This window comes from Salinimonas profundi (assembly GCF_014750655.1).
GTDB lineage: Bacteria > Pseudomonadota > Gammaproteobacteria > Enterobacterales > Alteromonadaceae > Alteromonas > Alteromonas profundi_A.
Genome location: NZ_JABBXD010000013.1, coordinates 1 through 90,305 on the forward strand (window position 1 = coordinate 1; position 90,305 = coordinate 90,305).

90 protein-coding genes and 1 other annotated feature are annotated in these 90,305 nt (G+C 46.8%); of the genes, 39 read left to right on the forward strand and 51 right to left on the reverse strand.

Annotated elements, in window-relative coordinates; all coding sequences use genetic code 11:
* Positions 1 to 405 precede the first annotated feature (405 nt).
* From HHX48_RS16570 to HHX48_RS16605, 8 genes are all read right to left on the reverse strand, one after another.
* On the reverse strand, positions 406 to 987 hold the full coding sequence (locus HHX48_RS16570; RefSeq protein WP_191026449.1) for a hypothetical protein: 582 nt from the start codon (positions 985 to 987) through the stop codon (positions 406 to 408).
* 132 nt (positions 988 to 1,119) lie between these two features.
* Positions 1,120 to 1,527: a hypothetical protein gene (locus HHX48_RS16575; protein ID WP_191026450.1), complete on the reverse strand. Its 408-nt coding sequence runs from the start codon at positions 1,525 to 1,527 to the stop codon at positions 1,120 to 1,122.
* Positions 1,528 to 1,638: 111 nt separating this feature from the next.
* A complete protein-coding gene (locus HHX48_RS16580) occupies positions 1,639 to 2,007 on the reverse strand; it encodes a hypothetical protein (protein ID WP_191026451.1) in 369 nt (122 codons plus the stop codon).
* Between the two features lie 569 nt (positions 2,008 to 2,576).
* Positions 2,577 to 3,023, reverse strand: a complete 447-nt coding sequence (locus HHX48_RS16585; RefSeq protein WP_191026452.1) for an energy transducer TonB — start codon at positions 3,021 to 3,023, stop codon at positions 2,577 to 2,579.
* 69 nt (positions 3,024 to 3,092) lie between these two features.
* Entirely contained in the window at positions 3,093 to 3,566 is a 474-nt protein-coding gene (locus tag HHX48_RS16590; protein WP_191026453.1) for a hypothetical protein, read from the reverse strand.
* A gap of 132 nt (positions 3,567 to 3,698) precedes the next feature.
* Positions 3,699 to 3,986, reverse strand: coding sequence for a barstar family protein (locus HHX48_RS16595; RefSeq protein WP_191026454.1), 288 nt, complete (start codon positions 3,984 to 3,986; stop codon positions 3,699 to 3,701).
* A gap of 72 nt (positions 3,987 to 4,058) precedes the next feature.
* The gene (locus HHX48_RS16600) at positions 4,059 to 4,475 is read right to left on the reverse strand and encodes a hypothetical protein (RefSeq protein ID WP_191026455.1); all 417 of its coding nucleotides are present in this window, start codon (positions 4,473 to 4,475) and stop codon (positions 4,059 to 4,061) included.
* 104 nt (positions 4,476 to 4,579) lie between these two features.
* On the reverse strand, positions 4,580 to 4,888 hold the full coding sequence (locus HHX48_RS16605) for a hypothetical protein (protein WP_223858494.1): 309 nt from the start codon (positions 4,886 to 4,888) through the stop codon (positions 4,580 to 4,582).
* Between the two features lie 107 nt (positions 4,889 to 4,995).
* On the opposite strand from HHX48_RS16605, the gene HHX48_RS16610 reads away from it, so the two are divergent.
* Positions 4,996 to 6,150, forward strand: a complete 1,155-nt coding sequence (locus tag HHX48_RS16610) for an IS110 family RNA-guided transposase (RefSeq protein ID WP_191026456.1) — start codon at positions 4,996 to 4,998, stop codon at positions 6,148 to 6,150.
* Positions 6,151 to 6,560: 410 nt separating this feature from the next.
* Here the strand turns inward: HHX48_RS16610 and HHX48_RS16615 are convergent, their stop codons facing one another.
* Positions 6,561 to 6,878 carry a hypothetical protein gene (locus tag HHX48_RS16615; protein WP_191026457.1) on the reverse strand — a complete coding sequence of 106 codons (318 nt, stop codon included), beginning with the start codon at positions 6,876 to 6,878 and terminating at the stop codon, positions 6,561 to 6,563.
* A gap of 362 nt (positions 6,879 to 7,240) precedes the next feature.
* Between HHX48_RS16615 and HHX48_RS16620 the strand changes: the two genes are divergently transcribed.
* Entirely contained in the window at positions 7,241 to 7,453 is a 213-nt protein-coding gene (locus HHX48_RS16620) for a hypothetical protein (RefSeq protein WP_191026458.1), read from the forward strand.
* A gap of 107 nt (positions 7,454 to 7,560) precedes the next feature.
* On the opposite strand, the gene nhaC is transcribed toward HHX48_RS16620, so the two are convergent.
* Both nhaC and HHX48_RS18815 read right to left on the reverse strand, forming a co-directional pair.
* Entirely contained in the window at positions 7,561 to 9,069 is a 1,509-nt protein-coding gene (nhaC, locus tag HHX48_RS16625) for a Na+/H+ antiporter NhaC (RefSeq protein ID WP_191026459.1), read from the reverse strand.
* 256 nt (positions 9,070 to 9,325) lie between these two features.
* On the reverse strand, positions 9,326 to 9,469 hold the full coding sequence (locus tag HHX48_RS18815; protein WP_223858495.1) for a hypothetical protein: 144 nt from the start codon (positions 9,467 to 9,469) through the stop codon (positions 9,326 to 9,328).
* Positions 9,470 to 9,521: 52 nt separating this feature from the next.
* On the opposite strand from HHX48_RS18815, the gene HHX48_RS16630 reads away from it, so the two are divergent.
* On the forward strand, positions 9,522 to 10,466 hold the full coding sequence (locus tag HHX48_RS16630) for an MBL fold metallo-hydrolase (RefSeq protein ID WP_223858496.1): 945 nt from the start codon (positions 9,522 to 9,524) through the stop codon (positions 10,464 to 10,466).
* Between the two features lie 53 nt (positions 10,467 to 10,519).
* Here the strand turns inward: HHX48_RS16630 and HHX48_RS16635 are convergent, their stop codons facing one another.
* Together HHX48_RS16635 and HHX48_RS16640 are read right to left on the reverse strand one after the other, a co-directional pair.
* Entirely contained in the window at positions 10,520 to 13,399 is a 2,880-nt protein-coding gene (locus HHX48_RS16635; RefSeq protein WP_223858497.1) for a UvrD-helicase domain-containing protein, read from the reverse strand.
* 622 nt (positions 13,400 to 14,021) lie between these two features.
* Complete coding sequence (locus HHX48_RS16640; protein WP_397541101.1) at positions 14,022 to 15,860, reverse strand: DUF885 domain-containing protein; 1,839 nt, start codon at positions 15,858 to 15,860, stop codon at positions 14,022 to 14,024.
* A gap of 407 nt (positions 15,861 to 16,267) precedes the next feature.
* Here HHX48_RS16640 and HHX48_RS16645 point away from each other — a divergent pair, with 407 nt between their 5' ends.
* Positions 16,268 to 17,167: an aspartyl protease family protein gene (locus HHX48_RS16645; protein WP_191026462.1), complete on the forward strand. Its 900-nt coding sequence runs from the start codon at positions 16,268 to 16,270 to the stop codon at positions 17,165 to 17,167.
* Between the two features lie 410 nt (positions 17,168 to 17,577).
* Here the strand turns inward: HHX48_RS16645 and HHX48_RS16650 are convergent, their stop codons facing one another.
* The 6 genes from HHX48_RS16650 to HHX48_RS16675 form a co-directional block, all read right to left on the reverse strand.
* On the reverse strand, positions 17,578 to 17,979 hold the full coding sequence (locus HHX48_RS16650) for a GFA family protein (protein WP_191026463.1): 402 nt from the start codon (positions 17,977 to 17,979) through the stop codon (positions 17,578 to 17,580).
* Positions 17,980 to 18,112: 133 nt separating this feature from the next.
* The gene (locus HHX48_RS16655) at positions 18,113 to 18,328 is read right to left on the reverse strand and encodes a hypothetical protein (RefSeq protein ID WP_191026464.1); all 216 of its coding nucleotides are present in this window, start codon (positions 18,326 to 18,328) and stop codon (positions 18,113 to 18,115) included.
* Between the two features lie 611 nt (positions 18,329 to 18,939).
* Complete coding sequence (locus HHX48_RS16660) at positions 18,940 to 19,245, reverse strand: hypothetical protein (protein WP_223858498.1); 306 nt, start codon at positions 19,243 to 19,245, stop codon at positions 18,940 to 18,942.
* Positions 19,226 to 19,651, reverse strand: a complete 426-nt coding sequence (locus tag HHX48_RS16665; protein WP_191026465.1) for a hypothetical protein — start codon at positions 19,649 to 19,651, stop codon at positions 19,226 to 19,228. Before HHX48_RS16665 ends, HHX48_RS16660 begins: the two co-directional genes overlap by 20 nt.
* A gap of 101 nt (positions 19,652 to 19,752) precedes the next feature.
* On the reverse strand, positions 19,753 to 22,731 hold the full coding sequence (locus HHX48_RS16670; protein WP_191026466.1) for a TonB-dependent receptor: 2,979 nt from the start codon (positions 22,729 to 22,731) through the stop codon (positions 19,753 to 19,755).
* A gap of 935 nt (positions 22,732 to 23,666) precedes the next feature.
* Positions 23,667 to 24,047 (reverse strand): SpoIIAA family protein, encoded by a 381-nt coding sequence (locus HHX48_RS16675; RefSeq protein ID WP_191026467.1) that lies wholly within the window; start codon positions 24,045 to 24,047, stop codon positions 23,667 to 23,669.
* A gap of 437 nt (positions 24,048 to 24,484) precedes the next feature.
* On the opposite strand from HHX48_RS16675, the gene nhaB reads away from it, so the two are divergent.
* Genes nhaB through HHX48_RS16690 form a run of 3 tightly spaced genes read left to right on the forward strand, consistent with a single transcriptional unit; the run spans position 24,485 to position 27,152 of the window.
* Positions 24,485 to 26,062 carry a sodium/proton antiporter NhaB gene (nhaB, locus tag HHX48_RS16680; RefSeq protein ID WP_191026468.1) on the forward strand — a complete coding sequence of 526 codons (1,578 nt, stop codon included), beginning with the start codon at positions 24,485 to 24,487 and terminating at the stop codon, positions 26,060 to 26,062.
* Between the two features lie 23 nt (positions 26,063 to 26,085).
* On the forward strand, positions 26,086 to 26,604 hold the full coding sequence (gene dsbB / locus HHX48_RS16685) for a disulfide bond formation protein DsbB (protein WP_191026469.1): 519 nt from the start codon (positions 26,086 to 26,088) through the stop codon (positions 26,602 to 26,604).
* Positions 26,601 to 27,152 (forward strand): GNAT family N-acetyltransferase, encoded by a 552-nt coding sequence (locus HHX48_RS16690; protein WP_191026470.1) that lies wholly within the window; start codon positions 26,601 to 26,603, stop codon positions 27,150 to 27,152. The genes dsbB and HHX48_RS16690 overlap by 4 nt, the downstream gene beginning before the upstream one ends.
* 27 nt (positions 27,153 to 27,179) lie before the next feature.
* Here the strand turns inward: HHX48_RS16690 and HHX48_RS16695 are convergent, their stop codons facing one another.
* The 11 genes from HHX48_RS16695 to HHX48_RS16745 form a co-directional block, all read right to left on the reverse strand.
* Positions 27,180 to 27,674: a YcgN family cysteine cluster protein gene (locus HHX48_RS16695; protein ID WP_191026471.1), complete on the reverse strand. Its 495-nt coding sequence runs from the start codon at positions 27,672 to 27,674 to the stop codon at positions 27,180 to 27,182.
* Positions 27,671 to 28,336, reverse strand: a complete 666-nt coding sequence (locus HHX48_RS16700) for a fumarylacetoacetate hydrolase family protein (RefSeq protein WP_191026472.1) — start codon at positions 28,334 to 28,336, stop codon at positions 27,671 to 27,673. The genes HHX48_RS16695 and HHX48_RS16700 overlap by 4 nt, the downstream gene beginning before the upstream one ends.
* Position 28,337: 1 nt before the next feature.
* On the reverse strand, positions 28,338 to 29,327 hold the full coding sequence (locus HHX48_RS16705) for a lytic murein transglycosylase (protein WP_191026473.1): 990 nt from the start codon (positions 29,325 to 29,327) through the stop codon (positions 28,338 to 28,340).
* On the reverse strand, positions 29,324 to 29,623 hold the full coding sequence (locus HHX48_RS16710) for a YcgL domain-containing protein (protein WP_191026474.1): 300 nt from the start codon (positions 29,621 to 29,623) through the stop codon (positions 29,324 to 29,326). Before HHX48_RS16710 ends, HHX48_RS16705 begins: the two co-directional genes overlap by 4 nt.
* A 3-nt stretch (positions 29,624 to 29,626) precedes the next feature.
* On the reverse strand, positions 29,627 to 30,784 hold the full coding sequence (gene rnd / locus HHX48_RS16715) for a ribonuclease D (RefSeq protein WP_191026475.1): 1,158 nt from the start codon (positions 30,782 to 30,784) through the stop codon (positions 29,627 to 29,629).
* 79 nt (positions 30,785 to 30,863) lie between these two features.
* Positions 30,864 to 32,516, reverse strand: a complete 1,653-nt coding sequence (fadD, locus tag HHX48_RS16720) for a long-chain-fatty-acid--CoA ligase FadD (RefSeq protein ID WP_191026476.1) — start codon at positions 32,514 to 32,516, stop codon at positions 30,864 to 30,866.
* A gap of 122 nt (positions 32,517 to 32,638) precedes the next feature.
* Positions 32,639 to 33,478 carry an alpha/beta fold hydrolase gene (locus HHX48_RS16725; protein WP_191026477.1) on the reverse strand — a complete coding sequence of 280 codons (840 nt, stop codon included), beginning with the start codon at positions 33,476 to 33,478 and terminating at the stop codon, positions 32,639 to 32,641.
* Between the two features lie 87 nt (positions 33,479 to 33,565).
* Positions 33,566 to 34,309, reverse strand: coding sequence for a Slp family lipoprotein (locus HHX48_RS16730; protein ID WP_191026478.1), 744 nt, complete (start codon positions 34,307 to 34,309; stop codon positions 33,566 to 33,568).
* 87 nt (positions 34,310 to 34,396) lie between these two features.
* Entirely contained in the window at positions 34,397 to 34,702 is a 306-nt protein-coding gene (locus tag HHX48_RS16735; protein ID WP_191026479.1) for a hypothetical protein, read from the reverse strand.
* Positions 34,703 to 34,816: 114 nt separating this feature from the next.
* On the reverse strand, positions 34,817 to 35,500 hold the full coding sequence (tsaB, locus tag HHX48_RS16740; RefSeq protein WP_191026480.1) for a tRNA (adenosine(37)-N6)-threonylcarbamoyltransferase complex dimerization subunit type 1 TsaB: 684 nt from the start codon (positions 35,498 to 35,500) through the stop codon (positions 34,817 to 34,819).
* An 11-nt stretch (positions 35,501 to 35,511) separates the two neighbouring features.
* Positions 35,512 to 37,425 (reverse strand): ATP-dependent DNA helicase, encoded by a 1,914-nt coding sequence (locus tag HHX48_RS16745; protein WP_191026481.1) that lies wholly within the window; start codon positions 37,423 to 37,425, stop codon positions 35,512 to 35,514.
* 182 nt (positions 37,426 to 37,607) lie between these two features.
* On the opposite strand from HHX48_RS16745, the gene HHX48_RS16750 reads away from it, so the two are divergent.
* From HHX48_RS16750 to HHX48_RS16795, 10 genes are read left to right on the forward strand one after another with little or no spacing between them, the layout of a single operon-like run.
* Complete coding sequence (locus HHX48_RS16750; RefSeq protein ID WP_191026482.1) at positions 37,608 to 38,156, forward strand: Na+/H+ antiporter subunit E; 549 nt, start codon at positions 37,608 to 37,610, stop codon at positions 38,154 to 38,156.
* Positions 38,153 to 38,449 carry a monovalent cation/H+ antiporter complex subunit F gene (locus tag HHX48_RS16755; RefSeq protein WP_191026483.1) on the forward strand — a complete coding sequence of 99 codons (297 nt, stop codon included), beginning with the start codon at positions 38,153 to 38,155 and terminating at the stop codon, positions 38,447 to 38,449. The genes HHX48_RS16750 and HHX48_RS16755 overlap by 4 nt, the downstream gene beginning before the upstream one ends.
* Complete coding sequence (mnhG, locus tag HHX48_RS16760; RefSeq protein WP_191026484.1) at positions 38,449 to 38,766, forward strand: monovalent cation/H(+) antiporter subunit G; 318 nt, start codon at positions 38,449 to 38,451, stop codon at positions 38,764 to 38,766. The genes HHX48_RS16755 and mnhG overlap by 1 nt, the downstream gene beginning before the upstream one ends.
* Positions 38,763 to 39,323 carry a DUF4040 domain-containing protein gene (locus HHX48_RS16765; protein WP_191026485.1) on the forward strand — a complete coding sequence of 187 codons (561 nt, stop codon included), beginning with the start codon at positions 38,763 to 38,765 and terminating at the stop codon, positions 39,321 to 39,323. The genes mnhG and HHX48_RS16765 overlap by 4 nt, the downstream gene beginning before the upstream one ends.
* Entirely contained in the window at positions 39,316 to 39,738 is a 423-nt protein-coding gene (locus tag HHX48_RS16770) for a Na(+)/H(+) antiporter subunit B (RefSeq protein ID WP_191026486.1), read from the forward strand. Before HHX48_RS16765 ends, HHX48_RS16770 begins: the two co-directional genes overlap by 8 nt.
* On the forward strand, positions 39,735 to 40,103 hold the full coding sequence (locus HHX48_RS16775) for a cation:proton antiporter subunit C (protein WP_191026487.1): 369 nt from the start codon (positions 39,735 to 39,737) through the stop codon (positions 40,101 to 40,103). Before HHX48_RS16770 ends, HHX48_RS16775 begins: the two co-directional genes overlap by 4 nt.
* Entirely contained in the window at positions 40,103 to 41,602 is a 1,500-nt protein-coding gene (locus tag HHX48_RS16780) for a monovalent cation/H+ antiporter subunit D family protein (RefSeq protein ID WP_191026488.1), read from the forward strand. Before HHX48_RS16775 ends, HHX48_RS16780 begins: the two co-directional genes overlap by 1 nt.
* Positions 41,599 to 43,071: a proton-conducting transporter transmembrane domain-containing protein gene (locus tag HHX48_RS16785; RefSeq protein ID WP_191026489.1), complete on the forward strand. Its 1,473-nt coding sequence runs from the start codon at positions 41,599 to 41,601 to the stop codon at positions 43,069 to 43,071. Before HHX48_RS16780 ends, HHX48_RS16785 begins: the two co-directional genes overlap by 4 nt.
* Positions 43,068 to 43,361, forward strand: coding sequence for a hypothetical protein (locus HHX48_RS16790; RefSeq protein WP_191026490.1), 294 nt, complete (start codon positions 43,068 to 43,070; stop codon positions 43,359 to 43,361). Before HHX48_RS16785 ends, HHX48_RS16790 begins: the two co-directional genes overlap by 4 nt.
* Complete coding sequence (locus HHX48_RS16795; RefSeq protein ID WP_191026491.1) at positions 43,361 to 45,043, forward strand: Na(+)/H(+) antiporter subunit D; 1,683 nt, start codon at positions 43,361 to 43,363, stop codon at positions 45,041 to 45,043. The genes HHX48_RS16790 and HHX48_RS16795 overlap by 1 nt, the downstream gene beginning before the upstream one ends.
* Here HHX48_RS16795 and HHX48_RS16800 read toward each other — a convergent pair.
* Positions 45,014 to 46,339, reverse strand: coding sequence for an alpha-amylase family glycosyl hydrolase (locus HHX48_RS16800; RefSeq protein ID WP_191026492.1), 1,326 nt, complete (start codon positions 46,337 to 46,339; stop codon positions 45,014 to 45,016). The genes HHX48_RS16795 and HHX48_RS16800 overlap by 30 nt on opposite strands.
* 236 nt (positions 46,340 to 46,575) lie before the next feature.
* Between HHX48_RS16800 and HHX48_RS16805 the strand changes: the two genes are divergently transcribed.
* Together HHX48_RS16805 and HHX48_RS16810 are read left to right on the forward strand one after the other, a co-directional pair.
* Positions 46,576 to 47,430 carry an acyl-CoA thioester hydrolase/BAAT C-terminal domain-containing protein gene (locus HHX48_RS16805; RefSeq protein WP_191026493.1) on the forward strand — a complete coding sequence of 285 codons (855 nt, stop codon included), beginning with the start codon at positions 46,576 to 46,578 and terminating at the stop codon, positions 47,428 to 47,430.
* A gap of 66 nt (positions 47,431 to 47,496) precedes the next feature.
* On the forward strand, positions 47,497 to 47,835 hold the full coding sequence (locus HHX48_RS16810) for a hypothetical protein (protein ID WP_191026494.1): 339 nt from the start codon (positions 47,497 to 47,499) through the stop codon (positions 47,833 to 47,835).
* A gap of 96 nt (positions 47,836 to 47,931) precedes the next feature.
* Here the strand turns inward: HHX48_RS16810 and HHX48_RS16815 are convergent, their stop codons facing one another.
* A complete protein-coding gene (locus HHX48_RS16815) occupies positions 47,932 to 48,837 on the reverse strand; it encodes a sulfite exporter TauE/SafE family protein (protein WP_191026534.1) in 906 nt (301 codons plus the stop codon).
* A 135-nt stretch (positions 48,838 to 48,972) separates the two neighbouring features.
* On the opposite strand from HHX48_RS16815, the gene HHX48_RS16820 reads away from it, so the two are divergent.
* From HHX48_RS16820 to HHX48_RS16885, 14 genes are all read left to right on the forward strand, one after another.
* Positions 48,973 to 49,425, forward strand: a complete 453-nt coding sequence (locus HHX48_RS16820) for a DUF2244 domain-containing protein (RefSeq protein WP_191026495.1) — start codon at positions 48,973 to 48,975, stop codon at positions 49,423 to 49,425.
* A gap of 95 nt (positions 49,426 to 49,520) precedes the next feature.
* Positions 49,521 to 50,384, forward strand: coding sequence for a TraB/GumN family protein (locus tag HHX48_RS16825; RefSeq protein ID WP_191026496.1), 864 nt, complete (start codon positions 49,521 to 49,523; stop codon positions 50,382 to 50,384).
* 133 nt (positions 50,385 to 50,517) lie between these two features.
* Complete coding sequence (locus HHX48_RS16830; RefSeq protein ID WP_191026497.1) at positions 50,518 to 51,087, forward strand: lipid-binding SYLF domain-containing protein; 570 nt, start codon at positions 50,518 to 50,520, stop codon at positions 51,085 to 51,087.
* Between the two features lie 147 nt (positions 51,088 to 51,234).
* Positions 51,235 to 51,353, forward strand: a sequence feature (His leader region).
* A 34-nt stretch (positions 51,354 to 51,387) separates the two neighbouring features.
* The gene (gene hisG / locus HHX48_RS16835) at positions 51,388 to 52,287 is read left to right on the forward strand and encodes an ATP phosphoribosyltransferase (RefSeq protein WP_191026498.1); all 900 of its coding nucleotides are present in this window, start codon (positions 51,388 to 51,390) and stop codon (positions 52,285 to 52,287) included.
* A gap of 5 nt (positions 52,288 to 52,292) precedes the next feature.
* Positions 52,293 to 53,600 carry a histidinol dehydrogenase gene (hisD, locus tag HHX48_RS16840; protein WP_191026499.1) on the forward strand — a complete coding sequence of 436 codons (1,308 nt, stop codon included), beginning with the start codon at positions 52,293 to 52,295 and terminating at the stop codon, positions 53,598 to 53,600.
* Positions 53,593 to 54,675 (forward strand): histidinol-phosphate transaminase, encoded by a 1,083-nt coding sequence (hisC, locus tag HHX48_RS16845; RefSeq protein ID WP_191026500.1) that lies wholly within the window; start codon positions 53,593 to 53,595, stop codon positions 54,673 to 54,675. Before hisD ends, hisC begins: the two co-directional genes overlap by 8 nt.
* Positions 54,672 to 55,742, forward strand: a complete 1,071-nt coding sequence (gene hisB / locus HHX48_RS16850) for a bifunctional histidinol-phosphatase/imidazoleglycerol-phosphate dehydratase HisB (RefSeq protein ID WP_191026501.1) — start codon at positions 54,672 to 54,674, stop codon at positions 55,740 to 55,742. Before hisC ends, hisB begins: the two co-directional genes overlap by 4 nt.
* A complete protein-coding gene (hisH, locus tag HHX48_RS16855; RefSeq protein WP_191026502.1) occupies positions 55,742 to 56,344 on the forward strand; it encodes an imidazole glycerol phosphate synthase subunit HisH in 603 nt (200 codons plus the stop codon). The genes hisB and hisH overlap by 1 nt, the downstream gene beginning before the upstream one ends.
* On the forward strand, positions 56,345 to 57,082 hold the full coding sequence (gene hisA / locus HHX48_RS16860) for a 1-(5-phosphoribosyl)-5-[(5-phosphoribosylamino)methylideneamino]imidazole-4-carboxamide isomerase (protein WP_191026503.1): 738 nt from the start codon (positions 56,345 to 56,347) through the stop codon (positions 57,080 to 57,082).
* Positions 57,064 to 57,858 (forward strand): imidazole glycerol phosphate synthase subunit HisF, encoded by a 795-nt coding sequence (gene hisF, locus HHX48_RS16865; RefSeq protein ID WP_191026504.1) that lies wholly within the window; start codon positions 57,064 to 57,066, stop codon positions 57,856 to 57,858. The genes hisA and hisF overlap by 19 nt, the downstream gene beginning before the upstream one ends.
* A 4-nt stretch (positions 57,859 to 57,862) precedes the next feature.
* Positions 57,863 to 58,480, forward strand: a complete 618-nt coding sequence (gene hisIE / locus HHX48_RS16870) for a bifunctional phosphoribosyl-AMP cyclohydrolase/phosphoribosyl-ATP diphosphatase HisIE (protein ID WP_191026505.1) — start codon at positions 57,863 to 57,865, stop codon at positions 58,478 to 58,480.
* Positions 58,481 to 58,579: 99 nt separating this feature from the next.
* A complete protein-coding gene (gene lepB / locus HHX48_RS16875) occupies positions 58,580 to 59,242 on the forward strand; it encodes a signal peptidase I (RefSeq protein WP_223858500.1) in 663 nt (220 codons plus the stop codon).
* A gap of 145 nt (positions 59,243 to 59,387) precedes the next feature.
* Positions 59,388 to 59,846: an Hsp20 family protein gene (locus tag HHX48_RS16880; RefSeq protein ID WP_191026506.1), complete on the forward strand. Its 459-nt coding sequence runs from the start codon at positions 59,388 to 59,390 to the stop codon at positions 59,844 to 59,846.
* A 97-nt stretch (positions 59,847 to 59,943) separates the two neighbouring features.
* A complete protein-coding gene (locus HHX48_RS16885; RefSeq protein WP_191026507.1) occupies positions 59,944 to 60,366 on the forward strand; it encodes an Hsp20 family protein in 423 nt (140 codons plus the stop codon).
* Positions 60,367 to 60,416: 50 nt separating this feature from the next.
* On the opposite strand, the gene HHX48_RS16890 is transcribed toward HHX48_RS16885, so the two are convergent.
* Complete coding sequence (locus HHX48_RS16890) at positions 60,417 to 61,118, reverse strand: hypothetical protein (protein WP_191026508.1); 702 nt, start codon at positions 61,116 to 61,118, stop codon at positions 60,417 to 60,419.
* Positions 61,119 to 61,367: 249 nt separating this feature from the next.
* On the opposite strand from HHX48_RS16890, the gene HHX48_RS16895 reads away from it, so the two are divergent.
* Positions 61,368 to 63,962 (forward strand): TonB-dependent receptor, encoded by a 2,595-nt coding sequence (locus HHX48_RS16895; RefSeq protein WP_191026509.1) that lies wholly within the window; start codon positions 61,368 to 61,370, stop codon positions 63,960 to 63,962.
* Positions 63,963 to 63,993: 31 nt separating this feature from the next.
* Here HHX48_RS16895 and HHX48_RS16900 read toward each other — a convergent pair whose 3' ends face one another.
* From HHX48_RS16900 to hsdR, 10 genes are all read right to left on the reverse strand, one after another.
* On the reverse strand, positions 63,994 to 65,127 hold the full coding sequence (locus HHX48_RS16900) for an alanine racemase (protein ID WP_317983517.1): 1,134 nt from the start codon (positions 65,125 to 65,127) through the stop codon (positions 63,994 to 63,996).
* Entirely contained in the window at positions 65,128 to 65,526 is a 399-nt protein-coding gene (locus HHX48_RS16905; protein ID WP_191026510.1) for an MAPEG family protein, read from the reverse strand.
* A 174-nt stretch (positions 65,527 to 65,700) separates the two neighbouring features.
* Positions 65,701 to 66,345, reverse strand: a complete 645-nt coding sequence (gene adk / locus HHX48_RS16910; protein ID WP_191026511.1) for an adenylate kinase — start codon at positions 66,343 to 66,345, stop codon at positions 65,701 to 65,703.
* A 227-nt stretch (positions 66,346 to 66,572) separates the two neighbouring features.
* On the reverse strand, positions 66,573 to 68,495 hold the full coding sequence (gene htpG / locus HHX48_RS16915; protein WP_191026512.1) for a molecular chaperone HtpG: 1,923 nt from the start codon (positions 68,493 to 68,495) through the stop codon (positions 66,573 to 66,575).
* 106 nt (positions 68,496 to 68,601) lie between these two features.
* Positions 68,602 to 69,201, reverse strand: a complete 600-nt coding sequence (recR, locus tag HHX48_RS16920; RefSeq protein WP_191026513.1) for a recombination mediator RecR — start codon at positions 69,199 to 69,201, stop codon at positions 68,602 to 68,604.
* A gap of 247 nt (positions 69,202 to 69,448) precedes the next feature.
* A complete protein-coding gene (locus HHX48_RS16925; protein WP_191026514.1) occupies positions 69,449 to 70,174 on the reverse strand; it encodes a DUF2971 domain-containing protein in 726 nt (241 codons plus the stop codon).
* The gene (locus HHX48_RS16930; RefSeq protein ID WP_191026515.1) at positions 70,171 to 71,466 is read right to left on the reverse strand and encodes a DUF3644 domain-containing protein; all 1,296 of its coding nucleotides are present in this window, start codon (positions 71,464 to 71,466) and stop codon (positions 70,171 to 70,173) included. Before HHX48_RS16930 ends, HHX48_RS16925 begins: the two co-directional genes overlap by 4 nt.
* A gap of 15 nt (positions 71,467 to 71,481) precedes the next feature.
* Positions 71,482 to 73,209, reverse strand: coding sequence for a restriction endonuclease subunit S (locus HHX48_RS16935; protein WP_191026516.1), 1,728 nt, complete (start codon positions 73,207 to 73,209; stop codon positions 71,482 to 71,484).
* Positions 73,209 to 74,684, reverse strand: coding sequence for an N-6 DNA methylase (locus HHX48_RS16940; protein ID WP_191026517.1), 1,476 nt, complete (start codon positions 74,682 to 74,684; stop codon positions 73,209 to 73,211). The genes HHX48_RS16935 and HHX48_RS16940 overlap by 1 nt, the downstream gene beginning before the upstream one ends.
* Before the next feature lie 44 nt (positions 74,685 to 74,728).
* Complete coding sequence (gene hsdR, locus HHX48_RS16945) at positions 74,729 to 77,173, reverse strand: EcoAI/FtnUII family type I restriction enzme subunit R (protein ID WP_191026518.1); 2,445 nt, start codon at positions 77,171 to 77,173, stop codon at positions 74,729 to 74,731.
* 1,116 nt (positions 77,174 to 78,289) lie between these two features.
* Between hsdR and HHX48_RS16950 the strand changes: the two genes are divergently transcribed.
* Positions 78,290 to 79,264: a MarR family transcriptional regulator gene (locus HHX48_RS16950; protein WP_191026519.1), complete on the forward strand. Its 975-nt coding sequence runs from the start codon at positions 78,290 to 78,292 to the stop codon at positions 79,262 to 79,264.
* A gap of 756 nt (positions 79,265 to 80,020) precedes the next feature.
* Here the strand turns inward: HHX48_RS16950 and HHX48_RS16955 are convergent.
* The 4 genes from HHX48_RS16955 to HHX48_RS16970 all read right to left on the reverse strand — a co-directional run bounded on the left by HHX48_RS16955 (position 80,021) and on the right by HHX48_RS16970 (position 81,999).
* Complete coding sequence (locus HHX48_RS16955) at positions 80,021 to 80,518, reverse strand: preprotein translocase subunit SecB (RefSeq protein WP_191026520.1); 498 nt, start codon at positions 80,516 to 80,518, stop codon at positions 80,021 to 80,023.
* Complete coding sequence (locus tag HHX48_RS16960) at positions 80,515 to 81,003, reverse strand: toxin-antitoxin system HicB family antitoxin (RefSeq protein ID WP_191026521.1); 489 nt, start codon at positions 81,001 to 81,003, stop codon at positions 80,515 to 80,517. Before HHX48_RS16960 ends, HHX48_RS16955 begins: the two co-directional genes overlap by 4 nt.
* The gene (locus HHX48_RS16965) at positions 81,003 to 81,293 is read right to left on the reverse strand and encodes a type II toxin-antitoxin system HicA family toxin (RefSeq protein ID WP_191026522.1); all 291 of its coding nucleotides are present in this window, start codon (positions 81,291 to 81,293) and stop codon (positions 81,003 to 81,005) included. The genes HHX48_RS16960 and HHX48_RS16965 overlap by 1 nt, the downstream gene beginning before the upstream one ends.
* 304 nt (positions 81,294 to 81,597) lie before the next feature.
* Positions 81,598 to 81,999 (reverse strand): hypothetical protein, encoded by a 402-nt coding sequence (locus HHX48_RS16970; RefSeq protein ID WP_191026523.1) that lies wholly within the window; start codon positions 81,997 to 81,999, stop codon positions 81,598 to 81,600.
* Between the two features lie 231 nt (positions 82,000 to 82,230).
* Here HHX48_RS16970 and HHX48_RS16975 point away from each other — a divergent pair, with 231 nt between their 5' ends.
* The 4 genes from HHX48_RS16975 to HHX48_RS16990 all read left to right on the forward strand — a co-directional run bounded on the left by HHX48_RS16975 (position 82,231) and on the right by HHX48_RS16990 (position 85,443).
* Positions 82,231 to 82,581, forward strand: coding sequence for a hypothetical protein (locus HHX48_RS16975; protein WP_191026524.1), 351 nt, complete (start codon positions 82,231 to 82,233; stop codon positions 82,579 to 82,581).
* Positions 82,582 to 82,793: 212 nt separating this feature from the next.
* The gene (locus HHX48_RS16980) at positions 82,794 to 83,051 is read left to right on the forward strand and encodes a sigma-70 RNA polymerase sigma factor region 4 domain-containing protein (RefSeq protein WP_191026525.1); all 258 of its coding nucleotides are present in this window, start codon (positions 82,794 to 82,796) and stop codon (positions 83,049 to 83,051) included.
* Positions 83,051 to 84,343, forward strand: a complete 1,293-nt coding sequence (locus HHX48_RS16985; protein ID WP_191026526.1) for a tyrosine-type recombinase/integrase — start codon at positions 83,051 to 83,053, stop codon at positions 84,341 to 84,343. The genes HHX48_RS16980 and HHX48_RS16985 overlap by 1 nt, the downstream gene beginning before the upstream one ends.
* 272 nt (positions 84,344 to 84,615) lie before the next feature.
* A complete protein-coding gene (locus HHX48_RS16990; RefSeq protein ID WP_191026527.1) occupies positions 84,616 to 85,443 on the forward strand; it encodes a toll/interleukin-1 receptor domain-containing protein in 828 nt (275 codons plus the stop codon).
* Positions 85,444 to 85,826: 383 nt separating this feature from the next.
* Here HHX48_RS16990 and HHX48_RS16995 read toward each other — a convergent pair whose 3' ends face one another.
* From HHX48_RS16995 to HHX48_RS18995, 4 genes are read right to left on the reverse strand one after another with little or no spacing between them, the layout of a single operon-like run.
* On the reverse strand, positions 85,827 to 86,153 hold the full coding sequence (locus HHX48_RS16995; RefSeq protein WP_191026528.1) for a YbaB/EbfC family nucleoid-associated protein: 327 nt from the start codon (positions 86,151 to 86,153) through the stop codon (positions 85,827 to 85,829).
* Positions 86,154 to 86,182: 29 nt separating this feature from the next.
* Complete coding sequence (dnaX, locus tag HHX48_RS17000; protein WP_191026529.1) at positions 86,183 to 88,546, reverse strand: DNA polymerase III subunit gamma/tau; 2,364 nt, start codon at positions 88,544 to 88,546, stop codon at positions 86,183 to 86,185.
* 25 nt (positions 88,547 to 88,571) lie between these two features.
* Positions 88,572 to 89,099 (reverse strand): adenine phosphoribosyltransferase, encoded by a 528-nt coding sequence (gene apt, locus HHX48_RS17005; RefSeq protein WP_191026530.1) that lies wholly within the window; start codon positions 89,097 to 89,099, stop codon positions 88,572 to 88,574.
* A gap of 23 nt (positions 89,100 to 89,122) precedes the next feature.
* Complete coding sequence (locus HHX48_RS18995) at positions 89,123 to 89,245, reverse strand: hypothetical protein (RefSeq protein ID WP_263406973.1); 123 nt, start codon at positions 89,243 to 89,245, stop codon at positions 89,123 to 89,125.
* Positions 89,246 to 90,305 lie beyond the last annotated feature (1,060 nt).

Sequence of the window (90,305 nt, forward strand, 5' to 3'; positions counted from 1 at the left end):
GCAGACCCGAAGCCGATATCGAGCGGCTACTACCATGGCAGTTTGCTAAACAATAGGTGGGATTACCGGACGCTTACGTTGTATGCGGTCATAAGCTTCCGTAAACCAATTATAAGATTCTGATTCAGGCAGCCCTAGCCAATCTTCGCTTGCATCTGGATTTATAGAAATCCACCAATCCTTAAGCTCTTTATAAGTGCTTGTATAGATTTCTAATGGTTGCCACCGAATGTGCAAGTCATCTTGATCTGCAGGGTCATGTCCCTGAGCCATAAATTCATTAACCACTTTTAACGGTGGGAAATATGGCCCTTCGCTGATAATTTTGAACGTGGGACTATCATCAATAATTGTCTTAGCCAGCGCTAAATTATTTGTCGTCTGCTACTAACCCCATATAACGCTTCAATCAGTTGACGCAGCAGCGGTCGGCTGCACTGTTTTGTTAAAGCCACTGACTTTTAGCGCTCCAACATCGTCACGCTTTACCACTATCCGCGAGTTTTCATCGGCCAAAAACAGGTAACCTTGGGTTGTGTCAAACAAGTACAGAGGTCCCTCGACGCCAATTTTCTTTACTGTGCTTTCCTCAATCTCGACCAGATAGTGTCCCTCGATATCGTCGCCTTGTATGTCGCCGGCCAGCCAAGCAAAAACTGGCAGAGACAGCAGCAGAAGGGCTAACTCTAGCTTTCTTGACGATATCAGTACAGCATGACACCGCTCCCTGAGTGTCTCTCCCAGTGCGTGTCTTTGATTGAAAATAACGTCCTTAATTAGGATCAGAAAGTGTATGAACAGCAACCCCAACAAAAATGGGAGCGCTTTCAGAAAAGCGATCAAATAATCTTGGGTTGCGGAAAAATCAAAGACGCTCACACCGAATCCCTTGAGGTGAAAATACTGGTAGATCAGCCCGACAATTGACAGGTAGAAATAGACCAGTGTGATGACTAAACCTGGGTGGTCGTGAACGTACTTTCTCAAGTATTACTCCTGTTGCTGGTGAGTGTAGCTTTAACTTTAAGCTAAAGGGCAAAAAACAATGCCATAATCGCGAAGCGACATTGTGTTTTTGTCCCAGCAACCCGCTCCGCGGGTTGCGTTTTAAGCGTTTTGTTAGGCATCCCAGCCTCGATCCTCAAACTCTACTTTTAACCCAAATGAATCGGCCAAAACCTCTTGAGTTGTTTTAAGCCAGCTCAATGATTTTTCCGAGTGCCTCGATTCAAGTAATGTAGCCAGTTCATTGCCTTCATGGTCGTTGATAGTAATACCTACCCAACCACAACCTTTCGCAGGTTTGATTTCGTATAGAGTAATAGATTTAGCAGACTTATATTGTGCACATACGCTCCGATTATTTTGGATAACTCCGCAACTTTCCTCATTACCAATAATCCAGGCTACGAGCTTATTTGAATATGATGGTTCATATTGATTAACCACTTCTTCCGGAGCCTCAGACTTCAATGATATTGAAGCTTCTAAAATTAGCGGTTTTTCAAGAACCTTCCAGACTTTCATTGTTCAGTTGCCTAACTTTAAGCTAACGGGCGATAATGGCGAAGCCGCCGTGCGTTTTCGTCCCAGCGAGCGAAGGGAGGGTGTTTAGCGTTTTGTTATGCGCGTGCATATTCAGAACATCCACCCAAAAAATCTGCCAATACCGTACCAAATAGCAGATACAGCAACCATTACAACGTACAGCAAGGCAAAAATCTTAAAAGTAGGAATTGTTTCTATTATGCCTGCTGCCAAATGACTTGAATGCTTACTTGTGTTTTTTTCTGCGTTTAACGCACTCAACCAAGCCCGTTTTGTAACTCTGAAAAACACTTTAGCAACTCCACCCAATGCAATGGCTAAAATGAATGGCAGCTCTTGAACCCCAGCATAAACAAGGCATGCGATAAGTGACAAACCCAATCCAAATGTATATACCAAATAGGGTGCTGACATTTTATTGGTATTTTCTAGAGCTTCTTGCTGCTGTTCAATTTCCATATACTTTAATTCTCCATTTGAGCGTATAACGCTAAGCTAACGGGCAGTGGCGTAGCGGCATAATCGCGAAGCGCCGCTGCGTTACTGTCCCAGTGAACGAAGTGAACGTGTTTAGCGCTTTGTTATGTTTGGCCATATGATACAGAAACTATCTTTTCTTCGGGATTGAATTCAATGTTGCAACTGACTAGATGCAAATTGAGCTTACTACTATGTGAAATCTGTTTCCCCTGCTCCGTACTTTCTATTTTGTACTCCGATAATTTGACAGTATTTAGCTGCCTCACCACTGATTCCAGAGAGTCACCCTTGGCGTAGTTTCCACAAAGAAAATGAATTTCTTTTCGTGCCTCGTTTGAAAAGAAGCCTAAAGCGACCAAGCCCAATATAGATACAGAAATCGCAAAATATTTAAGACTAAGAAAAGTTTTGCTATTCATATCTCGGTGTATCCAAAGAACATAACTTCCCACTAAGGGGCGATAACACATGGGCTAAAATTAAGAACGAAGTGACGCAGCCCATGTGTTAGCGTCCCAACTAGCGAAGCGAGAGCCTTGAGTGGCTTGTTATGCGTCGCCTACTATGCACTCTGCTACCTTCATTACAGGGGTGGTACTGAAATCGAGCTGCAAAGTTGTAATTGCAGGCTGACGAACAGAGTTTAATTCCGTAGGCTGCCATCTGAAATTTTTAAGCGATTTTGTTGCTGAACGAATAAAAGTAGAGTCAGGAATAGCCTTAATAACTTGGATGTTCTGTGCTTTCCCTTCACTGTTGATCACAAATGAAAAATCGACACAGCCACTTATGCCTTTCTTAGCAGCATCTTGAGGGTATCTCGGGTAATCATTTTTCGAAACAATCCACATTTTTTCAAGGGCATTTTTGTCATCCACAAAATCAACTGGCTTTATTTCGTCTTCATTGACGTCTGAAGTAGAATTACAAGCTGATAGCGCTAAGGCACTTGTCAAAAATAGAATCCTTCTCATTTTTCCTCCATTATTTCTCATGACGCATAACTCCCGCATTTGTGGCTGGCTTGGAGCGCAGCGGATAACCAGTCCGACAACATGCGCTTGTTAAGCGCTGGTGATTTGGTCAATAGCTTCAAGGTAATTTTCATTACCTATCCCAACTTGTGCATATACTGGACGTGTTTCACCACCCTTGTGGTCGTATTGTTCTTCAGAACCCCAAAGTGTGATGATTGTGTCTCTAAATAAGTAATCATCTGGGTCAAAGTCATGATCATCAGTTTGTTTAGATGCAATATGCTCAAACAATGTTTTGGCGTCGTTATCAAATGGATCGATTCCGTATATTTCGAAGTCACAGCCACAGCCTGAGTAATATTGAGCACCGATAAAATCAGCTCGACTGCATTCATCGTATGTAACCTCTAAAGCACTGCCAAAGAAATAATCAGTCTCTTTTGATTTTGAGTGCCGATATTGAACACCACAAAATTCCTTCATTACACTTTGCACTTCTTCGGAAGTCATTCCAAATCGAATCGGACCTACGCCCTTTAATGGAATGATTTCAAGTAACATGCAATCTCTCCTTCCGCCTTACACCCCAATAATGGGCAAATGTACGCAGGCTATAATACCGAGCGAAGCGAAGGGAGCCTACGTGTTTTTGTCCCTAGCGAGCGCAACGAGTGTTAATGTGTTTGTTATATTTTACTTGAGCACTACAGTAATTTGTCTTTCGGGTTGTACTGACGCTTCTAAGAAAATTGTTAACACCTTCAATTGAAATGCCTTCATATCTGGCTTTAAATTCAGCCCAGTTCCAATTGAGACGAGCGTAAAAGGCGGCTCTACTCCGTTTATCGAACCAGTGACCAAAGAGTCAGCTAATGCATCTAAATTTCTACCGTGCCAACAAGGTGCTTCTAATACTGGTAGAAGGAAATTATAAAACTGCTCTTTTGAAATTATTTGGTTGCAATCAATCACTATTTCCATGAAACATCCTGTAGAACATAACGCCGCAAGCCGCGGTGCGAAGCATATGACGCCTTGCCTTGTTAGCTGTGATTAGTTGGTGAGAGCCTTGAAGTATGATATTAGCTGCCTAATAGTTTCGGGCTGTGTTTCAAAGCCACCCGTTAAATGAATGGGCCAATACTTGGAACCGCTATACTGATACCGATGTAATTGAGCCTCTATTTCCATATGACCCAAGACATCAGAAGAACGGGTTTCTAAAACAAACTCTTCTGGACTCATACTTGATATTTTGGCGCCACCACTTCTCTTTTCATCGATTATCTCTAGCTCTGCGACGAACCTTTCCATTTCCGGCAGCTCAAGCCAAATCTCATCGTAGGAGCCTGAAAATTCCCGTAGAGCTAAAGCGACCTTATCTTTAACATCACCAGCACAAGGGCTGCCCTCTGGATTTCTTTCCAGCTCTTCTATCTCAATGAATTCTTCTTTAGTTCCAATCTTCATTCAATACACTCTTTTACAGCTAACGCCCCGCTAAACGGCGAGCGGTAGCGAGTCCGGTGTGGAAGCCAATCTTTTTTGTGGCTGGAACGAATTTAAGCGGCTTGTTATAAGTTTTGGTTAAGTTCAATACGGGCCTCCTGCCATTGCTCCCAAACATACTCTGGGTTTAGATCTGGATACCCTCGTGATTCTTCCATTGTATCTCGTGCTGAGATTGGCAACATCATACATACGGCATTGTCGCGAATCTCAAGCACTTCACCTTCAGTTAATGGCGAACCTTTTTCTCGCTCTTTGTTTAACAGAATCGCTACCAAAGCTGGGATAGGAGTCGGCCCCAGTTCCTCTTCGGGTTCTTCAGGTTTCTTTTTCTTAAATAAATTTTTAAACAACCGATGTACCTTATGACTCATAGACACAATGACTCCCTTTGAAAGTGCTAGCCTCCGCATTTTCGTGGGTTAGCTGAAAGCCATTGCCATAATTAGTTTGTTCAAGACTAAATCATTTGGAGGCTAGCATGAATAAACATAGCATGATTTTTATCGGGTTGGATACGCACAAGGAGTTCCATGAAGTAGCGTATTGCGAAGAGCAGCGCGGTGCAACGGCTGTTCATTATGGCCGTATCCCGTCCTCGAAAATCAGCTTGAAAAAGCTGATACGCCAGTTTGAATCAAAGTATTCGGGAGCCACGTTGCATGTAGTGTATGAGGCCGGGCCTTGTGGTTACTGGATTTACCGACTTATCACCAGCCTAGGCCACTGTTGTTATGTCGTCGCCCCCTCGCTTATTCCTAAGAAACCGGGCGAGCGAGTTAAAACAGACCGGCGTGATTCACTGAAGCTGGTTCGGTTACTGAAATCTGAAGACCTGACACCTATCTACGTGCCCGAACCGGAAGATGAGGCGGTGCGCGACCTATCCCGCGCACGTGAAACCGCCATGAAGGACTTAAAAGAGGCCAAATACCAGCTCAAGGCATTGCTGTTGCGCAACAACATTCGCTATGAAGGAACAGCAAACTGGTCTCAGAAGCATTTACGCTGGCTCACTGAACTCATATTGCCACATCCTGCCCAGCACATTGTTTTGCAGGAACAGCTTCAAACTATCAACGAACGCACTCGACGGCTGGAACGGCTGGGTAATGAACTGACGCATCATGTGCACCAGTGGCGTTATTATCCGGTGGTTAAAGCCATTCAGGCCATGCGAGGTGTCAGGTTGTTGGTGGCGGTAGGGGTTGTCGCAGAGCTCGGTGATTTACAACGCTTCGACCATCCCAGAAAGCTGATGGCCTATCTTGGTCTGGTACCCAGTGAGCATTCATCAGGCGGAAAGCGTCACTTAGGGGCCATTACCAAATGTGGCAATGGCCGGGCTCGGCGGCTACTAATTGAAGGTGCACACAGTTACCGTTACCCGGCGAATGTGTCCACTACTCTGCAGATGCGCCAGGAAGGGCTACCCAAAGACATTGTCGATATTGCCTGGAAAGCGCAGCTTCGCCTGTGCAAACGCTACCAGCGAATGAGCAAAAAAGGTAAACACTACAACCTGATAATCACAGCGATTGCCAGAGAAATGGCAGCCTACATCTGGGCTATCGCAAAGGAAGTGGTACTCACACCGGTTAACCCGAAACTAAGGCTGAGCAGAGTACCCGCATGATAAAAGAGTTTGAGCTAACGCATTCGGATCAGGCCGCGGAATGTGGCACAACCTACGAGGGCGTTATGATGGCAGTAACTTAACGGTTATTGATCCACGAACATAGACTGATGAGAAGGTGACCACGGCGGAGTGAGTAAGGTAGGCGCTGTTCACTGAAAGGTGAATAATCCACGGATACCAGCATGACAACCGACGACATTACTGCCTCATCCAGTGCGTAAGCTCATTTTAACCGGGCGTTGAAAGAACTAATTATGGACCGAAATAATGTCAGGGAGATACTCGGTTATTATTGACAAAGGGAGTCATACCAACGCTAAGCTTTGGGGCGCAGGCACGGGGCTGTAATCGCGAAGCGGCCCCGTGTTTGCGTGCCAGCGAACATAGTGAGCGACAATAGCGTTTTGTTAAATGCCATTTACCACGCCCACTAAAATTGCAGTTAATACTGCGCCTAGAAACCAAATTAGCATGCGCAAAACACAGCGGCCATAAATACGCCAGCCTTCTGCGTCAACAGGGCCGACAATGAAGCTGTTACTGATGTGTATTCCTCGTTTATATTCTCGATGTATTTCTGTGCCTATAACCAGGAAGAGCATTACAGGGAAAAATATTAACGCGTTAATCAACCACGGAAGAGAAAGTACCTCCACCGCGCCATTGCTGAGTGTAATGATTGCACCGGCAACAAATGATGTTTTCTTTGTGGCTTCCATTGGCAATTAACGCTTAAATGGTGCGGACCCTAAGAACCGCACATTAATTTTTATCATACCGGGCCATCTTCCGCTATCCTTCGCTGTGACTGCGCTGGGAGCACTTTTAATATTTTGCGAACCTATTTATATGCGAACCACGGTTCGCATATAAATAAATCACTATTGGCATAGTACAGCTTTACGTTCCCAAGTCACATGTTTAGGCGTTCGCAAAACTGGGGGGGGGGGGGATAAAACGAATTGATGCTTACAGCGATACCCCGAGGGGCAGCAATACGTACGAAACTGCCCAACAGTTAAGGCTGTCGTGCATCAATAATTGAGTGACCAGATTTCTTTAACAATGGAGTCAACCAGGGTGAATAATGAAGGAACTCGAAGATGTATTGATGAATATTGATAGGGCGCAATTCCCTGACCGGTATGTGCAAGTAAAAGCCTTGTATAATGAAAAGCGCTCGACACCTTCACCAGAAAACGAAAATGAAAAGCCGACATCTCCGGTAAAACCCAGCTGGTCTCAGCTACATAACTGTACACGTGCTACATTTGTTTCGTTCGCTACAGATTGTATTTGAGTCCTTTAGTGGTATCGCTATTGAGGCTAGTACAGAACACTTCGCAAGTTATATCCACCAACAACAACCGGCCTGATGGCCAGCCATTGTCTGCGGATTGCATTGAATCAGGTCTCCATTTTTTCAACCTGTTCTTTGACGGGCTTACCATCATCGTTAAACCTGGCAATGGCAGCATCTTCAGCTTCCCACCGCTCACGCTCCTCGTCGGATGCTTTGGGCGAGAACCAGTCAAGGTAAGCGTAAATTATCCCGATGATCGGTGCTGTCCAGCAGGCAAATGCCAAGGGGATATACAATAGGTTTTCCAGATTGCCACCAGATACGCCCAACCCTAGTGCCGATATGACAAATGCGCCGCCGGCGTTCCAGGGGATTAGAGGTGACATGAGCGTCCCCCCTTCTTCAACACCCCGGGATAAATTGAGCGTCGAATAGCCCATCCCGCGGTATACCGGAGAAAACATTCTGCCTGGTAGTGCCACCGACAAGTACGGGTCGCCCGCTACCAGGTTGGTTGCAAACGCGGTGCCTACAGCGGCCACCTGGGTACGGGCAAAGGTAGTCGCCATCGTCTTAATCGAATTGATGATAGATTTTAAGCAGCCTGTAGCTTCCAACGCGCCACCAAACGCCAGTGCAATGAGCACTAACGAGATGGTCCACATCATGGATTGTACCCCACCACGATTAAGCAGATCGTCTATCTCGCTAATATTGGTTTGGATGGAATAGCCATTGTTGGCATAGTCAAATACAGCCTGCAGGCTTTGGCCTTGCGCAACCATGGCAAAAGCCCCCCCGGCCAATACGCCGACAAATAGCGACGGCAGCGGCGGCAGTTTTTTCAGGGCCAGCCCCATGACAATTAATGCAGGTAGCAACGCCCAACCGGAGATATAAAAATTATCCTGTAGCGCTGTGGTGATGCCTTCTATTTTTTCAAACGATACGCTTTCAGCATCAATGACTAAAAAGCCCACTGCCAGATAGATAAGAAAGGCAATGACCATGGCAGGAATAGTGGTAGCCATCATATTTTTGATGTGTGAGAACACATCGGTACCCGTTACCGCCGGTGCAAGGTTGGTGGTATCGGAAAGTGGTGAAACCTTATCGCCGAAAAAGGCACCAGAGACCACGGCACCTGCTGTCCAGTACATAGGAATATCAAACCCATCACCAATGCCCATTAAGGCCAGGCCGACCGTTCCCACACTACCCCAGCTTGTACCCAGCGACACTGCTACCACGGCGCATATCACCATGGCTGCCGGCAGGAAGAGTTCCGGGGATAATGTTTTTAACCCGTAGTAGATAATGGTTGGAACCGTACCGCTGGCGATCCATATTCCAATAATCATCCCCACAACAATGAGTACGCTCACCGCAGGCAATGCCACGTGGATAACCTTGAAAATACCTTCCCGGATATCTTCCCACGTTAAACCCAGATAGATCCCGACACAACTGGCCAATGCTACCCCAATAGCAAGTGGAATGTGGGGTTCAAACACCCCGAAGTAAAATATTTGAATCCCCAAAATAATAAGCGTCAGTATGACTGGCGTTAACGCCACCGATAGACTTGGTGTAGCTTGCTGATCAACTTCCATACATCTTCCTGATATCTGTAGCCATTGATGTTTGTAAGCCCCTAGGTCAAAAAACAGCCTAGAACAGGCATCATATAATTAATGTTTTTTTATGACAGATTATCTACGGCCAACGCACGTAATGGATCGGGAAAGCGCACCGTAGTGAACGTTGCCGATCTGGGCCTATGGAATCAAGTTGGTCTGGAAGCCATGTAAATTGGCGTATGTGTTACGTCTTGTTACGACAATGTGCTTGCCACCGAAAAACGACCTTTTATACTTCCTCGATATTCAAATAATTATCAAAGGATTGTGCAATCAGGATGATGTCCGCGTTCCGGTTATTTTCTGTCTTTCTGCTCATTGTTTTAGTGAACGGATGCAGCATATTTTCGCGTTCAAATTCTGTAGAACGCATATCTTCAGATTCCGGCCCCGTTGCAAGGGCAAGCGATGGCAGGTATCAAAATATGTTTCCGGGCGAGAAAAGCTATCCCGTCACCTGTGATAAAAATTGTTATCCCACTTTTGAACAACTGGCGTGTCGGGAGGACAATGAAGAATGTCAGTTTACTGGAAAACATGAAATACCCGACATTGAATCTGGCTTCTCTATTCTGTGGCTGGGGCATGCAAGCTTTTTGGTCACTTTGCCGGATGATACTAAACTATTATTTGATCCGGTAAGTGGCCAGTTTGACTGGCCCATCGACTGGCTTCATGCACTGAGCGGCGGAATGACACGCCGGGCCCCGAGCTGGCCTGATTCAGCGACTTCAGATGTCTCTGCGGTACTATATTCACATTTACACTATGACCATTTCAATAAAGCAGATATTGCGAAACTAGGCAATGAACCGCTGTATTTTGTACATCAGGACACCGCCGGTTATTTGCCACAAGATGGGCTTACTATTAAAGAAGTAAGCTGGTTCAGCGATTACCAGTTAGGCTCTGCCACTATTAGCGCGGTACCGGCGCATCACTTTAACAGTCGGTATTGGGTCCCGTTTTTATATAATGATGATGAAATGGCGCTATGGGGTGGCTGGGTAATAGAGCATGACGGGCGCACGCTGCTTTTTGCAGGTGACACTGGCTACTCAGCGCACTTCAAAAAGATAAGAGAACATTATGGCAGTATCGATATCTGCATGTTACCTATTGCGTCGTACTACCACCCGGAATATGCAACATGGTACCGGTACGTTCACACCACCCCGGAAGATGCGCTGACAGCCGCCGATGACCTGGGCTGTAAAGTGATGATCCCGTGGGGCTATGGAAATGCAAGTTGGCAGATGGGCGATCATTCTTCTCACTCGCCGCTCAAGCGATTATTGAAAATGCATCAGGAGGTCAATACTTCGCTGCCATTGGTGATAATGAATGAGGGAGAAAGCGTATCGCTTTGAAGCTGTACACCATAAGTTCCTGGTCTACTGCTTGTAACACTTAAGATGTCGATTCATTGATGCCTTTCATTGATTGTTTGGGTGTAAGAACATCGGTCATCGGGTATGCCATAGCCGGAACACCCATAGAATTTGCCGTATTTGCCGGCTCTTTCATGAAGTGGACGTCCGCAGAGAGGACAAATCGGCAATTTGCTGGCACAGTCTTCATTGTTGCAAACAGAGTGCGTTTGCGTATCCACTGAGGGTGAATTGCAGTCCTTACAAATTCTCACTTTGGTTGGGCAGGCATTGCCTGATGAGCATGCGTAATACTCCCCAAATTGTCCGCTTTGCTTTTTGAAATACCCGCTCGTGCAGCTTGGGCATTTGTGAAGACGCCGGTACTTTTCTGAAAAACGCTCAGAAACAATATTCACTTCAAACGAAGGTGAGAGTAGCTCTTCCACGAAAACGGATGGCGCCGCCGCGTCAGCGACCAGATAACACTTCTGCTTTGCTCGGGTTATGGCGACATAAAAAAGTCGTCGCTCTTCTGAATGTAAATAAGGATCAAGGGAAGGAAGCAGCGCTTCGACGACAAGTTCATCTTTTCGGCTGTTGGGGAACCCAAGCTTACCCTGAGACAGTCCGATGATGATGCAGTGGCCCGCCTCAAGCCCTTTGGAGCCGTGAAAGGTCCAGAAGGTAATATTACTGTTGCGACACATTTCGTCCAGATAATCCCTCGCATCCTGAAGCAGGTAATTGTAGCGTGCCATAACAGCGATAGACGCATCAGGTGAATGCTGCAAGATTTTCGAAACAATTTGCCGGGTCGTTGCCTGTAAATCGGGTTTACCATCAATCAAATCGTCCATGAGATACACTTGCGGCGAAGCGACGATCTGATGAGTGCTAATTTCTTTTTTATATTGCTCAGGGTTGGCCATCACAAACATTCCTGCTGTGTGGGCGATGCTGTTGTTGTACCTAAACGTTTTTTCCAGCCTGGTGAGCGAATGACTACCAACGTGCTCTTCAAAGCGTGTTGTCAGCTCCAGCTTACCGCCGGAAAAGCGATATATTGACTGCCAGTCATCCCCCACCACGGTTAAAATTGGATCAGGCCCCTTTTCTATCATGGCATTTAAAAAGTCCATCCTCGCCCTGGAGATATCCTGAAATTCGTCCACCAGGATATGGCTGAAGTGCGAACGGTACGTGCCAGTCAATACGCTGGTAGTGGCGCGAATTATCATATCGTCAAAATCGATGCGCTCCTCCTCCAGCAGCTTGTCTTTGTACGCATTATGAAAAGCGCTCAGCAAGTCGGTGTATTCGTCGGCGTTGGCAATATTATGTGCGTTTAAGCGGCTGAAAATTTCGTCACCAGATAACTGCTCGACGCGAATAGCTTGTAAACATTTCAAGTAGCGGGCGACACCCTCTGCGATGCCGCCGAAATCCTTCAGCGCATCCAAGACTTCATCCAATGGCCTTTTATACAGTTTAATACCAGCTTCAGTCAGGTGTTGCTCAAGGATGTCTTCGAGCGTGCCCTCTACCCAGTTGTAATGAAAGGTCTCAAGGAGCGTTGTACCCACCTCAGTGTGCAGATTACGCTTGGACACCATCTCATTCTGAAATTTCACGTTGTCGATGCCCGGACGTGTATTGCCTGCTCTGTCAATGCCAAAGTGCTCAAGGTAAATGTCCGTCCCTGTGATGTGAAAGTCCGGGCGGTAATCGAATCCAGCACTTATCCGGCGCTTACTCACATAGGATGGCTCATACTCGTAATCCACACAGTGAAGGTAGAGCCAATTGGCAATCAGCAGCTCCTGATAGCCTCTGACCTGCTCGCCTTTTAGTGTGCGATATTCATTGTCCCTGACGTATTCTTCATATTCCTGCACGGTTTTAAAATCAAAGGGGTTGATTGCAGGGTACAGCAGCCGGATAAACATCTTCAAAGACCGTTCGCTGTGTTGTATTGCCTGCTCAAACCACGAGGTGGCCCACGACTCCAGCGCAAGTCGGTCTTCGGCAAAGCGCGACAGGGACGGTGTGATCCCTGCATCAATAAGGATTCGCCTGCCCAGTGCGTGGAAGGTCTGAATTTCAGGCAGCCGGTCGTGTTGAATGTGCAACTGTTCAGCACGATATTCCAACCTTTCCCGCAGCTCTTTGGCGGCGGCGTTGTTGTAAGCCAGTATCAGAATGCTTTTCGGCTCAGCCTTTGCCGTGTCTATCAGGTCAAGCGCTTTGGCCACAATCACGGAGGTCTTTCCCGTCCCTGCCGCAGCCAGTACGAGATTACGGTCATTGTTACGAATCACCGCTAAACGCTGCTGTTCCGTGAGCGGATTGGATTCAACCTGGTCAAAAAAGCGTTTTCTAGAGGACATCTGCTTGTGTGCAAAGCGTTGTCGAATTTCATTGGCGGTCGAAGAAAGAGGCTGAACAGCACTGAGAATATTGAGTTGCTGTAAACGTTTGGCAGAGAGACAGCCCGACTCTGCTTGTAGAGGTTTGTATAGCGATAAAAGCGAAGAAATATCTTCATCCAGAGCAGACACTCGCGAGTCACGTAAGTACTGCCTGACCGCGGCGGTCTCAAATTGTTGATAGATATTTTGAATGCGAGTATCGGCAAGCTCCATGATTGTGCTGCGAACAGCGCTTTCCAGGGCAGGCAGCGTTTTGCGAGAAAGAAAACGTAATACGAAAGATTGATTGCCCGCATCGAAGCGATAAGTTCCGCCAAACCACCCTTTTCGAATCTGCGGGAAGGCTTTGACATCAGCCAATGAGATACGTCTGTCTTGCCCATTGATCTGAAGGACAAGTTCACTGCCTTCAAGGCGTACATGGGCTGTGCCAAACAAGTTGCCAAGAAAATTAGGTAAACAAATTACAGCACTTCCAATCATGGCTATCTCACACTCCATTCCAACCGACTACCATTCAACAACGGTTGAATTACCGGACTTTTGCCCAGTTAACATCTAAAGCGCGGTATCTTATGCTCGGCGCACGACTAAGTACAAGCATTGATTTAGATGGTAAGCACCGTCACTTTTCTGACCCGTTTTCCTGAAGATAAATACGCGTCCGACTGACGATGCTTATGTGGTCTGTGACGAGTCGCAATCAAACGGGCTGTTGAGTGAATCGAATAAACTCAACAAGGGATGCGAGTTTCAATTACCGAAACAAATGCAGTGCGATTCGCCATTAGTAAACCTTCCCTAAACCAGCGATATCCCATTTTTTAAAGTCTCCGTAATGAATTAAGAAGGACAACGCCTTATGCGCTTTTCAATACATTGGAAACAATGACGATTTTAAAATAAAGAAACGCTGCAGCGAACAACAAAGTACCAGCGCCATCAAGCAGCATCTGGCTGGCGTGAAGGCAAACGAAACTTGTCGAAATAGAAATCACATCTTCGAAACCAGACTTGCCGGTTTGACACTGCAGAGCGCAACGTTCCTATCAGCGGGATGCTCATTAAGAAACCGCGACGTGGTTATCGCCGCGGCTTTGTTAGAAGACTGACAATAGATAAATTAACGTTGTTTTTCCGCTATCCATTTTTTCACATCAGCTTTTACCATCGATATCGGTCTGGCACCGGGCAGTAAAATCACGTCGTGAAACTCACGGATATCAAACTTTTCTTTAAGCGCCTCACGGGTCTCTTTTTCAAGAGAGACAAACTCGAGCATCCCCAGCTTGTAACCTAATGCCTGACCTGGCCAGGCCATGTAACGCTCGACTTCCGGAACCACATCAGACAAAGAGGTGCCTGTGGTTTTATGGAAATAGTCGATAGCTTGCTCTCGGGTCCAGTGCTTAAAATGTAACCCGGTATCCACCACCAGTCTGACAGCGCGATAAAGCTCAGCCTGAAGACGCCCAAGATTCCCTAATGGATCGTCGTCATACATTCCCATAAGTTCGCTGGCAACAAACTCAGAATATAATGCCCATCCTTCAACGTAAGCATTGTAAGGGGCATTTTGGCGTAATAAGCCAATATCCTGCTGTGCCATATTGAGCGCGATCTGAAAATGGTGACCTGGAACAGCCTCGTGGTACGTGAGGGTCTTCAGACCAAATTTAGGTACCGCTTTCATGTCACGTAAATTAATCCAGTAGATACCCGGACGCGAACCATCCAACGAGGGCGGTGAGTAAAAACCACCGGCTTCTCCGGCTTCCGATACCGGAGGAATACGGCGCACTTCTACGGCTTGTTCAGGTAGAGTGCCATAAAATTCCGGCGCTTTGGCCATCACTCCTTCAATCTCTTCATTTAAATAACCCAGAAGATCTGCACGTCCCGCATCGGTAGCCGGATAAACCTGACCCGGCAGCTGCGCAAGCTGCATCATGCGCTCGCCAACCGTCCCTTCGGCATAGCCCTGTTCGCGTAAAATCGAATCCATTTGCGCTGAGATCCGGTCAACTTCACTTAATCCAAGTTGATGAATGGCATCTGCGCTGAGCGTGCTGTCCCCAAGAAAACGAATTGCATGCTGATAAAATGCTTCTCCATTTGGTTGCGACCAAATGCCGTCGTCGTTGCTGGCTTGCTGCTCGCTTTCATTTACGGCGCTCAGAGCGCGCTTATAAGCTGGATAAACCACGCTTTCAACCAACGCAGCCGCTTTCTCAGTATAATCGGCTCTATCCTCGTCACTCATCGTATCGATTTGCGCCAACTTACTTTCGAACGTCGTAACCAATTCATGATCCGCAGGCGCGGAGGCAAGAAAGTTATTCAAAAATTGCAGCGTTTTGGGATGCAGTTTTTTGGGAAGTATGATGCCCTGAGCCATATCCTTCCTGAATTTGGCGACTACACCATTAACAAAATCGTCCATTTTTTCGAGTCTGGATAAATACGCTTCAGCATCGGCTTTACTTTTTACTGACTGTTGTACTTGCATTACCTTTGGCACATCAATCAAAGGGCCTGATATCTGATTAATAATGTAAGGTAGATGACCTGCCCAGGTATCGATATACCCACCGGAAAAATTGTTATCTCCCGCGTAATACTGAAAAAGATTAATCAGAATTTTCAGATGTTGTTGTTTGTCATCAGGCAATGCCCTGGCGTCAATTTCTTTTAAAGATGCAACGGCGCGTCGCATATCCCGCTGAAAGGAGGCCATTCCGGCGGGACTATAGTCGGGTAGACGATGGGCATACGATCCATTTGCCTGCTCCTCTGTCAGTCCAAGCATTGAAGCCAAAGTAGGCTGTGCGCTAATAAAGGTATTTGTCCACTTGGCCTGCCGCTGCTCAAGCAATGACACGGCCTGTTTCTCGGTCATGCTGCCCGAAGTGACAGTATCTGCGCCAGACGTTGTATTGCCAGGCCCTGAACATCCCGCCATGAGCGTGGCAGATATAAATGAAACGGTAATTATATTTTTAAGCAATTTTTTTCTCCTTCCGTCAATTTACTCATTGTTGCGCATCAGCACTACATTTTCAGTAGATTCGACCTGACTTTACCCCATTACGTCGTGAGGTGGAGGAACCGAGCAAAGAATGGGAGCCAACAGCAATTAACCACAACGCTGCTGATAAAAGTTAATCGAAAAGTGAAATCTGCATTTGCGTCCAGCCCACAATCAGGCAGGGTGATGTGATTACTAAGGGATACTGACGGTATAAGTAGCAAGCGATTTTGCCAAACCAATCTACTAATAGAGATTATCCTTAGTAATTGCAATGCTTTTATAACAGTGACTAATATGCGATAGCAGTTATTGAAATTTAGCCACAATAAGGATGTTGAATGAAATTTAGTACTCTATTTGCCTTTCTTTTCATCTACGCGCCCTTCGCGCAAGGTGCTATGGATGAGATTCCATTGCAAGTTACAGATGATGGGCACTTTAGCCTTGAAGCAGTGATTAATGGAAGAGAGGGGACATTTATACTTGATACAGGCTCAACGGGGTCTATTGTTGGCCTGAGTAAGCTTGAATATTTCGGCATCAGAAAGGCAAAAAGCGCTATAGATGGAATCATTATAGGTGACGAGGAAAAAGGCAAAATAGAAACCTTCCCAATTAGCATCGAGTCACTGGTCATAGGAACTCACGAGCTAACACTCAAGAATATACATTCAAATTCAACACTTCATCTAGAGCCTCAGATTGACGGTATCATTGGCCATGATGCAATTGTTGAACTTCACGCTTTGGTTGATATTAGGAACAGCAGGCTTTTAGTACCAGAAAAAGACAATGATGTAGAAGCGCTGTTTACAGGCTCTGGTTCAAAATATACCGCCATTCCTCTGCTACAAACTGAAATGGGATTTAACCTTGTTAAAGCAAGACTTAAGCAACATGATGTAGTAATGCTAGTGGATTCAGGTGCACAACAAGTTGTTTTGGATATGTCTGTAGTAGACGATGATTTTGGTTTCGATTTGGAAAATCATCCAAAAGCAAAATTAGTTGGCCATGATGGAACAGAGACGCCTATGAAGGTCGTACTGAACAAAACAATAAAAATCGGAAGTGCAGCAATTAATAGCGATTTTCTCGTGGCTGACTTCGGTGCTTTAAAACAGGCTATTGGGTCGGAAAATGGCATGTTTGTAGGAATTGTCGGTAACAAAGAGCTGGCCTCTATCAATAGTATTATTGACGCTGCCAATAACACTATGTATGTGCAAAAGAATTAACCAGGCAAGTGATCAATGGTAAGCCCGAAATTTCCCGATACGTCTTATCGCCGATATTAAACTGCCAGACTGGTACCGTTGTTACTGACTCAGCGTCACGATATACATCACAACAAAAGCGATTAAGCACACGCTCATGCCATATGAATGTCATAAGAAATTAACCTGCTTTTTTTAAATTTGTCCAATATGCCAGTAAACGCCCACACCAATGTCGCGCTTGTGTGTGAAGCTAATCAGTAAGTGACTGAAGACCTGCAAACCACACATCGCTTGGAAAGAGATGCGCTAAGAAGATAACTATATCCACGTTTCGGCAAGTCATTTTCGTAAATAGAAGACATGCACTCAGTGTCTAGACTGATCCTGCGCCGTTAGGCGACTGACACAGATTGGTATGTAAAAGCCGCTTACTCAGGAAACCTGCAGAATTCTGGCACATCATCTAAATCTTTATCCCAACCCGCTTTACTGGAAGTAAAGATGTGAGCGTTTGGTCGTAAAGTGACTGGTGTATCCAGACATCCGGCGGGAATGACAAGCAAACCATCCTGATGAATACCTGGCATTAGGGAACCACAGAATTTACAAAAACTTGTCGTGTGGCGAGTGCCTGAAAGCGTGAAGGTAGTCACAGAATCTGCACCTGGTAACCATTTCAACCTGGCCGATTTCGAAAATAAATTGGCCGCATGCGCTGACCCGGTATCCTTTTGGCAATGCCGACAATGGCACAGGTAAAAGCCGTCAACCTTCCCCTGCACTTCAAATTTAGCATTACCACACAGGCAAGAACCATAATAATCAGCCATCAAGCATCCTTCTACTGTCTATATTATGCGCGCACCACATCAAGTTTTACGGCACCGTTAAGTGATCGATAATCGTGAAAGCACCCTCGTGTTTTATCTCTCTGTGACCGCAGAGAACTACAATAGCGCAGTGCTATGAGTCATCAGATTCATTAAATTTTCGTTTTAAATACTTGAGGCTGGCATTAAGCTCTTTTATTTCTATCCGCGACTCTATGGCGATATCACGCATTTCTTTAACGCGTTTTGAGATAAGAATGACGAATACCGGAACTAAAACCCACAAAATAATAAGTGCGAGGTAAAATAATGCGCCTGCGGCGCCAACACCTTCCAATATGCCTTCCATAGTTCATTCTCCTTAAAACCTATTGTTCACTTAACAGGCAAAACCAGCGCCATCAGCCCTATTTATCTTTTCACTCATTAAAAAGCAAGCGCGATTTCGTAGTTTTCTGGCCCCCATTCTTACAAGCAAAGTTGTTTAAATTTGCCTATACACCCATTTGCGATGCTAACGCCTGAACTTCATGCTTTGCCATCAACGGGACAACCCGGAAAACGTGTTTCTTATCTTTAGGCAAATTTTTGTACTTTCAATTATGGTGGATGCTCCGATAAGCAGCCAACGCCTTTTGTATAAGTGAAGAAATACATGCTCTGAAACGCGATAGTCGCTTTCGCTTAAATCCCAGTATACGCAACACACGCTTTGAAACACGTTAAGTTCGCGCCCTTTGATTTTCCAGCCCAAAAAATGGTGTAGGAAGACCCATGGCACCAACTAGCCGTCAAAACATATGATTTCGTTAGTGTTCTGATTTTGGTTTTGCACTCAATCCACGCAAAGATGCGAATGCTCAAGTGCATCAACAGAAGACAGGTGATGCTGATACAGCTTGGCGTTTGTCAGATAACAAACGCCGGTAAAAATGTCTGTCAGGCAGACATTTAAAAGTTTTACCTTAGAATTTCGACGATTTCCCTGGTTGCTTCAATAAGCCTGATGACTCGTCCGTCAATCTGTACGGTGACAATACCATCGTTTCGAACAGGGTCCATTATCGATGCGTTTTTGTACACCTGCGTATCTAAGCGCTCACCTACAGCAAGCTTTTTCTGCCAGCCAGGTGGAAGCTGCCCCGTGCGGTTCACTTTCTTTTCCAGTCCGGGAGGCAAAGACTTATCTTTATTGGTTTTCGCCTCAGATACTGTACAGCTTATCGCCGATGCCAGGACAAGTACTTTAACGATTTCTGTTTTCATTCAAACTACCGCGTAAAAATGTGCAAGATATCCCGAAAAGATAACAGTTAATTCCTGCCATCATAAGATTTATCGCGTAGTCGCTCTCATACCGGGGTAACAACCACCATTCCTTGCCATAACTGTGAGGCCTGACGTAACCCTCAGGTGAGAGAAGTGATTCATAAGCTTCATACTCACAGAAGCCTAGACGGTCATTAGCTTCATGGCCATAAAGGATGTTTTTTAATTTTGCTTTGATGGTGAGATAACAAATGATGATCGGTGCTAAACAAGGCAACGGGGCGACAGTAATCCCACCGGGGCTGTCAATTACGCAGTAAAGAATAAAAAGCGAAGATAAGCCAGCTTTCTTATGAATTGATTTTTGTCTGGCATAAAAAAATCCGATGCCAATTTTTGACATCGGATCTGCTTAGAAAAATCGACCGTTCTATAGGGAGACACCTAACCGAACGGCGATTTGTAATCGTCGCTCAGTTTACTGAGCGACTAAAAGTGAGTTAATTAAAACTCAATACCTGCGCTTAGCTGAACATAGCGAGGTGTTTGATAAGACGTTGCAGCCATGAAGCGCGGGTTCGTATCACCCGGGAAGCTCAGCTCAGCCGTCTCGTTTTGTCGTTGTACAGATGATGCATTCAACACGTTGAAGACATCAGCTCTTAACGTAACCACTGTCTCGTAGAAATCCATGTTGTATGTGGCGTTTAAATCAAGACGTGGCGTCCAGTCAGTACGTCCGAAGTTACCACGAGGGAATCTGGTGTACTCGTTTGCCATTTCTTCGTCGGTACAGTTCGCGTTACACACATAGAATGTATCACCATATGAAGGTACGCCATTAGGGTGGCCCACACCAAACGCATTCAGAGGACGGCCTGATGACAGGATAAAGTTTGCACCCAGTGTCAGATTATCTGTCATGGAATAGGCACCATATGCCTTGAAGGTATGACGACGATCGTTAGGCAGATAGCCATACGCACCGTCCATCAGATCGGCAAAGTCGAAATCCTGTGTGATACCCGCATCATCCTGTGCGTTATCGGATTTTACCAAACCTTCAGTATTACCGTAGCTTTGAGCCCAGGTATAAGAGGCATTAAATGACCATTGACCGTCCCATACACGCGCCAAAGTTAATTCAACTGCGTTGTATTTACGCTCACCTTCAGGGAAGCCAATAGACGCTAAATCAACATCAATAGCTTCATCTACCGCACCATCATCGGCACAGTCGGTATCAGCAAAGATAGTAGCGGTTTTGCCCGGGTTACCCAGAACATAAGAAGACGCATGACATCCGAACGTATCATCCAGGTATGACTCAATTGACATATCATCGATCGCACCGTTCAGCTCACGACGAATACCACGGATGCCCCAGCTCCAGTTTTCAGCAAAGACCGCTTCGTAGCCCAGAATGAATTCATCCTGGTACATGGGATCTAAGTCCTGGTCGACGATGCTACGCGTATCCGGAACTGCACCATTCGCATTCACACGCGGATCACCGATTTGCTCACCTTTTTCATAGTCCAGGTAATCACTGCCATTGAACTGCTCAATGGATGTACCTACCAGCGGGTAATACGTGGTTACATCGTACTCGTTGCCAGACATACGCACGTTGGTGTTACTGGCTACAGGAAGGAAGTAACGCCCGACGTTAGCAAACACCTTGGACTCGCCATCACCGTTGATATCATAAGACAGACCTAAGCGAGGTGCCCACATGTTGTCAATCTCAACAAAAGTATCACCTGCACTGTTCATGTTGTCGAAAGTGTCGTACCGCAGACCAATAGTGGCTGTCAGGTTATAGGTAATACTCCAGATATCTTCAATATAAAATGCGCTGTTTTCTGTTTCAAAGCTGCCCGAAACAGTACGCACCCGCTCTTCTACATATTCAGTAACCCCTGCAGGAATGGAAGAACCGTTATCCAGTTCAGCGCCTGGTGTACCGTCACGAAGGTAAACAAACTTACCATCAGGGCCAGAATACCCTTCCAATGCATTCGATGTATTGGTTTCAGTGTCATAGCCGAAGCGCAGCAGGTGATCGCCAACGTACCATTCAAAGTCAATGCGCATGGCTTCACGCTCATCCTGACCTTCTTCTACAAGATAGGCCGGGCTACCGATACAACCAGCAAAACGGCCAATCGGCGCATCTTCACGCAAGTCGTAGTGGAAGTTACACTCACTTTGCACATTACTTCTGGAAGTGATGTCGTATTTATTTTTACCGTACAGGGCTTTAACAGTAAGGCTGTCTGTCAGGTAACCGGTATACGTCAGTGACCAGTTGTCACCGCCATTTTCTTCATAACCTGTTGACTGATAAATTTTTTCACCGGTTTCCAAATCGTTGGTGAAGTTGTCAGTAACGACGGTATTGGAGTCTGAGAACGCCAATAATTCCAGCTTGTGGTCTTCGTTGATGATCCAGTCAATTTTACCACCATAGAAGGCATCGTCTGAGCTTTGATCGAAGAAGTTACTGCCTTCACCGGTTGTTCCCTCGTTGCTGATGTCCCGCGGGTTATAAATACCGTAAAAGAACAAAGTGTCTTCGATAAGTGCGCCGGAAGCCCAGATATTGCCTTCCATCTCACTTCTTTCATCAAGACGGTTTACGATATAAGCGCTACCGTTAGACAGGTAAGTATCCGGGCTTTGCTCTCTTAAGCTTTCAGGCTGATAATAAACGTTGGCGCCCATTTTAAATTCGTTGGTACCACTTTTGGTAACGGCGTTGATAACACCACCGGTAGAACGACCGAATTCAGCAGAATAACCACCGGTTTTAACTTCAAACTGTTTGTAAAATTCAAAAGGCACATTGGAGAAACCCGTACCCGTTCTGAAGTTTGTAACATTCAGCCCGTTAATGTAAACAGCGTTTTCTGCAACGGAAGAACCACCAAATGAGGCAAGGTTTCCGGTGTTACCAAAACGATTGTCGCCAGCCGTGGTACTAGGCGCAAGTAGTGCAACTGATGTTGCGTTTCTTGGAACGGGGATACGGTCAATTTCAACTTCACCGATGTTCAGTGACGTACCAGAAGAACGCATATCAATCATTGAGATTGAAGAACCTGAAACTTCAATTCTCTCAACATCTGATGCTAAGCCTACCGTCAGCTGACGTGAGGCACCAGCGCTGATTGAAAACTCTTGAGACTGATTTTGCGAATAGCCCGGTGCGTTAGCAGAAACCGTGTAACGGCCGATAGGCAGTGCAGGAAATCTGTAGCGCCCTTCTTCATCAACCTCAACCGTTCTTGTATAGCCGGTTTCGACATTGCGGATTGTAACACTTGCTGCATCAACTGCCTGTTTAGAAGAACTAACGACCTGACCTGACACCGCGCCGGTTGTGCTTTGTGCCATGGCGGGCGACATTGCTCCAAACGCAGCAGTAACAGCGACTGCTGCAATCGTGCGCTTGAATATATTGTTTTTGAAATTGACCATATAACCTTTCCTGGATTATTAGTTATTATTTATATTTATCTATTTATTTTTTGTTGTTTATCTGAAGCAAGGCTAAATCCAAACAACGTCCATAAAAATAAACTTCTTACTATATAAAGAGAGCTTATTTAATTGAACTTTTCGCCCACATACTAATCAAATAGATTAAAAAAGGTCAATGTCATTGGTCCAATTAAAAAACAATCAAATCAATTCAATATTCCTTATATATTCTTAAAGATAAACCCTCACCTACAATTTTTGTTAATTCATCGATAATTATAAGCATGTCAGCGTAAAAGAACGCTTTAAGTTGTCGTTTTAAAAATTTTATATAGTCATTAATTTATTAAATTGCAGATCCGTTTACTGTGTATTTTTTGCTCACATTATTATAAATAAGAAATCCTGCACATTTGTCAGTATAAGATATATATGAAAGAGGGGGACTTGAAGAGGAAGGTGTTATTGATGTGTGTTCACGCCACAGCCGCAATGACCATTTGTCTTATTTCTATTGTAAGAGATATGCTTATTGCATATGGATGAAAAGACCTCAATACTTTTGAGAATTTAGTATGAAGACTACAGTCAGCATGAGGATCGCATACTGAAAAATGCTACCTAAACAATTCGCTCACAATTTAATCAAACAGAAGATAATGGCAATATTAGTTTACGGTAATTAGGAGAACTACAAGCGTGCTCAATAATGAGGAGCTTAAAAATTTTTTAAATTAATTATTAGTCAAAAAAAATTTTTGCAATTAATACTTACAAGTATTTTCACCTAAGCTTTAATTTAAAAAATCTTATATCTTTTACACTGCAAATATGGGCAAATATTACGCATATTAATTGGTACCTCCTCCCTACTCACACCTCTTGCACTAGGTAAAGCACGTCTTTTATTTTTGGATGAAAACATCAACTCATCATCCATTGAGCCAGTCAATAGCATCCTGTTCACTTTCAAAGTATTTCACTTCACCTGAAATAAACCATCTGCCAATTTTGGATAGCGTTTCCTGCCAGGATTTGTTGCCATAAATAGCTATCTTTTCAAATTCGCTGCCATGACGCAGCCCTAGCGTAAAATCGTCCCATGCAGCCCTTAGTTCCCATCCGTCAAGTTCGGTACCATCGATAAGCGCCTTCACCTTGGGCGACTGAACTTCTTTCAATGCAGAGTCTATCATCGGCGTGATGATTTCATAATCCTGATGGGTCAGTGTTCCCCGCGCTTTTAATGACAGAAAAACTTCGTCCCCTACCCGATCGATTCCAATAGCAATACCGTGCTTTTTAACATTCATTGTCTTTCTCCTATCGGCGATTTGCATTCATAGGCTGTAGCAAACGCGAAAACCACAACATGCTTGAGCAGTCCCAATGACTATCCACGCTATTAGTGCAACGACCAACTTGTTTAAGTATAGACAACAGACCTCTGACTGCCCGCAGAACAGGCTCCATATGCTACACGTCACGCCTTTGTCTGAATTGAAGATGAATTGATGGAAGAACAGATATGTTTAAAAAAGCGCCAGCGATTAAAATTAATGCTAACGGTCTATTTATGTAAGAATTCGGGACCAGTTCCTTCCTCACTTAAGAATTTTGCGCTAGTCTTAGCGTGCATAAAATAAAGGTAGCGAATTTTCTCGCGCTGCCGATAACAACGACACTGTAATGCGCCCTCGCACACAGTGCATATAACAATGTGTCTTCAAGTGGTAAAAGGATAACTGTCATGCAAACTTCGATGCCAATGGCCCTGTATCGAAACTTTCTGGGTCACGCACCCGACTGGTATAAAAAAGCCATTATCGCCTGCCTCATTGCCAACCCCTTCATCTTTATGTTTGACAGCTATCTGGCTGGCTGGGTACTGGTTATCGAATTTATATTCACACTGGCCATGGCACTTAAATGCTACCCTCTTCAGCCCGGTGGCCTGCTGCTTATCGAAGCCATGTTTATTGGCATGACATCCCCTGAGCATATGCTGCATGAAATAGAGGTGAATCTGGAAGTTATTTTGCTATTGGTATTTATGGTAGCGGGTATCTTCTTTATGAAGGATCTGCTGCTGTATTTGTTTACCAAGCTGGTCATCAAAGTACGTAATAAGCTGATACTTTCCCTGGCATTTATTACTGCCTCCGCGTTTCTTTCCGCCTTTCTTGACGCGCTCACTGTTGTGGCCGTGATTATCAGTGTGGGCCTGGGCTTTTACACCATTTATCATAAAGTGGCATCGGGAAAAGAATTCCATCATGACCACGACCATACCTCTGATGATGGTGTGCACGAATTAGGCAGAAATGATCTTGAAGACTTCCGCGCGTTTTTGCGTAACCTGATGATGCACTCAGCAGTAGGTACTGCACTGGGCGGCGTGATGACAATGGTGGGTGAGCCGCAAAACCTGATCATTGCTGATAAAGCAGGCTGGAGCTTTCTGGAATTCTTTATTCGTATGTCGCCGGTTACACTGCCAGTCTTCGTGTGTGGTCTGTTAACCACCGTCATGCTGGAAAAAACCAAATTATTCAGTTATGGCGCAAAGCTTCCCATTGCCGTGCGCGATATTCTGGTTGATTACGATAAACATGCGGACCAGGAGCGTACCAAGCGAGATACGGCGCGCCTTGCTGTACAAGCACTTATAGGTGTTTGGTTAATTGTCGGTCTTGCCGGCCATTTTGCCTCAGTGGGTCTGATAGGCTTGTCCGTTATCATTCTGGCTACTTCCATGAGCGGTATCATTGAAGAGCATGCGCTGGGTAAAGCGTTCGAAGAGGCGCTGCCTTTTACCGCCCTGCTTTGCGTGTTTTTTGGCGTGGTTGCAGTGATCATCGACCAGGGGTTATTCCAGCCTGTCATTCAATGGGTACTTAGCTTTGAAGGTAAAACACAGCTGGTTATGTTTTACCTGGCCAATGGCGTGTTATCGATGGTGTCAGACAATGTATTTGTCGGCTCCGTATATATTACCGAGGTCACTGCCGCCCTCAAAGAAGGGCAAATTACCCGTGATCAGTTTGATCTGCTGGCCGTTGCTATTAATACCGGTACCAACCTGCCTAGCGTCGCAACGCCGAATGGACAGGCAGCATTCCTGTTCCTGCTAACCTCAGCTATCGCGCCACTGTTAAGGCTTTCTTATGGCAAGATGGTAATCATGGCTCTGCCCTATACCATCGTTCTGACAATTGTTGGCTTGCTGGCCACGTATTACGGCCTGCTCGATGCCACACAATTTCTTTATGATGCCCACCTGATTGAGCATCATACGGGTGCCGTGCCGGGTGATTCAGGCCATTAATCTTTTAGTGACGGTACACAACAATGATTCGATTATTTAGTCAGCTGGCCGACAAAAAGTCGGCCTGGTTTTTCCTGTTTTTATCTGCGCTGGCGTTGCAGATTGTTGCCCTATACTTCCAGTACGGCATGAATCTTCAGCCCTGTATTATGTGTATTTATCAGCGTACAGCGATGTACGGTATTTTACTGGCCGGATTGATAGTCCTTATTAAAAATAACCTGTTCACGCGGCTTATTGGCTTTGCCGGGTGGGCCGTATCCGCTGGTTGGGGCTTTTTAATTGCCCGCGAACATGTTGAAATCCTCAACGCCAAAAACCCGTTTTTCGCTACATGCGAAATCGTACCCAATTTCCCCGCCTTTATGCCGCTGCACGAGTGGCTGCCGGCAATCTTCGCGGCCAAAGGAGACTGCACCGAAAACAGTTGGCAATTCATGTCGATGGGGATGGCCGATTGGATGTCAGTAATCTTCGCAGCCTATTTTGTCGTATTCGTTATAGTCTTTGTATGTCGGATAGTGGATAAAAAACGCATTTGAGCGATCTGATTACTTTACCCTCTCGCTTACCAGTAGCGCCCAGTGATTACGGTGACATTACCGTTGCCCGGCTGGGCCTTAAACATCTCGATAGCCTCTGTGAAGCGTGCAGAGCATCCGCCAGCCATGTGCGTCCATGGCTGGGCAATTCGTTGTGCCCTATCACGCCTACCGCGACCCGTCAGTGTATTGATGAGATGGAAAAAAAGCGCGCTTCAGGGTATGGCATTACCTACCTGCTGATGAGCGATGCTATTTGCTTAGGCATGGGCATCATTAATTACATCCATCCTTTGCATGCCACGGCAAACCTGGGGTACTGGATCAGACCAGAAGCCTGCGGCCACGGACTGGCTGTAAACCTTTGCCAGAGCCTGGCTAAGCTGGCGTTCTCACAAATTAGTTTGCAGCGGCTAGAATTGTTTGTTGAGCCTGGCAATAAAGCCAGTATGCGAGTGGCCGATAAGTTGGGAGCACAACGAGAAGGATTGTGCAGAAAGCGAGTATTCGGTCGTGACGCTTATCTATACGCGTTACTTGCCGATTAAAAGTGACAAGCCCGGCGTCATGCCGGACTAATCCAGATCTTCAACCGGCCAGATAGCGATATAGTCTTCAAACGCTTCCAATTCGACATCATTTTCAAATACCGTTTTTCCCCTGACTGACATGCCCTTTTGATGCATCACAGACTTTTTGCCGTTGTTGAGCAACGGGTGCCATGATGGCAGCCCCCGTCCCTCGTAAAGGCGGCGGTAACTACAGCTTGGCGGCATGAAGAAAATATCTTTCAGATTCTCTTTTGTCAGCTTCACACAATCCGGGACTAGCTCTGTACGACGTTCGTACTGACTACAGCTGCATGTTTTTGTGTTGAGCAATGTGCACACGATGTTGGTATAGTGAATTTCTTCTTCAGGATGGGCCTCATCAGTACTAATTTGTGCTTCGGCGTCATCATCCTCAATAAACTTGTGCAAACAGCACTTTGCACAACCATCACACAGCGACTCCCACTCCTTATCGCTCATTTCATCCAGTGTTTTGGTTTCCCAGAAATTCTCACTCATACCGTTACAACATTTGTCTGAATTGAAAAATGGCCATCCAGGACGGCCTCAATACTATCACCGTGCGTCAGCGCTCCTACGCCACTTGGCGTACCGGTAAGAACGATATCGCCACATTCCAGCGTAAATGCCTCAGAGATTTCCGCCAGTAGTGCGCAGATGAGGCGCATCATATCTTTCGAATGCCCCTGCTGTCGAATGTCATTATTCACCCGCAATGAAAACCGGATATCCTGAAAATCAGCAACCTGTGATGCAGGCACAAAGCCTGAAACCGGGCAGCTTGCATCAAAAGCTTTCGCCCGCTCCCACGGCTGGCCTTGTTCTTTTAATGTTTGTTGAACATCGCGAAGCGTAAGGTCAAGCCCGAGCCCCACGCCCCATATCGCGGCTTCGGCGGTGTCTTCATCAGCGTTACATAAACGATCCTTTATCAGTACCGCAATTTCTATCTCGTTATGACACGCCCCCTTATCCGCAGGGATCTTCACAGGATGATGCATGTGCGTTAACGCTGTCACCGGCTTCATAAAAAGCAGAGCCTGTTCGCTCACCTGCGCATGCATTTCTTTAATGTGATCAAGATAATTACGACCTACGCAAACGACTTTTCCTACAGGAAGGTCAATAGGTAGCTCAAGATTGTCCAGATGGCGGTACATATCAGTGTCCTTTTTTTATCCGATCTGAAAGGTAACCAACCGAAACGCCGAAGTACTGTGACCGGTTCCATTTCATGAGTGTATGAAAGTTAGTATAGACAAGATAAATACGCCCTTCGAGACCGTCAGGCTTAATCAGGGATGCCTTAACAGGGGCATCAGGCAATGCAGAGCCATCGTACTTACGCACCCCCTTCGCCTGCCACCATGATAACGGCCTGAACGTATCCAGCCCGGCATCCTGCCCGCGATAACCCTGATGCAAGGTGACCTGCCTTCCCCACGTCACGTTATCACTCCACCCTTCCTGCTTAAGATAATTTGCAATGGAGGCAAACACATCTGCTTTTGACTGCCAGATATCTTTCTTTCCATCCTTGTCATAATCTACCGCATAGGTAAGAAATGAGGTTGGCATAAACTGACTCTGTCCCATCGCTCCCGCCCAGGAGCCGGAAAACTCACTACGTGTGATATGGCCTTCGGATAATATTTTAAGTGCTGCAAAAAATTGTTTTTTAAACAACGTTTCCCGGCGTCCCTCAAAGGCAAGTGAACTTAGCGCAGACAACACATCATGATTACCCTGAATTTTGCCGAAATTAGACTCGTTGCCCCATAGCGCAATGATAAAGCGCGGTTGAACACCGTATTCCCGGCTTATTTTGCTCAGCAACGTCTGGTTTTCATTAAGAAGCGTTACAGCCTGGGCCACTTTCCAATCAGGTACACGGGTTGCCAGATAGGTATCCAGCGTGATTTTTTTCTCAGGTTGATTTTTATCGGCTTTGACTACAGTCGGGCGAAACGTGATGTCGTTAAACATGTCGTCAAGCCACGCTCGCTCGTAGCCCTTCGATACGGCTTCCTTTTTCAGCGCTTTTATATAGTATGAAAACGCGGCCTCGTCAGCGTCCGCATTTTTCCCATACGCTGAGATGCTTGAAAATAAGATATAAAGAAGAAAGAAAAACGGTGCTTTTTTTATCAAAACTTTTTTGCCTCCTCACGCGGAGACAGGCCTTTGGCAATACGAAACTCCGCCAGCCAGTCTTCCTGCTTCGGCGGCATCTGAAGATAATAGCCCTTTTCATTAAGCGCTTCTACCAATGCATCTTTGGCGATCGTTCCAATTTGCTCATGTTTATCCAACGCCAGCATCATGGCCAATTCTGGCTTACCAAACTGTTCCATCAGTATTTCAGGCACCGCCTCAAAATTATCGCGGTTCTGAACGTACAGATACATTCCTTCTTTTTTCTTTGTTTTATACACAGCACACAACATAGATTACACCTCTTTTTCAGGGCCTATTACAGTCTCAATTGCGTTTTTAAATAAGGGAGCGCGCCAGCCAGTCAACAGATCAGGCGTTAACCCCTGAACCTGCATTTCATCCAAATCAAACCAGTACCATTTCAGCACCTGGTTAAGTTGTTTTTTGGAGGCAACAACTTCAACCGGCACCTGATATTGCTCGGCAATATCATTGGCAGCCGTTTTTAGTTCAGCCAGTGTTTTTTTGTAAGCGGGAAAATCGACTAACCGCTGGGCACGAGGCAAGTGCTTGTCCTGCGGCAGGTCATTATATTCATCTCTGGCGCGTTGCACGATATCAAGCAGCGTATCGCCGTAGCGGCGCATTGTCGGTGCAATCATGCCACAAACACTGCTGAGCTCATGCCGGCTGTCAGGCAACCTTTGTGCAATTTCAAACATCAGCGACTCTTTAAGCACAAAGTTGAGTGCCAGATCTTTCTTTCTGGCCATGCCGATACGCCATGCGGAAAGATGCTGCAGCACGGTGAGCTGCTCAATATTCAGTCGCCAGTTATTTTTAACCGGCAGATACGCAAATTCCGCCGGCAGGTTTGCCGCCTTTTTTGCTGCCAGTGTCGTCATCTCGTCGAACACCCAGTTCAACAGCCCTTTTTCAGTGATTTGCTTATTTAGGTTTTCGTAAACCGGTAGTAAATACAGCACATCATTCGCGGCATAATGTAACTGCTTCTCACTTAACGGACGCGCCAGCCAATCCGTTCTGGACTCCCCTTTATCCAGCTGAACATTACTGAGCATTTCGACCAATCTTGCATAGCCAAGCGTCGGACCAATATTCAATACCGAAGCAGCAAACTGCGTATCAAAGACAGGTGAAGGAATGCAGTCAAACGCCGTAAGAAATGCCTCAAGATCTTCTGAACATGAATGTAGTACCTTCACCACATTGCTATTAAGCATGAGGGTAATGAACGGTTGCATATCCTCAATTTGCAGCGGATCAATAAGCACCAACTGATCGCCATCATACAGCTGCAACAGGCCCAGCTGCGGAGTAAGCGTACGGGTTCGGACAAACTCGGTGTCCAGAGCAACAGCAGCATGGGTTTGCGCCTTGCGGCATACATTTTTTAACTGTTCGCTGGTTGTAATTAACTGATATTCCATAATCCAAAAAAACAGCCGGCAAATGCCGGCTGTCCCTTAATTGTCTGTGCGCCAGATCATCCCGGCGTGAGATATGCTCTTAGTCACGCAACTCACGACGCAGAATTTTGCCGACATTGGTTTTCGGTAATTCTTCTTTGAAGACCACGCGCTTAGGTACTTTATAGCCGGTAAGGTGGTCACGGCAATGACTGATCACTTCTTCTTCAGTCAGAGAATCATCATTTCTGACAACGAAAAGTTTTACCACCTCGCCACTGACTTCATGCTCCTCGCCAATTGCTGCGGCTTCCACGATTTTATCATGCATCGCCGCTACTTCCTCGATCTCGTTAGGAAACACATTGAAGCCTGATACCAGAATCATATCTTTTTTGCGGTCAACAATATAGAAGTAACCGTCTTCATCAACCTCTGCGATATCACCGGTGGCAAGCCAGCCATCCTTGAGGATCTCATCCGTTGCTTCTTCCCGGTTGAGATAACCACGCATCACTTGTGGGCCTTTCACCCACATTTCACCCGGCTCGCCGGCATTCACTTCATTGCCGTCTTCATCCAGCAGCTTGATGTCGGTGGAAGGCACGGGCAATCCAATGCTGCCCTTGTATTCACTAATCTGCGGCGGCGTGACCGCCACCACCGGTGAGCATTCTGTTAACCCATAACCTTCAAGCAGCACCGTATTGGTAACTTTTTGCCACTTTTCAGCGACCGGACGCTGCACCGCCATACCGCCGCCCAGACCGAATTTGAAATTCGAGAAGTCCAGCTCACTGAATCCTGGGGTATTGAGTAGTCCGTTAAATAATGTATTGACACCGGGTAATATCGCAAAAGGATGTTTACTGAGCTCTTTCACAAAGCCGTTCATATCTCTTGGATTGGTAATCAGCAAATTGGGACAGCCGTACTTTAAAAACAGCAAGCCATTGGCCAGTAATGCAAAAATGTGATAAAGCGGAAGCGCTGTGACCACCAAATCTTTGCCTTTCTCAATCACCGTTTCCAGTATGCCCGACACTTGCTCAAGGTTGGCAATCATATTACGGTGCGTCAGCATTGCGCCTTTTGAAACACCGGTTGTACCACCGGTATATTGTAAAAACGCGAGATCTTCACCGGAGATATCAGGCCGAGTGAATGTGTTTTTCTCACCCGTCTTAAGGGCATCTTTAAACGGTGTGGCTTCAGGTAAACTGAAAGAGGGCACCATCTTTTTGACGTGCTTTACGGCAAAATTCACTATCCATCGCTTCGGTGCCGGTAACATGTCGCCCAGCGATGTCAGAAGGATGTGCTCTACCGGCGTATCCTTCACCACTTTTTCAAGCGTGCAGGCAAAGTTCTCAACAATAACGATGGCTTTGGCATTTGAATCGGTTAGCTGGTGTTTAAGCTCACGAGCGGTATACAAGGGGTTAACGTTAACCACCACCATACCTGCACGCAAAATACCAAACATCGCGACAGGATATTGCAGCAAATTGGGCATCATAATCGCGACGGCATCGCCACGCGATAAGCCACTGTTTTGCAGATAAGCTGCAAAATTTTTGGTTTGCTCATCAAGTTCGTTAAAACTCATCGAGTGGCCCATATTGATATAGGCCGTTTTATCACCGAATTGCTTTACAGATTGTTCGAAAATGTCGACGACAGATGAATAGCGGTCCGGATCGATGTCTGCAGAGACCCGTGGGTCATAATGCTCAAGCCAGGTTTTCTCCACAAAACCTCCTACTTATTATTCTTTTACCTTCCGAGCAGGCTGAGTCGTTCAAACTGCACTCAACTGGTCAGATTACTTGCGCATATACTATCGGAACCGAACGTAAAGATAAATGACCACGTTTACAATTGTTCAACAAAGTCACGGATTGCAGTGCCTACTTCCTCTGGCTTTTCCATGTGAATATGATGACCGCCTACAAATTGTTCACATCTGGCATGACTGAACCAGCTTTTGCGGGATGCGAAGGCCTCTGATACCTTTTTGAAACTGTCAGAGGCGGCGAGGAAGAGTATCGGGCAACGAATGTTTTGCATCAATGCTTTAGCCTGCCCCTCGGTAAGGCGAATAGAAGAGCGGGTACGAAGCTTAGGGTCACTGGCCCAGAAATAATGCCCGCCGGCATCCTGAGTCAGGTTACGCAATAAAATGGTGCGCGCGTTTTCTTCACTGATATCGGTAATTTCACACCGGGCTTTTACCGCTTGTTCCAGCTCTACCACCCGCAGTCGGTTGCGTGTTTTGCGCCAGCGACTTTCTACTGAGTCTCTGATTTGCTTTGCCGTTGTCTCTTCCGGTTCTGTCAGCGGGCCGCAGGCATCAATACTGACTACTCCTTTTACCTTTTCAGGGAAAACTGATGCATAAATGGTTGCAACAATACCGCCCAGTGAATGCCCTACCAGCGTGAATTCATCGATGCCCTGCTCCTGAACCAGCGCATGCAAATCCTGAACGTAATCCAGCAAATTATAGTGGGTACCATGAGGACGATGTGTTGAGTTACCGTGACCGGCAAAATCAAGCGCAATATAGTGATAATTGTGAAAAAAAGGCGCCAGACCTTGCATGCTCGCGGCATTATCAAGAAAGCCATGAAGCCCTATGATAACCTCTCCGCTTCCCTGGTTGTCCAACGCTGTCATCGTTATTGGGCCGGCCTGAAACTCGGTTTGAAGCATAACCTGTCCTGTTATTTAATCGGGATTTACAGGCAAAACGTTGCCGGTAGGCGGCAATAATGCACCGCCCAGTCGGCGTAGTATTGCCTAGTGTTTTTCGGTTGGCGCCCCGCCTTTTACTGGTCTTCTTGTGGGCAGCGCATCATTTTTGACCCGCTGAAGCTGACTGCCGCCGCGACTCACGCGGGGTTGCTGTTCAGAGGGCTGAGAAAGTGAGGGCCGAAAGCCTCTGGATTCAATTACACGCACCCGCGAGCTTGGCATGCCCCATCCGGGACCATAGCCCCAACCGGCACCATAACCCCAGCCGGCAAAGGGCGAGTAACGGTAGTAAAACGGCGAATACCAGCCTGTACCATAATGGAAATACAGTGGTGAAATATCGTAGGTCGTAACCTCTCGCCACAAGTGATAATTTTTGGCTTTAATAAGCGGATAAGTATAAGGTTGCTCTCCCACCATACCGGCTACCGGTTCGGCGACCTCGCCAACAAACGTCACTGACCGCCCCTTCTCGAACATGATGGGATCGACGAATCCGTCAATCTGCACCTTAAAGCGACCCACCGTGTTATCAGACGTATTGGGACGTCCATAATGGTTCAACGGAAAGTGTACGATTTCGACAAATGTCTGCTGCGGCTTGTTTTCAACCTCAACGATAACCCCGCCCCAGCGCGCAGGTCGCCCTACTGATGCAGCACTATTTGTTGCTGCCTGTTTATAACCAACCAAAGCATTTTCGTTGGCAACATCAATATCATCAGGAACAATCGCGCACCCTGCTGATATACCGATAAGAAAAAGAACTGTGAATGCTCGAAGAAACATAACCCACCCCAAACTAAAGCATAATATCCCTTACGATATTATCTTACTGGTGGATGAATGAAAGCTGAATAAAAAGAAGCTGCCTGTTCAGGCGTAAAGATCTACGCCCATCATATCGCGTATTGCGTCGCGTTTTTGCTCTCGCTCAAAGCTCATGTATGCGGTAACAGCGTGCTGCGCCTTCCCCTGAGGCTGGTCATAAATGGCCTCAGAGTGAAAACGATGGGCTTTGTTAAGGGTATCCTCGGTAGGCGCCATCCGAACAAACGCAGGCACTGAAGCTGGTTCAACCGTGTATGGTTTTTTTCCTGTTTGCGCGTCAACCGGATCAGGTCTGACGGTACGAGACCGATCCTGTGGTTGAACTATCGAAAGCGAAGAATGAATTTCCATAAAGTACGAGGTACGTCAGCCAGCCTTTAATCTGCAACAGCACGCCATCATTTCGATACTATGCGCGCCACAATCCAATATTAAACACTAAAATTTTGCAAAAAATGTGCCTTATTATTCACGGCCCGGCAGTTTTTTCCAGGTCACTTTGTCGCGAAGATAAACCGGCATTACCGACATTGCATCCTGTGTATTACCAGCGGCGAATTCAGGGGCAGCCAGCTGCAGCATAAAACGAGCATGGGGATAAAGGATGTCTGTTTTTACAGCCTGATGGTCGTTACCCTGCAGTGCTTCATAAGCCTGCCAGCCGGTACCGACTGCATGAAAGGCGCTTTCAGGCAGCATTGAAGCGGCGATATCAGGTGCACATACCTGCTCACCGCCCACACCAACAGCCAGACCGTCTTTTGCAGCAAACTGAGCAAAATAAACTTCGCTCATGCGCGCATCAATGGCACTGACCATTGTATGTGCATTTTCGGTGTTGATGGCTTGCTGCGCCATCGCCGCCAGTGTGCTGATTCCCACCACGGGCAACTGTGCGCCAAACGCCAGTCCCTGTACCATGCCGGTGGCAATTCTCACACCGGTAAAGCTACCGGGACCACGTCCGAACACAAGACCATCCAGTTGTTGCAGGGTTAAACCTGCTTCACTCATCACCTCATCAACTAAAGGCAGCAGCTTCTGGCTATGTTGTTGGGGGCAGACTTCAAAACGGTCGATGATGTCGTTATTGTATTGTACCGCAACCGACAAAGCTTCTGTGGCGGCATCTATGGCGAGTAATTTCATTACAGTCACTTCTATTCTATTTCAGATAAAAACGCTTCTACCTGCGCTAAACTGCGGGTGCGGCGCATGTCAGGCAAACTGGCAAGAAATGTTTTTGCATAAGGTTTGGTCACCAGACGATTATCACAGATTACCAGCACTCCTTTATCGCCGGGATCACGAATCAGTCGTCCTGCGCCCTGTTTCAGCGTAATGACTGCCTGCGGTATCTGGATGGCTGCGAAAGGGTTTGCTCCGCGCTTTTTAACATCTTCCATCCGCGCCTGCAGCAATGGATCATCCGGTGAGGCAAAGGGCAATTTATCTATCATCACACAGACCAGATCACTGCCCCGGACATCCACGCCTTCCCAAAACGCCCCGGTGCCAAGTAAAACTGCATTCTCATCAGCCAAATACTCAGCCAGCAGCGCCTGTTTGGTCGTCGACCCCTGCACCAACAGCGGATTATCTATCTCATCGGCCAGTTTGCCGGCGATCTCTTTTAGCATGGCATGGCTGGTAAACAGTAAAAAACAACGCCCCCGGCTGGCCTTGATTAAGGACTTCGCGGTCTCAAGCAAGGTCTGTTTCAACTGAAAACTATTTGGCTCGGGCAAGTACCGGGGAACGCACAACACAGCCTGTTTCTGGTAATCAAAGGGGCTATCCAGCCCCAGCGTTGTGGCCTCTTCCAGCCCCATGCGACGCTGGAAATGCTTAAAGCCGTCATCCACCATTAATGTTGCGGAGGTAAATACCCATCCGCGAGGCGGGTCGCTGATAAAACGACGGAACTTTGCCGCAATCGAAAGCGGTGTCAAATGCAGAACCAGGTGCCGCGGGCTGGTTTCATACCACAAACTGACCCCGGTCTGTGTGGTATTCCTGAAGGCATCAAGCTGTTCGCGAGCCTGAACAATTCGCTCGTACAGATTATCAAGATCTTTATCACGACCAATATTCAGCTTACACACTTCATGTAAAACGCCCAGTGCATCGGCAAGGCGACTTATCTGAGTCTGCACATCCTCGCGCTCCATTGCTTCCACCCAGTTGCCTCGCTGAGGCGTTTCAGGAAAAAGCAGGCGAAGATCCGCCGCCACAATCCGGCATTTATCCGCGGCTTTATCCAGTTGACCAGCATCTTTCAGCACGGTTCTGAACAGCAGCGTAATATCCTTGGCCATTTCGCTGAGCTGCCGGGTGGACAGTGCCTCACCAAAATAGTCACTGGCAATATCCGGGATCTGATGCGCTTCATCAAAAATTACCGCATCGGCTTCAGGCACAAGCTCGCCAAAGCCGGTGTCCTTCAGCGCCATATCAGCGAAGAAAAGATGATGGTTCACCACAATCACATCCGCATCCAGCGCATTACGGCGAGCCTTCACCAGATAACAATCTTCGTAGTCCGGGCAGTCCCGCCCCAGACAATTATCCACGGTGGAGGTGACCAGCGGTAAAACGCGGGCATCTTCAGGCAGGGTTTTCAGTTCTCCCATATCACCGGTTTTGGTGGTGGTAGACCATGTTTTAACGGCTGAAAGTTGATCCAGCGTTTCTTTTTCAAGCAAGGTGGAATTACCGCCATGCTGCGATAACCGGTGCAGACAAAGATAATTAGCGCGCCCTTTCAATAGCGCGGTTTTACGCAGACTTCCCAGCGCCTTTTTAACCAGCGGTAAATCACGGTGGTAAAGCTGTTCCTGCAGATTTTTAGTACCGGTAGACACGATGGCTTTGCCTTTGCCCATCAAGGCCGGAGCCAGATAGGCAAAGGTTTTGCCGGTCCCCGTTCCGGCTTCCACTATAAGACTTTGCTTTTTATCCAGTGCTGTTTTTACCGCTTTAGCCATTTCCGTCTGGGCGTCACGGGGAACAAATCCATCAATGGTGCGGGCCAGCAGGCCGTCAGCAGAAAATACAGAAGAAATTGAAGGCATAGTCACCCGAACAACAGCAAAAACCGTATTATGCCAGATAATTAAAAGACATGGCGACACCGGCTGAAATTTTACCCTGCTATTTTTGATTTTTGATCGTGTTATCAGCTAGGGTAAGTACAAAGTCCTTACACAAAAGAAATTTTTCTTTTACAAAAAGCAATAACAAAAGAGACAAGAACGTGAAATCTACACTCAGGCTGGCGGTCATTCTCTGCGTGCTGTGGGTATTGCTCTCAGGGCACTTTACGCCATTATTGTTGTTTTTAGGGGTTGCGTCTGTAGCTTTGGTGCTATGGATGGACTGGCGCATGGATGAAATTGATCATGAGCAGTTTTACCTGCCGGTAACCCGCGATCTGTTTACCCACGTGGTGAAGCTTAGTTGGCTGGTTATCCTTTCCAACATTGATGTTTGTTTACGAATTTATGGAATTCGCAAAGCATCTCCTACGTTTATGGAAATTCCTCTGCCATTTGAAAATCCTCTGTCCAAAGTGATTTTTGCTAATGCTATTACCCTTACCCCCGGCACTGTAAGTATGGTTATAAACGACAATACGCTGCTCATTCACAGTGTCAGTAAAGAAGGCGCTGAGGATCTTAAAAACGGGGCGATGGTAAATATTATCCCGCGAATTAAAGATCAGTACGTTAAAACCGTACCGGTACCGGCATCAACACCTTCCTACCCACCTAAAAAGATCAAAGAAAAGGATGTGAGTTTATGACGCCGCTCTATCTGGGGGCTGGCATTGCTTTTCTGGTTACCATGGCGATGGCACTGGCCAGAGCATTTCTGGGGCCGACTGTTTTTGACCGTATCCTCGCGGTCAATATGTTCGGCACCAAGGCCGTATTGCTGGTTGCGCTGATCGCTTTTTTTTCAGGCCGGGAAGATTTGTTAGATATCGCATTATTGTATTCCCTGTTGAATTTTATTGGCGTGGTCGCTGCGTTGCGGCTGGTTGAGCGCGGGCATTTTTTCGCCGCTACCGAACGTGAAGAGGATAAAGAGAACTGATGGAGATATTGTCTTACTTGCTGATAATTATCGCCTGTGTACTCAGCCTTACCGGTGCACTGGGTTTATTCCGCCTGCCAGATTTTTACTCTCGATTGCATGCGGTGGGTATTACCGACACGCTGTGTTCATTTTTGCTGCTGGCAGGACTGGCGTGTCAGTCCGGCTGGTCACTCACCTCTGCCAAGTTGCTCATCGTTTTCGCCTTTTTACTTTTTACCAGTCCGGTTTCTTCCTATGCTCTGGCGCACAGCGCGTGGCGGTGGGGACTAAAAGGGCATGCGACTGACAATCACGATGAGGCGGATTTAAAATGAGTTTATTATTAAATACCGTCCTCCTGGTTTTCTTGCTGGTCACCGCCTTTGCCGTGATGCGAGTAAAGGTATTACTGGCCATGGTGATGCTCTTTGGCTTATACAGTCTGTTGGTTTCCAGTCTTTTTGTGGTACTCGATGCCCCCGATGTGGCATTTACTGAAGCGGCCGTCGGCACCGGAATTTCAACCGTTCTGATGCTTGCAACGCTGGCAGCGATCCGACACGGGCACAGCGCGCCTATCAAGCCGGGAAAACGAGCCCTGCCCCTTGCCCTGAGCCTGGCGATGGGCGCACTGCTTATCTTTGGTATCCAGGATCTGCCGAATTTTGGTGAAGCAAACTCACCGGCTTATCGGGAGGTCGCTCAGCACTATATCGATAAAGGTCAGCAGGAAACCGGCGTTCCCAATCTGGTGACGGCCGTACTTGCCAGCTATCGCGGCTTTGACACACTGGGCGAGGTAACGGTGGTACTGACTGCCGGTATTGGTGTGCTGTTGTTATTAGGGCGTCGTGAAAAAGTCCACCTGATCGCGAGGAAGTCCAATGAGTGAAAGCCTGATCCTCAGAGTGGTGACCAAATGGCTGGTGCCGGTCATCTTATTGTTTGCCCTTTACGTGCAATTTCATGGTGATTATAGCCCCGGCGGCGGTTTTCAGGCGGGGGTTATTTTTAGCAGTGGCTTTTTACTTTATGCACTGGTTTACGGTGTCGATGCCACTACGCGTGTCTTACCCGAAGCTGTACTGCGCATCGGCGCCTGCCTTGGCGTCCTGCTCTATGGCGGTGTTGGCGTGGTATCCCTGATTCGCGGCGGAACTTTTTTAAACTACAGCGTGCTGGCTGAAACGCCGGTGGCCGGCCAGCATTTAGGCATTATTTTAATTGAGCTTGGCGTAGGCATTACCGTGGCCTGCGTGATGTTGTTACTGTTTTACACCTTCGCAAGGAACATTCCACCACAATGACGGCTTATATTCTTGGACATCTTAACTACTGGCTGATTATCGGGGTCATGATGATAGGCATGTTCACGATGATGAGCAGCCCTAATCTGATGAAAAAACTGGCTGGATTAAGCGTGTTTCAAACCGCGGTCATTCTGTTTTACGTTAGTGTCGGTAAAGTAGAGGGCGGCACGGCGCCCATCATCACGGATGTTGCTACCCGCTATGCAAACCCCCTGCCCCAGGTATTGATGCTAACAGCGATTGTGGTCGGCGTCGCTACGATGGCACTGGGTTTCGCGCTGATTATTCGTATCAAGCGCGCCTACGAAAGTATTGAAGAAGATGAGATCCACCAGCAGATTCAAAAGGAGGAGCTGGATTAATGGAAGCATACACGGTACTGCTGGTTGTTATACCGTTAATCAGCGCGCCGCTTACCGCACTTATTGCGAACCGGCACGTTGCCTGGGGACTATCATTACTCGTCGGGGCTGCAACATTTGTCATTGCGCTGATGCTGTTACAGGATGTCATCACTGGCCGCGTTATTCACTATGAACTGGGTGGCTGGAAGCCGCCCTGGGGTATAGAGTATGTGATTGACGCGCTAAATGCGCTGGTGGCAGTCATCGTTACCGCCTTTGCGTTGCTCAGCGTCTTGTTCGGGCGACAGTCGGTAGAGCGGGAAGTCCACGACAGCCAGCTTCACTTATTTTACGCGGCATTTCAGCTGGTTTTACTGGGCTTACTGGGGATGGCGCTGACCGGAGATATCTTCAACCTCTTTGTGTTTTTGGAAATCTCTTCGTTATCTTCGTACGCACTTATCGCTATGGGACACAAGCGTCAGGCATTAGTTGCGTCATTTAATTATCTGATTGCCGGCACCCTGGGCGCGACCTTCTTTTTGTTGGGTATCGGATTTTTATATGCCGCGTCTGGCACACTCAATATGGCCGATATTGCCAGCCGCTTTGAGCAGTATGATGCCATGGCGCTGGTCATCACAGCATTGCTATTCATTCTTATCGGGCTGGCGCTTAAAGCGGCGGCGTTTCCCTTACATTCCTGGTTGCCGGATGCTTACACGCAAGCGCCATCGATGGTTACCGTTTTTCTGGCTTCAACATCAACCAAGGTGGCAGTGTATGTTCTGATCCGCTGCTTATATCACGTATTTCCCCAAGAGTACTGGTCGCAACTCCTACTCCCCTCATTTTTACTGCTGAGCGGGTGTCTGGGTATGTTATATGGCTCTTATAAGGCGATTCAGCAAGACTCCATCAAACGGCTTCTGGCCTACTCTTCTGTAGCGCAGCTTGGCTATATGATTGTAGGTATTGGTTTAAATAATGAAACCGGGCTGACCGCGACAGTGGTTCATATGTTTAATCATGCCATCACCAAAGGTGCACTGTTTATGGCAGCGGGCATGGTGTTTTACAGAATGCATACCACCAGCCTGCATCAGCTTCGTGGTGCAGGTAAAACAATGCCGTGGACAACCGGCGCATTTGTCATCGGCGGCCTGAGCTTGATTGGTGTACCGGGCACCGCTGGTTTTATCAGCAAATGGTATCTGCTACAGGCTGCGCTTGAAAATAACAATTATCTGGTAGTGGCATCGCTGCTTATTGCATCGATTATGGCAATTATGTACGTATGGAAAATTATCGAGGCACTCTATTTTGATGGTGAAGAAAAACTTCACCTGCATCAGGTCCCGTCTGGCCAGGACATTGTGGCGGCGATGCCGCTGGCTACCTTGTGCTGCTATCTGCTGGTAGCGGCCTGTATTTACTTTGGCCTGTACACCGATCTTTCCCTTGATGCAGCGAAAACGGCGGCCCAGTCGCTGTTTGCCGGAGGACCGGCGCGATGAATTATCCCCTGATGATGATTGCTGCACTGATATTGCCACTGATAGCCACTGTTCTGATCAGTCTTCTTGGTCGGTGGCCAAATATTCGTGAATCTGTATCAGCGGTCACCGCAGCGCTTCTTTTTGCGGTCATTTGGTGGCTTTTTCAGGCCCCCGCTGAAGCAGTAACGCTGGTAGCCGCAGCGCCGATAGAAAGCTTAAAGATTGCTTTTTCAGTATCTCGTTTAGGTATTCTGTTTGCGCTTATTGCCAGCGGCCTGTGGCTGGTGACCACCATCTACGCCGCGGGCTACATGCGTGCCCACTATGAAAAAAATCAAACACGTTTTTTTGCCCTGTTTGCCCTGGCCATAGCGTCTGTTATGGCGATCGCATTTTCAGACAATTTGTTCACTTTATTCATTTTTTATGAGGTGCTGACGGTCTCAACTTACCCGCTTGTCACACACGCCGGCACATCTGCTGCACGCCGGGGAGGCAAACGTTACCTGTTAATTCTGATGGGATCGTCAATTGGCTTTTTCCTGCCAGCGATGATTATTACCTGGCTTTCTGCCGGCACCCTGACCTTTGAACACGGTGGCATTTTACAGGGAAAGGTCGATACTTCCTGGTTATGGGTACTGATGCTGTTGTTTATGTTTGGCGTGAGTAAAGCCGGTTTGATGCCTTTTCACCGCTGGCTACCATCGGCCATGGTCGCGCCTACACCTGTCAGTGCGCTTCTGCACGCGGTGGCAGTGGTTAAGGCTGGTGTCTTTACCCTGCTTAAAGTAGTGCTTTTCATTGTCGGTCCGGATTTTTTAGCACAAAGCGAACTCTCCCAGTATCTGTTAATTGTTCCTATGCTAACCATCTTACTGGCCTCGCTGGTGGCAATGACACGTAACAACCTTAAAGAACGGTTGGCGTACAGCACGGTCAGTCAGCTTAGTTACATTGTCTTGGGCGCTTTTATGCTCAATCAAAGTGGCCTGATTGGCGGTACGATGCATCTGGCGATGCATGCATTTGCCAAGATCACGCTGTTTTTTGCTGCCGGCGCTATCCTGGTTGCGACACACAAAACCAAAGTCAGCGAACTGAACGGGCTGGGCAGACAAATGCCTTTTACCTTCGTATTTTTTGCTATCGGCGCAATGAGCATTATCGGCCTGCCCTTCTTTGGTGGCATGTGGAGTAAATGGTATCTGGTAAACGGGGCGGTCGAGTTTACTGGCCAGCCTGTCATGCAGTGGTCTTTATCCATCACGCTGATGATCAGCACGCTTTTAAATATCTGGTATTTACTGACTATTCCTATGCACGCCTTTTTCAAACCTGCAACAGATAATTCAACGTTCAAAGAAGCGCCGGTTTCCTGTTTGATTGCTATGGCAGTACCGGCTGCGATGTGTATTTATTTCTTCTTCGATCCGCACCTCATCTATGATCTGGCAAGCGAAATTGTCACAGGAGACGGGCAATGAGTCATCAGCATAAAGACGATGGACTGTTTGACGATCCCAGGGTTGTCACATGGATTTTGCGGGTATTTTACGGTATCTGCGCAGCACTGGTGCTAGTCGACTTCATCGTGCACCGGCATATTTACACAGCCGTAGAAAAAATCCCGGCGTTTTACGCACTTTATGGGTTTGTCGCCTGTGTGCTGTTGGTCTTTGCTGCAAAGGGCTTGCGCACTCTTCTGATGCGTAAAGAAGACTATTATGATGCCCAAGCAGGACAAAATCAGAAAACGCAGGAGGATGACCGCTAATGTGGATTGCCAATCTTCCTCCGTTTGTTGTTTTCTTTGTTTTCGCGCTGTTTGCGCCGGTACTGAAAGGTCGGCTTAGAGCATTATTGTTATTGGCACCGGTCTGGGGTGGATTAAATCTTGCGATGACCGCCGCGGATTCAGGAGGTGTTACCTGGCAGTTCACTGATCTGATACTGGACCTGTATTATGTCGACCGGCTCAGCCTGCTGTTCGGATACCTGTTTCATATTGCCGCGTTTATCGCGCTGATATACTCGTTACACGTAAAAGACTCGGTTCAACAGGTAAGCGGCCTGTTGTATGCAGGCAGTGCGCTGGGAGCTGTTTTCGCCGGGGATATGCTAACCGTCTTTATCTTCTGGGAGCTGCTGGCAGTCACCTCAGCATTTTTAATATGGGCGCGACGAACACCTGAAGCAATCCGGGCCGCCAATCGCTACGTGGTGATTCAGGTCTTGTCCGGAGTACTTATGCTCACCGGCGTTGTCATGCTCTATCAGCAAACCGGTACGCTTCGCCTGGCCTATATCGGGCTGGAGGGCACCGCGGCCTGGTTGATATTTATCGCGCTGGGAATAAAATGCGCCTTTCCGTTTTTCCATACGTGGCTGACTGATGCATACCCGTTGGCGACCCCGACCGGTACGTTATATTTATCCGCCTTTACCACCAAGGTGGCGATATACCTTCTGGCCCGTACATTTCCCGGCGAGCCACTGCTCATCTATATTGGCGCAGCCATGACCTGCTTCCCGATATTCTACGCGGTGATTGAAAATGATTTGCGCAAGGTACTGGCATATTCATTGATTAACCAGCTCGGCTTTATGGTATGTGGTATCGGTGTGGGTACTGCCCTGGCACTAAATGGCGCAGTAGCGCATGCCTTTAACGATGTTATCTTTAAAGGCTTACTGTTTATGACGATGGGCGCTGTACTCACGCGCGTCGGCCACGTGAATGGTTCAGATCTGGGGGGACTGTATAAAACCATGCCCCGGACGACAGTTTTTTGTCTGGTGGGCGCCGCGTCTATTTCAGCTTTCCCCCTTTTCAGCGGCTTTGTCAGTAAAAGCATGGTGATGGCGGCGTTACTTGAGCAGGACCAGTTGATTGTCTGGCTGATGTTACTGTTCGCCTCTGCGGGTGTTTTTCATCATGCCGGCATCAAAATTCCTTTCTTCGCGTTTTTCGCGCACGATTCAGGATTGCGCCCTAAAGAAGCGCCTCTCAATATGCAGCTGGCAATGGCTATCGGCGCTATACTGTGCATTGCGATTGGCGTGCACCCTGAATGGTTGTACGGCCTACTTCCCTGGCAAAACGACTATTCACCGTATGATATGACGCACACCCTGACACAACTGCAGCTGTTATTTTTCTCTGCGCTGGCCTTTGTCTGGCTTAATAAACAGGGCCTGTATCCACCAGAGCTACGCTCAGTGAATATCGATGTAGAGTGGTTTTATCGCCGGCTGCTGCCGGCCTCAGGCAACCGCGTGGTTAATACACTGGTCAACGCACGCTCTGCGTTCAGACAAAATGTCCGTATCATTGCTGATCAGTTCGCGCGTCGCAGCACCCCTATGCCCACCGGGACAGTGACAATTCTGACCCGGCGAATGGCCTGGGTATTCATCGCATTGATGCTATTGGTGATCGGAAGCCTTTTGCTCTAGAAGCCTGAACTCGCCGGCGTCTAGCGTCAGTTCAGATACAGTATCAGCGACATAAGGCTGATTGGTTATCAGATCGGTGTAATGTCCCGGCCACAGCGGCGAGTCCAGAGTAACCGCTGCAGGCTGATGGGAAAGATTCAGGATAACGACTACTTTACTCGCGCCCTGGGTGCGAGTGAAACTAAAGACCTGGTCCATATTATTATTTGGCAGCTGAATCATTGTGGCGCCGAAAGGCCCGTTGTGTAACGCCGGGATTCGTTTTTTAACAGCGATAAGCTGCGTGTAGAGCTCACCAATTTCGTGCGTTTCCCAATCAATAGGATCACGTTCAAAAAAGGCCAGTCGTTTGGAATCCCCGGCCTCCTGGCCATTGTGGATCAACGGCATTCCTTCTCCGATGACCGATAACACAATAACAGCGTTGAGCAGCTCGCCAAATAACTCATGCTGCGTGCCATCCCATGCATTCATATCGTGATTAGTTACAAAGGTCATGCGATAGGCTGAAGCAGGCCAGGCGCGCTCATTCCAGGAGTAGTATTTTCGCAACTTATCCAGCGCCAGTGTGCCCTCTGCGATCCCGACCAGGGTTTCATGCCAGCTCCATGCATATGTCATATTAAAGGCATCTTCGTGCAGGTCCCGATTTTCCCACTCTGCCAGCATAAATACCGGTTTGATAGCCTCCAGCGCCGGGCGCAGCTGTGACCAGAAATCATTCGGTACATAACCGGCAACATCGCAACGAAAACCGTCTATATCGAAACGCTTCACCCAGTAGCACATTGCGTCAATCATATACTGACGCAATTCAGGATTATCATAATCAAATTCGATAATATCGTCCCAGTCCCACCAGGGAGAAGGTCGAAAATCACCTTTATAGTCTTTGGCATACCAGTCTGGATGCTGGGTAACCAGGTTACAGTCCCACGCACTATGATTAGGCACCCAGTCCAGAATAACCTTCAAATCCAGTGAGTGCGCTTTTTTTACCAGCGCATGCAAGTCAGCGTCATTGCCAAACTCCGGGTTGACGCCGTAATAGTCTTTCACGGCATAAGGCGATCCCAGTTCGCCTTTTTTGTTTTTTTCGCCAATGGGATGGATGGGCATTAACCAAATGATATCGGCACCTAACGCCTTTATTCGCTGCAGGTCTGCTGTTACAGCTTCAAAGGTGCCTGCCAGACTGTATTGGCGGGTGTTTATCTGATAGATAACCGCATCACGCGACCAGGCAGGTTGTTGAAGTGTATATTTACTTTGGGGAACGAACGGCGAGCTAGACATTTCATTGCCTCTGGTTGGAAAAAAGTCTCACTGGCTGTTTACGGTAATGCCTCCAATTAGATTATCGACACCCGGCCTCAGGGTGATTATCCGGAAGATCAAAAGTTTTTTTAGCGCCACTGACCCTGCCCCATTGAATTAAACCGGCGTGCGTGCTTAAAGTAAGTAAAAGCAGGCTGAGCTAACAAAAAGCCCGTCAGGCTTTGTTGGGAATACTTACACAGGGATGAAAGTTGATGAGACGGACAACATGGCTCGCCTTTTTACTATTGTATATTTTTTTTGGTACAACAGCCCTCGCTGAAATGCTGTCAGTCCAAAAGCATGGTTTTGTTGGCCAGTACTATCCCCCCTCTTCAGAATCAGGTACACAGGCGGTTATTGTACTGGGCGGCGCCGAAGGCGGGATTCCGACAAAGCTCGCCGAGCAAGTTGCGGCGCTGGGCTACCCGACCCTAGCCGTGGCCTATTTTAAAGAAAACGGACTGCCCGGAGAGCTGGAAAAAATCCCTCTGGCTTATTTCGACCAGGCAAAAGACTGGTTATCAAAAAAACTACCCGTGCAATCAGAACACATTACGCTGGCTGGCTGGTCGAAGGGCGCTGAGCTGGCCCTGCTGCTCGCTTCAAGAGACACTACCTATAACCGGGTTGTCGCGATTGCACCCAGCTCTGTCATCTGGGCGGGGATATTGAATGACTGGCAGAAAGTCCCCGCGTCAAGCTGGACAGCCGAAGGGGCACCACTTCCTCATGTTGCGTTTAATCCCACCGGGCCAGTCTCCGGATTACGTGATTTGTACACGCAATCGCTGAATAATCGTAGTGATCATGACGCCGCGACTATTGCGGTTGATAACATCAAGGGGCAGCTATTTCTTTTCTCTGGCGGACAGGATGAAGTATGGCCGGCATCGCCTATGTCTGAATCCATTTGTAATAGCGTTAAAAGCACAGACGCTGTGTCCTGCATCCACTATACGTATCCCCAAATGGGGCATTTGCTTGACTACACTTTTTTACAGTCTGGTACAGCCTTACACGCCCGGTTCAGCGACAGCCTTGCTGGTGACCAGAAAAACGTACGATAATCATACGCTCCCGGACGTACTCGCCGGGAAATAACAACAACCGCTACTGCTAAAGGAGTTAGCTTTGTGGTCAAATCATTAGTTACATTCATCGTCGCACTGCTTGCCGGATATATTATCTGGCAACTCAGTCCGCAAATTTCCGGGCATAAAGAAGCTTTTGATTCACTGGGTTATTACGGTGCGGCGCTAACCATCACCGGGATAATTCTATTTGCCCACCCTTATGCCAGCGGTTCGGGCGTGGTGGTTGGTCAGATTTTATTTTTTCTGCTGATGGCCGATCCCGGCAAGTTCTGGTTACCAGGTATTGTGTTTTTGCTGTTATCCGGCATTGTTACCATCGCGGTTGCATTTGCTGTCAGGCTTACAATACAAAACACAAGAATACTGAAGCGTCAGTAAGCCGTAAAGTTCATAGCCCACGTGTTTGCTCTGGTCTCCGGCGAACCAGTCAAGTCGCAGAGCGAGCACCAGCTCGCTGTACACCCGGTTTTAGATCTAAAATAAAGGCAGCCCGCTTAGGCCCATTACAAGCACCCATAAACCAAAAAACACTTTAAGCTGCAACGGCTTGAATGCCAGTACAACGTGACGCGCCACTATACCACCAACAATCGCTCCCGCTCCTGCAAACAGCCATACCTGCCACACGATAGCTTTAGTTTGCACCAGATGATAAACCACCGCAGGCCAGACACTGCAGGCAGTCAGTATTACGGCAACGGCGATGGCCATGGTGATGTTGCGTCCCCGGATGATCAGGTAGACTGCAACTAATTCGCCGACGCCGACAGACAGCCAGGCCGTAATAATACCGCCCACAAATGCAATCAGAGGTAAGGCAATGACATCAGCCCTGGTCAGGGTCGAAGCGAAACGGGTGCGTCGTAGCAGCGGTATTGACGCAAATATTGCAGCAGCCAGAAATATGGAAAAGACACCGAAGCCCACATGTAATTGTTCAGGCGGGACAAAGGCAAATGGCAACGCGGTTGACTGACTCGCCCACTGGGCCAGTAGAATTCCGACCACCGAACCTGGCACCGTTAACAGCAATGCGCCTGACAACGGTTTCCACTGGCTGTCATCACGATGATAAACGCGAAAGTGACGGCCCCATGTCAATGCGCCGGCCGTCATCCCACAACACTGTATAGCGAAGCTTGTGGCAACTATTTGTTCTGCCGAAAATCCCATGTGGTGAAAAAAAGGCACGAAGACCACGCCCCCGCCTGCGCCGGTAGCATTGGCAAAAATGGCGCCGATAACACCTAGCGCAGAAAAAAGACCAAAGTCTGCTATCAGGCTCAGCGTATTCTCCTGCAAAAACAGAAGAAGCAACCAACCCGCTAACAACAGATACCGTCTTGGATAACGCAACAGAAATTCAGGCAAGGTGTTAATACTCAAAAAATGTGACCCGGCACTGTGCCAGATTACGCAAAAAAAATAAATCCTGTGCTACGATGCCTATATATTAACAATTTTATAACACTCGTGATTCTAATCAGTGAGCAAGATAATACGGCAACTATCGTTTTGCGACCTAATCGCTCCATAAACTGGCGGCAGGTAAAAATCATTCTGTTATTGCTGGCAATTCCCGTAGCAATAATAGCGATCGGTTGGTGGCTGGCGGGGATCTGGATAATTCTGCCTTTTGCCGGATTCGAACTGCTTTTGCTTAGCGTGTTGATGTATCGGGTCAACTGGCAGCTATATCGACAGCAGGTCATCATCATCAGTGCTGAAAAGCTGGTCGTCGAAGAAGGTTACCATACGCTGGAGCGCTATATCTTTAGCCGGGCACATTGTTACATTAGCGTGACTGAAACACAGGGGCACTGGCAGCTCCCGCTGGTTTATCTGCATCATCATCAGGATGAAATCGCACTTGGCCATTTTCTGAATCTCACAGAGCGGCGTGATTTAAAACAAATTTTGCACAATTATGGACTGCAGGTATGTCGAAATCGCTGGTGGCAGGAGTAAAAAAAGCACCGCGAGAGATTTGCTTACAATCTTGCAATTGCCCCTTTCGCTGAATAGCAGTAAAGTCTTGACTCTTATTGAAACGGAGTATTCAGATGAAAAAACTATTAACCGGATTATTGATGACCGCCTCTATGGCCTGTTCAGTGAGCCACGCCGCGTCCGTCTGGCAGGTAAGTGATGGTGATAACACCTTGTATATCGGTGGCACATTACACATCCTCAGCCCTTCTGATTATCCGCTTCCTGATGCGTACAATAACGCTTTTCAAAAATCAGACGTCTTAGTATTTGAAACGGATATGCAAGCCGTCACCTCGCCGGCCTTCGCAGCCAAGGTAATGCAGCAGAATACATATCAGAACGGTAAAACCATTGCCGATGACTTATCTGATGACACCTACCAGCAACTGACTGCATTTTTGAAAGAACGCCAGCTACCTGTTGAGCAGGTCGTGATGCTAAAGCCCGCCATGCTCGGCTTAACACTGACCATGATGGAATATCAACGCGCCGGCTTAACCAGTGAGGGCGTTGATGCTCACTTTTTTACCAAAGGCGCAGAGCAGAATAAGCAGATTGACTGGTTTGAAAGCCCGGATGAGCAACTGGCGTTTATTTCCAGTATGGCTGACGGACAAGAAGATGCATTTATCCGATATACGCTGGAAGATATTCAGGAACTGGACAAATTAATTGGCCCCATGAAGGAACACTGGCGCAGCGGTGATATGGACGAGCTCCACGCTATTACGCTTGAAGACTTTAAAGACACCTATCCTGACGTGTATGAAGACCTGCTGGTAAATCGAAACGCAAACTGGCTTCCTAAAATCAGGGAATTGATGAAAACGCCTGAAACAGAGTTTGTTCTCGTAGGAACTCTGCATATGCCTGGCGAGAAAGGCGTACTGAGCCTGCTCGAGGCGCAGGGGTACACGATCACACAACTCAATTAACGCATTACGTACTACATCAGGGCTGTAACATTATTGATTAGTAAGCCGTTTTGATATTAATCAAGTATTAGTAAATACGATTGATTCACGTACAGACATGACAACCATGCCTGTACGCTATGGAGATACCACAATGAAAATAGCAAAGTTATACTGGATGGCGATGCTGGTAAGTCTGACGGCGTTAAGCGGGTGCGCTTCGATGGGCGATGGCACCATTGCTGAAAAGCGCCAGGCCATTCTTGAAATGCAGGACAATGCGCTGGCGAGACTGTATCGCGAGAAACCGGACACCCGCGCTCAGCTACAGGATTCTGCCGGTTACGCAGTATTCAGTAATGCCAATGTAAATGTCATCTTTTTAGCCGCAGGTACCGGATATGGTGTAGTAAATAATAATGCCACCGGCGAGAAGATATATATGAACATGGCTGAAGGTGGTGTCGGGCTGGGTATTGGCGCGAAAGACTACCGTCTGGTGATGGTATTTCACACGCAGCGCAGCCTTAACTACTTTGTCGAAAACGGCTGGACGGCAGGCGGTAATGCGGATGCTGCCGCCAAGGCTGGTAGTAAAGGGCTTTCCTTTGAAGGTGAAGGATATCTGGGTAATGTGACCGTGTATACCATGACAGAAAGCGGGTTAGCATTACAGGCAACAGTGAAAGGTACGAAGTTCTGGAAAGACTCGCAATTAAACTGATTGTGAGAATCGAATAAGTTATAACGAATTGGTTATAAAGAATAACTAATTCAGCATCGAAAGGGTTGCAAAGACAGCATCAATTCAGTACTGTCTTTGTGACTTCAACAAACACAATTTTTTGACTATGTATACTTGCGCTGCAAATCACCACCATCATCATAAAGCATAACCTTTCAGGTTCGTGCTGGAAGGTTTGTGTTTCCTTCCAGCGGCGCAGATGAATTGTATAGCCCCCGGAAGGAAACTTCCGGGGGTTTTTTCATTTCAGGCGTAATGGTTTATCACAAGGGGATTATTATGAGCGACAACAGAAGATTGCGAATTGCTGTACAAAAATCTGGAAGATTAAGTAAGGACAGCATTGAGCTATTAAAAGCAATCGGTATCAAACTGAACATTCGCGACCGTCTGTTAATTGCTCACTCAACCAATGAAGACATTGATTTGTTACGAGTGCGGGATGATGACATTCCAGGGCTGGTGATGGATGGCGTTGTTGATATGGGCTTCATCGGCGAAAACGAGCTTGAAGAGAAAATGCTTGAAAGAAAGGCGGCCGGTAAAATTGCAGATTATGAGGTTATGCGGCGACTGGATTATGGTGGCTGCCGCCTGTCTATCGCCGTGCCGAACGAGGCAAACTACAGCGGTGTACAATCTCTGGAAGGCAAGCGCGTGGCCACGACCTATCCATTTTTGCTTGAACGTTATTTTAAAGAGCAAAATGTCAATGCACAGGCGGTCATGCTAACGGGCTCTGTTGAAGTGGCACCGCGCGCCGGTGTCGCTGAAGGGATTTGCGATCTGGTTTCTACCGGCGCCACGCTGGAAGCCAACGGTCTGGTGGAAAAAGATGTGATTTTTCGCTCAAAAGCGGTACTGATAAAGCGCACCGGTGAATTCAGTACCGAAAAGCAGGCCCTTATCGACCGCCTGGTACCGCGTATTGATGGCGTGATGCAGGCCAAAGAAAGCAAGTACATCATGCTACACGCGCCAAAAGCGCGTCTGGAAGAAGTCAAAGACCTGCTACCTGGTGCAGAAAATCCGACGGTACTGCCACTGGCTGGCGCCGAAGACACCGTTGCGATCCACGTGGTCAGCCCGGAAAACCTGTTCTGGGAAACCATGGAAAAACTAAAAGCACTGGGCTGCAGCTCTATTCTGGTTATGCCAATTGAAAAGATGATGGGTTAAGCCATATGTTGAACTGGAATACCTTATCAGATGCCGAGCGCCGCGAGGCGCTTGCGCGTCCGGTGATGAAAAACAGTGTCGCCCTGAAACAAACGGTCAGCGACATATTGGCCGATGTTGAACGTCGCGGTGATGAGGCGGTACTGGATTACACCCGTCGATTTGATTGCGCTACGCTGCCTGCGCTGCCTCTTACTATCGAGCAGCGCGACGCACTGGCCGCTCAGGTAAGCGCAGAAGTGGAAACAGCCATTGATACCGCGTTTGCTAATATCAAAGCCTTTCACGAGGCGCAGAAGCCGCAGGATATTCAGCTCACCACCACCCCTGGCGTGGTCTGTGAGCAGCGTTTTGTGGCGCTTGAAGCGGTGGGACTGTATATCCCCGGAGGCAGCGCCCCCCTGCCCTCTACTGCACTGATGCTGGGTGTACCGGCGGTGGTCGCTGATGTACCGCGAAAAGTCCTGTGCACACCACCAGGTAAAGATGGCCTGATTGCACCAGAGATTGCGTTTGTCGCCAAGCGCTGCGGCATTGAGGAGATTTATCTGTGCGGTGGCGCTCAGGCGATTGCCGCTATGGCACTGGGCACTGACACGATTGCCCAGGTCGACAAAATTTTCGGGCCGGGTAATAGTTTTGTGACCGAAGCCAAACAGCAGGTGAGTCAGCGTGCTGATGGCGCGGCCATCGACATGCCCGCCGGCCCCTCTGAAGTATTGGTACTGGCGGATGAAACAGCCAGTGCGGCCTTCGTGGCCTCAGACTTATTATCTCAGGCAGAACACGGCGCGGATTCTCAGGCCATTTTAGTCAGTAACAGCGAAAGCCTGATTGAGGCGGTGAAAGCCGAGGTGGACTCTCAGCTGGCGCAGCTATCACGTAATGCGATTGCGGTAGCGGCCATGGACAACGCCCGTTACATTGTAACTGCTTCGCTGGATGAAGCGGTGGCGGTGAGTAATACCTATGCGCCGGAGCACCTTATTGTACAAACCGAGGATGCCAGAGGTCTGTTGCCTGCGCTTAAAAATGCCGGTTCGGTATTTTTAGGTGCCTGGTCACCCGAGTCTGCCGGTGATTATGCATCGGGGACCAATCACGTGTTACCCACCTATGGTTATGCCAAAAACTATTCTTCACTGGGTTTGCTGGACTTTATGCGCCGTTACACCGTGCAGGAGCTCAGCCCGCAGGGGCTGCAGAATCTGGGGTCCGCTATTATGACACTGGCTGCGGCCGAAGGCCTTGATGCACACGAAAAAGCAGTTGCCCTGCGCATGCAGGCGTTAAAGGATAATCAAGATGGCTGATTTATTGTCTTCTCTTATTAACCAGAACCTGGTTGACCTGAAACCTTATGAGTCGGCCCGCCGCCTGTTCTCCGGTGGACAGGACTGGCTAAACGCCAACGAGTCGCCCTATGCCAATCCTTATCAGGTCGACAGCGATCGTTTTAATCGGTATCCCTCCTGTCAGCCGGAGGCGGTGGTATCAGCCTATGCACAGTATGCCGGGGTAGCGACCGATGAGCTTATCGTCACACGCGGTGCTGATGAGGGCATTGAGCTGCTGATTCGTACCTTCTGCACGCCCGGCGAAGACAATATTCTGATTTGCCCGCCTACTTATGGCATGTATGCCATTAGTGCAGAAACCTGCAATGTGGGCATTAAAAAAGCGCCGCTGCAGGCAGACTTTTCACTGGATGTTGATGCTATCTGTGCCACCGATAATGTCAATCTGGTGTTTATCTGCGCGCCGAATAACCCCACCGGCACTACGGTCGATGCGGCAGATCTGACCCGGGTGCTGGAACACTTTGCTGACTCTGCACTGGTTGTGGTGGATGAAGCGTATATTGAATTTGATAAACAAAACAGCTGGGCTGACAAGCTGGCGCAGTACCCCAATCTGGTGATTTTGCGTACGCTGTCAAAAGCCTTTGCTTTGGCGGGCTTACGCTGCGGCTTTACGCTGGCCAACCGCAATGTGATTGATGCGCTGATGAAAGTTATTGCGCCCTATCCTATTCCTGAACCGGTAGCCCAGATTGCTGAACAGGCACTAAGTGCCGAAGGTCAGACTCAGGTCGCGCTGCAGGTAGACTTTATTAACCGGGAAAAGCAGATCCTGGCCGAGGCATTGTCAGAACTGGGCGATATTGAGCTGGTTGGGGATACCCGGGCAAACTTTGTGCTGTTTAAAACAGCCCAGAGTGCGCAGCTGATGGAGTATCTGGTCAGTCAGGGTATGCTGATCCGCGATCAGTCCAAACAAATGAACTTGCAACACTGCTTGCGTGCCACCGTGGGTAACGAAGAACAGAACCTGCGTTTGCGTAAGCTTATTACTGAATTTTTTAATCAATCAGGAGCGTCGGCATGAGCCAACAAGCCATTTTATTTATAGACCGCGATGGCACCCTGGTCGAAGAACCGGCTATCGACAAACAGCTGGATCGTCTGGACAAACTGGTATTTGAACCGGCGGTTATTCCGGTCTTGCTGAAACTGCAGGCCGCCGGATTTAAACTGGTCATGGTCAGTAACCAGGATGGTCTGGGTACCGACAGCTTTCCTCAGGCAGATTTTGACGCACCTCATGATCTAATGATGCATATCTTTAGCAGCCAGGGCGTAAAATTTGACGATGTGCTGATTTGTCCGCATTTTGATGAAGATAACTGCAGCTGCCGCAAGCCTAAACTGGGCCTGGTCAGCGATTACCTGCAACAGGGTAAAGTGGACTTTACCCGCAGCTATGTGATTGGCGATCGGGACACCGATATGCAGCTGGCGCAAAACATGGGCATCCGCGGGTTACAGTATAACCGCGAGTCCCTTGACTGGCCGGCCATTGAAAAAGCCCTGCTGGCGTCTTCACGCATTGCCGAAGTGGTGCGTACGACTTCTGAAACCGATATTAAGGTCCGGGTTGACTTGGACTCCGCGGCCAAATCCAGCATTGCCACCGGCATTGGCTTTTTTGACCACATGCTGGACCAGATTGCCACTCATGGCGGCTTTGAAATGCAGGTGTCGGTCAGCGGAGATCTTCACATTGATGATCACCACAGTGTGGAAGACACGGCACTGGCGCTGGGTGAGGCGCTGAAAAAAGCGCTGGGTAACAAACGGGGCATTGGCCGCTTCGGGTTTGCCCTGCCAATGGACGAGTGCCGCGCCGAGTGCATCATGGATATTTCCAACCGGCCGTATCTGAAGTTTGACGCCAGTTTTACTCAGGATCTGGTAGGCGAAATGTCGACCCAGATGGTAGAGCACTTTTTCTATTCACTTGCCCAGGCGATGGGGCTGTCGCTGCACCTGTCCACCAGCGAGGGGAATGCGCACCACCAGGTAGAAAGCCTGTACAAAGTATTTGGCCGGGCCCTGCGTCAGGCCATTGCCCGCTCAGGCGATGCCCTGCCCAGCAGTAAAGGAGCGCTGTAATGAGCCAGCGAATCGTCATTGTAAATACTGGCTGTGCGAATATTTCCTCGGTTCGCTTTGCCTTAGAGCGGCTTGGTGTCAGTGTAGAAGTGTCAGATGATGTCGGTGTCATCACAGCCGCCGACAAGGTCTTTTTCCCCGGCGTGGGCAGTGCCAGCGCCGCCATGCAGAGCATTACTGCCAAGCAGCTGGCCCCTACCCTGCAAAGTCTGACTCAACCTGTGTTAGGTGTGTGTCTGGGCATGCAGCTGATGGTGGAGTCATCCGATGAAAGCCGCACCGGCAAAATTGACTGCCTGGGCCTGATGCCCGGCCACGTCGGCCGGCTGGAGTCACAGGGACAGCGTCTGCCGCACATGGGCTGGAATACGGTGACCTCAGCGCGGGAAAACCCGCTGTTTGCCGGCATCGATGATGGTACTTATTTTTACTTTGTACACAGCTTTGCCGTGCCTGAGTACAAAAATACGCTGGCCAGCTGTGAGTACGGGCAGCGCTTTTCCGCTGCCATTGCCCACAACAATTATTTTGGTGTGCAATTTCACCCTGAACGTTCCGGTGACGCCGGAGCCCAGCTTCTGACTAATTTTGTGAATCTGTAAATGATTATTCCTGCAATAGATTTAATTGACGGTGCGGTGGTGCGTCTGTATCAGGGCGACTACGACAAAAAAACCGAATACAAACTGGACCCGGTAGACGTGGTGCATACCTATGCTGACGATGGCGCCACATGGCTGCATATTGTTGATCTGACCGGCGCCAAAGACACCTCCAAACGACAGCTTGAACTGATTCGCCGTATGGTGGATACCCAGCGCATGCAGTTTCAGGCCGGTGGCGGCATTCGCAGCGAGCAGGATGTTGCTCAATTGCTGGAAGCCGGCGTTAGCCGTGTGGTGATCGGATCACTGGCGGTCAAAGAGCCGCAACTTGTAAAACAGTGGGTCACCAAATACGGGCCGGATGCCATTGTCCTGGCGCTGGATGTCAATATTGATGAAGACGGCAATAAATTTGTGGCCACCCACGGCTGGCAGCAAAGCTCCGGCGTATCACTGGAAGCCATTTTAAATGACTTTGCCGAGGTTGGCGTAAAACATGTGCTGTGTACTGATATCAGCCGTGACGGTACGCTGCAGGGAGCCAACGTTGAGCTGTATAAAGAAATGCAGCAGGCGTTTCCTGATATTGCCTGGCAGGCTTCAGGCGGCATTGGCGGGTTGAGTGATATTGAAGCATTGCGTCCGGCCAGTGTAGCCGGCGTGATTCTGGGCCGGGCCCTGCTGGAAGGTAAATTTACCGTGAAGGAGGCAATTGCATGCTGGCAAAACGGATAATCCCCTGTCTGGATGTGCGCGATGGCAAAGTGGTTAAAGGCGTACAATTCAGAAACCACGAAATTATCGGTGATATTGTGCCACTGGCTGAGCGCTATGCGCAGGCCGGGGCAGACGAACTGGTGTTTTATGATATTACGGCCAGCTCTGATCAGCGCGTCGTGGATAAAAGCTGGGTCAGTCGCATTGCCCAGGTTATTGATATCCCGTTTTGTGTGGCAGGCGGGATCCGCTCGGTAGAAGACGCCGGCCGTATTCTTGAAATGGGCGCAGATAAAATTTCCATTAACTCTCCGGCCCTGACCAACCCGGATCTGATTAACGAATTACACGATGTGTATGGCCAGCAGTGTGTTGTCATTGGTATCGATAGTTTTTACAACGAAGAAAATGATCGCTACGAGGTGTTCAAATTCACCGGTGATGAGGCCCGCACGCAAAAAAGTCGCTGGCAGACAGCGGACTGGATCAAAGAAGTACAAAGCCGCGGTGCCGGTGAGATTGTACTGAACTGTATGAACCAGGACGGGGTACGTCAGGGCTATGATGTGAAACAATTGTGTGCGATTCGTGAGGCCTGTCAGGTTCCCCTGATTGCTTCAGGCGGTGCCGGTGAAATGGTCCACTTCAAGGATGTCTTTGAGCAGGCCGATGTTGATGGTGCGCTGGCCGCGTCGGTTTTTCACAAAGACATTATCAATATTCAGGCGCTTAAATCCTATTTGTCAGACAATGGCATTGTGATGCGCAAAGAACACAAGCAAAAAAGCGAATAAAGCCATGATCATCGATTTATCAAACATGACCGAATTGGCCTGGGACAAAATGGACGGTTTGCTGCCGGCCATTGTTCAGGACGCGGTGACCGGCAAGGTACTGATGCAGGGTTACATGAACACCGACGCATTAAGCACCACGCTGGAATCGGGTAAAGTCACCTTTTTCAGCCGCTCCAAGCAGCGCTTATGGCAAAAAGGGGAAACGTCGGGAAATACACTGGATCTGGTTGAGGCTGGCTGTGATTGCGATCACGACGCGTTGCTGATTCTGGCCAACCCGAACGGCCCGACCTGTCACACTGGCGCAGAGAGCTGCTGGTTTACCAGCAATACCAGCGACTTCACTTTCCTGGCCGATCTGGAGCGCACGTTGGCAGCGCGTAAATCTGCCGACCCTGAATCCAGCTACACGGCGCGTCTGTATGCTAAGGGCATCAAGCGTATTGCTCAGAAAGTGGGTGAAGAAGGCGTGGAAACGGCACTGGCAGCCACCGTGCATGACAAAGAAGAGCTGAAAAATGAGGCCGCAGATCTGCTGTATCATTTAACCGTATTGCTGCAGGCCAGCGACATGTCTATGTCCGATGCCATTGCGGTGCTGCGGGCCCGACAACAGTAATCTTGCTGAATACGAAAAAGGAGCACCCGCTCCTTTTTTTGTCTTTGTTGTAATAAATCAGGTGGTCAGCAGACTACTTATTTATCGCAATCAGCAGGAATGATGATGTTAACAAGACTACTCACAACCATTAAAAATAATCTTGGCTTTATTCTGATACTTACCATGTTGTTTAGCATCAGAAGCAGCCTGGCAGATTGGTACCATATCCCCTCAGGTTCGATGCAACCTTCAATTGAAATTGGTGATCGCGTACTGGTAGACAAAACTGCCTACCGGTTGGAATTTCCTTTTACGAATATTTTACTCAGCCAAACCGGTCAGCCAGCGCATGGTGACATCATTGTTTTTGAGAGCGCGGCGGCTAAAGAGCGGCTTATTAAGCGGGTGATAGGATTACCCGGTGATACGATTTCAATGCAGGATCACCGTCTTAAGATTAACGGTAAATCGCTAACTTATTCCGCCAAAGATAATTATCTGCTTGAAACCGATTTACACGGCCACACTTATACCATCGCGATCGATTCTGTTGCCGGTCCGTTGGCAAATTTCAGTTCGGTCACCGTGCCTGAGGGCTTTGTGCTGGTTCTGGGCGATAACCGAAGTCACAGTGCTGATTCGCGGGTACATGGACTTGTCCCTGTGAGCGAAATCAAAGGGCAAGCGAAACGAGTAGTGATTTCTCTGGATAAGCACAATTACTACCTGCCCCGCAGTGGAAGAATCTGGCAGTCCCTGGGAGAAGAAAAAATAATTTAAAAAATTTTCAAATTTTCTCTTGAAAAGAATTTGGATGTACCTATTTATTTATTGTCGACGCTGAACAGTCAGGTCGACAAACCCGCCGCCGAATAGTCGGGGCGAATTTAACTTTTACATATTGCTTAATTTTGAGGATATGACTATGCGTACTATCGATCTATCTCCACTATACCGTTCATTTATTGGTTCAGACCGTCTGGCTTCATTGATTGATGCTGCAAACCGGGCTGACAGCCAAAGCACCTATCCACCTTATAACATTGAATTGTTGGGTGATGACAAATACCAGATTTCGATGGCTGTTGCCGGGTTTAGTCAGGATGATATTACCATTGAAGCGCAGGAAAATACGTTGTCCGTTCAGGGTAAAAAGCCCGAACAGGAAGACAGCGAAGCGGCGTCTCGCAAATTTCTGCACAAAGGTATTTCGGAGCGAAACTTCGAACGAAAATTTCAACTTGGTGACCATGTAAAAGTCACCGGTGCAGCAATGGCTGACGGCCTTCTACATATCAATCTTGAGCGCGTTATTCCTGAAGCGAAAAAGCCGCGTAAGATAGAAATTGGTAGTCGTTTGCTGGAAAATCAGAACGACAAGTAATTCCTGATGGCGGGAACACCTTCCCGCCTCTTTTATCATTTTTTGTTGCCGCATAGCGGGACACTTTTACATATTGCTTAATATCGAGGATATGATTATGCGTACTATCGACTTTTCTCCACTTTACCGTTCTTTCATTGGCTCTGACTATCTTGCTTCGCAGGTAGATAAGGCGGGTCGTTCAGCACAACAGACGGATGCCCCTCCCTATAACATTGAGCTCTTGGGTGAAGATAAATATCGAATCTCTATGGCTGTCGCGGGTTTTAACCGGGATATGCTGAATATTGAAGTAAAAGAAAACACACTGTCAGTAGAAGGTAAAAAAGCTGACACTGACAATGCCGACGAGCGCAAATTTTTACACAAAGGGATTGCTGAGCGTGCATTTGAACGTAAATTTCAGCTTGGCGATCATGTCAATGTAGTTGGTGCTGACTTGACCGATGGTCTGTTGCATATTGACCTTGAGCGTGTGGTTCCCGAGTCGGAAAAACCTCAAACGATTGCTATTAACTAATTTGCTTTTCCCTGGATTATGTTGGGCTGACTATCGTCAGCCTTTTTTTTTTACCAGTGAGAATAAGCCGGTTTTTCCCCGCAAACTCCCTCTTGCAATGTGCGCTGCCACTGACTGGGCGTTTCATGTAACCAGTTTGTCAATGATGAAAGATGTGAAACCGTGATGGCTGCTGGTTTTATTGGTTCACCGTTTTCATTGAGTGCAAAGTATTCAGATTGGTAATGAGTCAACATGGCCCGATCAGGAATTTTTTCATCAAGCAGTCTGACATCGGTAACAGCAAGAAAGCGCGCCGACTTATCTTCAATTGACAGGAGCTGCCGGTAAAAGCGCCCCTTATCCCCCTGAGCCTGAGAAAAACGGTTTAATAAACCCGCCAGTGTTTGGTAAGTAATTATTTCTTTTTGCAGCAAAAAACGGTGTTCCGTTTTTTTAGTATCCCCCGACTTACCGCCAACGGTATAAATCTGCTTTTCCTGTAAATTATTCAGGTATGTAATACCTTCTTCGGTGTAATCAGACAGCGCATCATTGTTTATTTTGACTGAATAATCACTAACGTTGGCCGGGTCAACTTCGAACAATAGCACGTCAGGTGTGAGCTTTTCTTTTTGCTCATCAGTCAGCCCTACCGGTTGGCAGTGCTCTGAAATCACGTAGTAATAATCACCCGCGCCTATTGCCTTGACCGGATTTACCTGAAGGAATCCTGTCAGCAGGATACAAGCAGCTTTACCTTTCAGCTTCATTACATTCTTTCGCCTTTATTTTTAACGTCACAATGGTAGTAGAGCGAATCATGAGATACTAGCATTACCTGGATTCTCTCTTTTATCTGCGTTGTTTAGCCACTATCGGCCATTATTCTTTACGCTCGATTTAATGTTTTGTTACCAAATACGATTTATGTCTTATTGCTAATGTATGTAAGTCAGTGATATTGATTAATTTAGCAGCACCTTATGCTGTTATAAAAAAGCTTGAATAAGGAAAAATTCATGAAAAATCGTATCCAACCCTGTGCGCTGGCAGTGACTTTGGCGCTTGCAGGTGTTACTTCTTCATTGTCTGTTAGTGCGCAACAGGCGAACGACACCGCCTCTGATGTCGAGCGCATTTCTGTAACAGGTTCCAGAATTAAACGTACCGATATTGAGGGTCCCTCTCCTATTCAGTCCATTGATGCCACTATGATTGAAGGCATGGGTTATGAAAATCTTCAGCAGTTACTCGAACGCATGCCTGCCACAGGCGCTGGTACCTTTTCTACCCGCAATAACAGCCAGGACTCCACCGCCAATGGCGCAGCGGCAGTTTCTCTGCGTGGCATGGGCCCGGACGCTACACTGGTGTTAATCAACGGCCGACGCGTTGCTATCAGCGCTTTTGCTGAGAGCATCACAAACTCCTTTGTAGATATTAACTCCATTCCGGTTTCAGCCATTGAGCGTATCGATATCCTGAAAGACGGCGCTTCAGCCATATACGGCTCTGACGCCGTTGCCGGTGTGGTTAACGTTATCCTTAAAAAGGATTTTGATGGTGTTGAACTGAATGTTGGCTATGGCGGCACGACCGGTCCCAGTTATGACGAAACCACTGCCAATATGGTATGGGGTAACCAGTCAGCCAAAGCAAGCAGTACGGTGATCCTTGATTACTTTAAAAACAGTCGCCTGGGCGCCGGTGAACTGGGCCGTTTCGGCACCGCGAATCAGTCTCCCTATGGCGGCATGGATTTTCGCTCCTCCCGCGGTTATCCCGGCTATTTTTATGTCGATGGCGTTAAAACCATCGACCCTGACTGTCCGCCTGAAAATGCAACCGCATCAGGAAGCTGTCTGTTCGACTATGGCCCCTTCGGTCTGACTATTCCCGAAGCGGAACGCGTTGGCCTGATTGGTCAGTTTGATTATAAACTTGACTCTGATCTGACTGTCTTTATGGAAGTGGCTGTGCAGCACAATACGTCCGAGGCAGGTGGCGCCGCCACCCCGTTGGATGAAGATGCGGGCCTTACCGCTCCAGGTAGCCATCCAAACAATCCATTCGGACAAGACGTTGAAATAGGCCGTTATCGGCCGGTTGATGCCGGTCCCCGCCGCTGGGATATCGTTACCGACACGTTGCGTTTTGTAGCTGGGTTACGTGGCGAATTAGGAGACTACGCCTGGGAAGCATCGGTACAAAAGGGCCGCAGCAAATCAGAACAAAGTGGTGATCAGAGTCAGGGCTGGGTACGGGTCGACTGGCTGCAGGAACAGATTAACGCTGGCGCTTATAATCCGTTTGGTGGTGTTACCAATCCCCCTGAGGTGATTGATCAAATCACAACCAGCCTGGTACGTCGTGGTGAATCACGGCTGACCAGTGCCGATGCACACATTACCGGCGAAGCGTTTGAGTTCAATGGTGAGATGGTCATGATGGCGGCTGGTGTGGAATACCGTGAAGAACAGGTTTCGGATATTCCGGACATTCAGTTTCAGCAAGGGCTGATTTTTGGCACCGAGTCGGTGCAGGCAGAAGCCGAGCGTGATCAGTACGCTGCTTACCTGGAGTTGTCGATACCGCTGCTTGAAACACTGGAACTGCAATTAGCCGGACGCTATGACCATTACAGCGACTTTGGCAGCACTACTAATCCGAAAATTGCGCTACGCTGGGCCCCTACCGATGAGGTAACAGTCCGTGGTTCGTGGGCACAGGGTTTCCGCGCGCCCTCTCTGGCACAGGTTGGCCTGGGGCCGTCTGAAAAGAGCGTGTTCTTTGTTGATCAGTATCGCTGCGAGGCAACCGGTCTTGATTGCGAGTCGCTGGACTATAACATCCAGTTTTCAGGTAACCCTGACCTGGATGCAGAAGAATCAGAGTCCTGGAATGTGGGCGTTATCTGGGCGCCGGTTCAGGAAATTGGCCTGAGTGTTGATGTGTGGAGCATCACACAGGATAACAAGATTGACGAGCAACAGTTCGGGCTGGTCTATGATGCTGAGTGCAATGATCAGAACAGCGAAGTCTGTGTACGTTTACCACCGCAGGGTGGACAGTCCCTCGGTGTCATTCAAAAGATTTTTAACACCTATCAGAATGTGTCCTCTCAGGAAGCATCCGGTGTTGATATTAGTGCGGATTATAAGTTGCCCTTCGATGATTACGGACAAGTATCGTTCAGACTGGATTGGTCATATCTGAATGAATTCGAGCGAGACTCGCTCGATTATACCGGTGAATATCGCTATCCGGAGAATCGCTGGCTATTCAGTACGAACTGGATGCTGGACAACTTTGACGCCAATCTGAATATCAGTTACATCGGCGAGTTTGAGGACACGCCAGACATCGACTTTGATGGCGTGCTCGATTTTGAGGAAAACTCATCGCGTACAGTAGACTCGCAAATCCTGGTTGATTTGCAGGGCGGCTATAATTTCTCGGACAGTGTTCGGGTTGTTCTGGGCGTGAATAACCTGTTTGATGAAGAACCACCGTTTGCCATCGGCGATGGTGACAGTGATCTTTATGGGTATGTGGGCAGTGTTCATAACCCAAGAGGCCGATTTGTTTACAGCAAAGTCACCTTACGCTTCTAAACAAAAAAAGCCCGCACGACGCGGGCTTTTTTCACCAGCCATTAATTCTTTGCCATATCTTTTCGACATGCACGTTGTCGGTCGTAACATGGTAGTCGTTGAACTGCCCGGCTGTTGCGCAGGCATGTATGGGTAAAATCCTCAACATCGTCCCGTAAGCAAATTGCGAATCATCAGGTATCAGCCCATCACGGTGCACGATAATGCCATGCTCCTGATTGGTTTGTTGTACGTACCACCCGTCAAGCAATGTGCCGTTTTCATCACACACCAGGCCATATCCGCAGTCCAACGGTTGAGAAGCAGTACCGGTATCTCTGGACAATGCCATCCAACCGGCATCAATCAGTACCCAGCCTTTGTCAGCTTGTCGGCCAGTGACACTTGTTAATACGCTCAGGGCTATATCGTTATACTGACAGACTCCGAGGCCCGCCATCACACAATCAAAGGTTGCATACACACCGGCTCTGAGTTCGGTCACACCCTCATAGGTAATACCTGATAGCGCGGTTGGCGTAGAGCCGACAGAAATCATCGAAAGCGAATATCCGGCGTCTTCCAGACGGGCCGCTGCTAACAAAGACTTATCGCACTCCTGTTGAGCAAAATGCTGGCGTGATTCGTTATCAAACGCACCGTATGAAGCGCCGGCATGCGCCATAACGCCAGACAGGCTCAGTGTCGCTGACCCGTCAATAATAGCGGCAATGCGTAATAAGTCATCAGACTGCGCGTCGACACCAGCCCGGTGTCCGTCCGTATCGATCTCTATGGCCACATGAAGTGTCGCTGTTAGCTTGTCCGCTTGAGTAGCCAACATTTGCGCCGCGGCAATACTGTCGATAAGTACGGTTAAGCGAATCTCTTGATGAAGCAACCTATTGATCACAGCGAGTTTATTTGGTGTCAGCCCCACCGCATACAAAATGTCAGTATACCCTGCCTGCGCAAATGCCTGCGCCTCTGCAAGGGTAGAAACCGTAATGGGCGACGAGAGAGGAGCATAAATTTCCGCCGCTTCCAGGCTTTTAAGCGTTTTAACATGGGGGCGCAGCGTGAGCCCGGCAGTATCAGCGACAGAGGCCATGCGCCTTGCATTATCTTTCAGCCGCGCCTCGTCAATGATGCAGGCGGGCGTCATAAGGTCACGCAATAATGTCACTTACACCACCGTATAATGAATCATGTATAAATTTGCACAGCACAAGAACAGCATCGATAAAAATGTGAGTACCATCCCTATCTGACGTTGCCAGCTCGCACCATTATGTTTCTGCAAACCATATGCGTGAAGGATTCTGCCAAATAAAAGTGCATTGGCGCCTACATGTAATATCCACTGAATCGCACTGAAACTTTCAAGGCAAGCTAACAAAATCAAGGTAATCGGTACATATTCATTAAAGTTACCATGAACTCGACTGAGGCGCTCCAGCACGACACTATCTCCTGTGCCAAGACTAATTTGTTCTTGTCGCCGGATATGAATGACTGATGCCGACAGGTAGAGATAACACAGCCCTAACAGACTGGCGTAAAAGGCGGTAACTGGCATACCCATGAGATAACTCCCTGTGTTTACGCTCTAAAGTGGCAATATGGTCGCTGAAGCGCAAAGTAATAATGACTAGCGTCGTTTGGTTTTGTCTGGCTTACGTACCTATAGGTACTGATATGCCTTATTAACAGTTTAACTAAAAAAGGCCGCTTAGCGGCCTTTAATTCTGACTCTGGCTTAATCCAGCAGTTTGTTCAGTTGCTCACTGACATCACCCACGGGCTGAGTACCGTCGATTTTGTGATACTGGCAATTGCCTGCTTCAGCTTCAGCGGCGTAGTAGCCAACCAATGGCTTGGTTTGCTCATGATACACCCCTAAGCGGTGACGGACCGTTTCTTCTTTATCGTCGTCACGAATAATCAGCTCTTCATCAGTCTGATCATCCCGCCCTTCATTTTTCGGCGGGTTATATACAACGTGATAAACACGGCCTGATGCGGGGTGAACACGACGTCCGCCCATACGCTCAACGATAACATCGTCCGGCACGTCGAACTCAATGACATGATCTACCTTAATGTTGGCGTCTTTCATCGCATCTGCCTGTGGAATGGTACGAGGGAAACCATCAAGCAGGAAACCGTCTTTGCAATCGTCTTTTGCGATACGCTCTTTAACCAGCCCGATAATGATATCATCAGAAACCAGCTTACCTTCATCCATGACGCGCTTTGCGGCCATTCCCAGATCAGACCCTTCCTTGATAGCAGAACGCAGCATATCGCCGGTTGAGATCTGCGGTATGCCATATTTACCCATCAAAAACTGGGCTTGTGTTCCCTTGCCGGCACCCGGTGCGCCTAGAAGAATGATTCGCATTTTTGCGTTCTCCGCTTTTAATTTAAACTTTCGGCACTTTACACACTCAATACAGGCAAGACAAGCCCTTCAGCGCTTTTAAATCGGGCACTACGACTAAAATCGAAGACATTTGAGCACTTCACTGTCACGATTAATTAACAGTATCACATGCTGTCCAAATATCACTTTTCGTGTACTTAAAAAAAAAGCGGGCATGAAAGCCCGCTTTCTAGCAGTTTACGAATTTATTTCGCCATCTTCATCAACAGCTCGTTGAGGTTCCGTACAAAGCTTGAAGGGTCTTTCAGACTTCCTTGCTCTGATAACGCCGCCTGGTCAAATAATACATTCGACCACTGAGAAAACAGCGACTCATCCTGCGTATCAGCCAACATCTTAACCAGGCTATGCTCAGGATTAAGCTCAAAATGATATTTCACATCAGGTACTGGCTGACCGGCCGCCTGCATCAGTTTCATCATTTGCGTCGTCATGCCGTTTTCATCAGCTACAATCACAGCAGGCGAATCGGTCAGACGATGAGTAAATTTCACATCTTCTACCTTATCGCCAAGCGCAGCTTTCACGCGCTCCAATACACCCTCGATTTCTTTTTCAGCCTCTTCTTTGGCTTTCTTGGTTTCTTCATCGTCCATGTCACCAAGATCTAAATCACCTTTGGCAATCGACTGGAATGATTTTTCATCGAATTCGGTCAGATGAGACATCAGCCATTCATCGATCCGCTCACCCATCAGAAGCACTTCGATGCCCTTCTTGCGGAAAATTTCCAGGTGCGGGCTATTCTTGGCAGCCTGATAGCTATCGGCAGTCACGTAGTAAATCTTGTCCTGACCTTCCTTCATCCGACCGATGTAGTCTGCCAGTGATATTGTTTGTGCCTCGCTTTCACCGTGCGTCGAGGTGAAGCGAAGTAAGCCTGCAATCTTCTCTTTATTAGAGAAATCCTCTGCCGGCCCTTCTTTTAACACATTACCAAACTCGTTCCAGAAAGACTGATACTTCTCAGCATCATTTTTAGCCATCTTTTCCAGCATACTAAGCACGCGCTTGGTACAGCCCTGACGAAGAGCCTGGGTAATCTTATTGTCTTGCAGGATCTCACGAGACACATTCAATGGCAGATCGTTTGAGTCCAGCAGGCCTTTTACAAAACGCAGGTATGTCGGCATGAACTGTTCTGCATCATCCATGATGAATACACGCTGCACGTACAGTTTCAGGCCATGATTTTGGTCGCGGTTCCACATATCAAATGGCGCTTTACTTGGAATATAAAGCAGACTGGTATATTCCGTTTTACCTTCGACCTTATTATGTGCCCAGCTCAGCGGGTCTGCAAAATCATGAGAAATATGCTTATAAAACTCTTTATACTCTTCGTCCGAAATCTCTGACTTTTCGCGTGTCCAAAGCGCCGTGGCTTTGTTTACCGCTTCCCAGTGCGCGGGTTCACCCGGAATTTTTTCGCCGTCGGGTCCATCACGCTCAGGCACTTCCTCTTTGTACATTTCGACAGGAATGCTGATGTGATCAGAGTATTTATTTACGATAGAGCGCAAACGCCAGTCATCGGCGAATTCTTTTTCGTCATCACGCAGATGCAGCACAATCTCAGTACCACGTGAAGGCTTGTTGATGGACGTGATGGTAAACTCACCCTCACCATCAGAAATCCACTCAACGGCTTCATCTGAAGGTGCACCTGCAGCGCGTGTGCGAACGACAACTTTGTCAGCGACGATAAATGCAGAATAGAATCCAACGCCAAACTGACCAATAAGCTGTGAGTCTTTCGCCGAATCACCTGAAAGCTTGCTGAAGAAATCTTTGGTGCCGGATTTAGCAATCGTACCCAAATTGGAGATGACATCTTCTCTGTTCATACCGATACCGTTATCAGACACGGTAACTGTTCCGGCTTCTTTATCTACGCTGATTCTTACGCGCAAGTCGCCGTCATCTTCATAAAGGCTGTCATTTTCCAGAGCACGGAAGCGTAACTTATCTGCCGCATCGGCTGCATTAGATACCAGTTCACGCAGGAAGATTTCTTTGTTTGAATACAAAGAATGAATCATCAGACTAAGAAGCTGTTTTACTTCCGTCTGAAAACCATGTGTTTCTTGTTGGGCTGCTTCAGCCATAAACCAGACTCTCCTAGTTAAGTACAACGATATTCAAACAGGGAAGTGAGGACTGGTTACCGGGAATTCAAGCGTTGAAATGCAAAAAAATCGGGCGGAAGACGGTTTAAAGCTTACGCCGCCCTGAAAATGCATGGGTCAATGTATTGCCGTCGATGTATTCCAGCTCCCCGCCTACGGGCACGCCATGAGCAATACGGGTAGCAGAGATATCCATTGAATCACATAATTGACTGATGTAATGCGCAGTAGCCTCGCCTTCAACCGTAGGGTTGGTAGCAAGAATCACTTCTTCAACCGGCTCTTTTTTTAAACGTGCTTCAAGCTCGTCGAGGCCGATGTCAGAAGGGCCAACGCCATCAATGGGCGAGAGATGCCCCATCAGGACAAAATACATCCCCTGATAGGATGAGGTTTGCTCGATGGCCAGCACATCCTGTGGACTTTCCACTATACACAACAGCCCACTTTCATTACGTTGAGGATGACGGCAGATCTCACAAACCGGCTCCTCGGTAAACGTTCTGCATCGTTCACAATGCCGGATGTGCTCCATCGCATTGTGAAGCACTGCGCTTAACTTCAATGCACCATCCCGGTTACGTTCCAGCAAGCTAAATGCCATACGCTGGGCACTTTTGTTCCCAACACCCGGCAAGCATGTCAGCGCAGCGATCAGTTCGCTTAAAAGCGGGCTATACTTCACGACAATTAAAACGGCATTTTGAAGCCAAATGAGGCTTCGTTGCTGATGAGTGCTGATGTGTGCTGATGTGTGCTGATGTGTGATATTCAGCGACCTGTAGCGTGGTAGTCATAAATTCCATTATTCAATATTACTCATTATCACTTTACTTTTGGCCCCTATTTGCCCCCTCTTGCAGTCGCATACTATCAGTTGCCACTGCCTTTATCCTGCCAACAACAGAGAAAAAACTGAACAGTCAAAATTCCTATACGAGCCTAAACTTAAGACCAAAGTCAGTTTGCTTCAGTTCAGCCTGGTAAAACTTTAGGTTGCTTCCAGCAAGTATTCTTTTAATAAGCGATTTGTCGGAAGTAGTAGTTCTACATCCAAAATTTATCTCGCAAATTCTGCCTGGAACATCATACACTTTATCTCCCTCAGGGTATATACAGCGCCATTCCTGCTCATAGCTCCAAAGTTTGGATTTAGTATGGAGAACCCTGTGTTGAGCTTCTTTTCTATGTCGTGGAGAGCCTAAGGATTTCTGAGAGATAGAAGGATAGCTCTCCGTGTAATTGACTTTGTGAGTGTGTTTACTATCACCAAGTGAATTTTCGCTTGAGACCTCAAAGCCAATACATATGCCTGTATGATCAGATGCATAGTGTGCCCACAATAGTTGATTATTCTTTGTCTCACAGAGAGAAAGGATACCCCTTTGACTCAACTCCTGTGTAAACTTATCAGTAGCTGTGCTTTTTGAGCTTCCAGCTTTGAACACGAGCATATCGTCTGCATCGCTTCCAAAAACTTTTTTTGCTTCATTGTAACTCGCTTTCTCGATACTTTTGCTGAATGAACATTTTGTATCAAAAGGGTCGTTAAATTTAGTAGGCGTAGGGAAGTAAATTTGGTTGCTGACTAATGTGTCTAGCGTAAACTTGTTCACAGCCCTATATTTGTACAGCACTTCCGGCTTTGGGTCGTTCACTTGCGCCCCCGTTTGGCCGTTGAAACAAAATCATCGTCTTTAGATATACGCTTTACCAGCTCTGTTACAGCTGCTTCTGAATATTGATGTCGGTTAGACAGCTGACTGTGATAATGAAATTCATTGCTACCCGCCTTCCAATTTAATTTGTTTATACATGCCTGAACACAATGGCTATTCATCGCAGGTTTGCCATCGGGGCCTTTCTTAGGTAGTTTTCTAGCCAACTTACTCTCTTCAAGCTCTTCTGTGAGCTTCTTGTTAACTGCTTTGATAAAAGCTTTCAAGCTGAATGGATGAGACTTATCAGGGTCAACAGGCTTTTCAACTATCATTGCATTTCGAAGGTTTTGCAGATCCTGGGCACTTCCATTTGCTTTAGCTATTACGATTTGCTCTTCGCCCTCCTGCTTAGCGAACACAAGTGAAACCTTAAGCGGAATAGCAAACCCAATGTCGTCAGTCTGCTCTATTTCATCCTGTAATGTCTCAGCTAATTCGAGCATTTCTGTGGCGGCATCTCCGTACAAGGTTTTCAAGGTTGACGCAGGTGGAAGTTTAAAGTCTCCCACAAGAGACATCATTCCCGTGTGTTGGGATGATATGAACGGAACATCAGCGTATTTTTCAAATTCTGAAGAATAATTAAGCACACCGGATTGGAATACTCTTGATGCTATCGATTGAAGTTCTGGCATCAGCAAGTGCACCGCTTTATCTCGCCAGTCTGCTACTCTCTCCACGTTTCTCCGAATCTGACTTGATTCTTTGTACAAATGAGGCAGACATTGTCTTAGGCTTATTGTTCTTCTAACACCTTGTTTGTTCGGCTTCTCGTAGATGAAGTCTTCACCCTCACGCTCAATCAGGACTGACTTAAATAGTTGTTCCCAGGCCGTACAGAACAAAAGGACAAAACCATCAAGCTTATTCTCAAGTGACGGACGATTATAAAGCTCTAACGCGAGCATCATATTGTCTTTCGACTTTTTCAATAATGCTCTTGCCAAGGGAGATTTGCACTTATGACCTAACTCCTGAAAGTGCTTGCTTTGAGACAGCCGCTTTTTGAACTCAGTAAAATTGAGATCTAGCGTGTTGGTTGCATCAAACGAATCCTCTGCAATCTCATTTACAAACTGAGTTAACTGCCCTTTATTGTAATAAGTTGCAAATGTTGCGGGCTTCCACCCTACGGTCTCGATCAGTTGTTTTTTAGTAAAGCGAACTCCTTTACGTTCACAAGACTGTAAGTATTCGAATAGTTTTTCTTGGGATTGTCGTCCTGACATAATTAACACCTTGTTCTATCTTTGCGCCACTAATTCCACTAGGCTGCACTCGGTCTTCGATTTGGATTTCAATTTTTGGAGTAAGCTTTCACACAACTCAACAACACTGCGAATGGAACTAAGGATTTCACTTTGATGGTTGGGAGGGGGAATGGCAATCAAGCACCCTCTCAATTGTGTTTTATTTATTGAGGCTAAATTAGTAGTCTGTTTACTTGAGCCTGCAAAGTAATCGCGAGCAAATGGACTGTTAAGGTAGGTTTCAAGCCATAGTTCATTCTGCTCATCAAGTATTTTCCTTGCTTTGAATACATGATTCTGATGGGCAATATACGGTATGCTGCCATTCCAAATAGCAGTCCTACCAACCTTATCCCAATCTCCACCTTCAGTGATCAATAAATCACCTACCCTAACTTCGTACTTGGCAACTTCTTCAACAGCAATTTCAACTTCTTTTAATTGCTCTAACTTTAAAAATCCTCTTTGAACATTTGCTACGCTTAAGTAGGCAACCCTGGTAACTTGTTTTCCCGCTAGCTTTCTACCTTTCGTAATACCACTTTGAATGTCAACAACGTCTTCTAGACGACACCACTCCCAGCCACGTGGTAATTGAAATGGTTTTTCACCTTCAGAAATTAGAGGTAATGCCTTTTGCTTTTTAATTTTCTTGTCTTTGATTAACTGTTCTTTTTCGGCGGCGATGCGTCCGAGCAGTTTTGATGCAGGTTCATCGTTGGGGTCTTGTTTTACCAGTTTGCCCATTACTGCAAGTTGAAGGATGGTTTGTTTTAGCTGGTCGATGCTATCTTCGGTGGTGAATAACACGTCGAAGTGTTCGCTGATGCGCTGCCAGCTTTCGTTTAGCTCGTTCGAATCTTTTGCATTGGTGAGCGTGTCTAACAGTGATTTAACGAGTGTTTGGTGCGCTTCGATACTGGCTTCGGATTGTGACTCTAGTTGGTCACATAGGTTCATTAATTCACGAACCTTTTTCGCTATTTTCTTCTGCTCTTCTAAAGGAGGTAAAGGATGGATGACTTTTTCCATACGTTCCTTAGTCATATGAATCATCGCTATTCCATTGCCGCCAGCTTTTATTCTTTCCGATATTGCTTGCAAAAAGATTTGCGAAAACTCTTTGTCTAATGAATCATCACAGAAGATATCCATTTTCCAAATATGGTAGTGATAAATGACCTTGCCACCTTCCCAAATAAATGGGCCAAATGATGCTGACCAAGAATAAATCAAATCACCATTATCAATATATTTATCTGGTTCAAGGGTTAAATCAGAGTAATACCATTGATCCGAAGTGAAGAGGTTTCCCACGCGTAGAATAGGAATCCCTTCACTTAACATCTCATGCTTTTTGTAAGCTCTACCATTTATTACATTTATCAGGTCTTCGAGCCGCGCAGCTTCCCAGTGCTTTGGATAGGAGTAAAAGTGTTCGTCCTCTATGTTCTTTTTTGCTCGCCCCTTCTTTAGTCTACCTTCTGAAATTAGTTTGCTTTTCTTACTGATAGATCTTTCTAATGCAGACTGTGCAGAACAGCCAGCAGTATCAGGCTTTATTAACTTTCCTGTTACAGCGAGTTCTAAAATAAGTTCACGCAACTTTTTTATTCCGTAAAGCTCACGTTTATTAGAGCTTCCCCGCCCAGAAGTAGATTTGGTTTTGGTCGCCGATGTCCAGATATCCAAATTTTCAGTAATAATGCTTTCTACTGACATTAAGCTTTACCCTCAGTGCCTGACGACAGAGCTTCTGCCAGTATGCCTTTAAGCTGATCACGCAATGTCTGAATTTCTTGCTGTTGAGCTTCGAATTGCTGAAGAAGTTCGTCAGGATCGTGGCTTTCTACTTCGCCAACGTGAGGGTTTTTAATATCCAGGTTGAAGTTGCGTTCGATGACCTCTGCAATTGAAACTTTCCAGGCTTGCTCGTTCTCTACTCGGCTGGCAAAACCATTTTCTTCTGTGCCCCACCATTCTTGTTCAGATTGAAACTCTTCAAACTTCATGGGTTTGGTTTTGGAGTAATTTTTTACGCCTTCTGGGTAGGGGTGCTCGTAAAACCAAATCTCTTTGGTTGGCTTCCCTTTGGTGAAAAACAGCAGATTGGTTTTAATGCCTGTGTAGGGGTTAAACACGCCATTAGGTAGTCTTACAATTGTGTGCAGATTACATTCTTCTGTGAGTAGCTTTTTGATTTTTGTTTTAACGCCTTCACCAAAGAGTGTACCGTCTGGCAATACCACTGCGGCGCGTCCGCCGTTTTTTAACACTTCAATGATGAGCTGCAGGAACAAGTCGGCGGTTTCACGCGTTTGCATATCTGAAGGGAAGTTCTTTTCGATACCATCTTCTTCAGTGCCACCGAATGGCGGATTAGTAACGATAACATCAAACTCGCTGTCCCAGTTTGAAAGTGGGCGGTTAAGGGTGTTGTCGTGCCTAATTTGCACAGGTACTTCGATACCGTGCAACATCATATTTGTGGTAGCTAACAGATGCGGTAACTGCTTTTTCTCAACACCATGAATTTGGTTTTGCAGTGTTTTGTGGTCGGCTACGGTTTTTACGTACTTTGATTTTACGTGATCAACGGCGCAGGCTAGAAAGCCAGCTGTGCCACAGGCAGGATCGAATACTTTATCACCCAGCTTCGGGTCTACCCTGTCCACAATAAAACGAGTTACGGCGCGGGGCGTATAGAACTCCCCTGCATTACCTGCGCTTTGCAGATCACGTAATATTTGCTCGTAGATATCACCGAATAAATGACGCTCCTTGGAGTCGGTAAAATCAACTTCGTTGAGCTTATTGATCACCTGGCGTAACAGCGTGCCATTCTTCATGTAGTTAAAGGCATCGGAAAACGCTTCGCGAACGATAAAGCCCCTCGGGTTCTTATCGATTGGCGCTGTCAGGTTTTTGAGCGTCGGGAACAACTCATCATTCACGAACTCCATTAACTCTTCGCCAGTGATACCTTCATCATCCGCTGCCCAATTGCGCCACAGGTACTGAGATGGAATTGGCTCACGGTACTCATCCATTTCAAATTCCAGCTCTTCTTCCTGGGCATCGAATATCTTTAAGAAGAGTAACCATGACATCTGTCCCAGGCGTTGGGCATCACCATCAACGCCTGCGTCTTTTCTCATGATGTCCTGGATGGATTTAATAACGGTACTAACTGACATATTTTCTTATTCTCTGATTCTTTACTACTCGGCCAGAGCGGTGCTCAGGCTGATTTATCGGGCGTGGTGTCGTAGATGGCTTTTTCCAACTCGGCGATAGCGGCTTCATATTCTTTTTTGCCACCAAAACCTTTTTTAGCAATTTCGATGGGACGTCCGAATTCTACAACTTTACCTGTTTTAAGGGCGTCTTTGCTTTCCAAGGCTTCTACGCCCTCATCACTATATTTATTCAACAGTTCGTTCAAAACGGCCTGCGCCATTTCGCTGTACTTATTGAAGTAATTGCGCTTTTTAACATTGTTTGCGCGTTCTTTGCGCGTTAGCGGAGGCTGGTCGAAAACAACGTGGCATATCATATCAAATGGGTCTAATTCTTTCCCGACTTCGGCTTCAAGGACTTCCCAAATAATGCCTTCAGACTCCAATTCATCGATGATGGCTTGCTTGCGCTCAGAGCTATTCCAGCGCTTGATAAATTCATCAAGAGACGCAAACGACTTGGTTAGTGTTTTTTTGGTGTAGTCTTTAAACGATTCTGTGACGAGTTTGCCATCCTCATCGTAATACTGAACCCGTTCGCCCACCTTCTTTACTGCAACCCCATTGACGTGATACTTGGTAACGGTAGTTTCTTCCTCATCGTCCCAGCCTGTCTGTGGACTACCATCGTCTTCAGGAAAATCAAACTCCCTATCACCGCTGTTGAAATCAGTTTCATTTGAAGAAGGGGTTTCTTCATCCTCACTCACATGGCCTTCAATAATGTCGTCAAAGTCAGAATCGTCATCATTGATATCACTAGGTCTGGTGCTAATAACTTTCTCAGGGATGCCGTCGAAGCGTTCATCGGCAAATAGTTCAGTGGCTTTTTTGAAATCCAAAATGGTAAACCAGAGCTTGCCAAATTTATCGTCGATGCGTGTTCCCCTGCCGATGATCTGCTTGAACTTGGTCATGCTCTGGATGTTTTGGTCAAGCACAACGAGCTTACAAGTTTTGGCATCAACCCCTGTTGTCATTAATTCGGAGGTTGTGGCAATAACTGGATAAGTACGTTTAGGGTTTATGAAGTTATCGAGCTGCGCTTTCCCTACAGCGTCGTCACCCGTGATTTTCATCACGTACTTATCATTTTTAGCGTACTGCTCTGGGTTGCAGTTAATTAGCGCTCTTCGCATACGTTCTGCATGATCAATGTCATTACAGAAAACAATCGTCTTTGCCAGAGGATCGGTTCGCTTCAGGTAGTTGGTGATGGTCTCTGCTACTAACTGCGTACGCTCATCAATAACCAAGGTGCGATCAAAATCTTTCTGGTTATAGATACGATCATCCACCTCATGCCCATGCTTATCTATCAGCCCTTTCGTAGGCCGCCACCCTTGCAGGTCGATATCCAGATCGACACGTACCACTTTGTAAGGAGCTAAGAAGCCGTCTTCAATACCCTCTTTTAATGAGTACATATAAACGGGATCGCCGAAGTAATCTATATTCGATACCTCGTCTGTCTCTTTCGGTGTTGCCGTTAAACCAATTTGAGTAGCGGTATTAAAGTATTCAAGGATCTCACGCCAGGCACTTTCCTCTGATGCGCTTCCCCTGTGACACTCATCAATAACGATAAGATCGAAGAAATCAGGATCGACCTGCTTATAGGCTTTTTGACTTTCATCGGGGCCAGTTAAGGCTTGATAGAGCGCTAGGTGGACTTCGTATGCCGGATCGACTTTTCTGCCCATTATCTTTGTCATTGCCTGACCAAAAGGCTGAAAGTCATTAATACGGGTTTGATCGACTAACACATTTCGATCAGCCAGAAACAGGATTCGCTTTTTGGCCTTCGCTTTCCATAGCCGCCAAATGATTTGAAACGCGGTGTAGGTTTTCCCTGTACCCGTCGCCATCACCAGCAATATCCTGTCTTTGCCTGAGGAAACTGCTTCTACAGTTTTATTGATTGCTTGTAACTGATAATAGCGTGGGGATTTGCCGGAGCCATCGTCATAGTAGTCCTGCGTAATAATGGGTAATTGTGAATCTTTATACCCTTTGTATGCGCAGTATTTCGCCCACAGCTGTGCAGGCGTTGGGAAATCTTCTAGTCTAATTTCGGTTTCAAGTCGCTGCGGACTTGTTTTGTCGTGAAAAATGAAACCGTCACCATTGCTTGCGAACACAAAAGGCACGTCGAGAAGCTTTGCGTAATCCAGCCCCTGCTGCATTCCCTTACCAACTTCGTGTTTGTTGGCTTTCGCCTCTATAACAGCTAAGGGGATCGATGGCTTGTGGTACAGCACAATGTCAGCGGACTTCACTTTTTTGCGGGCTGCGACCATTCCGCGTACCACAACTTTCCCGTCCCGCAGTTTCACTTCCTGCCGGATTTGGGTCATATCATCCCACCCCGCTTCTTTCACAGCAGGCATGATGAACTTAGAAATGATGTCCGTTTCTGATAGCGCTTTTTTGTTCACTGAACTCATGGTTACCTCGATGCTACTCATACCAAGGACTGGTTCAGACTTATCTAAACTAGGAGGGAACACGAGTCCTTTACGTATGAACTATCAATCCTTAATTTATTGTTCTTTTATCGAGCCTGGTCGCGGCGTTAGTTCAGTTGTAAAAGTACCAGAATGCCAAGTAGATGTCATTTTGAAAGGCTACTGAGATCTGCACCTACGTCGTCAATACAGAAAGTTCTCCACGAGCGGCCCTTTTTAAGGCTGAAGACATAAAAGGAGAACTTCATGAAATGTAAGCGGCAATTTTTTAGTGCATTGTTTGACGTACTTAGCTCACAACTGATGACGATTGGCGACATTCTGTGTGTGATTTTTGTTGTACAGCTGATAACGCAATTCGAAGTTGCAGAGAGTTATCCGTTTACCGGAGTAAGAGGCTATATGCTAATTTTACTGATCTATTTATTATCACTTGCCTGTCATTTGCAAAGTGCAAGGTTGAGGAAAAAATAGAATGTCCTTGGAGCACCCGCTGGGTGCTCTTTTTTTTTGTTCCAGTTGATTGCCCATCACCACTCTTAACTTGCTTTTCGCTCTCATCGAAGATGCAAACAACATCATCGGTACGATTATGTAAAACAGCTTGAGCGACGCTCAACAACGACTGCGAAATGGAGTGTCGTGTGAAACACGATAGTTCATGGAGCCGGAGTCAGCATCGCAGATTAACCACTGTTTTCGTTTGCCATAGCAAACTTGCAAAGTATTGTACAGCAATAATTTGCAACCTTCACAACTACGTTGTGAACACTGCGAGCGTGGTATTCCTCGCGACGCTTTCCCCGAGCAGAGGACGGGGAAAATAGTGGTTAATCAGCGGTAGCTGACTCCGAGCAACGCTTCTGTCGCTGTCGCAAAGCGACAAGTGCCAGAGTAGCGACGAGTCGCGTCCACTCTGGCTTTCAGAAGAGTTGCTACAACGAAGTTGTATGTGGTTTTCGTCAGAAAGCCGCAAAAGCTAAGCAAAGTGCTTAGCGTGGCGAAGCTTCGGTAGGATGCAGGGCATCATGCCAAACCAGGCTTATTTCTCGTATGGCGCATCTATGTACTTCTGAATTCAAAACAGGAGAAGAAATGAATTACATAGAAAGAGCTATTGAGACTTCAATGTCATACATCTGCATCGCGAACCCGAGTGACCCAGGAACTCTCGGGTCACTCAGAGAAGATGCTGTAATTGCAATCGTTGGCGCTTTTGGCTTATCGAGTAAAACCGTTATCCAGAGGCATTTAGGACTTACTCGCGAAGGGGTTAATAAACTCGTCAATAGAATGAAGAAGAAAGGCCTTCTTGCAGTACATCCATCTTTTGCAAATACAGATCGGGGCTTCATTCTTCTTACGTCGCAAGGAATAAGAAAAGCAGAATTTTTGCTGAATCGCGAGTTGCATCTTCGCTCAGATTTCAGCCGAGTTAACGAAAGAAACCTTATTCATGATCTTTCAGTTCAAATTGTGGTTTTAGACTTAGCAAAGGCTCAAAAAATTAATGGGTTTGCGACAGAACGAGACCTTGCCGTTCAACTTAAGCTTAGGGGAAACGACCCGCGACTTGTAGATGCATTAGTGGTTGATGCTGATACTCACTGCAATGTCGCGATTGAAATGGAGACTTCAAACGCGAAGAATAAATCGAACGGGGACATTCGGAAGAAGATAATCAGCAAGTACCTGGAAGAGCTTGAAAGTAATGACGGTTTGTATGAATTTGTCTACATGTACAGCCACCGCCAGCGCTATTTGACACAAATTGAAAAAGCTCACGCAAGGCTGTTTGCTGCTCATAAGTCGTCGTTTTCCGCAGACCAGCAACAACTTATAGCAAGCCGAATAAAGTATAAGCCAGCAGACTGTAATACCATCTATGAGTTGATGTTTAACAGCAAAAGACAACTGGGCGACGACAAGCTCGAACTAGTTAGAAAAGACACATATTTGCATCATCTTGAAGAAATCGAAAAGTTGGTGCGTTCGAGTGGTGATAGAGTCGCGGAAATTCGTCGCGAAGGGTTCATTGAAGCGGGTAAAGTTTTGGGAATAATTGATTGAGACGGTGCCTGACTGACCTATTGGGAGCCTGACGGCTCCCTTTTTTTGTCCTACTTAGCTTCGACAGTTAACACCAGTCACGATGACCAATGTCTACTGCCTACTACCTGCTCCTCCCGCAGGCAGCGAACCAAGGCAAAAGCACAGAGGAGGTTTACTGAGCTTTCAATATTATTCCCATATAACAGAGGAGATATATGGCTTAGAAAGATGAAACTGTGGTTCTGCATTCGACTTTACATAGTTACTGGCTCAGGTAAATTTTTCAGTTTACGCCGAAGAATTCTAGAAAGGTATGCCGCTTTTTTGGGAGGGGTTTACATATGCTTTACGATAGATGTCGAGTGACTCAATAATTTCCCATCTGAACTCCTAGTTACTAACAGGACTAACTAGGAGAAACTTTAAATGAGAATATACTATGAAAGCCTTTTCACTGCGTGCCTAAAAATTAGCGAAAAGTGGATGTCTCTGAGCAACGCTATAGTAGCGATTGCAACTCTCAATACACTTTGGAACGCAGCATTTCTAATGCTAGGTTATCCAGAGTATATTAGATATCAATCGCTATCAAACAGGTTATTCCTGATATCGTTTGGATGCATTGGAGTAGCACTTGTACTGGGATTGATTGCGCTATTTGCCATGCGAAAAGTGGAAAGCGAATGATATTGAGCACCCCTCTAGGGGTGCTTTTTTATTTGTTAGCTGCTGAACTGGTTAAATACTTACGTCGAAACTTTAAGAAAAAGAAATCTAATCACAAGAAGTCATTTGTCGATTTGATGCGAGCTGTTTTGTTGGAAGAATAATTTTTGGTAAATTAATTCTTGTACATTGACTACTTATATACTCTCGCCAGAAAGGCCAAACATGGTAGCTAACGTTTTCTAGCGCAAACTCATCAATAGCTCGCTTCGACAATTCAGATTTCATCGTATATTCAGCAACATATTGGGCTTCCACTTGAACGTAGAATTCCTCTTCAGATCCTTCCTCACTAGGAGCTTCTGAATCGACCAAACGAAAACCTACATCCAAAAACACGCGCAAAAGGTTTTGTTGCACACCCTGGTCTGACTCTAATTCTAAAACCTCAGCCTTTTCCACCAGATGTTTAAATTGCAAACCAAATGAATCTTGCTTCTCGTGGTATTTTGGCTCAAAGCTATCAGTGACAATAGTATTGCTGTTACGCAGATAAATATCCTGTATTACAAGCGACTTTATTGCTTCCTTTAACGCCTGACTCATGAGTACCCTACTTGCTGCTGAGGTGACGAAGTTGAAACTACTCTTAACTTTGGCCTTGCACCAGATTTTGTAGGTGCTTTGTAATGGGCTGAAGTCGCCCAGTATCCTTTTGTTTGCTGGGTAGATACTTGCCCCTGGCAGTAACCTGAATAATAACTCAAAACATTTACCATGTGCTGATTTAAGCTAACCCCTTCTTGGTCGGCTACCGAAGCCAAAGAACGGTGAAGAGTCTTTGCTAAACGCAAAGTGACACGGCCGCTGAAGTCTTCTGCTGAGACGATGGGAGCAGGCATTTGTTTACCTTTTTCAGCGAAAATTGCCGCTGTAGTTTCAATAGAGTCTAGTGCCAGCTCATAAGCCTCTTCGTACGTATCACCGTATTCGGCAACATCAGGTAACTCTGCGACTCTAGCCTCAAAACAGGTCTCTCCGTCAAACATGCCTTTGCGAACTGTAATATTGTATTGCATTGCATCCATCATTATCTCTCCGACAGGTACTGCGACAGCTCAGCTTCATATATCTGAAGCGTCCTTATTATTTTTGTTATGTAAGCTGGCTTAATTTCAGGATTTTTCCCATGCCCGCAATTGAACGAGCCACTGGTGAAGGAAGGCAGCCCGTCATGTGTAAACACTTTGTGGCCTCCACGCTTGCCATCCCTCACTTCAAAGCCTAATTGATGAAGTAAGTCCTTAACATCATTACAACACAGATTGGTTTTACGTTGCCTCAATGTATCGACGACTTCTGTGTAAAGCTTAGCACTCATTTGACACCATATATAGTGTCACGTTCAAAAAATTCAAAGTTTCACTCCCTTTTTTTATTTTCTATGACTTTTTTGTCGAAGTTACCATTGGTGAATATTATCTAAGCAATTGAATTTTCAGAATTCTGATAGGTTGCACGAGTGTAATATTATGATAAATGAAGAATGAATGCTATTTCTCACAGTCATCCCCACATAGCTTCAGGCCAAGTCATTGCACTTTGCACGTAAAGTATCAGAAAGGTTAAGATACGCTCGCCTCCTGCCCCATCCTTAAAAATGAAAAAAGGGCTGCAAAGCAGCCCTAAAGTAGTTCGATCTGTTCAGTCCACTCATCAATAGCTTCAGTAGAAAAGTACCGATTTTTTGAGACTCCAAACGTATTCTCAAATTCGTCAGAACCTACAACGTCAGAGTTGATGAAATTGACGATTTGAATCTCGAATAGCAAAAACAACAAACATCTCTCATGGGGTTCAAAATACTTCTTTTGAAACCCCTCCGGCAGCTGCTTCACTAGAGCATCTGACAGAACAAAACCATTTGTGATGAAATGTTCGTTCTTATGCTCGTAAATATAATCGAGAGTATCTGGGTCAAAGAACCAACAAAGACGGAATCTATCCGGCCACTCAGTTCTGGTTGAACGCTTAAATTGATGAATAAACCTGATATTCAGATCACGTGTATTTGTCTTGTTGCTCATTTATAAGTCCTGATAGTAAACCTCAGAACTAACTAGTCACTCGTCAAGGGGATTTTATGAAAAGCTAACGCCACATATTGAATGAAGCATTAAAAAACGGAATATTTGGGAGGTGAAACAAATCGATTTGGCAATCACATTGCTGCTGAGCTAACGCAGTCAATGAAATTGAAACTAGCAGATTTTTCCGTAAATTTCTAGTGGTGGAAATACGAATTAATCGAGGAAAATATGACACTGCTTTCAAAAACACTTTTCGATCATTGCGATGTTGAAGTAATTCCATCTCCAAATACAGAAGACACTGAGACACAAGATTTAGCGACAGTAAACCCAGCGACAGGCCTGCCCATGTTGAAAGGCTCGACGATAGATGTAGCGGGCAATCCGCTCGGTACTGATTTTACAGATGAACAAACCTCTTCATGCAGCTTTCAAGACTTTGATGATCATTTAAGCGACTCGTTAAGTTGCGACTCGCTTCATTCACATTCAGAAAACATATTTGAATGCGACACTTCGAGCGACCTTATGTTAGACAGCTTTGACAGCTCCTGGGACAGTGGTTTTGATGAATATTGAAAGCAAGGGTTGAGTGCGAAATTCCGGTATACGACTGACAGAAAACTCTAAAGCTCCTTATGCCAGTAAACCAACCACATATAGCTAAAAGGCATACACAAAAGCATGTAATTTTTCTGAAAATTTTTTTTTTTTTGTAACCTGATATCAGTTTTATAAACAAAGAGAAAAAAGCCTTGACCAACCTAACTAGTGTAAATATCGCTGAGGTAATGGACAACCCTGAAAAAATCGAATGGATTCTGAATAAGATCGCTTTCCTGGAGAATGAGCTTGCGAAGCTCAAAAAGCCACAAAATCAGTGGCTAACTTTGGAAGAAGCCGCAGCTGAACTAAATAAAAGCGTAAGTGCAGTTCGTCAGCGGGTGAAAAGCACGAAGAAGCCGATGCCAGAGGGCAAAGTGTGGAAGCAGGCTGACAAAGGTCACGCCATCTCTGTAAACGTAGCAAATTTTAGGAAGTATATGTGATGTCTCAGGCCCTAACTAACGAGAATGACCCTATTAAAGTCGCATTAGACGCAGCCAAAGGGGTATCAATCCACAATGGCAGCCTACGTTTGCAATTTAAGCTTCCAGGTCAACTTCGACATACTCGAAAGTCGCTTGGCTATCCGCCAAACTTGGATAATATTGAGATTGCTATTAACACGCTGCGTAACATAAAACAGGACATCGCAAATGGCTTGTTTAAATATGATGAGGAAGAGTTTTGGTCTAAGCATTTCCCCACTAATGCTCGTAACCCAGGCTCGCCGATCACTGTAGAAGCTTGCTTCAAAAACTATGTTGAAGAAAATGATTCGGTACTCTCCGACTCAATTACTGAGAAACTTAATACAGCTCTTAATTGGCTCTCGCACTACAAACTCGCCTTGAAGCCACTTGGACATATTACTAAGACCGTCCTGAAAGACCTAAGAAAAAAGAGTGTACAAGGCAATAGCAAAACGAAGTTTGCTGGTTGCACAGTAACTACAGTAAACGAGTACAGCAGTACGCTACGAAGAGTGCTAGATTATGCCGTTGAAGAAGGTCACCTGAAAGAAAACCCTATGAGATTAGTACCTCAGTTGAAGAAGGACGACCTTAATTTAGAGTATTATGATCGTTACGTTAAGCCTTTCACAGTGGCTGAACTAGACTGCCTGCTCGCCAAAATCCATGTCCCATCAGTTAGACAGATGGTTAAATTCCTAGCCTGGACAGGACTTCGGCATGGTGAACTTAAGGCGCTGGCATGGGAGGACGTTGATTTGGAAAACAAGAGAATTACTGTTAAATACAATCTCACGAGAAAAGGAAAGCTAAAACCGCCAAAAACCAAAAGCGGCTACCGTGTAGTAGAACTTCTTCCAGCAGCATTAGCGGTGCTAGAAGAAATGAAGGATGGGTCGGCAGCTCTTCCGCCAGTAACTGATAAAATTCATTACAAGTACGGCAAATTTGATATCGTCAAAAGACGAAGAGTCTTCTTAGGAAGAGCTAATCAGCCTTACAAAAGGCCAGAACTTACAACTGCTCCAAAGCAATGGGAAAAGTGGTTGAGAGAAGCAGGTGTCTCTTACCGCGCTGCTTATCAACTTCGACATACATATGCGAGTAGGATGCTTACAGCAGGATGTAACGAAGCTTGGCTAGCAAGTCAAATGGGCCATGCGAATACAAATATGATAGCGACGATATACGGAAAGTGGATACCTGAAGACAACCCTGACTATATAGCCCAGTTGGCAAAAAAGTTAGGGCAAGAATATCGCTGATAGATTTTAGAGGAGCTATGCATCAAATATAGCTCTTTTTGTTTTGATAGCATACCAGCCGCCCCTCAAGCCTTTGTAGTATAAAATGCGAATAGCAGACGCTCATAATCGGAAAAATAATAGTCTGCTAAGAGTGATGAGCACACAATTTGTGCTTATTTATCTCACGAACATCCACTAAACATGTGTTTATATACAGTTCTCAATGGACTTAAATAAAGTTTATCTTTAAACTCAGCATAACTGTTCATAAAACATCCAAAGAGCACATTATGCCGTCACAAGCCCAGATTATGCGTCAGATCCAACAGAAATTAGAACGAGCGGCTAGAGAGCAGCAGAGGAGAATAGATCAACATAATCGAAAAGTTGTTCGAGAAAATAAGAAAGCTGTCGATGATTATAACCGCGAAGTCAGGAGAGTTAACTCAGCTAACCAGGCGCAAGTAAGAGCGGTTAATAATTATAACAAGAATGTCGAACTGCAAAACAAAGCAAATTTGCAGAAAGTTCAACGTTTTAATACAGAAGTTAATCGAGTCAACAACCAGAGTAACAGTGATAGTGCAAAGTTGCTTGCCGATATAAAAAGGCAACTGAGAAACCCCTCTAGCAGTATAAGTTATAGTCAAATAGAGGAGAATCTAGCTGACAGAGTCTATGAAGCTGTTTCTAAGGCTGACTCCCGAGAATATGATGTTTTCCTAAGTTACGCGAAGATTGATGGTTATGAGACTGCATCTAAGTTGAAGGACGAGCTTGAAAAACTAGGAGTTTCTGTTTGGTTTGACGAAGTTGCTATCATCCCTGGAAAAAGTCAGTCTCTTCAGATGGATGCAGGATTAAAAAAAGCAAGAGCTGGAATTGCACTTCTGACCCCAGCCTATTTAGCTGGTAGATTCTGGACTGAGAGAGAGCTTGGGGTACTTCTGAATAAAGAAACTCTTATCCCCGTCCTAAATGGCTGCACTTTTGAAGACGTAAGAGAATACAGCGGAATCCTTCCAGACCTGGCAGGATTTATTATCGATTTAGATCAATCTACAGAAGCTGTTGCTTTAAAAATTGCCCCAGCAGTAAAGGTTGTGGAATCCACTTAACCGATACCTATAAGCGAAAAGACGGTAAACCTAGTTTATGTCAATGCCTCTACAAGAGTATTATTGTCCTACCTCTATTGAGTATTGAGCAACAGTAACTGACTAAGAGGGGCTAGGTAGGTTAAGCACGATATGAGATGTAGTACGTGGATTAAGACAACGGGTAAGCTATTACCTTTGATGAAACTATATCACCCACAATAAGTTGAATATCCCAGAGTCCTGCTCACAACAGTATTAAATGATTAAAAAGGCAATTACTTGTCAGATCAATACAAAAAAACTCTGGATTAGCCAGAGTTTTTTTGCATATATCACTTGCCCCCTGCTTAACCCCATCACTTTTTAAACCGCTAGAGGCCAGTAAATCCAAGGGCTTTAGCCTAAAACGGCATTTTGAAGCCGGGTGGTAATGGCATGCCGCCAGTTACATCACCCATTTTCTCTTTGCTGGTTTCCTGGACGCGGCGAACAGCATCGTTAAATGCAGCGGCTGTAAGGTCTTCCAGCATATCTTTATCATCATCCATTAATGAGTCGTCAACTTCTACACGACGCACATTATGGTTACAGGTCATCGTTACTTTCACCATACCAGCACCAGCCTGACCGGTCACTTCGACTTCAGCCAGCTCTTCCTGCATCTTTTGCATGCGCTCCTGCATTTCCTGCGCCTGCTTCATGATATTTCCCATTCCGCCTTTAAACATGTGATTCACCTTTATATTTTAAATTTTACTCAGCGAGCTTTGACTGTGTCACCTTTAACACTGGCATTGAATGCGTCAGTGAGTGAGGTAAATAGAGTGTCGCTGCCCACAACCTGATGCGCATATTGCTGGCGCATCGCATTAATCTGTTGCTGCAAAGAAAACGGTGTCTGTGCTGGTTCCCCGACCCGAATATCAAGTTGTATCGATTCATTCAGTGCGGTGCTCAACGCCTGTTTTACCTGTGCAATCGCATTATCGTTTAATAGATGCGCCTGACTTGCATCTAATTCAAGGATAATGTTGCTATCTTTTTTCTCATAAGAAGAGTGCAAAACGATCTGTTTGATCAACCCTGCTACGTTCATCCGTGAAATCAAATTGCTCCAGCTATCAATCTGATTTGCATCGGTAAGCTTTATGTTGTCATTCAGGTACGGCTGAATGGATGCATTATTATCAGATAATTCCGGGCTGGGGGAAGAAACATTTTCCATTGAATTAACAGACGTAGGATTCTCTGCGTCCTCGGGTATTGTCTGATCAGACACGAATGCTTCTTTACCATCGATGAAAACTTCGCTCTCATCCGCTATATCAGAATAGCCGTCATCCATGCTCCATGGAGGCTGCAGATCGTTCTGCGCACTCTCTATCTGCTCAGAAGCAGATGAGCTGTCGTTTGAATCAGAAAAGTTGGATGCCACGCCATCGGCTTCGTTGGATTTTTCAATTTCCCGCGCGCCGGGATCACCTTGCGACTCGCGCCGTGGTGGCACGAAGGGTTGGGTCGGCTCAGGCTTTTTTGTCTGAGCAGCGTCCTCCTCACGCTGTCGCTTGAGTCGTTGACGCAGTGCGAGCATTTCCTGCGTAGCGCTAAGTCCACTCGGCTCATTCTCATCTGAGTGATGATCTAGTGAAGAGGAGTGCTGCTCGTCAGCGTTCTGGACAATATACTGTTCGGATACAGGCTCATTGTCGTAAAGCGCCTCTTCTGCACGATATTCCTGAGCTTGCAGTTCAATATCATCCATCTGACGCGCAAGGCCTGCATCGAATTCGGCATCCGTAACAGAAGGAGCATCACGCATCTCAGAAACAGACTGATCCCGGCCTGACGTTTCTGATTCGCTCTGCACATCTGAAAAGTCAGCGCGATCGTGCGAGCTAGCAGCCGTGTCATCTTCACTTTGAGTGAACTCTGCCGAGGTATCAAAGGTGGATTCACTGGCAGGCTCTGACAGCTGCTCATGCACTGAACCTGTAACCGGTTGAGAAGCGATTACATCCTCGGGACCTTTTACCCCTGGTGCAGGTGCAAATGACATCATTCGAAGTAATGTCATCTCAACGGCGCTCCTGCCGTCAACAGCATGCGGCAGATCCTTTCTGCCCTCCAGCGCTATCTGATAAAAGAGCTGAACCTGTTCCGCACTGACTTGTTTAGCTAACTGATAAATCGCTTTGGCTGACGTTGTTTCAAGCTTACAAGCGTCCGGCACCCACTGGGTTAATGCGATCTGATGAAGTAAGCTGCTTAGCTCGGCCAACAATTGACTGTAATCAGGAGACTGTTGAGCCATGTCATCAACAATTTGCAATACATCACGAGGCGACTTTTTAATTACCTGAAGAAGCAACTTTAATACCTGATGCTTATCCATCAGGCCAAGCATATCAGTAACAATCGTCGCAACAACTTGATTATCGCCCTGTGCGATCGCCTGATCGGTAAGACTCAAAGCATCTCGCATGCTGCCATTTGCAGCCCTTGCCAATAATGCCAGCGCCGACGTTTCAAAAGGTACTGACTCCTGATCCAACACATACGCAAGTTGCTGGCTGATCTGCTCTCTGGAGAGTGCTTTCAGGTTAAACTGCAGGCAGCGCGACAAAATGGTTACAGGCAGTTTCTGCGGGTCGGTGGTCGCGAGTAGAAACTTCACATGCGGCGGGGGCTCTTCCAATGTTTTAAGCAAGGCATTAAAGCTATGCTTAGATAACATATGGACTTCATCAATGAGGTAGACTTTAAATTTTCCGCGTGTTGGCTTGTACTGAACGTTATCCAATAGCTCGCGGGTATCTTCAACTTTTGTCCGGGAAGCCGCATCTATTTCAAGTAAATCGACATAGCGGCCCTGTTCTATTTCAATACACGTTTCGCATTGGCCGCATGGCTCAGAACCCATTCCCTGTTCACAGTTCAGACTCTTGGAAAAAATCCTGGCGATGGTGGTTTTACCAACGCCACGTGTCCCTGTGAATAAATAAGCATGATGCAGACGATCGTTATCCAATGCGTTCGCAATGGCGCTAACTACATGCTCCTGACCCACCAGTTCTGAGAAACGGCCGGGACGCCACTTTCGGGCTAGAACCTGATAACTCATTGACTGAAGGTCTCCGTATTACAGATTAATATTCACAGATTGAATAGGTTTGAATATCCAGGTCGGATAACTTTTTATCGCCACCAAGTTCGGGCAAGCCGATGACAAAGCCTGCATGATCGACGTGACCACCTAATCGACGGATAAGTGCCGCTGAAGCAGCAATGGTGCCGCCCGTTGCTAATAAGTCATCGATAAGCAAAACATTGTCGCCCGGGGCAATCGCGTCTTTATGGATTTCCAGCGTATCAGTGCCATACTCCAATTCATAACTTTCGCTGACAACTTCGCGAGGTAGTTTATTGGGCTTTCTTACAGGCACAAAACCTACGCCCATCTCAATAGCCAGGGGCGCGCCGAATAAAAAACCACGGGCTTCGGTCCCGGCGACTTTGTCAAATTTTACGTCTTTATACTTTTCTAAGAGTAACGCAATACAGGCACTAAATGCCTTGTGGTCTTCTAAGACACTGGTTACATCTCTAAAAATAATGCCTGGTTTGGGATAATCAGGCACAGATTTTACAACTGATTTAATGTACTCAGCAGTCACGGTAACGCCTTATAATGTGCTGGTTAAAACCAAAACGTGAACCAGCCGGTAATGATGTGCATGCAAGAGATGGCAATCAGAACAGCAACAGAAGCAAGGAACCACCAACCGCTATAGGGCTCTTTGAAGTTTTTATCATCAGACATGTGGAATACCTCACATTTTTGTTCACAAAAAATGGGCGTAAATGGTAATCGAATATGCCCAAAATTGACAGCCTTTCCGTCGCTACCTTAACTTGTTTGGAGTTTGAATAACCAGCTGACGCAGGTGTGCAACGTCTAATCAAGTATAGGGCAATAAGGACAATTATTCTTACTCAACGGATAAACAGCTGACACTCAGCATATATACTGATGGTGAATTGCATGATTTGGTTACACTAAAGCGCGGGGTCTCAGTGTCTGATTGATCCAGCGAACATCCCCAATCTCAGCTAATTACAGATTCAGTCCAAATGACGCCCAAACTTTCATATGAAAGACATTTTACATGCATTTTTAACACGGATAAGCGTTAGCGTGCTCAGGCAGTTACCTATCAGTATGCTTAATCAAAGGTGCAATGATAATTACGTCACGCTGAGGAATAATATTAGAACATAGCTCACCAGATTAACGCATCACAAAGCGTAACGGGTGTAATGAACTGACGGTGGTCTCGGGAATGGCTCCATGCATATGCTGTTACAGACTTTTTTACGAATGCCCAGGGCAAGATGGCAGGCACTTTTTGAGATTAGCAAATCACTGCGTTTTGAGTCAAAGGACCACCTTGATAGCAAAATGATGTTGTTAGGTTAGCCAGCACCAAATGCAAAGCCTCGCTTTCTGCATAGCTATTGTGAAAATCAGTTTTTTTAAGGACGGGTGTTTCGTAGCCGGTATGAAACAGTGTGCCACGCTCGCAACCACGTTACTGTTCTGCGCTGACAGACGAATTACAGCGATATAATGCGTAAAGAGACGAGCGCCAGGCCGCAGGCGGGTAAGCGCATCGTTGCACCAGGCATAAATTGTTGTGTATGAGCCTGTGCATCGCTCGCAGCCTGCACGCTTTGATGGTGAGGCATTGCAATGCAGGCGTACTGCGCAATCATGCACTTCTGAAACGAAAAAAGCCCACTCGGTTGAGTGGGCTTCTTCGTAGAATGGGAGCTTGGCGGTGTGCTACTCTCACATGGGGAGACCCCACACTACCATCGCC

Bases quoted from the DNA above. Each gene is read 5' to 3' on its own strand.
- HHX48_RS16605 (WP_223858494.1), bottom strand. From the start codon at position 4,888: ATGAGTCATAAGGTACATCGGTTGTTTAAAAATTTATTTAAGAAAAAG.
- mnhG (WP_191026484.1), top strand. From the start codon at position 38,449: ATGGAGATATTGTCTTACTTGCTGATAATTATCGCCTGTGTACTCAGC.
- HHX48_RS16575 (WP_191026450.1), bottom strand. From the start codon at position 1,527: ATGAAAGTCTGGAAGGTTCTTGAAAAACCGCTAATTTTAGAAGCTTCA.
- HHX48_RS16905 (WP_191026510.1), bottom strand. From the start codon at position 65,526: ATGGGTATGCCAGTTACCGCCTTTTACGCCAGTCTGTTAGGGCTGTGT.
- HHX48_RS16600 (WP_191026455.1), bottom strand. From the start codon at position 4,475: ATGAAGATTGGAACTAAAGAAGAATTCATTGAGATAGAAGAGCTGGAA.
- hisD (WP_191026499.1), top strand. From the start codon at position 52,293: ATGTTGAACTGGAATACCTTATCAGATGCCGAGCGCCGCGAGGCGCTT.
- HHX48_RS16775 (WP_191026487.1), top strand. From the start codon at position 39,735: ATGACGGCTTATATTCTTGGACATCTTAACTACTGGCTGATTATCGGG.
- HHX48_RS18995 (WP_263406973.1), bottom strand. From the start codon at position 89,245: ATGTCTGATGATAAAAACTTCAAAGAGCCCTATAGCGGTTGGTGGTTC.
- dsbB (WP_191026469.1), top strand. From the start codon at position 26,086: ATGATTCGATTATTTAGTCAGCTGGCCGACAAAAAGTCGGCCTGGTTT.
- HHX48_RS16630 (WP_223858496.1), top strand. From the start codon at position 9,522: ATGTTTCCGGGCGAGAAAAGCTATCCCGTCACCTGTGATAAAAATTGT.
- HHX48_RS16650 (WP_191026463.1), bottom strand. From the start codon at position 17,979: ATGGCTGATTATTATGGTTCTTGCCTGTGTGGTAATGCTAAATTTGAA.
- HHX48_RS16585 (WP_191026452.1), bottom strand. From the start codon at position 3,023: ATGAGAAATAATGGAGGAAAAATGAGAAGGATTCTATTTTTGACAAGT.
- HHX48_RS16930 (WP_191026515.1), bottom strand. From the start codon at position 71,466: ATGTCAGGACGACAATCCCAAGAAAAACTATTCGAATACTTACAGTCT.
- HHX48_RS16710 (WP_191026474.1), bottom strand. From the start codon at position 29,623: ATGTTGTGTGCTGTGTATAAAACAAAGAAAAAAGAAGGAATGTATCTG.
- HHX48_RS16895 (WP_191026509.1), top strand. From the start codon at position 61,368: ATGAAAAATCGTATCCAACCCTGTGCGCTGGCAGTGACTTTGGCGCTT.
- HHX48_RS16805 (WP_191026493.1), top strand. From the start codon at position 46,576: ATGAGACGGACAACATGGCTCGCCTTTTTACTATTGTATATTTTTTTT.
- HHX48_RS16730 (WP_191026478.1), bottom strand. From the start codon at position 34,309: ATGTTTCTTCGAGCATTCACAGTTCTTTTTCTTATCGGTATATCAGCA.
- HHX48_RS16780 (WP_191026488.1), top strand. From the start codon at position 40,103: ATGGAAGCATACACGGTACTGCTGGTTGTTATACCGTTAATCAGCGCG.
- rnd (WP_191026475.1), bottom strand. From the start codon at position 30,784: ATGGAATATCAGTTAATTACAACCAGCGAACAGTTAAAAAATGTATGC.
- HHX48_RS16595 (WP_191026454.1), bottom strand. From the start codon at position 3,986: ATGGAAATAGTGATTGATTGCAACCAAATAATTTCAAAAGAGCAGTTT.
- hisG (WP_191026498.1), top strand. From the start codon at position 51,388: ATGAGCGACAACAGAAGATTGCGAATTGCTGTACAAAAATCTGGAAGA.
- htpG (WP_191026512.1), bottom strand. From the start codon at position 68,495: ATGGCTGAAGCAGCCCAACAAGAAACACATGGTTTTCAGACGGAAGTA.
- hisH (WP_191026502.1), top strand. From the start codon at position 55,742: ATGAGCCAGCGAATCGTCATTGTAAATACTGGCTGTGCGAATATTTCC.
- HHX48_RS16975 (WP_191026524.1), top strand. From the start codon at position 82,231: ATGACACTGCTTTCAAAAACACTTTTCGATCATTGCGATGTTGAAGTA.
- HHX48_RS16960 (WP_191026521.1), bottom strand. From the start codon at position 81,003: ATGATGGATGCAATGCAATACAATATTACAGTTCGCAAAGGCATGTTT.
- HHX48_RS16980 (WP_191026525.1), top strand. From the start codon at position 82,794: ATGGACAACCCTGAAAAAATCGAATGGATTCTGAATAAGATCGCTTTC.
- HHX48_RS16890 (WP_191026508.1), bottom strand. From the start codon at position 61,118: ATGAAGCTGAAAGGTAAAGCTGCTTGTATCCTGCTGACAGGATTCCTT.
- tsaB (WP_191026480.1), bottom strand. From the start codon at position 35,500: ATGAAATTACTCGCCATAGATGCCGCCACAGAAGCTTTGTCGGTTGCG.
- HHX48_RS16765 (WP_191026485.1), top strand. From the start codon at position 38,763: ATGAGTTTATTATTAAATACCGTCCTCCTGGTTTTCTTGCTGGTCACC.
- hsdR (WP_191026518.1), bottom strand. From the start codon at position 77,173: ATGAGTTCAGTGAACAAAAAAGCGCTATCAGAAACGGACATCATTTCT.
- HHX48_RS16940 (WP_191026517.1), bottom strand. From the start codon at position 74,684: ATGTCAGTTAGTACCGTTATTAAATCCATCCAGGACATCATGAGAAAA.
- HHX48_RS16620 (WP_191026458.1), top strand. From the start codon at position 7,241: ATGAAGGAACTCGAAGATGTATTGATGAATATTGATAGGGCGCAATTC.
- HHX48_RS16830 (WP_191026497.1), top strand. From the start codon at position 50,518: ATGAAAATAGCAAAGTTATACTGGATGGCGATGCTGGTAAGTCTGACG.
- HHX48_RS16965 (WP_191026522.1), bottom strand. From the start codon at position 81,293: ATGAGTGCTAAGCTTTACACAGAAGTCGTCGATACATTGAGGCAACGT.
- HHX48_RS16955 (WP_191026520.1), bottom strand. From the start codon at position 80,518: ATGAGTCAGGCGTTAAAGGAAGCAATAAAGTCGCTTGTAATACAGGAT.
- HHX48_RS16745 (WP_191026481.1), bottom strand. From the start codon at position 37,425: ATGCCTTCAATTTCTTCTGTATTTTCTGCTGACGGCCTGCTGGCCCGC.
- HHX48_RS16655 (WP_191026464.1), bottom strand. From the start codon at position 18,328: ATGGAAGGCATATTGGAAGGTGTTGGCGCCGCAGGCGCATTATTTTAC.
- HHX48_RS16795 (WP_191026491.1), top strand. From the start codon at position 43,361: ATGTGGATTGCCAATCTTCCTCCGTTTGTTGTTTTCTTTGTTTTCGCG.
- lepB (WP_223858500.1), top strand. From the start codon at position 58,580: ATGATGATGTTAACAAGACTACTCACAACCATTAAAAATAATCTTGGC.
- HHX48_RS16970 (WP_191026523.1), bottom strand. From the start codon at position 81,999: ATGAGCAACAAGACAAATACACGTGATCTGAATATCAGGTTTATTCAT.
- HHX48_RS16880 (WP_191026506.1), top strand. From the start codon at position 59,388: ATGCGTACTATCGATCTATCTCCACTATACCGTTCATTTATTGGTTCA.
- HHX48_RS16695 (WP_191026471.1), bottom strand. From the start codon at position 27,674: ATGAGTGAGAATTTCTGGGAAACCAAAACACTGGATGAAATGAGCGAT.
- HHX48_RS16645 (WP_191026462.1), top strand. From the start codon at position 16,268: ATGAAATTTAGTACTCTATTTGCCTTTCTTTTCATCTACGCGCCCTTC.
- HHX48_RS16725 (WP_191026477.1), bottom strand. From the start codon at position 33,478: ATGCTTCAAACCGAGTTTCAGGCCGGCCCAATAACGATGACAGCGTTG.
- HHX48_RS16590 (WP_191026453.1), bottom strand. From the start codon at position 3,566: ATGTTACTTGAAATCATTCCATTAAAGGGCGTAGGTCCGATTCGATTT.
- hisA (WP_191026503.1), top strand. From the start codon at position 56,345: ATGATTATTCCTGCAATAGATTTAATTGACGGTGCGGTGGTGCGTCTG.
- HHX48_RS18815 (WP_223858495.1), bottom strand. From the start codon at position 9,469: ATGCGTTCTACAGAATTTGAACGCGAAAATATGCTGCATCCGTTCACT.
- HHX48_RS16610 (WP_191026456.1), top strand. From the start codon at position 4,996: ATGAATAAACATAGCATGATTTTTATCGGGTTGGATACGCACAAGGAG.
- nhaC (WP_191026459.1), bottom strand. From the start codon at position 9,069: ATGGAAGTTGATCAGCAAGCTACACCAAGTCTATCGGTGGCGTTAACG.
- hisF (WP_191026504.1), top strand. From the start codon at position 57,064: ATGCTGGCAAAACGGATAATCCCCTGTCTGGATGTGCGCGATGGCAAA.
- HHX48_RS16935 (WP_191026516.1), bottom strand. From the start codon at position 73,209: ATGTCAGTAGAAAGCATTATTACTGAAAATTTGGATATCTGGACATCG.
- HHX48_RS16640 (WP_397541101.1), bottom strand. From the start codon at position 15,860: ATGGCGGGATGTTCAGGGCCTGGCAATACAACGTCTGGCGCAGATACT.
- HHX48_RS16950 (WP_191026519.1), top strand. From the start codon at position 78,290: ATGAATTACATAGAAAGAGCTATTGAGACTTCAATGTCATACATCTGC.
- HHX48_RS16800 (WP_191026492.1), bottom strand. From the start codon at position 46,339: ATGTCTAGCTCGCCGTTCGTTCCCCAAAGTAAATATACACTTCAACAA.
- hisC (WP_191026500.1), top strand. From the start codon at position 53,593: ATGGCTGATTTATTGTCTTCTCTTATTAACCAGAACCTGGTTGACCTG.
- HHX48_RS16670 (WP_191026466.1), bottom strand. From the start codon at position 22,731: ATGGTCAATTTCAAAAACAATATATTCAAGCGCACGATTGCAGCAGTC.
- HHX48_RS16580 (WP_191026451.1), bottom strand. From the start codon at position 2,007: ATGGAAATTGAACAGCAGCAAGAAGCTCTAGAAAATACCAATAAAATG.
- HHX48_RS16995 (WP_191026528.1), bottom strand. From the start codon at position 86,153: ATGTTTAAAGGCGGAATGGGAAATATCATGAAGCAGGCGCAGGAAATG.
- nhaB (WP_191026468.1), top strand. From the start codon at position 24,485: ATGCAAACTTCGATGCCAATGGCCCTGTATCGAAACTTTCTGGGTCAC.
- hisIE (WP_191026505.1), top strand. From the start codon at position 57,863: ATGATCATCGATTTATCAAACATGACCGAATTGGCCTGGGACAAAATG.
- HHX48_RS16990 (WP_191026527.1), top strand. From the start codon at position 84,616: ATGCCGTCACAAGCCCAGATTATGCGTCAGATCCAACAGAAATTAGAA.
- hisB (WP_191026501.1), top strand. From the start codon at position 54,672: ATGAGCCAACAAGCCATTTTATTTATAGACCGCGATGGCACCCTGGTC.
- HHX48_RS16635 (WP_223858497.1), bottom strand. From the start codon at position 13,399: ATGGAGTGTGAGATAGCCATGATTGGAAGTGCTGTAATTTGTTTACCT.
- HHX48_RS16885 (WP_191026507.1), top strand. From the start codon at position 59,944: ATGCGTACTATCGACTTTTCTCCACTTTACCGTTCTTTCATTGGCTCT.
- adk (WP_191026511.1), bottom strand. From the start codon at position 66,345: ATGCGAATCATTCTTCTAGGCGCACCGGGTGCCGGCAAGGGAACACAA.
- HHX48_RS16770 (WP_191026486.1), top strand. From the start codon at position 39,316: ATGAGTGAAAGCCTGATCCTCAGAGTGGTGACCAAATGGCTGGTGCCG.
- HHX48_RS16660 (WP_223858498.1), bottom strand. From the start codon at position 19,245: ATGAAAACAGAAATCGTTAAAGTACTTGTCCTGGCATCGGCGATAAGC.
- HHX48_RS16735 (WP_191026479.1), bottom strand. From the start codon at position 34,702: ATGGAAATTCATTCTTCGCTTTCGATAGTTCAACCACAGGATCGGTCT.
- HHX48_RS16675 (WP_191026467.1), bottom strand. From the start codon at position 24,047: ATGAATGTTAAAAAGCACGGTATTGCTATTGGAATCGATCGGGTAGGG.
- HHX48_RS16985 (WP_191026526.1), top strand. From the start codon at position 83,051: ATGTCTCAGGCCCTAACTAACGAGAATGACCCTATTAAAGTCGCATTA.
- dnaX (WP_191026529.1), bottom strand. From the start codon at position 88,546: ATGAGTTATCAGGTTCTAGCCCGAAAGTGGCGTCCCGGCCGTTTCTCA.
- HHX48_RS16665 (WP_191026465.1), bottom strand. From the start codon at position 19,651: ATGTCAAAAATTGGCATCGGATTTTTTTATGCCAGACAAAAATCAATT.
- HHX48_RS16755 (WP_191026483.1), top strand. From the start codon at position 38,153: ATGACGCCGCTCTATCTGGGGGCTGGCATTGCTTTTCTGGTTACCATG.
- HHX48_RS16785 (WP_191026489.1), top strand. From the start codon at position 41,599: ATGAATTATCCCCTGATGATGATTGCTGCACTGATATTGCCACTGATA.
- HHX48_RS16790 (WP_191026490.1), top strand. From the start codon at position 43,068: ATGAGTCATCAGCATAAAGACGATGGACTGTTTGACGATCCCAGGGTT.
- HHX48_RS16700 (WP_191026472.1), bottom strand. From the start codon at position 28,336: ATGTACCGCCATCTGGACAATCTTGAGCTACCTATTGACCTTCCTGTA.
- HHX48_RS16825 (WP_191026496.1), top strand. From the start codon at position 49,521: ATGAAAAAACTATTAACCGGATTATTGATGACCGCCTCTATGGCCTGT.